We start from the raw sequence: 114,041 nt of genomic DNA, 5'->3' as shown, positions 1-114,041 counted from the left end.
ACTGCGCCCCGTCGAAGTCCTGCCCGTCGACGCCCTGGCTCATGCTGAGGATGCGGTCGAAGATGCGCTCCTGCTTCCACGGCTCCAGTGCCATCAGGAAATCTCCTTCGCTGAACGAGGCGGGGTCCACATAGACCTTGTTCAGGTCGCAGCCCACGCCGTCATGACTGAACTGGCTGTAGTTGCACTGGTAGAGGTGGATCCCGTCGCGCACGTTGGCCTCGTCACCGCACAGCCAGAACCACCTCGCGTGGCCGCCGTCCTGTGCGGGGTGGACGAAGTCGGAGAACCCGTAGGCACCCGTGCGGTTCCAGCCGAGCACGCTGGCCGCACCGTCGAGGTAGGACATGGCGGTGCTCACCGAGATCCCGTGCTTGGACAGCCAGTCGTCGGCGCACATGAAGATCGGCATGTCCGCCGGGTAACCGATCGAGTTGGCGTCGTTGAGCGCGAGCCGGGCCTGGGCCACCCCGGCGTCCCAACCACCGGCGGTGTCGTCGACGTCCCACTCGTGCAGCAGCACCACGGTGCGCCCCGCGGCGACGTGCTGCTGGTAGGCACCGGGATAGTGGCTGATGCACTTGGGTTGCTGGGGATAGCCGATGTAGCGCAACAGGACTCGCAGATCCCATCCGCCACCGGCCGTGTAGGCGTCCAACTGGGCGGGCGAGAACTCACCCGCCGAGTAGTCGGCGCCGTACGCGATCACTGTGGGCACTGGTCACCTCACGACGTGTGGTGTTCGTGGCTGACGGCACAACCATGCCATGCCGACGTCACTTGTCTGTCACGCCTGGGCACATTCGGTCACGAAAAGTCTGCCATCAGACGCTCCACCTGCACCACATCGCCGCTCGACCGCACGGTCCAGCACAGAACTACCCGTTCGGCGTAAGCCCCTCAGCCCGTGTCGGCACGGGCGTTGAGCCCGGGGAAGTCGAGCACCTGCTCGCACCACCGGCCCAACAGGACCGGGTCGTGGCTGATGGCCAGCACAGCCGCGCCGGTGTCCTGCCGGTACTCCTCGATCGCGCCCACCAGGAAGGCCGCCGTGGACGCGTCGAGCATCGCGGTGACCTCGTCGCAGATCAGGTATGCCGGGCGCAGCACGAGCATGCGCCCGAGGCAGGCGCGCTGCAACTGGCCGTCGCTGACCTGGTGCGGGCGCCTGCGCAGCAGGTCCTCGGTCAACCCAGTGCGCTCCACCAGTTCCGGCACGCGCCGCTCGACCAGCGCGGACTGGCCCGTGGCGCGCAACGGCTCCGCGATGACGTCGATCAGCCGCAGCCTCGGGTCCACGGCGAGCCGGGGCTGCTGGAAGGCCACGCCGATGCGCGTGCGCAGGCCACGCGGGGCGCGGAACCGGAAACCGTTGGCGAGCTTGCCGTCCACGGTCACGCTGCCCTGGTACGGGCTGTGCAGCAGGGACATGACCCTGGCCAGCGTGGACTTCCCGCAGCCGCTGGGGCCGAGCAGGCCGAGCGCGCGGCCCGGCTCCAGCGCGAGGTCCACCCCGCGCACGACCGGCGAACTGCGCTGGTATCCGGCGACAACGCCCCGTGCCTCAAGCATGGGCGTGGTGGCAGGCCACGATGTGGTCCTCCCCGGTAGGTTCGGGCAACTGGGTGCACAGGTCGGTGGCGAGCACGCACCTGGGCTGGAACGCGCAGCCCGCGGGCAGCTCGCTCAGCTGTGGTGGCACTCCGGGAATCGGCCGGAACTCGCGCTCCGGCAACGCGTTGAGCAGGCCGCGGGCGTACGGGTGGGCCGGTCCGCCGTAGAACGCCTTGGCGGGCGAGTCCTCCACGATGCGGCCCGCGTACATCACCGCCACGCGGTCGGCCACCCGCTCGGCCGCGGCCAGGTCGTGAGTCACCATGAGCACGGCGTGCCCCTGGTCGGCGATCCGGCGGAACTCGTCGACGATCTCGTGCACCAGCGCCCGGTCCAGCCCCGTGGTCGGCTCGTCGGCCAGCACCAGCCAGGCCGATCCGGCCAGCGCCAACGCGATCGCCGCACGCTGGGCCAGGCCGCCGGAGAGCTGGTGCGGGTACCGGTCCAGGTGGTCCGCCGGGAAGTGCGCCCGCGCGGCGGCCCGCGCCACGTCCAGCTCCGCACCGAGTTCGCTGATCGTCTCGGCGAGTTGGGCGCGGATCGTCCGCACGGGGTGCAGGTGGGTGGCCGCACTTTGCGGCACCAGGCCGATCCTGCGCCCTCTGACCTTTGTGGACAGTTCCTGCTGGCTGGCCCCGAGCAGTTCCACCTCACCCTCCGGGCCGCGCAGCACCGCCGCACCGCTGACCCGCGCGTTGCCCGGCAGCAGCCCCAGCAGGCCCGAGGCCACCACGGACTTGCCGCAACCGCTCTCGCCCACCAGTGCGAGGACCTCGCCCTCGCCCAGATCAAGTGACACGTCGCTGGCAGCCGCGACCGAGCCGTTCGGGACCTTGAAGCGCACGGACATGCCGCGCACCCGCAACGAGGACTTCACCATGCCAACTCCGCAGACCTCCGTCGGTGTTCCACGCGGTCCCGCAGCACGCCCGCCAGTCCGGACACCGCCAACGTGGGGATGAGGATGAACAGCCCGGGCGCCAGCGAGACCCACCACGCCCCGGAGAACAGCGCGCGCCGCCCGTCGTCCATCATCGTGCCGAGGCTGGCCAGGTGTGGCGGCAGGCCGAGGCCCAGGAAGGACAGCGCCGACTCGTGCCAGATCGCGTGCGGCACCATCAACGTGGTGGCCAGCGCCGCATGCGGGAACACGTTGGGCAGGAAGTGCCTGGCCAGCACCCGTGACCGGCTCGCTCCCCCGCTGATCGCGGCGTCCACGAACGGCCTGGTGCGCAAGGACATCACCTCCACGCGCACGATGCGCGCGGTGACCATCCAGTGGGTCAGCGCCACCGCGACGACCACGGCCGTCACGCTCGGCCGGAACAGGGCCACCAGCAGGATGCCCAGCAACAGCTGGGGAACCGCCGAGGTGCCGTCGATGACCCGGCACACCAACTGGTCCACCCGCCCGCCCCAGGTACCGGCCAGCGCACCCGCCGCCGTGCCGATCAGGCTTGAGCAGACCCCGGCCGCCAACCCCACCAGCAGCGAGACCCGCATGCCGTACACGCAGCGCAGCAACACGTCCCGGCCGAGGGCGTCGGTGCCGAACAGGTGCTGCCAGGACGGCGGTTGCAACACCAGGTCCAGGTCCACCAGCCGCTGGTCCAGGTCGGCCAGCGCGGGCACGACCAGAGCCGCCAGCACCGCCACCACAACAATTGAGACGCTGGTCCAGAACTTCACCCGGTCACCACCCTCGGGTCGGCGAAGGCGTACACCACGTCGGCGAGCAGGTTGCCCAGCAACACCACTGCGGTCGCCAACGTGGTGAGCGCCGCCAGCAGCGGGAAGTCCAGCGCCACACCCGCTTCCGTGGTCGCCGCGGCCACGCCGGGCCAGGAGAACGTGGTCTCCACCAGCACCGCGCCGGTGATCAGCTCGGGGAACCTCGAACCGACGAGTGTGATGAACGGCAACAGGGCGCCCCGCACAACGTGCCCGACGAGCACTGTGCGCTCCCGCAGCCCACGCGCCCGAGCACCGACCACGTAGTCCTCCGCCATCGCCGTGCGCACGGACTGCTTGACGTACAACACGAACCAGGGCACCTGGGACACCGCCAGGGCCACGGCGGGCATCACCAGATGGCTCAGCACCCCGCCGAAGCTCAACGCCCCGGTCCGCACATCGCTCACGCCACCGGCCGGGAACCACCGCAGGGTCAACGAGAACAGCCAGATCATGGCCAGGGACAGCCAGAACACCGGAACCGCCTCGAAGGCGTAGGCCAGGGTGGTGACCGCACGGTCGAACCAGCCGCCGTGCCGGATCGCCGCGAGCGCACCGGTCACCAGGGACAGCGCCATGGTGACCACGAAGGCCACCGTGACCAGCAGCAGCGTCCAGCCCAGCCGCTCGGAGATCACGGCCAGCACGGGCTGGTGCTGGCTCAGCGAATCGCCGAGATCACCGGTCACGGCGTGCGTGAGCCAGTTCCACCACTGCACGTAGAACGGCTGGTCGGCGCCGATGTTGTGCCGGATGCGCTCCAGGTCCTCGGTCGTCGCGTTGCCCACGGAGTCGCCGAGGTAGCGCGCGGCCGGGTCGAAGGGCGAGGCCGCGCCAAGCGCGAACATGACCAGCGTGACCACCAGCAGGATCGGCACGGACACAGCGGTCCTGCGCAGGACGAGCCCGCGCAGGTACCGTGCTCGGGTCGTCACTGCTTGGGCACCCACTTCTCGACGTTCCACCACGGCCCGTGCGCCAGACCGTCGTTGTGCGGCTCCACCTGCTGCTGCAAGCCGTTCCACGCGTCGGCCATGACGTACACGTGGTCCAACTGCACGCAGAACAGCCACGCCGGGTCGGCCGCCTGCTCCTTCTGGAACGACTTGTAGATACCCACGCGGGTGGCCTCGTCAGGGGTGGTGCGGCCCTCGTCGAGCAGCTTGTCCACGGTCGGGTTGTGGTACCGGCCCGGGTTGTACCAGCCCTTGCCCGCGAAGGAGGAGTGGAAGATCTTGTAGGTGATGAAGTCCGGGTCGTACGGCGTTCCCCAGCCCATCACCAGAGCGTCCTTGTCCATGCGCTTCTGCAACGCCTCGACGCTCAGCCCGTCCACGGCCACGTCCACCCCGACTTTCTTCGCGTCGGAAGAGAAGGCCAGGGCGATGTCCTTGCGCACGGTGTCGGCCGCGTTGTACATGACGGTGAACCTGGCGGGCGTGTCCCCGCGCCTGCGCATCCCGTCGGGGCCCTTCACCCAGCCCGCCTCGTCCAGGATCCGCTCCGCGGCAGGCAGGTCGACCGGATGCTCGATGCTCTTCTCGTACCACTTGCTCTCGGCGAACAGCGGCCCGAACGCGGGTTTGCCCGCACCGCCGAGGATGCCCTTGACCATGGCGTCCCGGTCGATGACCAGGTCCAGTGCCCGGCGCAGGGCGTTGTCCGAGGTGACCGGGTTGCCCATCGGCATCATGATGCCCCGGTAGTCGGCGCTGGGCACCGAGCGCACGCTCATGCCCGGCTGGTTGCGGAACCGGTCCACCAGCCGCGGGGGCATGGCCGCCGCGTCCAGTTCACCGGTGGCCAGCCGGGTGGCCCGCACGTTGTCGTCGCGCACGAACGCCAGGGTCACCTTCTTGACCTTCGGCGCACCGCCCCAGTACTTCTCGTTGGCGGTCAGCACCATGCGCTCCCCGGCCTGCCAGGAGTCCAGCTTGTACGGACCGGTGCCCACCGGCTTGCGGTTGAAGCCGTCGGTGTTGATGTCCTTGCCGCGCAACAGGTGTGCCGGAACGATGCCCAGCCCGGTGTACTGCGGGAACGTGGCGTAGGGGTACTTGAGCTGGAACACCACCGTGCGCGGGTCCGGGGTCCGCACCGACTCGACGGCGGCGAAGTCGGTGCGCATCGTGGTGTTCGTCTTGGGGTCGAGCACCGACTGGTAGGTGAAGGCCACGTCCTCGGCGGTCAGCGGCGTGCCGTCGCTGAAGGTCACGCCCTGGCGCAGGGTGTAGGTGAAGGTCTTGTTGTCCTCACTGGCCTTCGGCAGCGACTCGGCCAGAGCGGGCACCAGGTTCAGCTTGTCGTCCAGCGCGACCAGGCCGTCGAACAGCTTGGACGCGCCGTACGGGGCGAAGCCGAGAACGGGGTTGAGGGTGGTGGGCTCGGGGTTGACCGCGATCACCACCGAGTCGCGGGCGGCAGCGGGAGCCGTGCCGCAGGCCGTGGCGGCGACAGCCCCGGCGAGCAGCACTGCTGCGGTCCTGAACAATCTCACGTGAGCACTTCTTCCTTGGTGGAACGGCGGATCGGGAACAGCAACGAGGTCACCGAGACGAGGGTCATCAGCGCACCGGCCAGGACGAGCACGCTGCCCGCGGCCAGGTACGCGCACAGCACACCGGCCAGTGCCAGGCCCAGCATCTGGACCAGCTTCAAAGTCATGTACTGCAAGGAGAAAACCCGGCCCTGCAACTCGGTCGGGGTGTTGGCGGCCAGGTACCCGTCGGTGCTGACGTGCGCCAGCGGCCCGCCGAGCCCGCCCAGCAGCAGGCCCAGGCAGCCCACCCACACCGTGCCGGACAGGCCCAGCACGACGAAGCCGAACGCGGTGAACAGCCAGCCGCCGGACAGCAGCACGAGCGGCGGCACCTTGAACGAACTGACCCGCGAGGCGCACATGCCACCGATCAGCTGGCCCACCGCGTAGGCGGCGACAAGCAGGCCCCACGCGCCGACGGCCTGGCCGTAGGAGTGCGCGACCAGCAACGGGGTCGCCACCAGGTAGGCCGCCCAGGCGAAGTTGTTCAGCGAACGCACCAGGATGATCCGGCCGATCACCGCCTGCTCGCGGACGAACGCGAACCCGGCGGCCAACTGCTGCACCCGGCTGGGCTGCGGCCCCTTGCGCTCGACCTTGGCATCGGTGCCCGCGCGCCGCGCCCAGAGACTCAGCAGCAGGAACGCCCCAGCGCTGACCACGAAGGTCGCCGAGTCGACCAGGAAGAACCCGGCCACCGGCATGAGTGCGGACAGCACACCGGCCAGCCCCGGCCCGCTGATGCGGCCGACCCGCTCGGTCACGTCGATCAGGCCGTGCGCCCGGGTCAGGTGTTCCTTGGGCACCAGCGCGGGCAGGGTGCTCTGCATGCCCGGGGTGAACAGCAGGTTCGCCGCGGTCATCAGCACACTGAGCACCACGAGGTGCCAGAAGCTGAGTTGCCCCAAGGAGTACAGCAGGACCGGCAGCGCGACCAGCACCGCGCGCAGCAGGTCCAGCCAGGCCAGCAGCCGCAGCCGCCCACCCCGGTCCAGCCAGTGCCCACCGAGCAGTCCCACCAGCACAACGGGAATCGCCTCGGCGATGCCGGTCAGCGACACGGCTTGGCTGGAGCCGGTCAGCTCCAGCACCAGCCAGACCAGCGCCATCTGGAACAGCCAGTCACCGGCCACCGAGGTGGACCGCGCGACCAGCAGGACCAGCGCGACCGGGGTGGTCCAGAACCTGGTCGCCGTCATGACGGCTGCTTCGCGCGCCACTGCCCGTCCAGTGGCCGCAGGTCCAGGCACTTCGCCAGCCAGGAGGCTTCGTTCAGGTCTTCGTCCAAGTCGTGTTCGATGCGCCAGGCGGACTGGTAGAACTGGCCCAGGTAGCGATCCCCGCGCTCGGCGACGATGGCCAGCACCAGGTTCTCCGGCCCCAGCAGGGAAGCCTCGCGCAGGGCGACCGACAGCACCGCCCCGGCGGCGCCGCCCGACACGATCTGCTCCCGGCGGGCGAGCACGCGCGCCGTGGTGAACGCCAGCCGCTCGGGCACGCGGTAGGCGCGGGTGAGCACCTCGCCGTCGAGGTTGCCGGGCCACCAGGACAGGCCGAGCCCGCGCAGCCGGTACGCCTGGTAGTCCCCGCCGAAGATGCTGGAGCCCTGCACGTCCACGGCGACCATCTCGGTCGGCAGGCCCGCGGCCCGGAAGGCCCGGCCCAGGCCGGAGATCTGCCCGCCCGTGCTGACCCCGACCACGCACACCTCGGGCACCCGCCCGCCGAGCTGGCCGATGATCTCGTTGGCGGTCAACGACTCGTGTGCCGCCGCGTTGTCCGGATTGCTGTACTGCAACAACAACAGCGCGCCGAGCTCCTCGACGACCTGCCGGGCGCGGGCCAGCCTGCTGCCCTGCCAGCTGCCCTTCTCGTCGGGCTGGTCCACCTGGTGCACGGTGGCCCCGTACATCTGCATGACGTGCCTGCTGTAGGCGGTCATCCTCGGGTCCACCACCAGGTGGCACTCGATGCCCAGCCAGCCGCACACCATCGCCAGCGCGAGGCCGAGGTTGCCACTGCTGGGTTCCACCACGGGGCGTCCCGGTGGCAGGTCCCCGCGGGCCTGCGCCGCCCGGATCATGTTCAGCGCGGGTCGCGCCTTCACGCTTCCGCTGGCGTTGAAGCCCTCCAGCTTGAGCAGCAGGTCGGCGCCGCCCGCGATGCGCAGGTTGGACGGGGCGAGCAGCGGGGTCCCGCCGATGAGGTCGAGCGGTGCGGTCACAGCAGTCCGTCCTGGTCCAGTGCGCCGTCGGCGAGGCACACCACGGCGATGAGTTCGTTGCCGGGCAAGGAGAGCGCCTGCCGGACCACGGCGGCACTGCGTGCGTCCACGAGAATCCCCCTGCTGCCCAACAGGGTTCGCATCTCCAGATCGGCCGGGAGCACGTCGGGCTCCAAACCGGGCAGCGCGGGCACGAGCACCCGGACCTGCTCCCCCAGTTCCTCGGCGACCTCCTCGCGCAACTCCGCGTGCACGGCTGGCAGGTCGAGCTCGAACCCGCCGCTGGCAACGGCTTCACCGGGTTCGGCGCCGAGCGCGGAGGCCATCGCGCCGAACACGGTTGGCCGTGACTCGTGGTAGGTCAGGGGAATGCGCATCGTGCCCACGAGCAGGGCCAGCGAGGCGGCGAGCGGTCCCCCGTCGCACACGTGCGGGCGCGGGCTGGTGATCCGCCCGTGCGCGGCCACCCGGTCGAACAGGGTGCCGGTGGGGTTGAAGCCCTCCAGCTTCAGCGCCAGCTCGCGGCCCTCCAGCCGCACGCGGACGCAGGGTGTGTCGCCGACCAGGGACAGCACCGAGTCCACCCAGGTGCCACGGTCTTCGGCGATCGCGGTCATGATCCTCCCTCCACTGCGTCGAGCACGGTCGCGGCCAGCAGCACGTCCAGGCCACCGCCGCCACCGGCGACGCGAACCACCGACCCGGCGAGCTCGCCGGTGTCGATCTCACGCAGTCCCCCGCCGACCCCGACATACCCGGTTCCCTTGAGGGACAACGGGACTGGCGTCGTGGCCGGGGTCGCGGTGATCACCGCATCGGGCAGTTGATCACCGGGCCGCCAGCGGCGTGCCCGCACACCGGCGGGCGGACGGCCGCTCGGCGACCAGTAGTGCACCGAAGTCCCCCGCAGGACAGTGCGAGCCAGTTGCGCACAGGCACTGCCGAGCCGCCCCGTGCCGCACACCAGCAGCGAGCGGGCTCCCGCACGGTGCGGCCAGTCCAGCAGCACCGAGGCCGCACGGAAGTAGCTGAGGTAGACCGCCTGCACACAGCCGCGCAACTGGTCCTCGCGGTCGAAGACCAGGGTCCAGTAGGCGCCCTCGGAGTGCGGCCGGACCCGGGTGCCGTGCGTGCCGTCCGCGAGAAAGCCCGCCTTGATCGACGGCCGGCGCGACCCGAGCTCGGCCACCGCCGTCACCTCACGGAAGGTGTTGTCCCGCAAGGCTTGTGTGCACAGGTCGAACAGCCTGCGCGGGGGCAGTGCCCGGCGGGCCTCCGGGTCAGCGACGAATCTCATTGCGGTCGCCCCCGGTCAGGTTGATCACCACCGGCGCGGCCTCCGGGTCTGGCCGGTTGGCCTGCGCCCACGTGAGGTACCCGGCCACCGCAACCGAGGAAGCCTCACACACCGAGCGCCCAGTGTGCTCGAACACCAGCCTGCGGGCGACCCGGATCTGGCTGTCGGTCACCGACACGAAGTCCCCGTCCGAGCCACGAACCAGGTTGCGCACCAACGGGTAGGCGCCGGACGGGTCGCCGCGCAGGATCGCCTTGGCCAGTCCGTGCGGGCGGGCGACCTTGTCGCTCGCGTCGATGCGCTCCCGGCCGGAACTCCAGGCCGTGACCATCGGCGCGCAGCTGCTCTGCTGCACGCACAGCAGCCGCGGCCTGCGCGCGGGCAGCCCGTAGAGCGGCAGTTCACCCGCCGCCTTGGCCGCGCCCACCACACCCATCGCGCTGCTGATCGCCTGCACGTACATGCCAGGCCCCTCGCCGAGTTCGAGCGCCGCCTCCAGGAACGCCGTCTTCAGCCCGTCCCGGCGTGCCGGGTTGAAGAAGCCCGCCTCCCATTGCAGGCCATGCGCCTTGGCGTACTGCTGGCCCGCGATCCCGGCCTGCACGAACGTGCCGTTGACCACGTGCACCGTGACGTTGGGCGAACCGAGCCCGCGCAGCCGGTAGGCGAAGTCCCGCCCGACGAAGATGTGCACCTCGATCCGCGGGTAGTAGCGCGCGAAGGCCGCGAACGAGGTCGAGGTGTTTCCCGTGGAGGACAAGACGATGCCGGTGACCCCGTTGTCGAGCAGGTACGGGTACACCACGGCCGCCGCGCGGTCCTTCGTGGTGCCGGTGGGCAGCGCCGTCTCGTCCTTGAGCCAGACCCGCGGGCCGCCGACCAGTTCGCGCAGGAACCCGCCGTCCAGCAAGGGCGTGCGCAGGTCCAGCGGCCCGTGCACCACGGAGCGGTCGCTCAGCGGAAGCACCGGCCAGGCCCAGTCGTAGAAGTCGGCGGTCAGCTCGGCCGGAGCCGTGCGGCCCGCGCCGACCACCGTCTCGACCATGCCGCGCCCGCACGCGCACTGGCCGACCACCCGGTGCTGCGCGGCCCCGCAGGGCACGCACACCCGGCCGACCTCGCGGACGCCGTCGAGGACAGGGCTCAACACCCCGGATGCAGACAATCTGGACTCCCCACCTGGATCAGACGAAGCGCCCCAACGATAACGACAACGGTTTTCAAATTCACCCTACGAAGGTAGGACCCTGCTCACATGCACAAACCCGCACCCAACCCCGAGTCCCGCTCTCCCGACGCCGAGTCCCGCTCCGCGGTCGGCGAGTCCCACCCGCAGGGGCACGAGTCCCGTTCTGGCGGCGGAAGGTCACCGCATGAGGCCGCGCGGTCGGCAACGAGGACAGCGCACGCACCCAGCGGCCATGACGAGGGGACAGGACTCGCCAGCACGGGAGCGGGACTCGCCGACACCAGAACGGGACTCGCGCACCGCCGGGCGGGCCTCACCAGCACCAGAATGAGACTCACGCACCGCTGGACGGGACTCACGAGCACGACAACGGGACTCGCGCACCACCGGGCGGGCCTCGCCAACACCAGATCGGGACTCACGCACCACTGGGCGGGACTCGCGCCCCTGTGGACGGGACTCACGCACCCCAGAGCGGGACTCGCGCCACCGTGAGCGGGACTCGGCGGCTGGCAGGTCAGTCGGCGCGGATGGTGCGGGAGAGGCCGTCGAGGAGGCGTTCGAGGCCCAGGGTGAAGGTCCGCTCGGCGCGGTCGGCCGCGTGCGGGATCTCGGCCTCGACCCAGTAGCGAGTCATCCTCGGGTACTGACCGCTCGCCACGACGCGCAGGCCGTAGTCCGCCTGCGACTTGATGTATGCGCGGAAGTCCAGGCCGCTGCGCCGTTGCGCCTGACTCTCCTCCAGGTCGCGCATGACCGCGCCGCGCACGAACGCCTGGAGCGTGTCGACGACGATCATCATGTCGTCGATGTGCAGCCCCAGGCCGTCCACGGCGGTCAGCGCGTGCTCACTCGCGCGCAGGCTGTTCGGCCCCAGGGTGGGACGCCCGGCCGAGAGCGCGACCGCCCACGGGTGGCGCAGCATCATCGTGCGCATCCTCAGGGCGAAGGCCCGCAGGTCGGCCCGCCAGTTCCCGGTCAGCGGCGGCAGCGGCGACTCGCCGAGCACGCGGTCGAGCATCAGGTCGAACAGTTCGTCCTTCTTGGACACGTACCGGTACAGCGAGGTCGTGCCGGTGCCGAGTTCACCGGCGACCCGGCGCATGGACACGGCGTCCAGCCCCTCGGTGTCGGCCAGCAGCACGGCGACGCGCGCGATCTCCTCGCGGCTGCGACTGGGCCGGGGGCCGCGGGCGGCACGCTCGGGCCGTTCCCAGATGAGCAAGCGGTCCACCTCCAAGCGGCCATTGCGAACAGTGTACTCAGTTAGCTACCGTCAGCCTCACTGCGAACAGTGTTGCCTGGTTTCAATCGAAGGGGGAGCTGTGGACCACGAGGTGGTGATCGCGGGCGGCGGGCCGGTGGGCCTACTGCTGGCGTGCGAGCTGGGGCTGGCGGGGGTCAGCGTGCTGGTGGCCGAGCGGGGCGGGCCGCAGGACCGCGAGCTGATGGACCAGCGGGCGCTCAACCTGCCCACGATCGAGGCCCTGGACCGGCGCGGGCTGCTCGACGGGGTGCGCAAGGCGCAGGCGAACAGCCTGAAGATGTTCGGGCTTGGGCGCGAGGAGGAACCGCTCGCCCACTTCGCGCTGATCTTCGTCGGCGCGCGCGACATCCACGCCGAGGACCCGGAGCTGGCCCGGCACCGTCCGTTCGCGGACTGCGGGGTGGTGGGCCTGTACGAGCTGCGCACGCTGCTGGCGGCCCGCGCCGCCGAGCTGGGGGTCGAGGTGCGCTACGGCGCGGCGGTGACAGGGGTGGCCGCGGACGAGCACGGGGTGGAGGTCGACCTGGGCGGGCACCGGGTGCGGACGCAGTGGCTGGTGGGCTGCGACGGCAGCCACAGCGCGGTGCGCAAGCTGGCGGGGTTCGACTTCCCCGGCGTGGAGCCGGAGTTCACCACGCGGCACGCCATGGTCGAACTGGACCGGCCCGAGCTGATGCCGCTGGAGCTGTTCACCGACGCGGGCATGCTCATGCACGCGCCGATCCCGGACGGCCCGCACCTGCTGGGCCTCACCGAGTTCGGCCGGGTGCCCGCCGACCGGAACGCGCCGGTGACCCTGGAGGAGGTGCAGGCCAGCCTCGACCTGATCAGCGGGTCCGGGGCGAGGATCACCCGGCTGCACACGGCCTCCCGCTACACCGACACGACCCGGCAGGCCAGCACGTACCGGCGCGGCCGGGTGCTGCTCGCGGGCGACGCGGCGCACGTGCACCCGCCCTTCGGCGGCCAGGGGCTCAACCTGGGCTTCGGGGACGCGGTCAACCTGGGCTGGAAGCTGGCGGCCACCCTCCGGGGCTGGGCCCAGCCCGGCCTGCTGGACACCTACACCAGCGAGCGGCACCCGGTGGGCAAGTGGGTGCAGGACTGGACCATGGCGCAGACCGCGCTGCTGCGCCCGGACCCGCGTTCCCGCGCGCTGCGCACGATCCTGCGTGACCTGCTGAACACCAGGGACGGCGCCACCTACGTGGTGCGCCAGGTGTCCGGTGCCTGGCAGGACCAGGTCCCCGACCTGGGCATCGCCGAGCACTTCCGGGACGGTCGCGGGGTGCTGGTCAGCCCGCGCGCGGACGCCCGACTGGCCGAGCTGGCGCAGCGCTGGCGGGACCGGGTCAACGTGGTCACCGCCGAGGCGCCGGAGAACCTGCTCATCCGGCCGGACGGCGTCCTCGCCTGGCGGGGTGATGACCTGATCGCCGCCGAGACCGCCTTCACGACCTGGTTCGGCACTGTGGTTCGCTGAGCGCATGCTGTCCAGCAGGGCCGCCCTGGCCACCATGCTCGTGATCAACGCGGTGGCGGTCGGGATCGCCGTGGCCCTGCTGGGCGCGCGCGAGTTCGACCTGGAGGTGTACCGGGTCGGCGCGCGCACCTGGCTGGACGGCGGGGACCTGTACGGGCCGATGCTGGTGGACTTCGTCGGGGCCAGCTTCCCGTTCACCTACCCGCCGGTGTCCGCCCCGCTGTTCGTGCCGCTGGCCCTGCTGCCCAGGGCGGTGGCGGGCACGCTGGTGATCGTGGTCTCGGCGGTGCTCGCGGTGGCCGTGGCCTACCGGGTGCTGCTCAGCCTGGACGCCTTCCCCGGCGACCGGCGCAAGCGCTTGCTGGTGGCCAGCGCGCTGTGCACGGCGGCACTGGAGTTCGAACCGTTCCGGGCCACGCTGATGGCCGGTCAGGTCAACGTGGTGCTGATGGCGCTGGTGGTCTTCGACTGCCTGGTGCCCGCCCCGCGCTGGCCGCGCGGCCTGCTGATCGGCATCGCCGCCGCGATCAAGCTGACCCCGGCGGTGTTCGTGCTGTACCTGCTGCTGCGCCGGGACTTCCGTGCCGCGCTCACCGCGGGGCTGAGCTTCCTCGCGGTGACCGCGGTCGGGGTGGCCGTGGCCCCGGGCGAGTCCGCGCGGTACTGGCTGGACCTGATGTGGCGCACCGACCGGCCGGGCAGCCCGGTGTACGCGGGCAACCAGTCGCTGCGCGGACTGCTGGCCAGGTTCGGGCTCACCGGGAGCACGCAGACCCTGCTCTGGGCCCTGGCCTCGCTGCTGGTACTGGTCCTCGCGGTGCTGGCCATGCGGCGGCTGGCCCCGCCCGCCGCGCTGGTCGCCAACGCGGCGGCGGGGCTGTTGATCTCACCGATCTCGTGGACCCACCACTGGGTGTGGGTGCTGCCCGCGATCCTCGTGCTGGCCGCGGGCCGGCGCTGGTACTGCGCCGGGCTGCTCACCGCGGCGGTGCTGCTCGGGCCGCTGCTGCCGGTGCCCAACACCGGGCTTGTCGAGCTGGACTGGACCTGGTGGCAGCACCTGCTCGGAAACTCCTATGTGGAGCTGGCCGTGCTCGGGCTGGCGGTGACCGCGCTCAGTCGGCGGCCTTCACCGGCTCCGCTGGCGCCGCCGCAGCCGAGGCAGCCGCAGCCTTCCGGCGGCTGATCACGCCCTGGCCCACCTTGATCATGGGCTTCTCCACCCACAGGTAGCAGAAGTGCGCAAGGCCGACGGCAACCAGGGCCACCGGGAAGCCGAGCAGCGGGCTGCTGCCGAGGTCCACGGACAGCAGCATGCACAGCCCGGCCACCAGCACGTGGGCGATGCCCTGCACCAGGTAGATCGAGTACGAGCGCTCGCCAAGGAACACCATGGGCTTGCGGGACAGCAGCCACTGCGGGAAGGCGTTGGCGATCAGCGCGGGCAGCAGCACCACGGCCACCACCAGCACGTACGGCGGGCAGACGACCACGAAGCCCGGGACGTCACCGAACAGGTGGGTGCGGTCCACGAAGCCCGGCACGAACTGCGCGAGCAAGTGGAACAGCACGAACACCCCGGCCAGCGTGCTGGCCACCCACGGGCGGGTCAGCGGCCGGATCAGCGCGTAGCCCTTCGGGTAGTGCATCAGGATGGCAACCAGGCAGCCGATCAGGATGGAGAAGTAGTGCGAGGGCCAGCCGCGCGGGTCGCTGGCCACCGTGAACGGCACCGCGGCCAGGGACAGGGCCATCAGCACCAGGGTGAGCCCGACCCGCTTGCCGAACCTCGCACCGCGGCTGGCGATGATCGCGGAGAAGGCCAGCACCGGCCAGAGCAGGTAGAACTTCTGCTCGATGCCCAGGGACCAGGACTGCCCGTAGTCCCCGCCGTGCCCGAACTCGTTGAAGAAGAACAGGTACAGCGGCAGCTCGGTGCCCGGCGGGGTGGTGGTGAACCGCCCGCTGACCAGCAGCCCGACCAGGGTCAGCCCGAGCACCACGAAGTACACGGGCAGGATGCGGAACACGCGCCGGGTGTAGAAGTTCTTGAACGACACGCGCCCCGAGCGGTCCTCCTCCCGCAGCATCAGCGTGGTGATGAGGTAGCCGGAGATGACGAAGAAGATCTGCACACCGATCCAGCCCTGCAACCACTCCGGGCCGTTGTTGTGGAAGAACACCACCATCAGCGCGGCGATCGCACGCAGGCCGTCGAGTGCGGGGAATCGCTTCAGTGCCAGGTACTCGGCGTGGCTGAGCGGCTGCTTCATATCTCTACAGACTCCCGGTGGGGGCGACCGTGACGGACTCGCCGGACGGGGCGGGCGCGGGCTCGGGCTTGGTGTCGTGGCGCCAGAAGAAGGCCAGCGCGATCAGCAGACCGAGGCCGAGCAGCACGTAGCTGTCGCCGAGCAGGTGCTGCCAGAGGTTCCACTGCATCTCGCGGTCCTTCTCCTGGGGCAGCCAGGCGAAGGGGCCGAGGGTGTACACGAGCAGTGCCAACCCCCACAGCGGGGCGAACTTCCAGGCCCGCGCCCGCCACAGGGCCCAGGCCAGCACCAGCAGTGCCGGGGCGGCCCACACCCAGTGGTGCGACCAGGACACCGGGGAGACGAGCAGCCCGGCGACCGCGATGGCGACCAGGGCCGCCGCGTCGTTGCCCGCCTTCACCGCCCGGTGGGCGGCCAGCACCGCGATGCCGACCACGGCCACCGACAGCAGGGCCCACAGGCCGGACTCGACCATCGCGGGCGGGTTGATCCGGTGCAGCACCCCGCGCAGCGACTGGTTGCTGGCGTAGGCCAGGCCGCCGACCCGACCGGGGTCGAGCAGGGCGTCGAACCAGTAGTTCATCGTGTCCTTGGGCGCCAGCACCAGGCCGAGCAGCCCGAACAGCACGAAGGAGGCGAGGGTGTTGACCGCGGCCCGCCAGTCGCGGCGGACCAGGAAGTACAGGATGAACACGGCCGGGGTGAGCTTGATCGCGGCGGCCAGGCCGACCAGGGTGCCGCGCAGCCAGCGGTTGCGCACCGCCAGGCAGTCGGCGGCGACCAGCACCATCAGCAGCATGTTGATCTGACCGAAGTCCAGGGTGGAGCGGACCGGCTCCAGCAGCATCGCCACCACGGCCGCCAGCGCGCCCAGCACCAGCACCGGCTCGGCGGGCCTGGCCAGCCTGGCGGTGGCCGCGAGCAGGGTGCCGGTCAGCGCCAGGAAGCTGCCGGTGGTGACCAGGGCCTTGGCCAGCCACAGCGGCATCAGCGCCAGCGAGCCGAACAGCACGGCCGCGATGGGCGGGTAGGTGAAGGGCAGCCGCGGCCCCGGCAGGTCACCGGGGAAGTCCTTCGCGTACAGCGGCAGGCCCTCCACCCAGGCCAGACCCCCGGTGCGGTACACCTGAAGATCGATCATGCCGTTGGCGTTGAGCCCGACCATCAGGACCAGGATCCCGATCAGGGTGAGCGACCACGCCAGCCCGCCGCCCAGTCGTGCCAGCCCGGTCCATCGGGGTCGCCCCGCTGAGCTGTCGGTGGCGGCCCCTAGTGCCCGAGCCATCGTTCTCCCTAGCAGTTGGTGTCCCCCGTTGGCAGCGCCGAGCATAGCGGCCATCAAAAATCCGCTGGTCCAGGGCGTGACGCGGGGCTGTCACCTTAAAGGACACCGCAGCGGGCCGCGCGTTGCGTAACTGAAGGTTCCCTGTCGACATCCTGAAGGTCGAACCGGCCGGTAGCCGACCGCGTTTAGCCAGGTGGAGCCAGGGAAACACGGAGTCACGGGTGAGCTGGCGCACAGACAGGTGCATCGCCCGCAGCAACTGGTCACCCACTCCTTAAGCCGCTCTCAGGTCGGCGCGGCAAGCTACTGGACGTACGAGAGCCGGACCCGCCGCGGGAGGAGACGAGACGTGAGCACCCAACTGCTCCCCGCCAGGCCACCGGCGGCGTCCACCAGCGAGGTCAAGCCGGCCCGCAGAGGGCACCTGGACCAGGTCGACCTGGTGCGTGTGGTCACCTTCTCCGCGGTCATCGCGGTGCACACCATCAGCGAGACCAGTGACCCATACAACATCGGCGCCGGCTCGCTGCTCTCGCTGCTGCACTTCACCCGGTCGGTGTTCTTCTTCCTGACCGGGTTCGTGCTGGTCTTCACCTACCGGAACCGCCCGCTGGCCGCCGGCAAGTTCGTGCGCAGGCGGCTGGCCCTGGTCGGCATCCCGTACCTGGTGTGGACCCTCGCCTACTTCGGCATAGCCCAGGTCGGCGCGCAGCCGTTGACCAGCGGCGAGGCCGTGTCGACGCTGTGGGAGGACGTCTACCGCGGGATCGGCTGGTACCACCTGTACTTCCTGATGGTGTCCATGCAGTTCTACGTGCTGTTCCCGCTGTTCATGAAGGTGCTGCGGGCCACGAGGCGCTACCACGCGCTGCTGCTGGGCGGCAGCCTCGCCCTCCAGGTCGGGGTCACCGCGGCGCTGACCTACCTGCCCGAGCCCGACCCGAACAGCCTGCTCGGCCAGGTGTGGGCCAACGAGGGGACGTTGCTCACCAGCTACCAGTTCTACCTGGTCGCCGGCTGCGTGGCCGCCTTCCACTACGAGCGGTTCCAGGGCTGGATCCGGGACAACTCCCGGCTCGTGCTGTGGCTGCTGCTCGGCTCGATGGTCTTCGCCGAGGGCTGGTACTTCACCGGGGTGCTCAGCGGGGTCGACCCGTGGGCCGCCACCGGGGTGCTCCAGCCCGAGATGATCCCCTGGTTCTGCGCCGTCGTGCTCGGCCTGTACCTGCTCGGCTCCGTGTGGTCCGAGCGCAGGCGCCCCGGCGGGCTGAGCGGGCGGCTCGTGTCCGCCGCCTCCACCCGGTCCTTCGGCGTGTTCCTCGTGCACCCGGCCTTCATCTGGCTGTTCGGCCGGATCGGCGACGGCTGGTTCGCCCAGAACCTGTCGCCCTTCGCCAACACCCTCGCGACCTACGCCTTCGCCATCGCCTGCTCCCTGGTCTTCGTCGAGGTCGTGATCCACACCCCGCTGAGCAAGATCCTGATCGGCCGCGAGCAACTGCCGCTGCCGAGTTTGCACCTGGCCCGAGCCTGACCCACGGCTGTGCCATGAAAGTGCCGTTCCTGGCGTTGAACGCCAGGAACGGCACTTTCATGGCACCAGGCGCCCGCCTCACACCCTGGCTACAGTGGCGCCATGCCACTGAGCTGGTGGAACCGCTCGCCCTGGCCGCGGCTGGTGCTGGGGGTCGGGGTGCTCGGCGCGACGGGTGTGGTGGCGGCCACCAGCGGCGGTGCGGCGGTGGGCCTGGTCCGCGGCTGGGTGGACGGGCTCGGGGTGTTCGGCCCGCTGCTGTTCGTGCTGGTCTACGCGCTGGCCTCGATGGTGTTCCTGCCGCTGTCGGTGCTGGCGGCGGTGGCCGGGGTCCTGTTCGGACCAGGGCTGAGCCTGCCGGTGGTCTGGCTGGGCTCGATGCTGGGCGCCTACGGGGCCTTCCGGCTGGGGCGCGGGCTGTCCCGCGAGGCCGTGCGCGAACTGGCCGGTGACCGGCTGGCGCGGATCGACGCGGTGGTCGCCAGGCACGGGGCGCTGGCGGTCTTCCTGCTGCGGCTGCTGCCCGCGGGCCCGTTCGCACTCTTGAACTACGTGGCCTCCGCGACGGCGATCGGCCTGCGTCCGTTCCTGCTCGGCAACGCCCTGGGCATCCTGCCCGGCGTGGTCGTCTACACGGCACTGGGCGGCTCGCTGGGCGACCTGGGCTCGCCCACGTTCCTGCTGGCGGTCGGCGCGCTGCTGGCGCTGGTCCTGGGCGGCGGCCTGGCGCTGCGCCGGATGACCCGGACCGCACCTGACGATCACTCAGCTTCCCGGTACGATGTCTGATATGCCCGCTTTGGATCTTGTGGTGCACGACGAGCGCTTCGGGCGCGTCCACGTGACGGGCGACGGTGGGCGGATCACCGTGTCCGGCGAGCAGGTGCCGGGGTGCGAGGTGACCAGGACCAGCCCCGAGCCGGCGCGGGCCGACGTGCCGATCGGCACCCGCGAGGGCGCCGAGCTGACCGCCGCGCTCAGCGGACGCCCCGGCACGCTCACGCCGGGACCAGGCAGGCTGACCCGCGGCTCGTACCGGGTGGACGCCGAGTTCGACGGCGATCAGTACCGGCTGGCCCCCGTCACCGCCACGGCGAGCAGGCTGTCGGTGAACGGCACGGCGGTCGGCGAGCTGGACACTCAGCCGCTGCACGCCACCTGGCAGGACGCGGTCCGCGCCGAGCACGCCGCCGTGGGCTACCTGCTGCTCGCCTCGTTCGGGGCGGGTGCCCGGCGGATGCCCGGTCTGCTGCTGGAGTCCCTCACCCAGTACCAGGGCTGATCCACGATCTGGACGCCCTCGCCCCCGGCACGCCGTGATCGGTACCGTGCCGTGTGCCGACGAACCCGTTTGTGGTGATGTCCGAGATCGAGCCGCCGACCACGCCGGACTTCCGCCGGGTGCACAGTCAGGTGGCCACGCTCGCAGCGGTGTCCGACTCCTTCCTCGTGCCGGACAACCACCTGGGCCGGGCCACCGTGTCCAGCATCGCGGTAGCCCGCGAGATCGCGGTGGCGGGCCACCAGGTCACCGCCTGCGTGAACAGCCGTGACCGCAACGTACTGGGACTGCGCCGCGACCTGCTCACCGCCAGGGCCTACGGCATCGATCGGTTCCTGTTCGTGTCCGGGGACAGCTCGGCGCACGCCGTGCGGTCCGACCTGACGGTGCGCGGCATGCTGGCGGAGACCAAGTCCGGGGCCAGTGCACCGTCGGGGTCACCAGCAGGCTGGCGCCGCTGCCCGGCTGGAAGAAGTCCGCCGATTTCGTGGTCGCCCAGGCGTCCTTCGACCTCGCCCAACTGCTGCGCTGGCGGGAACGGCTCGACTACGACGGTCAGGTCTTCGCGGGCGTGCTGGTGGTGGCGAGCCCTCGGATGGCACGAGCCCTGGCCGAGGCCACGGCGCAGATCAGCGTGCCGGCGGAACTCCTCGCCGAACTGGAGCACGAGCGGGACGCGGGCGTGCGCAAGGCCGCGGAACTGGTCGCGCAACTGCGCGCCACGGGCAGCTTCGACGGCGTCCACCTGGTCCCCGTGGGCCGCTACAAGTCCGTGGCCGCCTTGTTGTCGCGTGCCGTGTGAGGAGCACGGCACGCGACAACTGCCTCACAGCACCGGCACGGCCTCTTCCGGCACCCGCTGCGGCGGCATGGCGGGTGAGCCGCCGAGGGCGCGCATCAGGTAGTCGCGGTCGACGGGCGGGGTGGCGGGGCCGGTGAGGCCGAGGTCGCGCAGCCCGCGATCGTCGAACTTGCGCCGGTAGGAGATGAACGGCAGGAACGTGGCCATGGTCTGGTAGACCAGGCTCTCCCACGGGGTGGGCTCCCGGGGCGCGCTGGGCACGAACCGCCAGGTCACCGGGAGCAGGCCCGCGAACAGCTCCTCGAACACCTCGGCCAGCAGCGCCATGCGCACGTCCTGCGGGTGCACGACGTGGTAGGTGTCCACCCCGCTGGAGGGCGCGTGCCCGGCGATGGCGACCATCAGCCGCGCCGCGTCGTCCACCGGCAGCATGTTCACCCCGGCCTGCGGGTCACCGGGGATGCGCACGACCAGCCGCTCCCCGCCGGTGTTCGCGCCCGCGGCGAAGGAGGCGACCAGCTTGCGCGCCAGCTGCATGCCGGTCAGCAGCGGGTGGCTGGGCAGGTCGGGGTGCGGGCTCTGGTCGGTGATCAGCACGGAGGGCCGGTGCACCACGGCGGGACGGCCGGTGCGCGCCGACCACTCGCGCACCGCGACCTCGGCCAGGTACTTGGACTCCTCGTACCGGGTGGTGAACCCATAGGAGTCGTCCAGGTCCCGTTCGAAGATCCGGCCGACGGGCTTGCGGCCGACCACGCCGATGGAGCTGACGTGGTGCAGCATGGGCCGCCGCACCCCGGCATCGGCGAGTTCGATCACCCGCCGGGTGCCGATCGTGTTGATCCGGTGCAGTTCCTGGGTGTTCGCGTTGAGGTCGATCGAGGCCGCCGAGTGCCACACCGCGTCCAGCTCGTCTGCCAACGACCGGAACCGGTCCTCGCCGAGCCCCAGCCGCGGCTTGTCCAGCTCGACGTGCACGACGCGGATCCTGGCCGCGACGGCCTCGATCTCCTCCTGCGTGCGTCCCGCCGCGCGCAGGTAGCGCAGGACGCGTTGCTCGGCAGGTACCCCACCGTTGCGGCACAGCAACACCAGCTGGTGCTGTGCCGCGAGCTGTTCCAGCAGGCGGGTGCCGAGCAGTCCGGTTGCCCCCGTGATGGCGATCGCCATGGTCGTCCTTTCCGGGGCCTCACATGCCCAGTTGGTCCAACAGGTGTGCGCCCAGCGCGGCCGGGGTGGGGTGCGTCCACACCGCCGTGGCCGGGATCTTGATGGCCAGGTCGGCCTCCAGCTGGTTGCGCAGTTGCAGCGCGGTCAGCGAGTCGAAGCCGAGGTTGGTCAGCGGCACGTCGGGTTCCACCGCGGCCGAGCCGAGCCCGAGGATGATCCGGATCTGCTCACCGAGGTAGGCCACCATCGCCCTCGGCCGCTTGTCCGGTTCCAGTGCGGACAGTTCCGCGCGGACCTTGCCGCTGGCGGTGGCGGTCTCCCCGCCCCCGGTGCGCGGCATCGCGGCGAAGAACGAGGACTCCATCACCGAGGGCAGCGCCGAGAACCAGGTGTCGCCCTCGAAGGCGAACACGCCGGTGCGGACCCGTTCGTGGTCCAGCAGGGTGTGCAGCGCGTCGATGCCGTCCTGGGTGTCCAGGGTGGTGAACCCGCGTTCGGCGAAGTCGGTGGCCCGGCCCGCCTGGCCCCAGGCACCCCAGTTGACGGTCAGCGCGGGCAGCCCGCGGTGGCGGCGCCACGCGGCGAAGGCGTCCAGCCAGGCGTTGGCCGCGGCGTAGTTGGACTGCCCGGGGTTGCCGAACATGGAGGCCGCCGAGGAGAACAGCACGAACCAGTCCAGTTGCTGGCCCTCGGTGGCCTCGTGCAGCCGCCACGCCCCGTCCACCTTGGGGCGCCACACCTTCGCCACCCGATCGGCGTCCAGGTTGACCAGGATGCCGTCGTCGAGCACGGCCGCGGAGTGCAGCACCCCGCGGACCCGGCACCCGCCCTCCGATGCGGCCCGCACGAGTCGTTGTGCCACAACGGGATCGGTCACGTCCCCGCGCACCACCTCGACCTGCGTGCCCGCGGCCTGGATGCCCGCGATGACCTCCTCGGTCTGCGCGGAGGGCGCGGACCGCCCGTTGAGCACCAGCCGCCCGGCCCCCTGCCCGGCCAGCCACCTGGCCATCTCCAGGCCGAGACCGCCCAGGCCGCCGGTGATCACGTAGGCCCCGTCGGCGTGCGCCACCGGCACCAGGCCCTCCGGGACCACGGCCTCGGTGACCCCGAACTCCGGCACGGTGAGCACCAGCTTGCCGATGTGCTTGGCGGCGGCCATCGTGCGGAAGGCGTCGGCGGCCTGCTCGATCGGGAACTCCTGGCGCGGCAGGGCATCCAGCCGCCCGGCGGAGAGCTCCTCGGCCACCTCGGACATCAGCGTGGCGGCCAGCTCGGTCTTGGTGCGCAGCACCAGGTCCAGGTCCACACTGCTGATGGTGATGTTGCGGCGGAACGGGGACATGCCCAGCTTGCTGTCGGAGTAGATGTCCCGCTTGCCCAGCTCGATGAACCGCCCGCCGATCGCGAGCACGTCCAGACCGGCCCGCAAAGCCGGTCCCACCAAGGAGTTCAGCACCACGTCCACCCCGTGGCCGCCGGTGGCCCGCATCGTCTGCTCGGCGAAGTCCAGCGAGCGCGAGTCCATCACGTGCTCGATGCCCATGCGCCGCAGGTACTCGCGTTTCTCCTCGGACCCGGCCGTGGCCAGCACCTCGGCGCCACGGCTGCGCGCGATGGCGATCGCCGCCAGGCCGACCCCGCCGGTTCCGGAGTGGATCAGCACCCGCTCCCCCGGAGCGAGGCGGGCCAGGTGCACGAGCCCGTACCAGGCGGTCAGGTACACCGCGGGCACCACCGCGGCCTCGGCGAAGCGCATGCCGGCCGGGATCGGTGCGACCAGATCGGCCTTGGTGGTCACGAAGGTGGCGAAGGCCCCGTTGGCCAGGGTGAACACCCAGTCGCCGGTTTGCAGGTGCGACACGCCGGGTCCGGTCCTGGTGACCACGCCCGCGCAGTCCCCGCCCAGCGGCGGCAGGGTGCCGTCCTCGGTCGGGTACAGGCCCATCGCCACCAGCACGTCGCGGAAGTTCAGCGCGGCGGCCTGCACCTGGATCTCCACCTCACCGGGCCCCGGCAGGACGCGCGGGCGCACCACGAGCCCCATGCTGTCCAGGTTGCCCGGCCGCGCCATGTCCACCGCGAAGCCGTCGAGTCCGTAATGGACAGTCCTTCGTGGACGGTGTTGCCAGGTACCGTCGTGCAGCGGGGTCTTCACCAGCCTGGCGACGAGCCGCTCCTCGCCGCGCCACGCCACCTCGTCCTCGGTGCGGCCCGAGAGCAGTTCCCTGGCCAGTGCGGCACGGGAGTCGACGTCCACCAGCGTGATGCCCAACTCGGCGTGCTCGTACCCGGCGACCCGCCCGATGCCGCGCAGCGCCGACTGGGACAGCCTCAGGTCCTCCTCCGGCGACACCGCCTGCCCGCGTTCGGTGACGATCCACACCCGCGGCGAGTGACCGCTCGTGGCCACCGAGCGCACCACGTCGGCGACCCGCAGCACCCGGGCCAGCCCGTCGTCCAGCTCGTCACGACTTCCCGGCAGCACAACGACTCCGGTGAGGTCCTGGTCCAGCGCGAGCGAGATCGTCCCGCCCAGCGGCAGGTCCAGGACCCGGCAGCCGGGGCCGAGCGAGGCGGCCAACTCGGCGGCGAACCCGTCGCCCTCACCGACCAGCAGCCACTGTCCGTTGTGGACTTCCTGCCCGGTCAGCGGTTCGGGCTGCCAGGCGACCTCGTGCAGCAGCGGGTCGAGACGGCGTGGCCCGGTCTCCCGCTGCGGCGAGAGCAGCCGGATGTCCTCGGCCTCCAGCAGCACGGCGCCGTCGGCGTCGAGCAACCGGATCCGGCCGATCGCGGAGGACCCGTCGCTCTCGTCGAGCACGGCGTGCCCCTCGCACCAGACACCGCGCGCGGGATCGGCGTAGACGCGCAGGGCACCGACCCCGGCGGGCAGCAGGCGCGGGGCGCCGGCGGCACGTCCCTTGATCCGCGCCGCGCCCAGTGCCTGTAGGCAGCTGTCGAACAGCACCGGGTGGAACCGGAACGCGCTGGCCGCGCTGCGCGCCTTGCCGGGCACCTTGATCCGGCCCAGCACGGTGCCGCCCTCGATGTCCTGCACGCGCAGCTCGGTGAGCCCGGCGAAGCACGGTCCGTGGAAGTAGCCGTCGGCCCGCAGCCCGGCGTAGAACCCTTCCAGTTCCTCGACTTCGCTGTGCGCGGCGAGCAGTTCGCCCATGTGGGCCGGTGCGGGCTGCGCGGACTGCTCGACCACGACCACCTCACCGGTCGCGTGCGTAACCCAGTTCACGCCGTCGTCGGTGCTGGTGAGCACGCTCACCGCGACCCGCTCCGGCCCGAGCACCGAGAGCACGGTGGACACCTCGGTGTGCTCGTCCAGCGGCAACAACCGGTGGAACACCAGCCCGCTCAGCGACAGCCGGTGCGCGGGCACCCGGAAGTGCTCGCTGCCCGCCGCCAGCACCATCTCGGTGAAGCCCGCGCCGGGCAGCACGATCGCCTCGTCCACCCGGTGGTCGGCCAGCCAGGGCAGCACTGCCGTGCCCAGGTCGCCCTGCCACACATGCCGTCCCTCGCCCTCCGGCAGCTTGACGTGCACCCCGAGCAGCGGGTGCGTGTTCGCCGCCGAGGAGGTGTTCATGTCCGGGTGCGGCATGGGCAGATCGATCCAGTGCCGCTTGCGGTCCCAGGTCAGGGTGGGCGCGTCCACCAGGCGGCCCACCCCGTAGGCGCGTTGCCAGTCGATCGGGGCACCGGCGCAGTACAGGGCGCCGAGCTGCTGGCTGAGGAACTCGCGGGGCGGGTTGTCCCGCTTCATCGTCGGCAGCACCACCGCGCCGTCGACCAGGTCGGACAGGGTCTCGCTCATCGGGTACGTGGTCACCGGGTGCGGGGAGACCTCCACGAACACCCCGAACCCGTCCTCGGCGGCGGCCCGCACGGCGTGCGTGAACCGCACCGGCTGGCGCAGGTTGGCGGCCCAGTACTCGGGGTCGAAGCTGAACTGCTGCCGGGGATCGGCCAGCACGGTGGAGTAGACCGGGACCGCGCAGGGCGAGGGCCGCAGTTCCGCGAGCCCGCTGACGATCTCGGCCAGCAGCGGGTCCATGTGCGTGGAGTGCGCGGCGATGTCCACCGCGACCCGGCGGGCCATCAGACCCTGGTCCTGCCACAGCTCCACGATCCGCTCCACCTCGGCGGTGTCGCCGGAGATCACGGTGGAGCGCGGCGAGGACAGCACCGCGGCCGTCACGCCCTGGGCACCGGCCTTGGCCAGCTCGGCGACGGCGTCCTCGGGCGAGAGGTCCACCGAGGCCATGGTGCCCAGCCCCGAGGCGCGCTTCATGAGCCGGGACCGGCGGCAGATCACCAGCACACCGTCGGCAAGGGACAGTCCACCCGCGACGACCGCGGCGGCGGTCTCCCCCATCGAGTGGCCGATCACCGCCGCGGGCTCAACCCCGTTGGCACGCCACAGTTCCGCCAGCGCCACCTGCATCGCGAACAGGGTCGGCTGGATCTTGTCGATCTCCTCCGACATCTGAGGTGCGCTCATCACCTCGGTGACCGAGAAGCCCGCCTCGGCGGCGACCAGCGGTTCGATCCCGGCGATCACCTCGGCGAACACCGGCTCGCTCGCCAGCAGCTCGCGGCCCATGCCCGACCACTGCGAGCCCTGCCCGGAGAAGACCCACACCGCCCCGCGCGAGGCGGCGGCCCGCGCGGTGGTGCAGGTGATGTTGGGCTGCGGCTCGCCCTCCGCGAAGGCCTCCAGCCCGGCGATCAGCTCCGGCACGCTGCTCGCGCTGACCGCGAGCCGGGCCAGGTGGTGCGAGCGGCGCACGGCCAGCGTGTGCGCGAGATCGCCCAGCGACACGTCCTCGCCGTCCTGGTGCAGCCAGTCCGCGAGCTGGCTCGCGGCGGTGCCCAGCACCTCCGTGGACGCCGCCGAGATCGGGATCATGCGCGGCGCACCGGTCTCCGGGGCGCTGGGCCGCTCGGGCAGGCGGGGTGCCTGCTCCAGCAGGACATGCGCGTTCGTGCCGCCCACGCCGAAGGAGGACACGGCGGCCAGCCTGGTGCCCGGCACGGGCCACGGGGTGGGCTCGGTGGGCACGAAGAAGCGGGTCGGCTCGGGGTCGATCTGGCTGTTCCAGCCGGTGAAGTTGAGCGTGGGCGGCACCACCCCGTGGCCGATGCTGAGCACCGACTTGATCACCCCGGAGATGCCAGCGGCGGCCTCGGTGTGGCCCACGTTGGACTTGACCCCGCCCAGGGCGCAGCGGCCCTCGCCGGTGCCGTAGACGGTGCTGAGCGAGTCGAACTCGATCGGGTCGCCGATCGGGGTGCCCGCGCCGTGCGTCTCCACCAGGCCGAACTGCCCCGGCCGCACGCCCGCGCGGCGGACCGTCTCCCGGAACAGCGCGCGCTGGGCGTCGGCCGAGGGCGCGGTGAGCCCCTGGGAGCGGCCGTCCTGGTTCACCCCGGTGCCGCGCACCAGTGCCAGCACCTGGTCGCCGTCGCGGACCGCGTCGTCCAGTCGCTTGAGCACCACCGTGCCCGCGCCCTCCCCGCGTACGAACCCGTCGGCACCGGCGGAGAACGGGTGGCAGCGCCCGGTGGGCGAGAGCATGCCCCACTTCGAGTAGCTGATCGGGGTCTCGGGGTTGATCATCAGGTTGACCCCGGAGGCCAGCGCGAGGTCGGACTCGCCCAGTCGCAGGCTCTGGCAGGCCAGGTGCATGGCCACCAGCGAGGAGGAGCAGGCCGTGTCCACGGCCACGCTGGGCCCGGTCAGCCCGAGCAGGTAGGAGATGCGGCCCACGGCGGTGCTGTGCCCGTTGCCGGTCATCATGTACGCGTCGATGTCCTCGTAGCGCCCGGCGAGGCGGCCGATGTACTCCGCGTGGCAGAGCCCGACGAACACCCCGGTGCGGCTGCCCGCCAGCCCGCGCGGCGGCATGCCCGCGCGCTCCAGCGCCTCCCAGGCCAGCTCGATGAGCAGCCGGTGCTGGGGGTCCATCGTGGTGGCCTCACGCGGTGAGATGCCGAAGAAGGCCGCGTCGAACCCGGTGATGTCGTCGAAGTAGCCCGCCCAGCGCGAGGTGCAGCGACCGGGCACGTCGATGTCCGGGTCGAAGAACGCCTCGAAGTCCCAGCGGCCCTGCGGTCCCTCGCGGATGACGTCGCGGCCCTGCACGAGCAGTCGCCAGAAGGCGGCGGGGTCCTCGACCCCGCCCGGGTAGCGGCAGGCCATGCCCACGATCGCGATCGGATCGCCGGTGACCGCCCTGGCGGGGACGTCGGCACGGACGTCCGTCGGCTGGCTCATGCGAGGCACCAAGATCAGTCACTCCTTCGGGGGGAGAGCGCGCGGTGGCGCGCAGGGGTGCTTCTCGCCTGCCGGAGGAAATGCGAATGCGCACGAAATTGATCACGGCAGGCCACTGGGGGTGCCGGGAAACTGCTCGGCCGAGTGACCGAGGATCACCCGACTTCAGAAGGCAGGGAAGGAGCGCGTAACACGCCGAGAATGTTCATGATCACCATCCGCCCTGCCTCCACCGCACTCCCGTGGAATCGATCCACGCTCGGTAATGGAAGCATGGGTGCCACCCGGATACCCAACAACTTCAGTCGCGCAAGATCACCCGAACAGTGGGGTAACCGCAGGTCGAGGGGCATCATGCGGGCCAAATTCGGCCAGAAGACTTGCGCGCGGCACCCAGCGGCATACAGTGGATCTCACAGCCGCCGAACACCGAAAAACACATCCACGAACGGGTGAGGAACGGCGAAAAGCGACTGCGTCCCGTGACCAGTGAGGCTGGGGAAGCGTTATGCGCAACGCGACACTGTCGGTGGCCGACGTGCAGAAGGCGTACGGCAGCCGACAGGTTCTAGAACGGGTCGACTTCACCCTGTCGGCTGGAGAACTGGCCGGGATCGTGGGCGAGAACGGGGCGGGTAAGAGCACTCTGTTGCGAATCCTGGCCGGCGAGCTCAAACCCGACCACGGATGGGTCATTCAGCGAGGCCTGCTCGGTTACTGCCCGCAGCAGACCGTGCTCAACGACGCGCTGACCGTGCAGCAGCACCTGCGCTACTTCCAGCAGGCCTACCAACTGCCCGAGCTGACCAGGGCCGAGGAACTGGTGGAGCGGCTGGGCTACGGCCAGTACCGCAAGACCCGCGTGCGCGCGCTGTCCGGGGGCACCCGGCAGAAGCTGAACCTGACCATCGCGCTGATGCACGACCCGGCCATCGTGCTGCTGGACGAGCCGTACCAGGGCTTCGACTGGGAGACCTACCTGCACTTCTGGGAGCTGGCCGCGGAACTGCGCGACCAGGGCCGCTCGCTGCTGGTGATCTCCCACCTCAGCCACGACATCGAACGGCTGGACACCGCGTACCGACTGGCCGGGGGCGTGGTCAAGCCGATGGTTCTGGAGACGACATGATCCAGCGCACCAGCTACTTCCGCACCGCGGCCGGGTTCGAGGTGATCGAGCACGCCCGCAACCGGCTGGCCATCGTGCTGGTCGCGGTGTTCGTCCCGGTCTGGATCACGCTGATCACGGTGATGATGCCGGAGCGCCCGCTACCCTTCCGCTACCGGGCCACCGACGAGGTCCTCCAGCTCAACGGCATGCATCTGACGCTGATCTCCGGCGGGCTCAACGCGGTGACGCTCATCGTGGGCTTCCTGATGTTCAGCGTCACCTACCGTTCGGGCCCGTTCGACCGGCGGCTGGTCGCCGCGGGCTACCCGCGCAGGCACCTGCTGGCCGCCAAGATGAGCGCGCTCATGCTGTCCTCGGTGCTGATCTCGGTGTACGCCGCCGGGGTGATCTGGCTGTACTGGAAGCCCGAGCAGTGGTGGCTGCTCGCACTGAGCCTGTTCACCTCCGCGCTGACCTACGGCGGCATCGGCATCGTGCTGGGCGTGGTGCTGCGCGGCGAACTGGAGGGCATGTTCACCATCATCATGATCAGCATCATCGACGTGGGCCTGGAGTCCCCGGTGGTCAACGGCTCGGCCAGCGGGGACCTGGTGCACTTCCTGCCCATGTACGGCTCCATGCAGGGCGGGGTGGCGGCGGGCTTCACCAGCGGGTTCCCCACCAGGCAGCTGCTGCTGGCGCCCGCGTGGTGGCTGGGCTGCGCGCTGATCGGCCTGGTGGCCTTCCACCTGCGGACCCGCGTGCACACCCGGCGGGCACGCCCGCTGCCGGTGCGCGGCACGGAGCAGGTGCTGGCCCAGCGGCCAGGGCCCGGCGAGTCCGTGCACGTCTGCGTCAAGATGTGCGACGAGACCTGCACCGCGGGCGACCACATGCCGCTGTACCAAGGGCTCGCGGTGCTGGCGGCCCTGTCGGCGGAGCAGGCTGCGGGCAACGCCGAGCAGAACGTCTACCCGCTGGGCCGCCGCACCAGCGCCATGTGAGCGGGACTCACACGCCTGAGAACGGGACTCGCCGCCCAGTAGCGCGAGTCCCGCTCTGGTGCACGCGAGTCCCGCCCACCTGCACGCGAGTCCCGTCCTGGTGCGCGCGAGTCCCGCTCAGAACGGGGCGCCGACCGAGCAGGTGACCTTGGCGGCGTGCGCCGGGTCCAGGGCGTTGGTGATCATCTGGGCCACGCCGGAGTCGTAGGCCAGCCCGATGTGGCCGACCGGGTCGAGCGGGCAGGTGTCCTGCACGTACTCGTTGCGCACCCCGGGCTCGTGGATGAACCCGGTCTCCTTCGTGCCCAGCACCGCCGAGTCGTGCGGGGTGACCAGCACGTCGGCGCGCGAGGCGATGACCGTGTAGGCGATGCCGGGCTGGGTGATCGGCCCGGTGTTCAGCTCCACGTTGCCCTCGCCACCGGCCAGGATCTGCTTGCAGGCCGGGCAGCCGAACCGCGCCAGCAACTGGTTGACCAGGGTGCGGATCTGGAGCGTGTCGGCCACGGTGACCAGCCCGCCGAAGGAGGTGCCGTGCGTGGGCGGGGCCAGCGCGACGACCCGGCCGACCTCACCCGCGACGCCCAGCGCCTTGGGCACGTACAGGGAGTGGAAGCCGCCCTCGGAGTGGCCGACGATGTCCACCTTGGCGGCGCCGGTCCAGCCGCGGACCTGCTCGATGAAGTCCCGGATCTCCGCGGCGGAGCGGTGGATGTCGACCAGCCCGCCGACCGGTACGCCGGGCACGGTCTCGCCGTAGGTGGTGTCGAAGGCGCAGAAGCCCTGGGCCGCCAGGTGCAGCCCGAGCAGGCCGAGGTTGCCCGGACCGTTGCCGCCGAGCCCGTGCAGCAGCACGACCGGGTTCGGGTGGGCCGCCGACGGGCGACAGGACGGGTTGTCATAGCCCCCGGCGGAGGCGGTGGCCGCGCTGCTCGGGGCGGTGGTGACGACGAGGCTCGCGGCGGCGAGGACGAGGGCCGCGACGGTGCGGGCCAACGTGGGTCGCATGGACACTCCCAGCGAGGTTGAATACCACTCGGTATTGGATACCGACGAGTATCGAGGCTGGTCAGCGGTGTGTCAATGCTCACATGCGCGCGCAAAACGCCGCTCGATACCGCTCGGTATTGAGTGTTGCTACGCTCCGCACGTGGCCACCAGAACCCCGCGGCCGACCCGCGCGCAGACCCGGCAGCGCGTGCTCGACGCCGCCGCCGAGGTCTTCGCGGCGCGCGGCATCGCGGCCAGCTCGGTCAGCGAGATCGCCGAGGCCGCCGGCATGACCAAGGGCGCGGTCTACTCGAACTTCCGCAGCAAGGACGAGCTGATCCTCGCGCTCATGGAGGAGCACGTGCTGCGGCGCATGCAGGACGCGGTCGCCGCCGCGGACGCCGCGCCCGACGTGGACACCGCCGTGCGCGACCTGGGCGCCAGCCTGATGCACGCGATCCACACCGACTCGACCTGGCAACACCTGCTGTTCGAGTACTGCGCGCTGGCCCGCCGCGACCCCGACCTGCGCGAGGGCCTGCGCCGCCGCCGCAGGGAGGGCAGGGCGGCCGTGGCCGCGGCCATCACCCGGCTGTTCCAGGCCAGGGGCCTGACCCTGCCGATGAGCGCCGAGGACCTGGCCGTGGCCGTGCTGGCGATCTCCAACGGGCTGGCGCTGGAGGGCGGCATGGACCCCGAGGCCGTGCCCGGGGACCTGTTCGCCCGGCTGATCGGACTGATCACACGGCAGTGAGGAGCACCGATGCGACTGACCGGCTGTGCCGCGCTGGTGACCGGCGGGGCCTCGGGCCTGGGGCTTGCCACCGCGCGGCGACTGGTGTCCGCGGGCGCCGGGGTGGTGCTGCTGGATCTCGACACGTCCGCGGGCGCCGAGCGGGCTGAGGAACTGGGCCCCACCGCGGTGTTCTGCCCCGGTGACGTGACGGACAGCGGGTCGGTGACCGCGGCGCTCGACCTGGCAGAGCGACTCGGGCCGCTGCGGGTGGCGGTCAACTGCGCGGGGATCGGCCTGCCAGGGCGGGTGCTCAGCCGCGAACTGGTGCTGCCGCTGGAGGCGTTCCAGGTGGTGGTCGAGGTCAACCTGATCGGCACGTTCAACGTGCTACGCCTTGCCGCACAACGGATCGCGCGCACCGAGCCGGTGGATGGCGAACGCGGGGTCATCCTCTGCACGGCCTCGGTCGCGGCCTTCGACGGACAGGTCGGGCAGGCCGCCTACTCGGCGTCCAAGGCGGGCATCGCGGGCATGACCCTGCCGATCGCGCGCGACCTCGCCGAGCACCTGATCCGCGTGGTGACCATCGCCCCCGGCATGTTCGACACCCCGCTGGTGGCCGCTTTGTCCGAGCAGGCAAGGGCTTCGCTGGCCGCACAGGTGCCGCACCCGTCCCGGCTGGGCGATCCCGCCGAGTTCGCCGCGCTGGTGGAGCACGTCATCGGCAACGCCATGCTCAACGGCGAGGTGATCCGCCTCGACGGCGCGATCCGCATGGCGCCCAGATAGCACGAAAGTGCCGTTGCTGGCATTCAACGCCAGCAACGGCACTTTCATGACATGCGGGTCAGCTCAGGGTGACCGCCGTGTCGTCGAGGACGAACGAGGTCTGCGCGCTGGCGTCTTCCGTGCCGCTGAAGGAGATCGTCACGGTCTGCCCCGCGAGGGCGGACAGGTCGAAGGTCTTCTGCACGTAACCGCTGGCGGCGTTGAGGTTGGAGTAGGTGGCCAGGGTGGTGGAGCCCGCCTTGACGGTCAGCTTGTCGTACGCGGTGGAGCTGGTCGTCTCGTCGGTGTCGATGTGCAGCCAGAAGGACAGGCTGGCGTGGCACCCGGCGGGGATGCTCACCGACTGGGACAGCGAGTCGGAGTGCGTGGAGCCGTAGCCGTTCAGCCAGGCCACGTAGCTGCCGCTGTGCGCGGGCTGCCCGGCGGAGGCGTTGCTGACCACGCCGTTGCTGGCCGTCCACGGGCTGGTGCCGCTCTCGAAGCCGGGGTTGCCCAGCTTCTGGCCCGAGCAGGCGCCGCCGGTGGTGGAGACGGTCCAGGTGAACGAGGCGGAACCGGCCTTGCCCGCCGCGTCGGTCGCGGTCACGGTGACGTTCGAGCTGCCCGCGTTGGTGGGCTTGCCGCTGATCACGCCGGTGCCCGAGGCGATGGACAGCCCGGCGGGCAGGCCGCTGGCCGACCAGGTGTACGGGCTGGTGCCGCCGGTGGCCTTCACGGTCACCGACACGGTGTCACCGACCAGGTTGGTCTGGTTGCCCGGGCTGGTCACCGAGGGGCCGCCGGTGGGCGGGGTGGTGCCGCCGGACAGCGCGGTCGCCAGCGGGTCGGCGATCGGCGAGCCCCAGCCGCTGGCCTTGTCGAAGTTGGCCGCCGCCTTGTAGTACAGGTTGTCACCGCTGGTGATGTCGTGGAACAGCGAGCTGTAGCTGCTGCCCGAACCCAGCTGATACAGCGTGGCGTTGACCTGGCCCACCTTGGACTTGCCCGCGGCGAGCGCCTTCTGGTTGACCAGGGTCAGGAAGCTGGCCCACAGCGGGGTTGCCGCGCTGGTGCCGCCGTAGTTGGCCCAGGAACCGCCGGTGTAGATCGAGTAGTTCTGCGCGTTGGCCGACACGTCGGGCACCTGGCGCAGCGCGCTGGTGTCCACACCGGACCCGGTCTGCCAGGAGGGGCGGGCGAACTTGCTGGACACGCCGCCACCGCCGGACCACTTGCTGCTGCCCTCGTTCCACACGGTCTCGCTGCTGTACGAGCCGCCGGAGCCCTCGTTCAGCGTGGTGCCGCCGACGCTGGTCACGTACGGGTCCGAGCCGGGGAAGTCCACCGCGAGCTTGCTGGCGTTGGGCGACTGCGTGCCGCTGTGGTGGTAGCAGTCGTAGGCCCCGGAGTCACCGGCGGCGGACAGGAAGGTCTGGCCCTGGGCAGCGCCCTGCTTGGCCGCCTTGTCCACCGCGTCCTCGGTGGCCGGGGTGTCGTCCAGTTCGCACAGGCCCCAGCTGGAGGAGACCACGGACACGTTGTCGGACACGAACTTGTTCCACATGTCGATCTCGCCCTGGTCGGAGTTGGGGGCCTCGTAGACCGCCACGTCCGCCTTGGGCGCGATCGCGTGCGCCACCTCGATGTCCAGCTCGACCTCGCCGACCCCGTCACCGGCGGTGTCGTCGTCGCCACCGCTGACCTTGACCACGGTCGGGGTGGGCGAGCCGGTGCCGTACTGCTGGTCGTACTTGCTGATGTTGCTCTGGCTGAAGTGCGAGAACTCCAGCATGGCGATCGACTGGCCCTTGCCGTCGATGCCCGCGCCGGTCAGCTTGTCCACCCCGTAGCCGGTGCGCAGTTCCTGCGCGGTGTAGCCGCCCGCGGGGCCGCTGCCCGCGTGCGGGGCGGCCGAGGTCAGCTTCTGCGCCGAACTGTGCCGCTGGTAGTGGTTGTTCAGGCCGGACACACCGGAGATCAGCGCCGAGACCGCGGAGTCCACGGAGGGAGCCGAGTCGTTGGCGGTGAAGTCCCTGTTCAGCTCGTTGTCGTGGTAGGTCGACAGGTTGGTGCCGAAGGCTTGCTGCACAACGGAAGCACTGCCCTTGGCGTCCACGGCCATGCGGTTGCCGGACACGCCGGTGACGGTCAGGCCCTTGCTCGCCAGGTACGCGCGCACCTGGTCGACCTGAGCCTGGGTGGGCGCGTAGCGGGCGGCGAACTGGTCTGGGCTCAGGTAGTGCCGGTAGTCCGCGGAGTGCGGGTCGTTGACTCTGGACAGGAAGGCGTCCAGGTCTGACTCGTTGCGCAACTTCAGCGAGACGGCCACCTGCACCTGCTTGTCCTGCTGGACCGAGCCGGTCTTGGTGGCGTACTGCAGGCCGGGCGCGGAGCTGTTGGCCAGTGCGACGGGGTGCGCGGCCTCGGGCTGGGCCCAGGCTGCGGCGCTCCCGGCGCCGACCACCAGTGGCATGGCCACCAGCAGCGCCACGGAGGCGCGACGGCTTGACCTCACGATGACTCCCTCAGGGAAGACGTGAAAACGTGGGCAGGGGGAATGACAGTTTTCTTGTCCGGAGCATCTCGGTATCCGAGTTGGCGAGACACTAACAGTCGTCAGCGCGCCGGAGAACGGAGTGAAGACGCGTTCCCTACCAAAGTAGGGAAGTTCGCCGCGCCGCGTGTAGCACGGGGAAAGTTCCCCTCTAGTCGCTGGTCACAGGTGCCGTAGCCAATCATGACCCATCGTGACGGCAATGTCCACCAATCGGACATACCTGCCATTGTGACAATGATTCTTCAACAGCGATAAACAATGACACCCGGCACGAGCCGTCCATTATCTGAAACGCTCCGCACGGATGATCACCCGCGCGGCCTTGACCTCCACATAACTCGAACTCCTACCGTCGGCGGCATGAAGGCGATCAGACTGCACGAGTTCGGACCGGCCGAGAACCTGCGGCTGGAGGAGGTGCCCGACCCGGTGCCCGCCGAGGGACAGGTGCGGATCCGCGTGCGCGCGGCGGGCGTGCACCTGCTGGACACCATGCTGCGCAAGGGAATCGAGGGCGGACCGCTACCACCCCAGCAGTTGCCCGCGATCCCCGGGCGCGAGGTGGCCGGTGCCGTGGACGCGCTGGGCGAGGGGGTGGACCCGAGCTGGCTGGGCCGCCGCGTGGTGGCGCACCTGGGCGCGGCCAGCGCGGGCTACGCCGAGCTGGCCGTGGCCAATGTCCAGTCCCTGCACGGGATCCCGGACGGGCTGGACGAGGCCTCGGCGGTGGCGATGATCGGCACCGGCCGCACCGTCATGGGCGTGCTGGACGAGGCCGCCGCCACGCCGGAGGACGTGGTGCTGGTGACCTCGGCCGCGGGTGGCATGGGCAGCCTGTTCGTGCAGGCGCTGCGCAACCTCGGCGCCACCGTGGTCGCCGTGGCCGGTGGCCCGGAGAAGGTGGCCCGTGTCAAGGAACTCGGCGCCGAGGTCGTCGCCGACTACAACCAGGCGGACTGGGACGAGCAGGTCCGCGCCGAGCTGGGCAGCCGGTCGGTGACCCTGGTGCTGGACGGGGTTGGCGGCGAACCGGGCCGCAAGGCGTTGGGACTGCTGGGTTTTGGTGGGCGGATCGTCATGTTCGGCTGGTCGGCGGGGGCACCGACCCAGCTGGGCACCGAGGACCTGGTGGCCAAGGCGCTCACCGTGTCCTGGGGACTTGGCCCCAGGATGCGCAAGCCGGGCGTGGTCCGCGAGCTGGAGACCCGCTCGATGGCGGAGGCCGCCGCGGGACGGCTGGTACCGCTGACCACCCGCTTCCCGCTGGCCGAGGCGGCGCGGGCGCACACGGCGCTGGAGAACCGCGGCACGGTCGGCAAGGCGGTGCTGGTGGTCTCCGGTCAGACCGCGTAGGGGGCGCCGATGCGGCCCGGGAACTCGTTGGTGGGCCGCAGTTCCACGCGAGCCGGTTGTCCAGGCGCTGCCGGATGCGGCGGAACACCGCCACCCGGGTCGATCGAGGTCACGACGCGGCGCTGCCGCAGGAGTGCACACCGATCACCAGCGCGTGGCCCGGCCAGGACCGCTCCGCAGCCGCCGCAGGTCCACGTCGACCTCGGCGGCTGCGCGACGCCCTGCTCACCGGCGGCCACCGGGCCGCGGCGCACGCCCCGGTTGGCGCGTGTCGGTGAGTTTCTGGTGACCGCGCCGGAGCCGGTCAGCACGGCGAGGAACGCGCTGTCCCCGTGGCGGGCGAGGCGATCGCACTGCTGACCGGCCTGCGGCGGGTCGAGTTGCGGGCCTGCCACGCGCCGGGCTGCGTCCGGGATCACCCGCGCCGCGCTGCACCACCGCAAGCCTTCAGCGGGGTGAGCGCAGGCCCACGAACTGGGCCATCGTTTCCACGGAGTGCTCGAAGAACTCCTCGCTCGGGTCCACGCTGCCCACCAACTGGCCGAACAGCTCGAAGCTGATCATCCCGAACAACTGGGTCCATGCCGTGATCGCCCGGGCCATGAGCACGGGCGGCAGGGTGGGCGCGACCGCCTCGGCCAGCGCCTTGGTCTGTGCCAGCAGCTGCGGGCTGAGCTCGCGCCCGTCGTAGTCCAGGCGGATCAGCTTGGCCGCCCACGCGGTCTTCAACACCTCGAGCAGCGCGATGGCCACCCGGCTCGCCGCGGGGACGGTGTCCTGCGGCGCCTGGTAGCCGGGCACCGGCGAGCCGTAGATCAGGGCGTACTCGTGCGGGTGGGCCAGCGCCCAACCCCGCACCGCCCGGCAGATGGCCCGCCACCGGCCGCGCACGTCCACCGGGTCGACCCCGGCGTCGGCGGCCTCGGCCTCGGCGCCCAGCCCGTCGTACGCGTCCAGGATCAGCCCCGTGAGCAGGTCGTCCTTGCTCGGGAAGTACCGGTAGAGCGCCGAGGACACCATGCCCATCTCCCGGGCTACCGCGCGCAGGGACAGCCCGTCGGCCCCGGACACGGCCAACTGCTTGCGGGCCTGGTCCTTGATCTCGGCGGTCAGCTCGGCCCTGGCCCGGTCCCTGGCGGTACGGCTCGCGTTCATCCCCTCACCCTGTCACGTTTCGGAGCACTAGCCAACTTAGAGAGCACTGCTCTTGACAGAGAGCGGCAGCCGCGTGTTCACTGTTCTCAACCGAGAGCAGTGCTCTCCATTCTTCAGGAGGCAGCCATGACCACCCGATACGTCAAGAGCGACGGCAGCGACGTGCTGTTCCACAAGATCGTCAGCGGCCTGACCAAGGCCGGGATCAGCCTGCTCGGCAGCCGGGTGCTCACGGTGCGCGGCCGGACCAGCGGCGAACCGCGCTCGAATCCGGTGAACCTGTTGTCTTACAAGGGAAAGAAGTACCTGGTGGCCCCGCGCGGACACACCCAGTGGGTGCGCAACCTGCGCGCGGCGGGCGAGGGTGAGCTGCGGATGGGCCGCCGCACGGAGCGGTTCACCCCCACCGAACTGGCCGACGCCGACAAGCCGGAGATCCTGCGCGCCTACCTCAAGCGCTGGAAGTTCGAGGTGAGCATGTTCTTCGATGGCGTGGACGCCACCGCCTCCGACGAGGTGCTGCTGGGCATCGCTCCCGGCTACCCGGTGTTCGAGATCCACATCGGCTAGCCGGGAGCGGCCCGTCAGCAGCCCTTGCTGGAGCCGGTCGCGTTGACACGCAAGGCGTCCGAGCCCTGCACGCAGTAGCCGGTGACGGACTGGAAACCCAGGTCGTACGGGCTCCCCTTGCCGGACTGCGCCGTCACGTGGTCGAAGCTGAGCCTGCTGCCCGAGTTGGCGATGATCGCGGGCCGGGCGTCGCTCGCGGACTGGCGCAGCGCGGTGTCGGTGAAGCTGATGCCGGTCACCTCGTGCAGGTAGAACCCGTACGCGGGGCGGGTTCCGATGCTGTTGGGGTTGTAGTCCCCGTTGTCGCTGGGCACGTCGGTGGACATCGCCGCGTGCCCGCCGGGCAGGGTCAGGTTGACGTTCTTGAAGGTCACGTCGCTGATCTGGTGACCGGGCTGGCCCCACAGGGTGGGGCTGAACGACCCGGCACTGGTGCCGGTGATGTTCTCGTAGTGCACGTCGCTGATGCTGCCGATGCCCGGCTTGTCACCACAGCGTTTTCTCGTCCCGATCTTCTGCATGATCGGCGACTTGGTGCCCGACATCGTCACGTCGTTGTAGCGCACGTTGGAGATGCGCGAGCCGTCCATGGACACCATGCCCAGGCCGGACTTGCCCGCACCGGTGATGGTGATGTGGGTGAACTGGTAGTCGGTGAAGTCCCCGCAGGTCTCCGAACCGAACATCAGCGCGTTGCAGCAGCCCGCGGACAGCTTCGCGTTGGTGACCGTCACGTGGCCGTTGGGCAGGGTGGCGCCCAGCGCCCAGTCGCTCTTGAACACCAGCGCGTCGTCGTTGGCCGCATCGGTGATGTTGGTGATCGTGACGTTGCGGGTGTTGATGATGTTCCAGCCGTCCCGGTCACCCGCGGTGGAGATCGTCAGGTGGTCGGACACCACGTTCTGGCAGCCGTTGATCAGCATCGCGAAGTGGCCGCCGCGCTTGAGCGTGATGCCCGAGACGGTCAGCCCGTCGCAGCGGGTCAGCGAGATCAGCTTGTCCGCCTGGCCGGACTTGGGGTTGCCGGTGATGAAGTGACCGCCGCCGTCGATCGTGCCCGAGCCGGTGAACCCGATGTTGGTCAGCCGGTCGCCCCAGATCATCGCGTTGTGGAAATGGCTGTGCCCGTAGTCCTGGAACTTGTCGTAGGGGTTGGCCTCCGGCGCGTCGTAGCCGGAGGCGGTGCCCAGCAGGGTCGATCCCGCGTCCAGCTGCACGGTGACGTTGCTCAGCAGGTGGATCGAGCCGCCCGCCTTGTACGTGCCCGCGGGGAAGCGCACCACCCCGCCGCCCGCCTGGTTCGCCGCCACGATCGCCCTGTTCACCGCTGGCGTGTCGTTGGCCGCCCCGTCTCCCTTGGCGCCGTAGGACTTCACGTCGAACACCGCCGCCCGGTCCCTGGCGTTGGTCGTGGCGGCCGAGGCCCCGCCGCCCACGAACACCGCGATCAGGGCTACCGCCAGCACCGGCAGCCAGGTGGTGGCCGATCTCCGCAACGCTGCGTAGCTCACGAACAGTCTCCCTCAGTCGACTGTAAAGGTTTGCAAGCGGCGGTCGCGCCAGGCTAGGAGCTGGGCACCGAGCCCGTCAAGGGGCAGCGCCAAAGCCGACGCCAGCCCACCCGCGAGTCCAGCCCAGCCGCACACGAATCCCGTTCTGGCACACACCAGAGCACTGCTCACAAATGCGTGCACCGCTCACCCACCACGCTGCTCGGCGGCCAGGAAATGCGCGATCTCGCTGGTGGCCTCGTAAAGCCGCCGGTAGTGCTGGTAGTACGGCTCGTACGCGGCGGTCCGGTCCGGATCGGGCAGCACCGTGGACACGACCGGGTTCCACGTGGCGGTGTCCACGCCCTGCGCCTCGGCGGCGAGCCGGGCGTCACCGAGGCAAGCGCCGATGGTGTGCGCCGGGACCTGCTGGGACAGGCCCGTCACGTCGGAGACGATCTGCGTCCACAGCCCGCCCTGCGTGCCGCCGCCGACCGCGACGAGCCTGCGCGCACGCCCACCCGCCTCGGTCATGGCGGCGAGGTTGTGCCGCACCCCGTAAGCGGTTCCCTCCAACACGGCCCGGTAGAGCTCCTCGCGGCCGTGGCCGAGGGTCAGCCCGGCGAGCACGCCGCGCGCGTCCGGGTCGAACAACGGGGTCCGCTCCCCCGCGAAGTACGGCAGCAGCAGCAAACCCCGGCTGCCAGCGGGGACGCGCCCCGCAGCCGCCACCAGGTCGCCGAACTCGCCGCCGACCAGGCCGCGCAACCAGTCGGTGACCGCACCGGAGGTGGCCATGCCCGCGGCCAACGTGTAGGTGCCCGGCCGAACCCCGCAGGTCGCCCACAGACCGGGGTGGCCACGCACCTGGTCGAGGACCTGCACCAGGAACAGCGTGCTGCCGTACATGATCATCGCCTCGCCGGGCTCACGCACACCCACGCTGGCGGCCTCGGCCCAGGCGTCCACGGTCCCGGCCGTCACGGGCAGTCCCGCGGGCAGCCCGGTCGCGGCGGCGGCCGAGTCGCTCACCACGCCGACGACCTCGGTCGGCCACGCCAGCTCGGGCAGCGGCAGACCGGGCGCCACCGCAGCGGCCCAGTCCCGCGCCCAGTCGCGGGCGTGCAGGTCGTACATCGGCGTGCACTGGCTGGCCGAGTGATGGTCCAGCACGTACCGCCCGGTGAGCCGGTGCACCAGGTACGAACTGGCCATCAGCAGCATGCGCGTACACCGGTACACCTGCGGCTCGTGCCTGGCCAGCCAGCGCAGCTTCGGGCCGACGGCCTGGCTGGTCAGCGGGGACCCGGCCCGTGCGAGCACCTCCTCGGCGCCGAACTCGGCCGTCAGCTCGGCGATCTCCGCGGTGGCCCGGGTGTCCACCCCGTAGAGGATCGCGGGGCGCAGGGGCTCGCCGTGCTCGTCGGCGGGCAGCAGGCAGGGACCGATCCCGCTGACGGCCAGCGCCTGGATGCCCGTGACGGCAGCGCTCAGTTCCCTTGCCACGGCGAGGAAATCGGCCCACCACACGTCCTGGGCGTCGTGCTCCACCCAGCCCGGCCGGGGCGCGGACGTGCCGTGCGGGCGTTGCGCGGTGGCCACCACAGACCCGTCCGCGCGCACCACCACACCCTTCGTGCTGGACGTTCCTATGTCGATGCCCAGGTACATGCCAAATAGTGTTGTCGACATGGAGCAGATCACGATCGTCGGCGCCTCGGCGGCGGGCCTGACCGCGGCGGAGACCCTGCGCAGGGAGGGCTTCACCGGGGAGCTGACCCTGGTCGGCGAGGAGCCGCACGCCCCGTACGACCGGCCGCCGCTGTCCAAGCAGGTGCTGGCCGGGCAGTGGGAGCCCGAGCGCACCCAGCTGCGCAAGGCCGAGCAACTCGACGGGCTGGGCGCGCGGCTGCTGCTGGGCCGCAGGGCCACCGGGCTGGACCTGGCCGGGCGCGCGGTGGAACTGGACGGCGGCGAGCGGGTCGGCTTCGACGGGCTGGTGATCGCCACCGGGGTGCGGCCACGCCGCCTGCCCTTCGGCCACGACCTGCTCGGGGTGCACGTGCTGCGCTCGCTGGACGACGCGCTCGCGCTGCGCACCGAACTGGCGGCCGGTCCGCGCGTCGTGGTGATCGGCGCGGGCTTCCTCGGCGCGGAGGTCGCGGCCACGGCCCGCACCCTGGGCCTGGACGTGACGATGGTGGACCCGCTGCCGGTACCGATGCTGCGCCAGCTGGGCGCGCCGGTGGGCAAGGTCGTCGAGGCCATGCACCGGGACAACGGGGTTCGCGTGCTGCTGGGCGTCGCGGTGACCGAGCTGGTCGGCTCCGGCGGGCGGGTCAGCGGGGTGCGGCTGTCCGACGGCACGCTCTGCGAGGCCGACTGCGTGCTGGTGGCGATCGGCTCGGTGCCCGCCACGGACTGGCTCACCGACTCCGGGCTGTCCCTGGCGGACGGGGTCCTGTGCGACGAGCGCTGCCAGGCGGCGCCCGGGGTGTACGCGGCCGGGGACGTGGCCCGCTGGCCGAACCCGCACTTCGGCGTGCCGATGCGGCTGGAGCACCGGATGAACGCCACCGAGCAGGGCATGGCGGTGGCCAGGGCACTGCTCGGGGCCGGGGAGCCGTTCGCGCCGGTGCCCTACTTCTGGACCGACCAGTTCGACGCCAAGGTGCAGGCGTACGGGGTCTTCCCGGAGGGCGCGGGCTACACCGTGCTGGACGGGGACATGGCCAGCCGGGAGTTCACCGCCGCCTACCACGTGGACGGGGTCGTGACGGGCGTGCTGGGCTGGAACCAGCCCAGGCAGACCCGCAAGCTGCGGCAACTGGTCGTGGACCGGGCCACGGTGCCCGCGGCGACGTAGGATCGACAACCGGGGTGAGCTGAGGGGACGGGGTATGGGAGATCGCGGTGACGGGGGTGGCTCCGCATTCGGTGCGGAACTGGAGCGCATGCTCGTCGACCGGCGCATCTCCTGGCGCACGCTGGCCGACCTGGTCGGCTACACGCCCAGCTGGCTGAGCAAGGTCAAGAACGGCACCCCGCCCTCAGCCGAGCTCGCCCGCCGCTGCGACCAGGTGCTCGAGGCGGGCGGCACGCTCATCTCCCTGGCCAACAACGAGATCGCCGCGCGGCCCGCCCAGCTGCCCGCCGCGGCGGCCCGCTTCGTGGGGCGTGAGGAGCACCTCGCCGTGCTGCGCGCCACGCTCACCGGCGACCACCAGCGCGGCACGCCCGCCGTGGTGGCCGTGGACGGGGCACCGGGCACGGGCAAGACCACGCTCGCGCTGCGCCTGGCGCACGACGTGGCCCCGCGCTTCCCGGACGGCCAGCTCTACGTGGACCTACAGGGCTACTCGCCGGTGGAGCTGCCGCTGCGGCCCACCGACGTGCTGGAGGAGTTCCTGTCCGCGCTGGGCGTGAGCGGCAACGCGATCCCCGCCGAGCAGGAGCAGCGGGCGAAGATGTTCCGCTCGCTGGTGGCCCGCGGGCGGGTGCTGATCGTGCTGGACAACGCGGCCGAGTCCCAGCAGCTGGAGCCGCTGCTGCCGGGGTCCGGGGACTGCGCCGTCGTGGTGACGAGCCGGCGCAGGCTGTCCGGCATGGCGATGCGCACCAACGCCAAGCAGCTGACCCTCGGGCCGATGACCGAGACCGAGGCGACCACGCTGCTGAGCCGGGTGATCGGCGAGCAGCGCACCGCCACCGAGCCCGCCGCGATCACCGCGCTGGCGCAGCGTTGCGCCCACCTGCCGCTGGCGTTGCGCATCGCCGCCGAGCGCGTGGCCACCCACCCGCACCGCTCGGTGGACGAGTTGGTGGAGGAGTTGGACGCCGACGACCAGCGGCTGGACGGGCTGGCCACGGACGACTCGATCGCGGTGCGCGCGGTGTTCTCCTGGTCCTACCGCGACCTGTCCGGGGAATCGGCCCGCATGTTCCGGCTGCTCGGGCTGTTCCGCGGCGCGCAGATCAGCACGGCCGCCGCCGCGGCACTGGCCGGGGTGCCGGTGCACCACGGGCGCAGGCTGCTGGAGCGGCTGGCCAGTGTGCACCTGCTGGAGGGCCTGGCCAGGGACCGGTACCGGCTGCACGACCTGCTGCGGGTCTACGCCGCGGAGCTGGCCGGGGCCGAGGAGTCCGCACCGGCCAGGCAGGAGGCCGTGCGCAGGCTCACCGACTGGTACCTGCACACCGCCGAGCGGGCCAACGAGACGCTGGCCCCGTTCCGGGTGCACACCCTGGAGGTGCCCGCGGCGGGGCCGACGGTCACGCCGGAGGGCTTCACCGACCCGGTCGAGGCCCTGCGCTGGTGCGACGGGGAGCTGGCCAACCTGGTGCCGCTGATCCAGACGGCCATCGACCACGGGCTGCTGGACACGGCCTGGCGGGTGGGCATCGCCATGTGGGACTACTTCAGCCTGCGCACCCCGATGGGCGTGTGGGTGAGCACGCACCTGCTCGCCGAGCAGGCCGCCCGCACCGCCGGTGACCTGTTCGCCCAGGCGTGGGTGCAGACCAACCTGGCCGCGGCCAAGCACCGGCTGCACGAGTTCGACCAGGCGACCGAGCTGTACCGCAGCGCGCTGGCGATCCGCGAGCGGATCGGCGACGAGCACGGGCAGGCCTGGACCCTGGCCGGGCTCGGGTTCCTGCACCTGGACCAGGGCCTGGCCGAGGAGGCCGAACAGGTGGCTGGCCGCGCGCTGGCGCGGTTCCGCGAACTGGGCGACCGGCACGGCGAGGTGGTCACCATGTCCACGCTGGGCGAGGTGCTGCGGCTGCGCGGGCTCACCCAGCAGGCCCTCGACGCGCTGACCGAGGCACTGCGGGTGGCCGACGAGTGCGAGGACCCCTCCGCGCAGGCCGACGCCCTGGGCAAGATGGCCGAGGCGCACCTGGCGCTGGGCGACCGGGAGCAGGCGCTGGATTGCCTGAACCGGGCCCTGGCGATCGCCCGCGACGGGCAGAACCGCTGGGGTGAGGCCGACATCCTGTCCCGGCGCGGCGCGGTCCTGCGCGGTCTGGGCCGGGTGGGTGACGCGCGCAGGTCGTGGGAGGCTGCCCTGCGGCTGTACTCCGAAGTGGACGACCGGCGGGCCACCGACGTCCGGGCCCAGCTGGAAACCTTGAGCTGAACCGATCGGAGTACTTGTCAGCGCCCGCGTGGATGTGTAAACCAGGAGGTGCGCTGTTCACCTCGTGGCCGATTCGCCACGGTGAGTCACCGCCTTCACCCCTGGGGCAGGGTGTTTCCTCGAAGACTCAACACATCAACACTGGTGGCTGATCTGCGCGTTGGCCATAGTTACTGTGTGCGATCGGACCACTATCCAATCGCACCAGCCGAGTCAAGGACGCAGCCTGGGGCATGCAGTCGCGCGTCGTCTCGGCCGAGGAACCGGCGTTGGCGGGCGGGTCCACTGGGGGTGGCTCCGCCCGTCAACGGCCCACCTCCCCGCGTGTCGGACCTTCCAGTACCGCGTGTCGGACGTTCCGGTACGCCGTGTTCGCGCTTCCTGCGCACAATCCCGCGAGCTGGGAAAACGCCCTGCGAATGCCAACACAGCGCCCGCGAAGCGCCGACACACCGCACGGGAAGCGCCGACACGCGCGGGGGCCGGCCCGCGCGCTACGCCAGGTCGAAGAACACCATCGGGTTGTCCCGGCTCGTGCGCACCGGCTCCGCCAGTCCCAGCTCGGCCTTGAGCCCGCGCAGCGCCGCGTTGTGCTCCGGCGCCCGCTTCGCCGAGGGCGTGAAGTAGTCGATGTTCCGGTCCGCCAGCCAACCGAGCAGGACGGCGCCCTCACTGAACGGCAGGGGCCGCCTGCCGTGGAACACGTCGTGCACGCTCACCCGGGTGCCCGCACGCAGTGTCGGGAACACGGTCGTCAGGTACCAGCGCGCGAAGCTCCCGCTGTGCGCGGCGTCCAGGAACAGGTAGTCCGTCTCGGCCGGGATCTCCGCCGCCTTCGTCCGGACGTCCCCCTTGCTGAAGGTCCACCGCTGCCCGGCCAGTTCGTCCGGCACGGTGCGCAGCACGTGGTCGACCTGGTCGAAGGACAGCAGCCTGCCGACCCCGTTGTCCCGTAGGGCGCGCAGGATCCAGGTCGTGGACCAGCCGTGGAAGGTGCCGACCTCGACCACCGTGTCGGGCCTCAGTTCGCGCAGCAGCAGGTAGGTGATCTCGGCCTCGAGGTCGTCCAACTGCGCCCGCATACCCGGCTGGCGGGCCGCCAGCAGCTCGCGCTGTTCCTCCCGCACTGTCGCCAGCTCTGTCGCGTAGTCGCGGTAGAGCCTGGTCACCAGCCCGAGCGTGATCGGTTCCACCAGCGCAGGCTAGCCGCAACCCCGGTGCCGTGCCGTGAAGGTGGCTTTCACCGCGTTGGGCGCAGCGAAAGCCACTTTCGCGGCGTCTTCGCCGTTACAGCGCACCCTTGAGGATCTTGCCGACTCCGCGCATGGTGCGCTCCAGGTCGGAGCCGAAGGGGTTCTCGTGCACCAGGTAGGTCCACGTGGCGTTGGGCCTGCGCAGCCCGGCCGCCCCGAGTTCGGCCCCGGAGTCGGTGATCTTGACCTCCAGGAAGCTCTCCTCGGTGCGGCGGTCGGCCTCACCGAGCAGCTCCTTGAACGCGGGGATCGCGGCCCGGTGGAACTCCGCGATCGGGCTCTCCCGGGACAGCGCCCACAGGTGGATGCCCTCGCGCAGGTCGGCGAGCATGGCCAGGTGCTCGGCCCAGCACCGGTCCAGGTGGTGCAGCGCGATCTGCCGCGCGGCGTCCTCCAGCACCTGCTCGCCCACGGCCTCCAGCACGGCGGCGTGCCGCTCCGGGCAGCGCTCGGCGAGCTCGCGCGCGGCAAGGTCGGTGCGCAGCAACGCGTCCCTGCGCTCGCCGAGAATGCGCCGGTGCTCGGCGGTGAGCTGGTTGTACCGCCAGGTGTTGGCGTGCACCTCCAGGTTGGTGGCCTCGGCCACGCGCTGGGCGTGGTCGATGGTGTGCCGGGCGCCCTTGTCGGTGACCAGCCCGTCGGCGTCCACCTTGGTCGGCGCCGGGGCGTCCGGGGCGTGCCTTGTGACCAGCTCGCCGTCCATGCTGCTGAAGAACACCGAGCCGCCGGGGTCGCCCTGCCGCCCGGACCTGCCGCGCAGCTGGTCGTCGAGGCGGCTCGTGTAGTGCCTGCTGGTGCCGATCACGTACAGCCCGCCCAGCTCGACCACCCGGTCGCGGTCGGCCCCGTCCGCGCCGCCCAGCCGGATGTCGGTGCCGCGACCGGCCATCTGCGTGGACACGGTCACCGCCCCGTGCGCCCCGGCCTCCGCGATGATCGCGGCCTCCTCGGCGTCGTTCTTCGCGTTGAGCACCACGCAGGGCACGTCCAGCTCGGCCAGCCGCGCCGCGAGCTGCTCGGACTCGGCCACGTCGGGCGTGCCGACCAGCACCGGCCGGCCGGTGGCGTGTGCCGCGGCGATCTCGGCCACCACCGCCTTGTTCTTCGCCTCGACCGTGGCGTACACCCGGTCGGGCTCGTCCACGCGCACGCACGGCTCGTTGGGCGGGATCTCGGCGACCCGCAACTGGTAGAAGTCGCGCAGCTGGTCACTGGCGGCCAGCGCGGTGCCGGTCATGCCGCACACCTTGGGGTAGTGCTTGATCAGCGACTGCACGGTGATCGTGTCCAGCACCTCGCCGGTGGCGCTGGCGGGCAGCGCCTCCTTGGCCTCCACCGCGGCCTGCAACCCGTCCGGCCAGCGCTGCAACCGGGCCACCCTGCCGCGCCCGTGGTTGATCAGCTGCACCTTGCCCTCACGGACCAGGTAGTCCACGTCCTTGGTGAGCAGCACCTCGGCGTGCAGGGCCACGTTGACCGCGGGCAGGGTGCTGCCCACGTGCTCGGCCGAGTACAGGTCGATGCCGCCCAGCGCGCGTTCCACGGCCTCGGCCCCGGCACCGGTCAGGTAGACGTTGCGGGCCTCGTCGTCGGTCTCGTAGTGCATGCCAGCGCGCAGCAGCCGCACCACCGCGGCCAGGTCCCGGTCGGCACTGCCCTCGTCCACCGACCCGGCCAGCACCAGCGGCACCCTGGCCTCGTCCACCAGCACCGAGTCGGCCTCGTCCACCAGCACCACGCCGGGTTCGGGCGCGACCAGCTCGGCCACCTCGGTGACGGTCCGGTCCCGCAGCAGGTCGAAGCCCAGCTCGCTGACCGGCGCGTACGTGACGTCCTCGGCGTAGGCGGGGCGGCGTTCCTGCGGGGTGCTGGAGCTGGTGATCCAACCGACGCCGACCCCGAACAGGCGGTAGAGCGGGCCCATCCACTCCGCGTCGCGGCGGGCCAGGTAGTCGTTGACCGAGGCCACGTGCACGGTCCAGCCGCGCAGTGCGTAGCCGATGGCGGCGATCGCCCCGGACAGGGTCTTGCCCTCACCGGTGGCCATCTGCACGACCTGCCCGGACAGCAGCCAGGTGGCGCTGAGCAGCTGCACGTCGAACGGGTCCAGGTCCAGGGTGCGCCGCGAGCCCTCCCTGGCCAGGGCCAGGAACAGGGCGAGGTCCGCGTCGGAGTAGTCGGCGCGGTCGGTCCTGCGCAGCTCGGCGGCGGCCTCGGTGAGCTGCTCGTCGGTCAGCTCGCGCAGCCGCTGCTGGTGGGTGCCCGCCGCCCTGACGACGGAATTGCGCCGTTTGGCGTCCACCGCTGCGGATCGTCCCTGCAGCAGACGCCAGAACCAGTGGCTCAGGCGGTTGGCTCTGTCACCCATGTCACCTGTTTACCACCGCGACCTCGCGCCACGGTGCCGTAGAACGGCGGCTTTCCCCGGACCAGAGGCGGGAAAAGCCGCCATTCGTGACAATTCAGGCTGACCGCTCGCGCACGGCCCGCTCGGCCTGCTGCTCGGGCAGCCTGGGCTCGACCTCGGCACGGTTGCGGTCGGCGAGCCGGGTGGGGCGCTGCTTGTCGCCCATGACGTCCGCGTAGACCTGCTCGAAGGTGGCCAGCGTGGAGTCCACCCCGTGCTTGCTGATGATCTCCAGGCTCTCCTTGCCCATGCGCTCGCGCTCGGCGTCGTCGGAGAACAGCTGGGTCAGCCGGGCGGCCAGGGTGGGCACGTTGCCCGGCGGGAACAGCCAGCCGTTGCGGCCGGGGCGGGCCAGGTGCGGCAGGGCCATCGCGTCGGCGGCGACCACGGGCTTGCCCGCGGCCATGGCCTCCATCGTGGCCAGGCTCTGCAACTCGGCGATGCCCGGCATGCAGAACGCGTCGCAGCCCGTGTAGGCGTCGAGCAGCTCCTCCTCGGACACGAAGCCGCGGAAGCGCACCCGGTCGCGGATGCCCAGCTGGTCGGCCAGCGCCTCCAGCGCGCCCTTGAGGCTGCCGTCACCGACGATGTCGGCGCGCACGTTGAGCTCGGCCGGGATCAGCGGCAGCGCGCGCAGCAGCTCGTGCACGTGCTTCTCCTCGTCGAGCCGGCCGACGAACAGCACGGTGCGCGCGGTCGGGTCCGTGATCACCTTGCGGCCCCGGTAGCGCTCCAGGTCGATGCCGCAGGAGATGGCCATGGCGGGCTTGGTCAGCCCGTTGTCGGTGAGCAACTGCACGGCACGCGGGGTCGGCGCGGTGATCATCCGGGACCGGCTGAACTGCCGGATCAGGTCCCACCAGGCCAGCTTGGACGCCGAGTTGCGCAGCCAGCCGGGCACGTGCACGTGGCCGAACAGGTTCTCCGGCATGAAGTGGTTGGTGGCCACCAGCGGGATGCCCATCCTGGTGGCCAGGCCGATCAGCGCCCTGGTCACCAGGAAGTGGGACTGCACGTGCACCACGTCGGGCTTGATCTCGGCGAGCAGCGGGGCCAGCGCACGGCGGGACTGCCACGGGGTGGCCAGCCGGAACGTCGGGTGGAACCCGGTGCGGTAGGCCCGCACCCGGTGCACGATCAGCCCGTCCATGTCCTCGGTGTAGGCCTTGCCCTTCTGCGAGGGCGCCACCACGTGGACCTGGTGCCCCCTGGCCGCGAGCCCGGTGGCGAGCCGGTGGGTGAAGCGCGCCGCCCCGTTGACGTCCGGCGGGAAGGTCTCGGCGCCGATCACGATGCGCAGGCGGGTCCCGGCTGTCGGGTGCTCGGCCCGCGGGTCGTGCCGATCGGGCACCTGGGACCAGGTCATTTCGTACTCCCGTCGTAGTGCTCGGTAATCCCGGGCGCGACGAGCGCTCGCTCGCCTCCGCCGACTTTATTGGTTTGATCGGGTGCGGAAGGGCGGCGCTGGGTGAGCACCACCACCCCGGCCACGGCGACCGTGGCGCAGGCCACCTCCAGAGCGCTCAGCAGAGCTGAGGTGTCGGCACCCTCGCCGAGCAGGGCGATGCCCAGCCCGACGGCGACGAGCGGGTCGACCACGGTGAGGCAGCCGATGACCACCTCGGGCGGGCCGCTGGCGTAGGCGTGCTGGACCAGCCAGCCGCCGATCAGGATGCCCGCGACGATGCCCGCCGCGGACAGCCACGGCACGCCGAGCCCGTCGGTGTACTGCTGGATGGCCGCCCGCATGAGCAGGGACACGTAGCCGAACAGCACACCGGAGGCCGCGGCGAAGGCCAGGCAGCGCACGTCGCGGCCGGTGAAGTAGCCGACGGCGCAGAGCACCGCGGAGACGACCAGCACCAACTCGGTGGCGTGCCAGGCGGCCGCGGGCGTGACCTGGGTGGCCTTGGCGCTGGTGGCGGCCAGCAGCACGAAGGCGATCGTGCCCGCCATGCTGGCCAGCACAGCGAGGATCGCGGCACGGCCGAGGGTGATCCGGTCCACCCTGACGGAGATCATCGTGCTGAGCGCGAAGGCCAGCACGCCGATGGGCTGCACCACGCTGATCGGCGCCAGGCCCAGCGCGGTGGCGTGCAGCGCGGCCCCCGCCGCGGCCACCAGCACACCGGTGATCCAGATCGGCCGCCGCGCCAGTCCGACCAGCGCGCGCAGCTTCAGGCCGCCGCCCCCGGTCTCCAGTTGCAGGCCGCCGTGCTGCAACCGTGCGGACACGGCGTTGCAGCAGGCCCCCACTGCCGCGAGCAGGATCGCGAGGAACGTCACGCGGCACCCCCTTCGGCCAGGTCCTGGTGCTCGGCACCGGCTGGCTCCACCGCCTGCCGCGAGCCGCCCATCCACAGCGCCAGGCCGAGCACGAACAGCAGGGCCATGTCGACCGCGAAGAGGATGCGTTCGGCCAGGCCCAGGTAGTTGCGCAGGCCGTCGAACGGCATCAGGTCGGGTCGGTTGATGGACAGTTGGATCAGTGCGAACGTCGCCAGCACCACGGTGCTGGCCACGGACAACCGCAGCACGGTCCGGGAGAACCGCTCCCAGCCCGGTGTCACCTGACAGCGCTTGGCCAGCAGGAAGCCGGCCAGCGACAGGCAGGGGAAGAACAGCGTGCCCGCCCACCTGTGCACCGCCCCCGAGATGGACTGCACCCCGTCGACCGGGTCGGTGGGGAACAGCACTGCCACGATCAGTCCGCCACACCACACCAGCAGCAACACGGTCAGCGGAGCCCCCCGGACCAGCCCGGCCCCGGCCAACCCGGTCAGCAACGAGGCCGAGCCGATGGCCAGCGCCAGCGCGCTGGTGTCGAACAGCCGTGCACCCTGGTGGGCGAATACGTAGTCACTGATCGTGTGCTTGAGTGGATTGAGCTGCCCACTCGACTCCAGGTGCAGGTACACCATCGGCAGCAGTGAGATGACAAAGCCGATGATGGCCACCAACGCCCACGTACGCCGCCTATCCCTGGCTCGGCCCCCTGCCGCACGATCGGTCACGACGTCGATTCTCACCTCAACCACACGTGTCGGTCCATGGGGGACACCCCTGGTTCGGGGGTGGGGAAAACCCCCCAGTGCGCATCGGGGCTCCGCAGACGGGCAGGATGCGGGCGCACGGTCGGGCAAGATCGCACCAAACCCCCGGTCAACGGCACCGTACCGGCTGGTCGGCAGGGGTGTGACGGGTTCGACACCGTGCCACATGACACTATCGTGTGTGATACGGGTCACATCCATTTGAGGTCACGATATGGTGTCGAGAGAAATCTTGATCTTGAAGGATCTCAGCGGTCTCTCAGTTTATCGGGGTGGCCACTTATCGCTTTCCTGTCATGTTCACCGGTAGCGCCGCACACGTTGACGGCCGGTTTACGCCATGTTCACCAGCGAAATCACGCAAACAACGTGCGCGCCCAGTCCAGATATGCCTCGGGTAGCACTGACAAAACGGTGACGGGCCCGCTGAGCTGGCCTCCCGCCCGCTCACAGCGCCGTGCGCACCGCGCCAGGACGTCCCCCACCAGGGTGCCCGACCCGCTGGGTGCGCGCACGTCGAGCAGCCGCACCACGGGCTCGCAGGCCGCCCCGACCTGGGCCGCGTAGTCGGCCACGGCCGCCCAGTGGTGGTCGGGCACACCCGCGGTGCGGGCGGCCACGGACACGGCGGCGCGGAACAGGCCGCCGCTGCCCAGCAGGGCACTGGACTCGTCCCCGTACGGGGCCAGCAGCTCGCGGCAGCCCGCCTCGACGAGGTCGGTTTGCAGGATGGCCAGTTCCTCGGCGACCTCGTGGGAGACCCACAGCGCGCAGGCACCGGCACGGGCCCGCAGCAGTTCGGCGGCCAGCCGGTGCGGCCCGGGACCATCGGGCACCAGGCTCGCGGCGTGCACCAGCTCCACGGCGGCCACCGCGGCGAACACCCGGTCGTCCAGCTCGGCCCCAAGGGCCAGCACGGTGCTCAGGGCCAGTTCGGAGCGCAGGCGGTGGCGCGGGTCGGTCACCTCGGCGACGGCACGCGCGACGGGCTCCGCCAGCACGGCGGGAACGGCCTCGGCGAGCTGCCCCACCTCGTGGCGCAGCCGCGCCAGCGGGACCTCGACCACCGGGGCGCGGCGCTGCGGGGCGGACAGACCTGCGACCACGTCAACCCCCTCACGCACCGGATGACCCCAGGGTGTCGCCGTCGGTCAGGGCCAACCTCCCCCGGCGGAGCCAAGCGCATCCCTCTACAGGGGGAGATGGCCCGTAGGCGGCGACGTGCCGGGACGCCAGAAGCCCCGCCGACTGGCTGCCGGCGGGGCCTTGGGGCGAGTGCTGCTGGGGCCGACTCAGCAGTTCTTGCCGGAGTTGATGCAGTTGACGACCTGCTGCATGAGAGCCCGGCTCATCAGGTTCTCCCAGTCGGCGTGGTCGGTGATCGGGTTGTGCTGCTGCTCGGAGAAGCCGTCCACGGCGAACACCGAGCCGGTGGGCACCGGGTAGGTCAGCTGGTACTCCAGCTGCGGCACGGCGCGGAAGCCACGCGGGCAGGACCCGTTGGCCTTGGGGAACACCAGGTGCGAGCGGTGGTCCGCGGAGTCGGTGGAGCGGCCGTTCCAGCAGCTGGGGAAGTCCAGGATGCGCTTGACCTGGCTGCCGTTCGGGCACACCGGGTACTTGGAGGTCAGCCGGTCCTCGAAGCCGGTGCAGGTCCAGCTGGGCCTGGCGTTGTCCGGGCCGTTGGTGCCCGCCTTGGCGTCACCGGTGATGGAGCGCAGGAAGGTCGGCGCCTCGCGCACCTGGCTGGTGGCGTTGCCCTTGAACAGGACCTTGACCTCGTTGGGCTCGATCAGCCGCCCGACGTTGCCCTCGTCCGGGCCCTGGTCCTGGCGGTTGTCCTGGCCGTTGGCCTCCCGCTGGATGCGGATGACCGGCCAGAAGAAGGTGGACTGGTCACCGTTGGCGCAGGTGGTGTCGCCCTTGGACAGACTGCGGTTGGTGGAGCGGGCCGTGGTGGTGGTGTTGCCCACGTAGTCGTGCACGTGCAGCGCACCGTGGTCCTCACCGGGGGTGACGATGAAGTTGTCGGAGTTGTGGTGGCCGTTCTCGTTCTTGCCACACTCGTCCAGGAAGGTGCCCGTGGAGGCCTCGCCCTGGCCGTTGGGTTGGGCCTGGTTGGGGCGCACCTGCTGGATGTCCACGAAGTCGCGCTGGAACGGTCCGATGCGGTTGTTGCCCCTGCCCCGGTTGCCGCCGCGGGCGAACTGGGTGTCCTGGTCGGCCAGAAGCGCTTTCACGCTGGCCAACTGCGGGGAGTCCGGGGCGGCTGCCGCCTCCGCACTGCCCAGCCCGGAGGCCACGCCCACGCCGACGGCCGAGCCGACCGTCAGCAGCGCGCCGGTGAGGATCGCTGTGATGCGCACACCCCGCGACCGGGGCATCCTGAGTTTTCCGAACACTGATTTCACCTCGTCATGCGGAGTTGACGACCCTGCGGATGATCCGGACGGTGGCCGCGGCCAGCACCACGATGAGCACGAGACCGGCCAGCACCGCGGCCGGACCGGGCCGGTCGTCGGTGGCGGTCTGGTTGGCACTCGCCGAGTTGGCGGCGTTGGTCACCTGCGGGACCTGCGGATCCGCGCCCTGGGGGGTGGGCACGACAGGAGCCGTCGATGTGGGAGCGGGCGGATCGGGCAGCGCTGCCGTGTCGACCAGGGTGGTGGCATCCCACGCGGTCAACTGCTTGCCGACCACGTCGACGGCCGCCAGCGCGAACTGCTTGACCGGATCGTTCTTCGTCCCCGCACGCACCGCGGCGACAACCGTGAACAACTCGCCACCGGCCCGTCGCGAGCGGGTGACGAAGTCCCGGTCGAAGTCGGCGCCGGACTCGGCGGCCAGCTGGGCGGTCCACCCCTGCTGGTCGGTGCTGGGCTGGTCGGGCACGCTCACCCCGAGTTGCCTGGCGAGCTGGTCGATCTTCTTGCACAGGGCCGTGTCCTCGGCGACCACGGACCTGGCCGCGTCCTTGACGGCCTGGGCCGTCGCCTTGGTCTGCGCCGACTGGCCTGCCTGTACCTGCCAGAGCAGGGCCTGCTTGGCCTGCGCCAGCGCGTCGGTCTCGGTGGGGGGCGTGTCGGCCACCGCCGTCGCGGGCACCGCGAGGGTGATCGCCGCGGCCGCGGCCAGCGCGAGGCTCCTGGCCGTCACGGGCTGCCCGCCTTCTTGCCGTCCGGGGTGATCGCGAACCACGCGCCCTGCTGCCCCTGCCCGGCGGTGTCACCGGGCTTGTGGTCCTGGGCGTAGCGGTACAGCGGCCAGCCACCCAGGGTCAGCTGCGAGGTCTCGTCCGCGCGCTGCACCTGCCCGACCAGCGACTGGTTGATGCCCTGCACGGTGATGCCGGGGTCGTCACCGGGCACCGGCAGCCAGGTCAGCGCGCACGAGCCCGCGCAGTTGGCCTTGGGCGGCTTGGCGGTGTCCTTGTCGAACCGGTACAGGGTGAAGCCCTCCCGGTCGACGACGATCTTGCCGAGCTGGCCGGAACTGGTCACGTTCAGCGTCGCCGCGTTGGAGGGCGCGTCGGCGTTGGAGGTGAAGATCGGGGTGGCGACCGCCTCGACGTTCTGGGCCGGGGCCTTGCTCGTGCAGCCGACGGCCAGCACCAGGGGGAGAAGGCCGAGCACGGCCAGCGGACTCCGGCTCGAACCCCGCTGACGGCGCCCTCGGCGCGGTGACACGGTGCTCATCTCCTGGTCGGTCCTTCCCTGTGCGGACAACGTCGCCTAGGAGTACGGAGCGCGACCGGAAACGGCTCAACCCGGACCGACCTGATGACGATTCACAGTTGACCGAACGGTTTTATTACCCTGCGTACCCTTCCGTAAACCCCATCGTGGGGCCAGGATGTGCTCCGTGGTGCGGTACCGGATCACCAGACGCGACCGCTCGCCGGCGACGAACCCGGTGAGCGGTGATTCCGCGCTGGTCAAGGCGCTGTACCAGGAACACCGCGGTGCGCTGTTCGGGCACGTGCTGCGGTTGACCGGCGGCGACCAGCAGTGGGCCGAGGACGTGGTGCAGGAGACGCTGTTCCGCGCCTGGCGCAACGCCGACAAGCTGGACGACGCGCCCGGGCTGCTGCGCGCGTGGCTGTTCACCGTGGCGCGGCGCATCGTGATCGACGGCAGGCGCAGCCGGGGTGCGCGGCCCACCGAGGTGGAGCCGGGGCCGCTGGAACTGGTCTCCGTGCCCGACGGCACCGACCGCGCGCTGTCCGCGATGGTCGTCGCCGAGGCACTGCGCAGCCTCTCCCCCGAACACCGCGAGGCTATCCTGCAGACGTACCTCAAGGACCGGTCGGTCACCGAGGCCGCGCAGGTACTCGGCGTGCCGCCCGGCACCGTGAAGAGCAGGGTGTACTACGCGCTGCGGGCACTGCGCAGGGCGTTGCAGGAGCGGGGGATGACCACATGAGCTCGCCGGCCGACCACGTGGACGTGGCCGCGTACGTGCTCGGTGCGCTGGACGAGCCGGAGCAGTCCGCCTTCGAGCGCCACCTCGCCGGGTGTGCCCGCTGCCAGGCCGAACTCGACGAACTGTCCGGCATGCCCGCGCTGCTCGACCAGGTCCGGGACAGCGGGCTGCTCGCCGACCTGCTCGTGCAGCCGCCGCCCGCGCCCGCGCCGCCCCGCCAACTGGAGGCCGTGCCGCCGCCGCAGGACAAGGTGCTGCGCGGTGTGCTCACCGACATCGCCTCCGCGCGCCGCCGCCGCAAGCGCCTCGGGGTGCTCGCCGCCGCTGCCGCCGCCGTGCTGATCATCGGCGGCCCGATCGCCGTGATCGGGTTCAACGGTGGGTTCGGTGGGTCCGGCGCCGAGGTGGTCGCCGCCAGCAACCCGGCGAACAACGTGTCCGCCAAGCTGTCGCTGACCGCGGCCAAGTGGGGCACCAAGGTCGCGGTGGACCTGTCCGGGGTGCGGGGTCCGCTGAACTGCGTGCTGTACGCCGTGGACCACAAGGGCACGAAGTACCCGGTCGGCTCCTGGACCGTCGACTCCACGGGCTACGGGGTTCCCGGTTCGCCGGATCCGCTGCACTTCGACGGCAGCACCGCGGTGCAGCGGTCGGACATCGCACGGTTCGAGTTCGCCCGGGAAAACGGGCCGGACATCTTGGTGGTCGGGGCTTAGGGTCAGTCGGGGTAGTTGCCTGATTTCTCCCCTGGGAGACCCGCGCCAATATTGCCACCCTCCGTGTCCAACGAACCGCATTTTTCACTCCCCCGTGTCGACCATTCGGAGTAAAATCAATGGCATGGGAAAGGTGGAGATCGCGCGGGCAATCTTGGCGGCGGAGGCCGTCAAGCGTTCTGCCGATCACCAGCAGCTCCGGCTGATTGCCGAGCTGGACGATCCCCACGAGCTGGCGTTGTTGTCGCGCATTCCGCCGGGAATGGCGCGGTTGAAGCTCGAGCAGTCGGCCGCACTGGCGCGACTCCCAGTTCTGGGCGAGTTGATGCGGGCCGGACTGCTGGATCTGGACCGGTTCGAGGTGGTGCGGAAATGGACCCAGAACCTGGACACGACGCAAGCCCAGACCGTGGGCGCGGGGCTGGCAGGCGCGGCCGAGTTGAACTCCAAGGAGCTCAGGGCCGAGACCGAGGCGCTCAAGCGCTCCTCAGCGGTCAGCTACCAGTCCATGCCCGATGGCATGGCCCTGCTGACCGCCCACCTGGACGCCGTGCCCGCACGGGCGATCTTCGACCAGGTCGACGCCGATGCGGAAACACTTGCGGAGGACGGGCGTACCTGGGGTGAGAAGCAGGTCGACGTGTTCGTGGACCGCGCACTCGGCAAGGGGCGCCCGGTGACCGTTCGCACCGATGTCACGGTATCCGCGAAGACCCTGCTCGGATTGACCGAGGAACCCGGCTACATTCCCGGAGTCGGGCCAGTGGACGCTGCTACCGCTCGCGAGATCGCAGCACAGGGTGAATGGGATCGGGTGTGCCAGGTTCCGGGGTGCACGCGGCCCGCAATGCAGTGCGAGATCGACCACGCGAGAGGATTCGCCTCAGGCGGCGGAACAGACGCGTGCAATCTCGGACCGTTGTGCAGAATGCACCACTACCTGAAGACGATCGGGCTCTACCGGTTCACGCGGGAGATGGACGGAGTCCGGCATTGGACCACACCACTCGGGTTCGTCTACACGACACGGCCGAGACCGATCGCGGAACCGGAGCCCCCGTAACAGAGAGAGGGAAGCGGCGGTACGGCTACACAACGGATCATGCGACCGGCAGCAGCAGAAGCCGGTTGCCTCACCGCACTCGAAAGCCTCGGTGAAAGCGACCAACGGCGCAACCGGCAGCCGAGCCACACAACGCGAACCCCGGCTGCCGTCCAAAGCCATCGGCCAAGGCGACCAACCACGGAACAGGCAGCCGGGCAACCCGGCCGCCTGGCAGTGGCGCGCTCAGCGCCCGTGCAGCAACCGGCTCAGCGGGTTGATGAGCGCGTCGGTGAGGGCCTGTCCGTCCGGGCTGCCCCAGCCGGTGGCCATGTCGTACCCGGTGGCGGCCGGGTAGTGGCGGTTCTCGCCCTCGGTGATGTCGTGCAGGCCGCGCCCGGCCAGCGCGTACAGCTTGGGGTTCAGCGTGCCGACCGGGGGCTGGCCGCTGGCGGCGGCGCGCTGGTTGACCAGGGTCAGCAGACCGGCCCACAGCGGGGTGGACGCGCTGGTCCCGCCGCTGGTGCCCCACTTGCCCTGCCGGTACACGGAGTACTGGCCGCCGGAGGCGGTGGCCGACACGTCGGGCACCTGGCGCTTGCCGGTGCCGGGCTGCCAGCTCGGCCGGTCGAACACGGTGGACTCCCCGCCGCCACCGGCCCAGCCGCCGCCCTGGTTCCACGCGGTCTCGGCGCTGCGGGCACCGTTGGCGTCCAGGGTCAGCCGGGTGCCGCCGACGCTGGTCACGTACGGGCTGGAGCCGGGGAAGTCCACGGCCAGGTCGGCGGCGTGCGTGGTGTTGGCGTCCCGCTCGCAGTCGTAGGCCCCGGCGTCACCGGACGGGGCGAAGATCGTCATGCCCTGGGCGGCGGCCTGCTTGGCCACGGCGTCCACGGCGGCCATCGAGCCGGGGCTGCGGTCGTACTCGCACAGGCCCCAGCTCAGCGACACCACCGGCACCTTGTCGGCGACCACGGCGTTCCACATGTCGATCTCACCGGCGGCGGTGTTCGGCGCGCTGTAGACGGTCAGCGCCGCCTTGGGCGCGATGGCCTGCGCGACCTCGATGTCCAGCTCGGTCTCGGCCTGCGCGGTGCTGGTCGCGTCCCCGCCGCCGCTGATCGGCTTGTGCACGGGCGTGCTGGCGTTGAGCGCGTAGTTCCGGGTGAACGTGTCGATGTTGGCCTGCTCGTACCTGCCGTAGGCGAGCACGGCCAGCGACTGACCGGCCCCGTCCTGGTCGGTGCCGAGCACGGTGTTCAGGTTGTAGCCGGACCGCAGCTCGGCCGGGGTGTAGCCACCGGCGGGGCCGCTGCCGACCTGGCGCGGCTCGGCGACCGGGGCGGAGTCGCGGTGCTGGGCGACGTAGTGCTGGTCGAGTCCGGAGATGTCGCTGACCAGACCGATCAGGTCGACGGGCAGCAGCGGGGCCGACTCCGGCGCGATGAACTCGCGGTGCAGCAAGGAGTCCTGCCACCGGGACAGGGTGGTGCCGAAGGTGTCGCGGACCTGGCCCGCGGTGGCCGACACGGTCAGCGACAACCGGTTCGCGCTCTGTCCGGACACGGTGAGGCCCTGGCCGCGCAGGTAGTTGGCGACCCGGTCGACCTCGGCCTGGCCGGGCGCGAAGCGGTCGCGGAACTGCTCGGGGGTCAGGTAGCCCGCGCGCCCGGCGGCCTGGTCGGCCAGCAGGCGGTCCAGACCGGCCTCGTCACGTAATCTGAGGCTGACGGCGAGCTGGACTCTTGTCGAGTCCTGCTCGGCTCCAGTCCGCACGGCACGCTCCAGACCAGGCACGACGCTGCCGATCAACGGCAACCTGGGCTGAGCCTGCGCCGGGGACCCGGACACCAGCACCAGCAGGGGGACCGCCGCCAGGATGGCGGTAGCGGTGCGGGGCAGGGTCACTTGCACTCCTATGGGTGAAGGACACGTGGCTTCGATCACTGGCTGCCGACAAAAATAGCCGATCGGGGCAGGGAAACTCTGAAAAGGGGCAGGAATCACCACTCTGTCCATTCGGGACCGTTCACGCAGTGTTGTATCGCCTGGCGTCCCGACCTATCCTTTCCGCAACCTTCGGACTCTTCCGAGGTGGGGAGGCAACCCGAGTGGCAAGCACTGTCAACGCAGTCGCGGTGGACTACGCCCACGAGGACGAGCAGGGCGCGGGCGAGCTCAACGACGTGCTGCGCATGGGACCGTTCCACATCGCGCTGCAGGCCGCCATCTCGGCGCGCGGGCTGAGCCTGGAAACCATCCAGCGCAGGCTGCAGGCCAGCGGCCACGAGGTGAGCATCGCGAGCCTGAGCTACTGGCAGCGCGGGCGCAGCCGACCCGAGCGGGCCAGCTCCCTGGAGGCCGTGCGCTGCCTGGACCGGATCCTCGGGCTGCCCAGCGGCTCGCTGATCGCGCTGCTCGGGCCGACCCGTCCGCGCGGGCGCTGGGCCAACCACGTGCCCGGCTCGGTCCCGTTCGCCGCGCTCGGGCACAGCGACCGCTCGCTGCGCGTGGTGTCCGACGCCATCGACCCGGACACCAACCAGCGGCTGGAGACGATCAGCCACCACCAGGACCTGCACCTGGACGCCGCCGGGCGCGGTTACCGCATGGTGGTCCGCCGGGTGCTGCGGGCCCGCGCCGACGGGGCGGACCGGATGCTGGTGATGAACGTCGGCGACGACCCCAAGGCCGGGCAGCCCCAGTTCACGGCGGGGGCGAACTGCCGGGTCGGCCGCGTGGTGCACGACGCCGAGGAGGAGATGACCGCCGCCGAGCTGCTGTTCCACCGGCCGCTGCGGGTCGGTGAGACCTACCTCGCCGAGTACGAGATCGCGGGCACCAACCCCGAGGTGCGGGTCAGTGAGCTGACCCTGGGCTTCCGGCAACCGACCAGGGAGTGCGTGTTGCAGGTGCTGTTCCACGCGGAGGGCCTGCCCGCGCGCTGCTACCCGGTCTGGCAGCCGCAGGCCAAGCAGCTCAGCCGCACGCCCAGGGGTGTGGACCTGCACTCCGAGCAGCGCATCGAACCGGGCGGCAGCGTGCACATCGCCCTGGTGGACATCCCCGCGGGCTGTTACGGCCTGCGCTGGGACTGGGACTGACCTGCTGCGACACGCCGTACCCAACACGGAGCACACAACCGTGTGGTCCCGGTAGCCGATCACCGGGCGCGGGGGTAGAACCAGGTCAGACGCCGGTCGGCGGTGGCGTTCGCAACCTCACCAGGTGCAGACACGTCCTGTAGTCGGACAGCCCTGCCGTCGGCCCGGGAGGAGTGGGCGTGACCGATCGACCGTGGAACGACCGTGGCCGTGGCTCGATGCTGCCGCCGCCGAGGCAGCCCCGCGGCCACCGCTCCCGGCCCGAGGACTGGCAGCCCGCGCGCTACGCCACCGCGCGCAGCCAGCGCACCGCCGACCGCAGGGCCACCGGCGCCCGCCGCGCCAAGATCGCCCTGGCCACGGCCTCGGTACTCGTGCTGGGGGCCACCTGGTTCGGCTGGACCCAGTTGCAGAACTTCAGCAACGGGCTGACCACGGCGAACGTCATCGATCCCGGCGCGGGCAGCGAGCAGCCCGCCGACGGGTCCACCGACATCCTGCTGGTCGGCATGGACAGCCGCCTGGACGCGCAGGGCAACCCGCTGCCCCAGGACATCCTCAACCAGCTGCACGCGGGCGGCAGCGAGGACGGCGGCACCAACACCGACACGATGATCCTGATCCACATCCCGAACGGCGGCGGCAAGGCGGCGGCGATCTCCATCCCGCGCGACGCGTACGTGGACATCGCGGGCGGCTACGGCCCGCACAAGATCAATTCGGCGTTCAGTTACGGCAAGAACGACTCGATGAAGAGCCTGCGCCAGCAGGGCGTGTCCGGCTCGCAGCTGGAGGTGCAGTCCAACCAGGAGGGCGCCAAGACCGCGATCCGCACGGTGCAGGACCTCACCGGGGTCACCATCGACCACTACGCCCAGGTCAACCTGGTCGGCTTCTACGAGATCACCCAGGCGATCGGCGGGGTCGACGTGTGCCTGAAGGCGCCCGTGGACGACAGCTTCTCCGGGGCGCACTTCGCCGCGGGCCAGCAGTCGGTGGCGGGCGCCGCCGCCCTGGCCTTCGTGCGCCAGCGGCACGGCCTGCCCCAGGGCGACCTGGACCGGATCAAGCGCCAGCAGGTGTTCATGGCGGGGCTGGCCAAGAAGGTGCTCTCCGCGGGCACGCTGACCGACCCGGCCAAGCTGTCCGCGCTGGCCGACTCGATCAAGAAGTCCGTGGTGCTCGACCAGGGCTGGAACATCCTGGGCTTCGCCCAGCAGATGCGCACGCTGACCGGGGGCAACCTCCAGTTCAGCACCATCCCGATCAAGAACATCTCCTACCAGACGCCCAACGACGGGGACGCGGTCCAGGTGGACCAGGCGCAGGTGGCGGCGTTCGTGCAGGGGCTGACCAATCCGGCCTCCAACGCGGCCAACGCGAGTTCCTCGCCCAACGCGACGATCACCGTGGACGTGCTCAACGGGGCCGGCTCGGCGGGGCTGGCCGGGCGGACCATGGACCAGCTCACGGCCAAGGGCTTCGGCCAGGGGGCCACCGGCAACACCCCGGCCAGGACGTCCACGCTGGTGACCTACGGCAGCGCCGCTGGCAAGGACGCGGCACAGAAGGTCGCCGACGCGCTGGGCGGTGGGATCACGGTCTCCCAGGAGCCGAGCCTGCCCGCGGGGCATGTGGAGGTGTACCTCGGCTCGGACTACACGGGTCCGGGGGCCCAGGGGTTCACCGGGTCCGCGCCGCTGAGCCTCAACGGAGGCATGGCGAGGACCGAGCAGACCACCTCATCCGACGCGCCGATCACGGCGGACGGCGTCACCTGCGTGAACTGATCGCAGGCTCAGGACTGGACATTGCCCTGGTGCTGGGGGTTCGTCTGGGGCTGCGGAGCCGCGGCCTGCGGGGTCCCCTCGGTGAGCTGCGACGGGGCCGGCGGGGTCGAGGACTTGTCCTCGGCCTTGCCGTCCTTCGCCGACATCTCGGCCTTGAAGATCCGCAGGGACTGCCCGATGCCGCGTGCGGCACTGGGCAGCTTCCTGGCTCCGAACAGCACCACGACCACCAGCAACAGGATGACCAGGTGCGTTGGACCGAAAGCGTTGAATGGCATCCCAGCCAGCCTAACCCACGATCGGGGGACCGGTGCTCCCCCAGTTGGTCTCCACACCAGGACGCCACCCACCGGCCACCTGGCGGCGGTACCGTCGTCACGTGGATGCCCAGCCCGCTGTGGAGCGCACCCTCGGTCACCTGCGTGCGGTGGACGGTCCCGAGCCAGCACCGGCCCCGGCGCTGACACTGGAGGACCTGTACCGCACGCACCGGATGCGACTGGTGCGGTTGGCGATCCTGCTGGTCGACGAGCCCGCCACCGCCGAGGACGTGGTCCAGGAAGCCTTCACCGGACTGCACCGCAACTGGTCCACCCTGCGCGACGCCGCCGCCGCGGTCGGCTACCTGCGCACCGCCGTGGTCAACGGCAGCCGCTCGGTCCTGCGCCGCCGCAAGACCGCCCGCGACTACACCCCACCGCACACCGCCAACGCGCGGTCGGCCGAGTCCCTGGCCATGCTCACCGCCGAACACCAGGCCGTGGTCAACGCCCTGGCCAAGCTCCCACCCCGCCAACGCGAGGTCCTGGTCCTGCGCTACTACGGCGACCTGTCCGAAGCCGAGATCGCCGAGGCCACCGGCATCTCCAAGGGCACCGTCAAGTCCACCGCCAGCCGCGCCCTCGACGCCCTCCAGAAGCTGATGGCAGGCACCTGAGCACGGCTACGGAAATGCCTTCCGACCAGCGAGTATTCACCCATTCGGGTGAGTCACGCTGAAAAAGTTCTCGCGAACCGCGTAATGAACTCTGCGCTGCGTGCTCTCACCGGTGTGCGGATCGACCCGATGACATACCAGCGCGTGCTCGGCGACGAGCTCCGCAAGCTGCGCAAACAACGCGGCTGGACCAGGAAGGTGCTGCAGGGCAAGCTGCAGACCGAGGTCTCGCTGCAAACCCTGGCGACCTACGAGCTGGGCACCAGGCAGTGCTCGGTGGTCCGGCTTGCCGAGATCTGCCTCGCCATGGACGCGCTGCCGCACGACGTGCTGGCCAAGGTGCACGGTCGCATCTTCTCCGACTCCCCCGGCGAGCACGTGCGCCTGGACCTGGCCCGGGTCGCCGAGGACACCCAGCCCGACCTGCTCCCGCTGCGCCGCTGGGCGCGCGACCGACTGCGTGCGACTGGCGCCCGCAACGCAGAGGTGCAGCTCGACCTGCCCGCACTGGAGCAGATGGCCGAGCTGTGCGGCTTGGACACCGTTGAACTGCTCAGCAGGCTGCGCGGTGTCATGCGCTGAGGACCCACACTCCCGCGGTGTGAAGAGCGAGAGGTGGCTTTTGGGGGCGCCGAACCCCCGAAAGCCACCTCTCGTGCTGTGCGCCAGAGCGGGACTCACACGCCCCAGAGCGGGACTCGCCCAACTACCGGCGAGTCCCGCTCGCAGGAGCGTGAGTCCCGCTAACGGGACAGCACCTTGGGGCGGGTCGCGGCGAGCAGCTCGTAGTCGGCCAGCTCCACGCGGTTGGTGCGCAGCACGTACTGCCACACGAAGCCCGGCCACACGGTGCGGTTGACCCCCGCCGAGTCCAGGTACCAGCTCTTGCAGCCGCCGACGCTCCACACGCCCTTACGCAGCTTCGCCTGGATGTCGCGGTTGAACCGGTCCTGCGCGGCGGGCCGCACGTCCATGGCGTCCACGTCGTGCTTGTCCAGCAGCTTCAGGCACTGCAGGACGTACTTGGTCTGCGCCTCGATCATCAGCACCACGGAGTTGTGGCCGAGACCGGTGTTCGGGCCGAGCAGGAAGAACAGGTTGGGGAAGCCCGAGACGGTGATGCCCAGGTAGGTCTCCAGCCCCTTCTCGGCCCACTGGCTGTTCAGGTCCACCCCGTCGCGGCCCTTGATGTCCAGGTAGTCGAAGGCGTCGGTGACGTGGAAGCCGGTGCCGTAGATGATCGCGTCCACCTCGTGCTCGACGCCGTCGGCGGTGACCACGCTGTGCTCGCGCACCTCGGAGATGCCCTCGGTGACCAGGTCCACGTTGGGCCGGGAGAAGGTCGGGTAGTAGTCGTTGGAGATCAGCACCCGCTTGCAGCCCATGGTGTAGTCCGGGGTCAGCTTCGCGCGCAGCTCGGGGTCGGGCACCTGCTTGGCGATGTGCCGCACCACCGAGCGGGAGGCGAGCTTGAGCAGCTTGGGGTTCATCGAGAACGCGATGGCCCGCGCGTCGAGCTGCCAGAACAGCGCGGTACGGCGGGTCTTGAGCGCGCCGGGCAGCAGCTTGAGCAGCCGCCGCTCCCAGCTGGACACCGCGCGGTCCGGCTTGGGCCGCACCCAGGCGGGGGTGCGCTGGAACAGGGTCAGGTGGCCGACCTTCTTGGCGATCTCCGGCACGAACTGGATCGCGCTGGCCCCGGTGCCGATCACGGCGACCCGCTTGCCGGTCAGGTCGTAGTCGTGGTTCCACTCGGCGGAGTGGAAGGTGGTGCCCTTGAACTTCTCGATGCCGCGCAGCTGCGGGATCGAGGGGATGTGCAGGGCGCCGACCCCGGCGACCACGGCGCGCGCGGTGTAGGTGTCGCCGCTCTCGGTGCGCACGGTCCACTGCTTGGTGTCGTCGTCGAAGCTGGCGCCGCTGACCTTGGCCCCGAACTGGATGTGCCTGCGGATGCCGTGCTTGTCGGTGCAGCGGCGCAGGTAGTCCCAGATCTCCTGCTGCGGGGCCCACAGCCGGGACCAGTCGGGGTTCTGCTCGTAGGAGAAGGAGTACAGGTGCGACTGGATGTCGCAGGCGCAGCCCGGGTAGGTGTTGTCCCGCCAGGTACCGCCGACGTCCTGTGCCTTCTCCAGGATGACGAAGTCGTGCATGCCGGCCTGCTTGAGCTGGATCGCCATGCCCAACCCGGAGAACCCGGTGCCGATGATCACGATGCTGGCGTCCCGGTGGGTGCCCATAGCCCGTCCTTCCAGCCTGCCGATTGCGTACTCGTCAGTAGGTTACCGCGAGTAGGTTACTTTGGGTAGACTCATCTCGTGACGAGCACAACCGAGCCGGTGGAGCGCCGCAAGCGGATGCCGCGCGCCGCCCGCAAGGCGCAGATGCTGGCGGTGGCCGAGGAGGTCTTCGCCCAGCGCGGCTACCTGGCCGCCTCCATGGACGAGATCGCCGAGCAGGTCGGCGTGTCCAAGCCAATGCTCTACGAGTACTTCGGCTCCAAGGAGGGGCTGCTCGTCGGCTGCATCCACAAGGCGCGCACCGAACTGCGCGAGGCCACCGAGCAGGCCGTGGTCGGCGCGGCCAACGCCGAGCAGATGATGCGGCTGGGCCTGCTGGCGTTCTTCCGGTTCATCGCCGAACGCCGCCAGTCCTACAGCCTGCTGCGCCAGGAGGCCGCCGTCACCGTGCCCTCCGCGGTACAGGAGATCGAGGGCATCCGCCGCCAGCAGACCGACCTCATGATCGGCATGATGGCCGCCTACCAGCCGGACGCGGCCCCGGTTGAGCTGGAGGCGGCGGCCGAGGTGCTGGTCGGCTCCTGCGAGCGGCTGGCCGAGTGGTGCGAGCGGCGCTGCGACATCAGCCCGGAACAGGCCACCGACCTGCTGATGGGCATGGTGTGGACCGGCCTGTCAGCCCGACTCGGCGACTGACCACCCGCTGGTGTCCGCCCAGGCCCTGGCCCGGGCGGTGATCTCCGCGATGAGCTCGCCCTTGGCCTCGGCGTACTCGTTGAGCCGCGGCCACTCGCGGGTGGCCAGCTCGCGCTTGAGCCGCTCGTAGGCAGCCCGGTCCCGGGCCTCGCGGCACAGCCAGTCGCGGAACAGCAGGTGCCGGTACTCCCACCAGCCGCCCAGCGTGCACAGGTGCACGTGCACGTCCAGCTCGGGCGTGCGCAGCATCCGGTGCTCGGGCTCGCGCACCCGCAGCACGTAGCCCACCGCCTCCAGTTGCGGCAGGTAGGCGTCCTCGTCGTCCACGTTGGGCACGCTCACGTCGATGTCCACGATCGGTTTGGCGCCCAGCCCGGGCACCGAGGTGGACCCGATGTGGTCGATGCGCCGGGCCGTCTCGCCCAGTGCCGCGGCGATGCGCGCCCGCTCGGCCTGGAAGCGCGCGGGCCAGTCCGGGTCGGGTTCGGCGATGTGGATCGTCCGGTGCTCCGCGCCGCCGATCAGCACCGGCCCGGTCAGCGCCCGCAGCTTCTCCCTGGCCACCACCAGCGCGGGGTCGGGCAGCTCCCGCGCGCCGAGCAGCACCTCGCGCAGGTCGGCGTGCTGCCCGAACTTCGCGAGGTTGCCCTGCACCAGGACGGGCAGGTCGCGGCTCGTGCCCGCGTAGTGCGCCACCGAGGGGTGCCGCCGTCCGTCGAGTAGGAACTCCGCGGGCCAGTCCAGGCGCAGGCACTCCTCCATGGCTTCCTGCCTACCAGATCCTCAGGGCGTGACGAGCACCTTCAGCGCGCTGCGGTCGTCCATCGCCCGGTACCCCTCGGCCACGTGGTCCAGGTCCACGGTCAGGTCGAACACCGGGGACGGGTCGATCGCGCCGGAGAGCACGTCGGGCAGCAGCTGCGGGATGTACGCCCTGGCCGGGGCCATGCCCCCGGAGATCGTCAGGTTGCGCACGAACAACCTGCCCAGCGGCAGACCGGCCACCTCGTGCGGGGCGCCGACGTAGCCGATGGCCCCGCCCGGCCGGGCGCTGCCGATCGCGGTCAGCCACGCCTGCTCGGTGCCGACGCACTCCAGCACGGAGCGCGCGCCGTGCCCGCCGGTCAGCTCGCGGACCCGGTGCACCGCCTCCTGGCCGCGCTCGGGCACCACGTCGGTGGCGCCGAACCGCCGCGCGATCTCGGTGCGCTGCTCGTGCCTGCCCAGCACGATGATCCGCTCAGCGCCGAGCCGCCTGGCCGCGAGCACCCCGCACAACCCCACCGCCCCGTCACCGACCACGGCCACGGTGGACCCTGGCCCGACCCCGGCGCAGACCGCCGCGTGGTGGCCGGTGGTCAGCACGTCGGACAGGGTCAGCAGGGCGGGCAGCAGCGCGCGGTCCACGTCCTTGGGCAGCCGCACCAGCGTGCCGTCGGCGACCGGCACCCGCACCGCCTCGGCCTGACCGCCGTCGGAGCCCTTGCTGCCCCACATGCCGCCGCTGGTGCACATCGACTGCAGGCCGTCGGCGCAGAACTCGCAGTTGCCGTCGGACCACATGAACGGGGCGACGACCAGGTCGCCCACGGCCACGGAGCTGACCTGTGAGCCGACCTGGACCACCTCGCCGAGGAACTCGTGGCCGATCCGCTGGCCCGGCTCGAACCCGGCGACCCCTCGGTAGACCCACAGGTCGGTACCGCAGACGCAGGCCATCAGCACGCGCACAACGGCGTCGGTGGGCTCGGTGACCCTGGCGTCGGGCACCTGGTCGACCCGAAGGTCGCCCGCGCCCCGCACGGTGGTGGCTCGCACCTGTTCCTCCTGTGACGATCAAGAGTGGACTCCTGCCCAGTTCACCACGAACCGCGCTGGTGCTCGCGTTAGGTTCACCGGCGTGAGCGTGTTCGTGAAACAGGACTGGGACGCCGAGGACCTGCCCGCGATCGGCGGCAACTACCGGATCCGACTGTCCGGCGCGGACACCGGCGGGCGGCTGGCGATCGTGGAGCAGTGGCTGGCGCCCGGCGCGCTGGGCGCGGCCCCGCACGTGCACCACGGGCACGAGGAGGACTTCGTCGTGCTGGACGGGGAGATCACCTTCGACGTGGTGCAGGACGGCAAGCGGTCCAGCGAGGTGGTCGGCGCGGGCGGCTCGGTCGCGGTGCCGCGCGGCGCGGGTCACGGCTTCCGCAACGAGGGCAGCACGGCCGCGCGCTGTCTCGTGGTGTTCACCCCGGCCGGGTACGAGGACTACTTCCGCGAGGTCTCCCGGTTGGTGGCCAACGGTCATCAGCCCAGCAACGAGGAGCTCAACGAGTTGCGCGCGCAGTTCCGCACCGAACCCGTGTGATGCTCCGGGCGCGGCCCTGCCTCCGCGCCCGGAGCACTCCCCCAGTGGCTCAGTGCACGCGGTACACGACCGTGCCGTGCGCGGGCACCGAGGCGCTGATGGTTCCGCTGGTGGTCGAACTCGCCTTGGACCACAGGTCCTTGAGCTGGTGCGAACCCGAACCGGCACCGATCGCCGACAGCGAGGTGCTGATCCTCGCCGTGCTGTCGGTCTCGTTGAACAGCGCGACCGCGATGTCGCCGTCCGCCAAGGGCTTGCGCACCACGTGCAGGCCGCCCGCCGAGGAGATCTCGTTGCCCTGCACGCCCTTCGCGTCCTGGTCCAGCGCGATCACCTCGGTGTTGCGCAGGATCGCCAGGGTCGCCGAGGATGCCTTGCGGATGTCCGAGCCGATCAGCAGCGGGGCGGACATCATGGCCCACAGGGAGAAGTGGCTGCGGTACTCGGTGTCGGTCATCTTGCCGTTGCCGACCTCCAGCATGTCCGGGTCGTTCCAGTGCCCCGGCCCCGCGTACTTGCCCAGCGTGATGTTCTTCTTGTAGATGGACAGCATCTTGGCGTAGCTGTCGTTGATGTCCCCAGTGGTGCGCCAGGAGTTGCCCACGCCCGCGGCCCAGGTCCACGGCTGGTTCTGCCCCCACTCACAGATCGAGTAGAGGATCGGGCGACCGGTCGCGGCCAGTGCGTCGCGCATGGCGGTGTAGCGCTGTTTGGCGTCCACGCCCTGGTTGTTGCAGTTGTCGTACTTCAGGTAGTCCACGCCCCAGGAGGCCCAGAGCTTGGCATCGGCCTTCTCGTGGCCCAGCCCACCGGGAAAGCCCGCGGCGTTGCAGGTCTTGGTGCCCGCGCTGGAGTACAGCCCGAACTTGAGCCCCTTGCCGTGCACGTAGTCGGCGACCGCCTTGATCCCGTTGGGGAACCTGGTCCTGTTCGGCACCAGGTTGCCCAAGGAGTCGCGGCTGCTCTCCGCCCAGCAGTCGTCCAGGTTGACGTAGGTGTAGCCGGCTTCCTTGAGACCGCTGGACACCAGCGTGTCCGCGATGCCCTTGACGAACCCCTCGGTGAACTGCGCGCCGCAGTGCGTGAGGTTCCAGTTGTTGAAGCCCATCTGCGGGGTGCGGGCCAGCCCGTTGTCCGAGGGCGCCGCGGTGGCCACGGCCGGTGCCGTCAGCGCGGTCAGTGCGGCCAGCGCCGCCACGAAGGTCCTGCGCACGAGCGTTCCTCCAGCTCAGTCGTGGACGAGACGTGCGCGGCGGGCGCTCTGGGTCGGAAACATAGGAGCTCTGCGCGGACAAATCAAGACCCCGGCCAGGATCTCGGGCAAGACCGGGGTACACATCGGAGGTCCGGACCACCTCACTCCCCTGACGACACGGATCCGGAGTACCTTCGAGCTACCTGGGGGTAGTTACTTCGGCTCGGAACGAGCCCACCAACCGGGTGAGCCCGTGAACGTGCACGGACACGCTTCGTATCACCGCGTGCGCGCAAACCTGGCGCTACTACCCCATGCAGTTGGTCCTGCACCAGCGAAATGGAGTATTGGCACGAGGCCCGCCGGATGGCTGAATAGATCAGGCATCCCCGCGGCATTAATTCCAATCCTGCCAGTGCGGAAAGGGTTGACCTGCACCATGGACATGCGGTACGAGGCGTACTGCCTGGCCGATCCGCTCTTCTACGACAGAACCGGCCGGTCGGACTCCGAGAGGGTGGCCTTCCGCTTTGGGCGCAAGCCCGTTCCCGCCGGGTGGGAGAAGCACGAGGTCGGTCTGTGGACCGCATTGAAGCCGACGGGGGCGACCGGACCGGGTCAGGGTTGGAAAATTCACGTCTCCGCCACCCTGGAGAACTGTGAACGCGTGCTAGAACTGACGGCCGAGTACTGCATCAGGAGACAGATCCCGTTCAAGTTCCTCCAGAACAGGACCGTGCTGGTCGCGCAGAACTCCAAGTACGCCAAGCGCAGCTCCAGCGGCAAGCTGCTGACGATCTACCCCTCCGGCGAAGCCCAGCTCCAGGTCGTCATCGACGAGCTGTCCGAGCTGCTGTCCGGCGAGCAGGGCCCCTACATCCTCAGCGACCTGCGTTGCGGGACGGGTCCGCTCTACGTGCGGTACGGCGGATTCACCCAGCGGTTGTGCCCCGGCCCGAACGGCGAATTGGTGCTGGCCATCGAGAACGCGGAGGGCACACTCGTCCCAGACGAGAGAAGACCCGTTTTCAGCGTTCCGGAGTGGATTTCTGTCCCAGATTTTCTACAGCCGCACATCGAAGCACGCAAGGGTAACGGCGACACTCTCCCCTATCAGGTGAAAAGCCCACTGCACTTCTCCAACGGCGGCGGTGTGTACCTGGCCCGCCGACTCGTCGATGACCAGCAGGTTGTTCTCAAGGAGGCTCGCCCCTTCGCTGGGCTCGACGCCGAGGGCACCGACGCGGTCACCCGACTTCACCGTGAACGAGACGCGCTGCGCACTCTCGCCGGAATCCCGGGAGTGCCCCGGTTGTACGAGGACTTCACGGTCTGGGAGCACCATTTCCTGGCAATGCAGCACATGCCCGGCGGCACGCTGGGCGCCTGGCAGGCCGCGAACTACCCGCTGGTGGACCCCCGTCCGGGTGAGGCCGAGGTGGCCGGGTACCGGGGCCGCGCGCTGGCCATCCTGGCGCAGGTGGAGCGGATCATCGGCGCCATCCACGAGCGCGGGCTCGTCTTCGGCGACCTGCACCCGAACAACGTGCTGGTCGACGACGAGGACCGGGTGTCGCTGATCGACTTCGAGCTGGCCTTCGACGCGGAGCTCAAGCGCAGGCCCGCGCTGGGCGCACCGGGCTTCGCCGCGCCCGCGGGCCGCGTGGGCCGCGAGGTGGACCTGCACGCATTGCAGGCACTGCGCCTGTTCCTGTTCCTGCCGCTGAACCGGATGTTGTTGTTGGCGCCGGAGAAGCTCGACCACTACGTGTCGGTCGCGGGAGCCCGGTTCGGCCTGCCCGCCGGTGAGCTGGACGAGGTGCGCACCACCCTGTACCGGGACAACCCCCGGGCTGCCGAGCACGGCGCGAACACCTTGCTGGACGAGGAGAAGCCCGACTGGTCGGCGGTGCGCTCCAGCCTGGTGCGGGCCATCCTGGCCAGTGCCACCCCACAGCGCGAGGACCGGCTGTTCCCCGGGGACATCGAGACGTTCACCAGTGGCGGCACGACCTTCGCGCACGGGGCGGCCGGAGTGCTGCACACGCTGGCGGCGGTCGGCGCGGGCCGGTTCCCCGAGTACGAGCAGTGGCTGATCGACGCGGTGCGCCGGGAGGCGCCACGGCGGCCCGGGTTCTTCAACGGCGCACACGGCGTGGTGCACGTCCTGGAGCAGTTCGGCCACAGCGAGCTGGCCGACGAGCTGCTCGCCGAGTACGCGCCGGTGCTGCACACGGTGCACGACCACAGCCTGTTCGGCGGGCTGTCGGGCATCGCGCTGAACCTGCTCGACCTCGCCGATCGCAGGCGGGACAACGACTTCCGCGACCAGGCTCTGCTGCTGGGCCAGCGGCTGGCGGACAAGCTCAGCCTGGCCGCCCCGCCGGGGCCGCGCGGACGTGCCGGGTTGTGCGCGGGCTGGTCCGGACCCGCACTGCTGTTCGTGCGGCTCTTCGAGCGCACCGGGGAGCCGGAGTGGTTGCGGCTGGCCGATAGCGCGCTGCTGCGGGACCTGGACGAGTGCGTGCAGCGCCCGAACGGCACGGTCCAGGTGCGCGACGGCGGACTGCGCACGCTGCCCTACCTTGAGGTGGGCAGCGCGGGCATCGCGCTGGTGCTCGGCGAGCTGAGCGATCACCTGCCCGAGGCGCGCAGCGTGGAGTCGCTGCCCGGGCTGCACACCGCGCTGCTGCCCGAGTTCGTGATCTTCCCGGGGCTGCTGGCCGGCCGGGCGGGTGTGCTGGCCACCCTGCACCGCGCACGGCAGCGGACACCCGACGCGGAACTGGACGCCGCGGTGTCGACGCACCTGCGACGCCTGGGCTGGCACTCCGTTTCCTACCAAGGGGAACTGGCCTTCCCCGGCACCGAGTTGCTGCGGTTGTCCATGGATCTGGCCACGGGCACGGCTGGGGTGCTGCGCGTGCTGGCCGGGATCCAGGACGGGCACGGCGCGTTCCTGCCGTTCCTGCGCGACCAGCGGCAGCCCGTCAAGCGGGAGGTGCCCCTGCTACAGGGGTGAACCGGCCCGCCACAGACCGGTCAGCCGGGAACACCTGGTTGGCCAACGAGAAACACCGACAGAAGGAGTGCGGAAGATGGAGCTTGTCCTCGACCTGCAGGCCATGGAGGCCCCCACCCACGGTTGTGGCGGCCACGGCGGCGGCAGCCACCTGAGCGTCTCCGGCTGCGGCGGCGCCAGCGGCCTGTCGCTGCTGCTCTGCGAGGTCTGATCCTCGCGGTAGTCGTGGTCTGCTGACCGCGGGTGGGAGGGCCCCAGGGCCACCGCGGCCCTCCCACCCGCGGTTGTTTTCCTTCTCTGGCAAGGAGTTGACGTGCTGCGGAGCAGGGGCGACCGGCTGCTGCTGACCGCGGCGCTGCGCCCGCGCGGCTGGCTGGCGGCGATGGCGCTGATCAGCGCGGCGGGTACCGCGGCGAGCCTGCTGCTGCCCGACGCGATGGCAGCCGGGGTCGACGCGGCGCTGTCGGGCACCGGGGACGGGGCGTCCGCACTGCTGTTCGCGGGTACCGCGCTGGTGCTGGTCGGCACGGAGTCACTGACCGGCATCGCCGTGACCAAGTGCGTGGCGGCGAGCACTACCTGGTTGCGCCACAAGCTGATCGACGCGCTGCTGGCGCTGCGGCCCGTCGACCGCGAGCGGTTCGCCGCGGGCGACGCGGTGAGCCGGATGGTCAACGACCCGGTGGAGACTGGGTCCGCAGGCGTGCTGATGGTGCAGTTCGCCGCATCGACTTTGCTGTCAGCGGGTGCCGTGGTCGCACTGGCCCTGCTGCACTGGACCCTGGCCGTGGTCTTCGCGGTGAGCATGCCGCTCGCGGTGTTCGTGGCGCGGGCCTACCTGCGCAACACCGCCCAGCAGGTAACGGCGTACCGCACGGCCGCGGCGGAGCTGTCCGCCAGGTTCCTGGAGGCCGTACTGGGGCTGCGCACGATCACCGCGACCCGCACGGCCGAGCGCGAGGTGCGGCGCGTGCTGCGACCGCTGCCCGGGCTGGGCGAGGCCGGGGCCGCGCTGTGGTCCTCGCAGGCGACGATGGTGTGGAACTCGGCGCTGCTCGGTCCCGGTGTGGAGATCGTGGTGCTGGCCGCCGCCGGGGTCGGCGTGGTGAACGGCCAGCTGACCGTGGGACAGGCCTTGGCGGCACTGGGTTACGCCGCGATGGGCATGGGCCTGACCCAGTACGCCCCGCAGCTGATGACCGTGGCGCGGGCCAGGGCCAGTGCGGAGCGGCTGTCCGAGGTGCTCGCCGTGCCCAGCCCGGAGCCCGGTGGCAGGCCGCTGCCGGACGGCCCCGGTGTGCTTGCGCTGCAAGGGGTTTCGGCTGGCCCGCTGGAGGGCGTCGACCTGCGGCTGCCCGCGGGCCAGGTGATCGCCGTGGTGGGGCGGTCCGGTACCGGCAAGTCCACGCTGGCCGCGCTGGCCGCGGGTTTGGCCGAGCCGACGGCAGGGATCGTCACCCTGGACGGCGTGCCGCTGCGAGAACTGAGGCCCGAGGGCCTGCGCGGCGCCGTGGGATTCGCCTTCGAGCGACCGGTGCTGCTCGGCGGCACGGTCGGCGAGGCGATCGGCTACGGGCGTGCCGCCGACGAGCGGGCCATCCGCGCGGCGGGCAGGGCCGCGCAGGTGGACGACGCGATCCTGCGGCTGCCCGAGGGCTACGACACCCCGCTGGCCGAGGCGCCGATGTCCGGCGGTGAGGCGCAGCGCGTGGGACTGGCCCGCGCGCTGGTGGGCTCACCGCGCGTGCTCGTGCTCGACGACGCGACCTCCAGTGTGGACACCGTGACCGAGGTGCGGCTGGCCACCGCGATCACCGACTCGCTGCCCGGACGCACCCGGCTGGTGGTGACCCACCGCAGCACCACGGCGGCCCGCGCGGACCTCGTGGTGTGGCTGGCCGACGGCTCGGTCCGCGCCACCGGAGCGCACGAGCTGCTGTGGCAGGACCCCGAGTACCGCGCCGTCTTCGCGGAGGCCTGAGTCGATGCGCGAGTACCTGGCGGCACTGGGCCGCACCCGACGCGCGTTGCTCGTGCTGGCGCTGTGGTCCCTGCTGGAGGGCGTGCCCGCGTTCCTGTCCGGACGACTCGTGTCCCTGGCCATCGACCAGGGCTTCGCCGCCGGTTCGCTGTGGCGCGGGCTCGGCTGGCTCGGCCTGTTCGGCGCGCTGTCCGCGCTCGGTGCGCTCGGCTCGCGGCAGGTCTTCCACCGGCTGGGCAGCGTGGTCGAACCAGTGCGCGACGAGTTGGTCACCGCCGTGGTGCGCGGGGTGCTGCACGGTGGCGGCACGCCGGACGCCGCGGTGGTCGCCCGCATCACCCGGCACGTCGAGGTGGTCCGTGACGTCACCGCGGGTTTGCTGGTGCAGGGCAGGGCGTTCGTCGTCACCACGGTCGCCGCGCTGGCGGGTCTGCTCAGCACGGCGCCCCAGTTGGCGCTGCCCGTGGCCGCCCCGATAGCCGCCGCGCTGGTGCTGTTCGCCGTGCTGCTGCGCACGCTGGTCGCCCGGCAGCGGGCCGTCGCGGTCGCCGACGAGCAAGCCGCCCGCGTGGTCGGCGGGGTGTATGGCGGGCTGCGTGACGTGGCCGCCTGCGGGGCGCAGCAGGTCGCGCGCGCCGCGGTCGACACCGAGATCGCCCGCCAGCAGGAGGCCGCGGTGCGCCTGGCCCGTGCCGGGGCGGTGCGGATCCTGCTGGTGGCGCTGGGCGGGATCGTTCCGCTGGCGCTCGTGCTCCTGCTGGCCCCCGGTCTGGTCCGCTCCGGGCAGCTGACGGCCGGCGCGGTGGCGGGTGCCGTCACCTACCTGACCACCAGCGTGCAGCCCGCCCTGCACTCGCTGCTGGTGACCATGGGCTCCTCGGTGCTGCGGCTGGCGGTGACCCTGCGCAGGCTGACCGGCGACCGCGCGCCGGTCCAGCAGGCCCGGCCCGGCGAGCCGCAGGTTCCGTTCGGGCACGCGATCACGGTGCGGGACCTGACCTTCGGCTGGAGCCTGGACGCCACGCCGGTGGTCGCCGGCCTGGACCTGACCGTGCCGGAGAACACGCACCTGGCGGTGATCGGCCCCAGCGGCATCGGCAAGTCCACCCTGGCGGCGCTGATCACCGGGGTGCTCAGCCCACGCTCGGGCAGCGTGCTGCTCGGTGGCGTGCCGGTGCGCGACATCGCCGCCGACCAGTTGCGCGAGCTGGTGACCCTGGTGCCGCAGGAGGCGTACGTGTTCACCGGCACCGTCCGGGAGAACCTGGCGTACCTGCGCCCGGAGGCCAGCGACCCGGAGCTGACAGCGGCCGCGTGCGCCGTGGGCGCGGCCGACCTGGTGACCCGGCTGGGCGGCCTGGGCGGGCGGGTCGGGCACGGCGGCACCGAGCTGTCCGCCGGGGAGCGGCAGCTACTCGCGGCGGCACGGGTGCACGTGTCGGCGGCCAGGATCGTGGTGCTGGACGAGGCGACCTGCCACCTGGACCCAGCGGCCGAGGCCGTGGTGGAGCAGGCGATGGCCGATCGCGGCGGCACGCTGGTGGTGATCGCGCACCGGCTCAGCTCGGCCGTGCGGGCCGACCGGGTCCTGCTGATGGACGGCGGCCAACCGGTGCTGGGCAGCCACACCGAGGTGCTCGCCAGGTCGCCGCTGTACGCCGAACTGGTGCACGCCTGGGGTACTCCGCAGCCCGCTCCCTAGTGCGGTGTCCAAAATCCTCGTCGGGTGATTTCGCGGTCCAGGTGGATGGATCGGCGTGCCGGCCCCGCGTCTTCATACTGGTTGTATGGGGGCGCGGGGGCGGTGCGGCGAGGCGCCGCCTGGGCGCGGAAGGGCCGGCGAGGGTTGCCGGACACCGCACTAGCCGCCAGCCACCGACGGGATCACCTGTACCTCGGCCCCCTCAGTCAGCGCCGTGTCCGCGCCGTTCAGTTGTCGGCACTCCTCACCTCCCACGTACACGTTGACGTACCTGCGCAGCACCCGTCGCTCGTCACGCAACCTGCGCTCCAGCAACGGATACCGGGCTGCCACCACGTCGAGCAGTGCGCCCACCGTGGCCGGTTCACCGACCTCGACCTCCAGCTTCGCGTTGCCGCCCGCGTGCGGACGCAGCACTCCGGGCAGCAACAGGACGACCAGCACCGCGGCCGCCTAGACCGTGGCCGCGCGGACGCACAGCACGTCGGGCAGGTGTTTGGCGATCACCTGCCAGCTCTGGCCCTCGTCCCGGCTGGCGTACACCTCGCCGGAGCGGGAGCCGAAGTAGAGGCCCGCGGTCTCGGCATCGTCGGTGCACATGGCGTCCCGCAGCACCGTGGAGTAGAACCCCGCCTCGGGCAGCCCTCGCTGCAACGCCTGCCAGCTGCGGCCAGCGTCCTCGCTGCGGTAGACCCGGCAGCGGCCCTCGGGTGCGAACCGGTTCTCGTCGGCGATCAGCGGGAAGGTGTACACCGTGTCCGGTTGGTGCGGGTGGACGACCACTGTGAAGCCGAAGTCCGAGGGCAGCCCCTCGGCGATGGACTGCCAGCTCGCGGCGTCGTCCTCACTGCGGTACACCCCGCCGTGGTTCTGTAGGAAGAACCGCTCCGGCCGATCCGGGTGCCTGGCGACCTTGTGCACGCACTGCCCGAACTCCGGGTAGCGCTCGGGCAGGAACCCGGCCTGGATGCCGCGGTTGGCCGCGTGCCAGCTCGCACCGCGGTCCTCGGAGCGGTACACCCCACCGGTGGACATGGCCACGGTGATCGACTCCGGCCGCGTGGGGTGCGGCAGCACGGTGTGGATGGCCTGTCCTCCGTAGCCGGCGCCCCAGTCGGGCCGGTGCTCGTGCTCCCACAGGCCGCGCACCAGCTCGTAGGTCAGGCCGCCGTCCTCGGAGCGGAACAGCGCCGAGGGCTCGACCCCGGCGTAGACCACCTCCGGCTCGCAGGCGGGCCCCGGCGTCAGCTGCCACACCCTGCCCAGAGCGGCGCCGGTGTCCTCGGGGAACGCCAGCGGCGGCTGGTCGGGTTCCCGCCAGGTGCGGCCCAGGTCGTCACTGGTGACCACGGTCGGCCCGAAGTGCTCACTCGTCGTGCCCACCAGCAGCCGCGGCCTGGCCCGTCTGGGGTCCACGGCCACCGCGTAGACGGCGGTCATCGGGTTGTGCGGGCCGGTCAGCTGCCAACGGGCCCGGTTGTCCTCACTGGTCGCCAACCAGAGACCCTTGCGGGTCCCGATGGCGACGATCGTGCGTTCATCAGCCATGTGACGCACGCTACAACCGGCCACCGACAAGTACTGTCCTGGCCGGATCGGACCGGGAGGCGAACGGGTGGCTGAGGGCGGGCGCACGGGGCGCAGGCGGGTGCCGCTGGAGGACCCCGCGCGGCAGCGCGAGGTGTTCGAGGCGACGCTGGACGTGGTGGCGGAGGTGGGCTACGAGCGGTTCAACATGGACCTGCTCGCCCAGCGGGCACACGTCAGCAAGGCGAGCCTCTACCAGCGCTGGCCGTCCAAGGCGCACCTGCTGGTGGCCGCACTGCACGCGACCAGGGTGGAGCCGGTCCTGCCGGACACCGGTTCGTACCTGGACGATGTGCGGGAGCTGTCCCGGCAGTGGCTGCGCGCGGGCCTGCGCGGGGACACCCGGGGGCTGGTGCTGGCCCTGTTGGAGGGCAGCAGGCGGGATCCCGAGCTGGCGAACCTGATGGCGCAGACCCTGGGCCAGGGTGCGGAGCCGCCGATGGAGGCGGTGCTCGCGGCGGCGGTGGCCAGGGGGGAGATCCCGGCCTCGGTGGACACCGAACTGCTCGCCGACCTGCCGATGGGCCTGGCCATGGTGAACCTGCTGTTCAAGGGCACCCAGCCGACCGAGGAACTGCTCGACCGGATCGTGGACGGGGTGCTCGCCCCGCTGCTGCGCGGCCCGGATCACAGCGAATAAAACAGAACTGTTCTGTACTCTCGCTCACGGGGCCACTCGTTGGGGTGATGTCCGCTGCGGTGACGGCGGAGCTGCGGTGTGGTCGGGTTCCACGAGCGGAGAGGGCGGGCCATGACCACTGCACAGGCCGAGGTCGACCAGGGTGCGGCGGGGCCCGCGCCGATCAGCAGGGCACGGGTCAACGCCGTGTTCGGCACGGTGCTGCTGGGCATGCTGCTGGCGGCACTGGACCAGACCATCGTGGGCACCGCCCTGCCGACGATCGTCGGGGACCTGGGCGGGGCGGGCCACCTGTCCTGGGTGGTCACCGCGTACCTGCTCGCCGAGACGATCATGACCGTGGTGGTCGGCAAGTTCGGCGACCTGTTCGGCCGCAAGGTGATCTTCCAGATCTCCGTGGTGGTCTTCGGCCTCGGCTCGTTCTTCTGCGGGTTCGCCGACAGCATGACCTGGCTGATCATCTGGCGCGCGGTGCAGGGCATCGGCGGCGGCGGGCTGATGGTCACCGCCACCGCGCTGATCGCCGACGTCATCCCGCTGCGCGAGCGCGGCAAGTACCAGGGCATGCTCGGCTCGGTGTTCGGCGTGGTCACCGTGGCCGGGCCGATGCTGGGCGGGCTGTTCGTGGACCACCTGTCCTGGCGCTGGGCCTTCTACGTCAACATCCCGCTGGTCGTGGTGGTGCTGATCGTGGCGGCCGCCTCGATGCCCTCGGTGCGCGCCGCGGTCAAGCCGGTGGTGGACTACCTGGGCATCCTGCTGATCGGCCTGGCCGCCACCGGGCTGACCCTGGTCACCAGCTGGGGCGGCACCACCTACGCCTGGGACTCCCCCGAGATCATCTGGATGTCGGTGGGGTCGGTCGTGCTGCTGGGCCTGTTCGTGCTCGTGGAACTGCGGGCCAAGGAGCCCATGCTGCCGATGCGGCTGTTCACCAACCCGGTGTTCACCGTGGCGGGCATCCTCAGCTTCATCGTCGGCTTCGCCATGCTGGGCGCCCTGTCCTACCTGCCCACCTACATGCAGTACGTGCAGGGCACCTCGGCCACCGCCTCCGGTGTGCGGCTGCTGCCGATGGTGCTGGGCCTGCTCGTCGCCTCGATCTTCTCCGGCAACGTGATCAGCAAGACGGGCCGGTACAGGGTGTTCCCCATCGCCGGGGCCATCGGCATGACCGCGGGCCTGTACCTGCTGTCCCTGATGGACACCCAGACCGGGATCCTGGCCTCCTCGCTGTACATGCTGGTGCTCGGCGTGGGCATCGGGCTGGGCATGCAGGTCCTCACCATCGCCGTGCAGAACACCGTGGACTACTCGGACCTGGGCGTCGCGACCTCGGGCGTGACCTTCCTGCGCTCGATCGGCAGCTCGTTCGGCGCCGCCATCTTCGGCACCATCTACGCCAACCAGTTGTCCGGCAACATGGCGAGCACGCTGGCCGCGCACCCACTGCCCGTGGGCGTGGACCCGCACGTGGTCCAGGTGCCACAGGGCCTGTACGCACTGCCCGAGGCGGTGCGGGCCCCGTTCGTGCAGGCGTACGCGGACTCGCTGCACACGGTGTTCCTCTACGCCGCGCCGGTGGGTCTGCTCGCGCTGCTCGTCGCCCTGTTCTTCAAGGAAGTGCCGCTGCGGGACACCTCGCGGGCCAGTGCCGCCGACGTGGGCGAGGGCTTCGGCATGCCGGAGTCGCGCGAGGGTGACGCCGAGTTGGAGCGGCAGATCGCCACGCTGATGTTCCGCGAGCGCAGGAAGATGGCGCCCGCGATCCTGTCCCGCGCGGGCACGGAGCTGGACGAGGGCGGCGTGTGGTGCCTGCTGCGCGTGCACTTCCGCCACAAGCTGGGCAAGCCCGCGACGGTGGCGGGTATCGCCGAGGACGTGCGGGTGCCGCGCCAGGTGCTGGAACCGGCCTTCTCGGCGCTGGAGCGCAGCGGGCACCTGACCGTGCTGGACGGGGAACTGGTGCACACCGACCGGGGCCAGGCCGAGTTCGGCAAGTTGTCGGCGGCCTGGCGGGACTGGCTGGCCGAGCGGCTGGCGGACTGGGGCAGCCGCGACCGCGCCGAGCTGGACGCCGCGATCAGCCGGGTGGCCGGGCGGCTGATCGACCAGGCCACCGAGGAACGGCCCGAGGGCAGGCACGCCCTGGTGTGAGCCTGGTCGCTGCACCCGAACGGGTTAACGCCGTCATGCGTCCCATGGCGGGTGCGTCTCACCATGGGACAGGTCACACCCGGGGAGGCAGAGCGATGGCAGCGGAACCGATCACAGTGCACTACGTGCCCGAGGGCGAGGACTGGACGGTGAACGTCAGCGCGGGTGAGACCGTGCTGACCGACCAGGCGCCCGGGCTGATCGCCGCGCGCGACCGCGCCGACCAGTTGGTGGAGGAGCTGTCCGGCACCGAGCAGCGGCGCACCGTGGTGCACCTGCTCGAGGGGGACGCCTTCGCGTTCACCACGGCGTACCTGCAGGCCAGACACGGCATGACCAGCATGCTCTACGCCGACCCCAGGCAGGAGCAGGCCGCCCCGCTGCCCGGTGAGAACACCCAGGAGCTGGATCTGTCCGAACTGACCGACGAGGAGGTCAACCAGTCGGCCCCGAGCACCTAGGATGTCTGGTCGAGAACCCTTTTCCAGCCAGCTGCTAGGGGGCGGGCCTTGGCCACAGCGTCGTACGCGGAGCGGGTGGGCGCTGTCCGGGGACGTCCGCGCGACGCCAGCAGGGACGAGGCGCTGCGGCAGGCGGCGCTGGAGGTCATGGCCGAGGTCGGCTACCGGGCGCTGACCATGGACGCGGTGGCGGCCAAGGCGCGCGCGGGCAAGGCCACCATCTACCGGCGCTGGGAGTCCAAGCTGGACCTGGTGATCGACACCGTGAACCAGCTGGTGCACCAGAACATCCCCGAGTCCGACACCGGCTCGCTGCACGGGGACCTGCGCGAGTTCCTCAGCTCGTTCGCGGCCTTCCTGTCCGGCCCCTCCGGCAAGGCCGCGCAGGCGCTGGTCGGCGAGCTGCCGCACGAGCCGGAGCTGGCCGCCGCGTTCCGCGAGACCTTCCTGGTGGCCCAGCGCGACGTGCTGCGCGGCATCCTGGACCGGGGCACCGCCCGCGGCGAGGTGCGGCTGGACGCCCCACGCGGCATGGTCGTCGAACTGGCGGGCGCGGCGCTGACCTACCGCCTGATGCTGACCGGGGACCCGCTGGACATGACCTTCGTGGACCGCCTGCTGGACACCGTGCTGCTGCCCCTGCTGCGCCCCGAGGCGGAGTGAGCCCTACCTGGTGACAATCCCCCACCACTCCCTGGGGGGCGTCCCCGTCACCAGTCTACCGCCCGCCCCCGACACCTGATCATGCTGAAGATCCACATGTGGACAACTCGCCACCTGTGGACAGCCGGGTCCCGGACTAGCGGAACAGCCTGCGCACGACGAGCACGCCGACCAGCACACCGACGCCGATCAGGGCGTAGCGCAGCCGGGGGTCGCTGAGCTTGGCGCGCACGGCGTCCTTGCCCTGCTCCACGTACTGCTGCGGATTGGCCTTGGTGCCCAGCTCGTCCAGCGTGGCGGCCAGGGCGTCGCGAGCCTGCTCGATCTCGCGCTGGATGGTCTCGGGATCGCGGGCCACTTCGTCTCCTTGTCGGCGCCTACCGAGCACACCGTAGTTGACCAGCCCCACGCGTGCCGGTGTGGGGGCGTTACGCTTGCGCCGCTGGGACCGTAGCCCAATTGGCAGAGGCACACGGTTTAGGTCCGTGCCAGTGTCGGTTCGAGTCCGACCGGTCCTACTCGCGAGTGGGCGAGGTCTGCCCGCCAACAGCGCGGGCCGATCTCGCTCGCCATGTCTTCTGGGGGACGACCCCCAGACCCCCGATGCCGGGCTTCGCCCGACTCACGAGTGGGCGAGGTCTGCGCGCGAAAAGCACGCGCCTACCTCGCTCGCCATGCCGTCTGGGAGACGCCCCCAGACCCCCGATGCCGGGCTTCGCCCGACTCATGAGCGGGCGAGGTCTGCCCACAAACAGCACGCGCCTACCTCGCTGACCATGCCGTCTGGGAGACGACCCCAGACCCCCGATGCCGGGCTTCGCCCGACCTGCCCGTCAGTGCATGCTGGGGCCATGGAGCTGTTCCCCAGGCAGCGCACCGAGATCGCCCCCGGCGCGGTGCACGTACCGGACTGGCTCAGCGCAGAGGAGCAGCGCGCGCTGGTCGAGGCGTGCCGGGGCTGGGCGCGGGCGGGCATGCGCGCGACCCGGCTGCCCGGCGGCGGGGTCATGTCGGTGCGCACGGTCTGCCTGGGCTGGCAGTGGATCCCGTACCGCTACTCGCGCACGACCGAGGACGGCAGTCCGGTGACGCCGTTCCCCGAGTGGCTGGCCGAGTTGGGGCGCCGCGCGGTGGGCGACCCGGGCTACCGGCCGGACGTGGCGCTGGTCAACTACTACGACGCGAGCGCGCGCATGGGCATGCACCAGGACCGGGAGGAGCGCAGCCCGGACCCCGTGGTGTCGCTGAGCTTGGGCGACAGCTGCGTGTTCCGCTTCGGCAACACCGAGCACCGCAACCGCCCCTGGACCGACGTGGAGCTGCGCTCCGGGGACCTGTTCGTCTTCGGCGGTTCCTCGCGGCTGGCCTACCACGGCGTGCCGAGGACCCTGCCCGGCACGGCCGACCCTGCGATCGGGCTGTCCAGCGGGCGGCTCAACATCACCCTGCGGGTGTCCGGCCTGGACGGCTGATCAGGCCCGCATCCCGTCGCACACCACGGAGACCACCAGCTCCGGCTGGTCCGCGCTGTGCCGCCGCATGGACAGGCAGCCCACGATGAGCGCCTTGACCTCCGCCACCCCGATGTCCGGCCGCACCGCCCCGCTGCGCTGGGCCTGCCGCAGCAGCTCGCCCAGCCCCTCCATCATCGACCGGGACGCCTCGGTGGTGGCCAGTTCGTCGAAGTCGGTGGTAGCGGCCAGCGCGTCGGACAGCGCTCGGTTCAACGTGGCGTCGCGCACCATGCGGGCGAAGAACTCGAAGAAGGCCGCACCGGGGTCCTCGGCACCGGCCAGCTCCCTGGCCTGCGACCCGATGCGCTGCAACCGGTCCACGACGATCGCCTCGAACAGCGACTCCTTGGTCGGGAAGTGCCGGTAGACCGTGCCGACCCCGACTCCTGCCCTGCGGGCGATCTCGTCGATCGGCACCGCGAGGCCCTCCTCCTCGAAGACGTCCTGCGCCACGGCGAGCACCCTGGCCCGGTTGCGCCGGGCGTCGGCCCGCAGCGGCTTGCCGCTCGCCGTCGGATCACCTTCGGTCACGCCCTGAAACCTTAGGGCGCCCGGCGCGCCCACGCGGTCAACACGGCGACGAACTGCTCGGCGGCCTCGTCCACGGCCCCCCTGTCCCCGGTGGCCACCAGGTCCAGCAGCAGTCCCCTGGCCACCGCGACCTGCAACCGCGCGTTGGCCAGGGCCTGGTCCGGTGGCACGCCCAGTGCGCGGGCCAGCTCCGCCGAGGGCGCCAGCCAGGAGTCCACGATGCCCTCCAGCAGCCCGGTCGTGCCCGGCCTGCCCTGCAAAGCCTGCCCGTACACCTCGAAGAACAGCCTGATGTGCGGCCAGTTCTCCGGGGCGGACAGCCGCCGCCAGAACTCGCGGGCCAGCTCGACCGGATCCGTGCACGTGCTGCCGTCCAGTTCGGCGAGCAGCTCCCGCTGCCGCTGCTCCACGGCGCGCACCACCTCGACGAGCAGCCCCTCCCTGGAGCCGAAGTGGTAGATCAGCATCCGGTGGCTGGTGCCCAGCTCCGCGGCCAGGGCACGCAGGCTCAGCTCGCCCACCCCGTGCTCGGCGAAGTACCGCACGGCCCCGTCCAGCAGCCGCTGCCTGGCCTCCGACACCCTTGCCCCCTTCGTGTACCGAGTGGTACATGTACCAGATGGTACACAGACGGCACACGATCGAGGCGACCGCGCACACCCCGGCACCGCCGGGAGCGGTGTACGACCTGCTCAGGGACGGGTCCACCTGGCCGATGTGGACGCCGATCAACTCCTTCCGGCTGGAGCGGGCCGGGCAGGACGAGCCCGAGGGGGTTGGCGCCATCCGGGTGTTCCGCACGGTGCGCGCCCCCAAGCCCGTGACGATGCGCGAACGCGTCGCCGAACTGGTGCCGCAGCGCCGGTTCAGCTACGAGGCGCTGTCCGGGCTGGCTGTCCGCGACTACCGCGCTGACGTGGACCTGACCCCGGACGGGACGGGCACGACCATCCACTGGCGCTCGGCGTTCAACGCCAAGGTGCCCGGCACCGGCTGGCTGTACCGGCGCGCGTTGGAGCCGGTGATCCGCCGCTGCGTGGCCGGCCTGGCCGCCGAGTCGGCGCGGCGCACGTCCCCCGCCGAGGGATGATCGGGCACCTGAGGTGACCGATCACCCCGAGTTCGCCCGCCGAACAGGTGAAAAGTTGATGACCAGCCTGGAGCTGCCCGTAGCCGCGTGCCGATGATGGACCCAAGCGCACGAGGACGGCGGTTGGGCCGTCACACCGGCCGGCGTGGGCCATCGCGAACAGTGGTGGCGCCCACGCCGCGTCGCCGCTCGGTCACGGCTTGGCCACAGGCTCGCACCAGGTGCGTGTCGACGCCCGCATCCGATGGCCCCGATCGGCCAACTGGCTCCAAGGTGGAACAGTTTGGTCCGGACGGTGCCGGGCCGGTGGCCGAGGAGCGGGAAGTGCGGATCGTCAGGCTGGTCGTCGCGGGGTGTGCCGCGGCCTTGCTGACCGGTTGTGCGGCGACCGCCACCACACAGCTGTCCGCGGTCGAGAGCAGCGAGACGCCACTGGTCGCGGGCCGCCAGTCCAGCGCGGCCCCGCACGCGGCGGGCATGTACTCGGCCTTCGGCGAGCAGCACACCTGGAACAGCGGGCTGGTCGTGACCATCTCCGCGCCCCGCTCGATCAAGCCAAGCGGCAGCGCCTACCCACAGGCCGCCCGGGCCGCCGTGTTCGAGTTGACCATCGACAACGGGACCGCCTCCCCGTACAAGCCGTCCCAGCTGACGGTACGTGCGCTGCTGGGCAACTCCGCCACCCAGGAGGTCGTGGACACCGCGCAGGGCCTCAACGGGTTCGTCGCCGCGGCGCAGGACATCCCGCCGGGCAAGTCGGCCAAGCTGACCCTGGCCTTCGCCATGCCCAAGCAGCCGACCTCGCTGCGCGTGGTGGTGCAGCCCGACGTCTCCGGCGCCGCCCCGTCCGCTTCCTTCCAGGGCACCGCCTGACGAACTTGTCGGTGGCCCGCGCTAGCGTCCCTGTCATGAGTGAGCAGCAGCGACTTTCCGCTGGCGACAAGGCCCCCGAGTTCACCCTGCCCGACCACGAGGGCACCAAGGTCTCGCTGTCGGACTACCGGGGCAAGTCGGTGGTCGTGTACTTCTACCCGGCCGCGGGCACCCCGGGCTGCACCAAGCAGGCCTGCGACTTCCGGGACAACCTCGCCGAGTTCAACGAGGCGGGCTTCGCGGTGCTGGGCATCTCCCCCGACAAGCCCGCCAAGCTGGCCAAGTTCGTCGAGCAGGAAGGACTGACCTTCCCGCTGCTGTCCGACGCCGACCGCGCCGTGATGACCGAGTGGGGCGCCTTCGGCGAGAAGCAGAACTACGGCCGCACCGTGCAGGGGGTGATCAGGTCCACCTTCATCGTCGACGCCGAGGGCAAGATCGCCAAGGCCTCGTACAACGTGCGCGCCACCGGCCACGTGGCCAAGCTGCGCAAGGACCTGGGCATCTGAACGGGCAGGCCCCGGCCGCCGAGGCAGCGCGCCGGATCGTGCCCGGCGCGAGGGTCTCGGCCGTCGTGGTCGACCGCGGGGCGGGGTGGTCGCCGCACGAGGAGCAGCCCGCGCAGCTGTACCGGTCGGCCTCCCTGGTGAAGCTGCTCATCGCAGTGGACGTGCTCGCACGCCACGGCGAGGTACCCGGCCTGCACGCGATGCTGTCGGCCAGCGACGACGACGTGGCCAACGAACTGTGGGACGCCGACGGCGGGCCTGAGGTAGTGACCAGGTCCATCGAGCGGCTGCGCCTGCCCACGGCCAGGCCGCCGCTGATCCCCGGCCGCTGGGGCGACACCGCGATCAGCACAGCTGACGTGGTCACCACCTACGAGTACGTGCTCGACGTGCTGCCCGCAGCACACCGAGAACTGGTGCTCGGCGCGCTGGCCGACGCACCTCGCCACGCGGCGGACGGCTTCGACCAGTACTTCGGCGTGCCAGCCGTGTTCCCCCGCCCCTGGGCGATCAAGCAGGGCTGGTCGGTCACCGCGCAGGACCGGGTGCTGCACACCAGTGGGCTGGTCGGCGAGGGCTGGCCGAGGATCGTCGTGGTGCTGGCCGCGTTCCCGCCGGACACCGACTGGGACACGGCGCGCGCCGCGGTCAACGCTGCCACCGAAGTTGTGCGCGATCGGGTAACGTGGCTGTAAGGGCAGGCACCGAGCCGCCCCAAGTCTGCGCAGAGGGTGATTTCGCCGTGTGTGGCATACCCACACCAAGCGGTCCCGAGCTTCCCTCCGAATTCGTCCTGCGGGTCCACTTCCCGACCCGGGGTGGTTGACGGCGGACTGACCGTCCCCAGCTTCCTTCGCCGCTGATCCCAGCGGTCCCCTTCGCGTACCCGGCCGAGGCACAGCGCCCTCGGTCGCTGGCGCGCACCCACCCACAGGACTTTCTGCCATGGTGCCCTGGATACTGCTCGCTCTCGCGATCATCGCCGAGGTCTTCGCGACCGTCATGCTCAAGATGTCCGACGGCCTGACCCGGCTGCTGCCCTCGATCGGCATGGTGCTCGGCTACGGCCTCGCCTTCTACCTGGAGTCCCAGGTGATCCGGCTCGGCGTGCCGATGGCCGTCACCTACGCCGTGTGGGCAGGCGGCGGCATCGCACTGGTCGTGCTCGCCAACCGGGTCGTGTTCGCCGAGCCGATCACACCGATGACCATCGGCGGCATGGGCCTGATCCTGGCCGGGGTCCTGGTCGTGCAGCTGTCCGGGGTGAGCTCGCACCCGGCTTGACATACTGCGCGGGCAACCGACGACAGGATGGTGCTTCCCGCGCATGGTGCTCGACCTGCTCCCCCAGCCCGATGACCTGCTGGAGCGGTACGGCAAGCCGGAGCCGGATGCCGACTGGCTGCTCGCCGAGCCCCGCGTGGTGCCCGAGCACCGTGGGCTGGGCGCGGCGAGCCCCACCGTGCGCGCGCTGAAGACCTGTCCGTGCGAGGTCGACGGGCACGAGCCGCCCGCTGGCTGGCGCTACCCCGTCGGCCCGCAGCACCCCGACGGCTTCGCCTCCCCCAGCGCACGCCGCGCCATCTGGCTCGCCCCCGGCCGGGTCGTCGACCGGTTCGGCGGCACCGGTGGGCAGTTCCTGTCCGACCTGGGCCTCGCCTGGGAGCTGCGCGCCTTGCCCCCGCACACCCTCGCCGCCGGCTACCACGTGTACGAACTGCACCGGCCGGTCCCCGTGTGGTCCGGGCCCGCTGCCGCCTGCTTCGGCCACCCCGGCGGTGGGGTGCAGCACTACCTCGGCGAGCGTTACACGGTGCACGACCTGCTCGTCAACGGCTACCTGGTCGAGGTGACACCATGCGCTTGAGCAGCATCGCCCGCTACCTGGAGCTCGCCGGGGTCGGCGCCGAGGAGTACTCGTTAGGCGCCCGCACCGAGGACCGCTGGTGCCTGCTGCCCGTGCCCGGCCACGGCTGGGAGGTCTTCTACGCCGAGCATGGCGGTCGCGGTGCGCGCGAGCTGTTCGGCACCGAGACCGGCGCCTGCTACTACCTGTACGGCCGCCTGGTGGAGCAGCACGTCATGACCGGCCGCCTGGTCGTCCGCCCGTCATGAAAGTGCCGTTCGAGACACTAGATGTCTCGAACGGCACTTTCATGGCATCAAGCCAGGGCCGTGGTCAGGTGGGGCACCAGCATGCGCAGGGCACGGCCGCGGTGGGAGAGCTCGTCCTTCTCGGCGGGGTCCAGCTCGGCCGAGGTCCGGGTCCCGCCCTCCGGTACGAAGATCGGGTCGTAGCCGAACCCGTTGTCGCCACGCGGTTCCCGCACGAGCTGACCGCGCCACTCACCGCGCACGACGACCTCGGCACCGCTGGGCAGCACGAGGGCGGCGGCACAGACGAAGGCGCCACCGCGGCGCTCCTCGGGCACGTCGCCGAGCTGGCCGAGCACGAGCCGCAGATTGGCGGCGTCGTCCCCGTGCCCGCCGGACCAGCGCGCGGACAGCACACCGGGCATGCCGTTGAGCGCGTCCACGGCCAGCCCGGAGTCGTCGGCGATCGCGGGCAACCCGGTGGCCGCCACCGCGTCACGAGCCTTGGCCAGCGCGTTCTCCTCGAAGGTGGCGCCGGTCTCGGGCGCCTCCGGGAAGGGCGGCACGGAGTCCAGGCCGACCACCTCGATCCCGGCCACCTGCTCGGCGGCCAGGATCCGCTCCAACTCGACGAGCTTCTTGGCGTTGCGGGAGGCGAGCAGCACCCGACTCACGACTTGGCCCCCGAGTGGCCGCGCGAGCGCTTGCTCGGCGAGGGCTCGGGCAGCTGCCCCGGGTAGGGCAGGGCCAGCGCCTCGGTCTGCAGGCGGGCGAGCTCGGCGCACCCGGCCAGCGCCAGGTCCAGCATCTGGTCCAGGGTGCTGCGGGCGAAGGTGGCGCCCTCGCCGGTGCCCTGCACCTCGACCAGGGTCCCGGCGTCGGTGGCGACCACGTTCATGTCCACCTCGGCGCGCGAGTCCTCCTCGTAGGGCAGGTCCAGGCGCACCCGGCCGTCGATGACGCCCACACTGACCGCGGACACCGAGCAGGCAAGCGGCTTGGGGTCGGCCAGCCGACCGGCCGCGCCCAGCCAGGTCACCGCGTCGGCCAGCGCCACGTAGGCGCCGGTGATCGCGGCGGTGCGGGTGCCCCCGTCGGCCTGGATCACGTCGCAGTCGATGACGATCGTGTTCTCGCCCAGCGCGGCCAGGTCGATGCAGGCGCGCAGCGAGCGGCCGACCAGGCGGCTGATCTCGTGCGTGCGGCCGCCCACCCTGCCCTTGATCGACTCGCGGTCGCCCCTGGTGTGCGTGGCCGAGGGCAGCATCGCGTACTCGGCTGTCACCCAGCCCAGGCCGGACCCGGCGCGCCAGCGCGGCACGCCCTCGGTGACGCTCGCGGCGCACAGCACGCGGGTGTTGCCGAACTCGACCAGCACGGAGCCGGCCGGCCACTGCTGGTAGCCACGGGTGATCCGGATCTCGCGGAGCGCGTCGTCGCTCCTGCCGTCTGCTCTAACCACGGGTTTAGCCTACGGGCACCTGTTGAACCGCCGACGAGCCACCGACGTGAGGTTGTCATGGACGTAGCCGCAGCCCCGTTCACCGTCGACGGCCTGCCCCTGCACCCGCTGCTGGTGCACCTGGTGGTCGTGCTGCTGCCCCTGGCGGCCCTCGGCGCGGTGGTCATCGCCCTGGTGCCCCGCTGGCGAAGGCGGTACTGGCTGCCGGTGCTGGTGCTCGCCGTGCTGGGCATCGCCGCGGTGCCGATCACCCAGCAGGCCGGGGAGGCGCTGCTGGCCAGCCTCGGCCCGCTGAACAACCCCGACCTGACCCGGCACTCCGAGCTCGGTGACGGACTGCTGCCCTACGCCCTGGCGTTCGGCGTGGCCCTGGTGGCCCTGCTGGTCGCGGGCAGGCTCGCGGACCGGGAGCGGACCGCCGCGGTACGCGTGGGGCAGCCCGCACAGCGCCAGCAGCCGGTGGCCGCCGGGGTGTACAGCCTGGACGAGGAGCCCGGACCGGCCGGTGGCCCCGAGGATGCGCCAGCCGACCACCGGGAGCCGACACCGGCCGGGGTGTCCCGGTTCTGGCGGGTGATCACGGTGCTGGTGTCGGTGGCGGTGGTGGCCACGGCCGCGGCGGTCGGCTACGAGGTCTACAAGGTCGGCGACAGCGGGGCCTCGGCCGTGTGGAAGGGCGTCGGCGGCAGCCGCTGATCACACCTCGTACACCGCGGCCGGACTGGCGACCAGCACCTGACCGGAGAAGGCCGCCACGGCCTCGGCGCGCACCACCTCAGGATCGGTCCACGGCGCGATGTGGGTCAGCAGCAACCGCCCCACCTCGGCCCGTTCGGCGAGTTCACCGGCCTGCCGCCCGGACAGGTGCAGGTCAGCGGGCCGGCGCGGCGAGTCGGTCCAGGTGGCCTCGGCCAGCAGCAGGTCCACGCCCTGGGCCAGCTCGTCCAGCGCGGGGCACGGGCCGGTGTCCCCGGTGTAGGCCAGTGCGCGACCGTCGTGCTCGACCCGGAACCCGTACGCCTCGCAGGGGTGCGCGACCCTGGCCGCGGTGACCTTGAGCGGCCCAAGTTGCACGGCGTGCTCGGTCAGCGGGTGGAACTGGAACACGTCGCTCAGGTCGGTCTCGGCCCGCTCGACCTCGTTGGGCGCGTAGGCGGCGGCGAACCGGCTCGGCGCGTCGGAGGGCCCGTGCACCGGCAGCCGCCGCTGCGTCGGGTCGTAGGGTGGAGCGGGGCGGTACCTGCGCAGCACGGTCAGTGCGGTGAAGTCCGCGCAGTGGTCGGGGTGCAGGTGGGAGAACGCGAGCGCGTCCACCTCGAACGGATCGCACACCGCCTGCAGGGCGGCCAGCGTGCCGTTACCCAAATCGATCACCAGCCGGTACCCGTCCGCCTCGACGAGGTACCCGGCGGCCGGCGAAGCCGGCCCGGGGATGCTGCCCGAACAACCGAGGATCGTGAGCTTCACGGCGCGGATGGTGACATGGCGGTCGTGACCGCTCCAACCTGCGGCCCCAAGAATCTGCGGGCCAGTTTCTCGAAGGGCTCGGCCGGACCGGTCGCCAGGAACTCGTGGTCGGGCTGCTGCTCACCGACCGGCTCGTGCAGCAGCTCCCGCTCGGTGAGCACGCGGACCACGTCCTTGGCGGTCTCCTCGGCGCTGGACACCAGGGTGACGCCCTGGCCCATGACGATCTGCAGCACGCCCGTGAGCAGCGGGTAATGCGTGCAGCCCAGCACCAGCGTGTCCACCTCGGCGCGGTGCAGCGGCTCCAGGTACGCCTCGGCGAGGCCGAGCACCTGGCGGCCGGAGGTGATGCCGCGCTCCACGAAGTCCACGAACCTGGGGCAGGCCACGCTGGTGACCTTGATGTCCTTGGCCGCGGCGAAGGCGTCGGCGTAGGCACCGGACTGCACCGTGCCGAGGGTGCCGATGACGCCCACGTTGCCGGAACGCGTGGTGGCCACCGCCCTGCGCACCGCGGGCAGCACGACCTCGACTACCGGCACCTCGTAGCGCTCCCTGGCGTCGCGCAGGCAGGCGGCCGAGGCGGTGTTGCACGCGATGACCAGCATCTTGACCCCGCTGGCGACCAGGCTGTCGGCCACCGCGAGCGAGTTGCGGCGCACCTGTGCGATCGGTAGCGGCCCGTACGGGCTGTTGGCGGTGTCGCCGACGTAGCGCAGCCGCTCGGCGGGCAACTGGTCCAGGACAGCACGCGCGACGGTCAGACCGCCAACGCCGGAGTCGAAGATCCCAATCGGTGCGTCAGCAGCGGTCACACCCCGAGGCTACCGGGCAGGGCAGGCGGCGTCGGGGTGCGTTGTAAGGACTCCCGGTAGTCGCTGGCGACCCGCCAAGCGGCGTAAACCCCGGCCACCGCCCCGCAGAGGTGGCCCTCCCAGGAGACGTCCGGGTTGGCGGAGGAGGGCAGGACCAGCACGAACACCCAGCCGTAGGCGAAGGCCAGCACCGCGGCGATGAGGAACTGCGGGATGCTCCCCACGAAAATGCCCCTGGCCAGCAGGAACGTCAGGTAGCCGAAGATCAGCCCGGAAGCGCCGACCACGCCCTCCGGGCGGGCGATCAGCCAGGTGAGCAGGCCACCGAGCAGCCAGACGTGGGCGGTGACCTTCAGGAACTGCCTGGTCCCTCCCGACATGGCCAGGAAGCTGAAGATCATCAGCGGCACGGAGTTGTCGACCAGGTGCTGCCAGCTGGCGTGCAGCAGCGGGAAGAACAGCACGTCCTGCAACGCGAACAGGTCGCGCGGGCGCAGGCCGAACCAGGAGTTGAGCGAGTACAGGGTCAGCACGTTGAGCACCTGCAGGGCGTAGAGCAGCGCCATGAAGCCCAGCACCAGCGCGACCGCCCGCACCGGGTTGGGCGGCAGCACGCGCTTGGCCGGGTGCCGCGGTGGCTTCGGCGGCTTGGCGGCTAGTTCGGGACTCGTGCTCACAGGACAAGGCTAGGACGGGGGTCTGACAACCCGGGGCGGATCGGTGCGGATCAGGCGGTGAGCTGGCGCCTCGTGGTGGCCCGGTCGGCGCGGCTGACCAGCCAGGCGGTGAGCAGCCCGCCGAACGCGCCGAACAGGTGCGCCTGCCAGGAGATGCCCGGGTCCGCGCCCGGCAGCAGGCCCCACAGCACGCCGCCCCAGTAGAAGAACAGCACCGCCGCCGCGAGCAGCTGCTTGATGCTGCGGTTGAACAGGCCGCGCACCAGCAGGAAGACCAGCCAGCCGAAGGCGATGCCCGAGGCGCCGACCGTCACCGCGCCCTCGGGCCCGGTCAGCCACACGCCCAGCCCGCTGACCAGCCAGATCACCGCCGTGACCGCGACCCACACCCGGGTGCCGACGGCCATCGCCAGGAAGCCGAACAGCAGCACCGGGACGGTGTTGGCGATCAGGTGCGGCCAGCCCTGGTGCAGCAGCGGGGCGAACAGCACGCCGAGCAGCCCGGACACCTCGCGCGAGCGGATGCCGTAGCCGACCAGTGTTCCGTGCAGGAACGCGAGGTTGACGAACTCCACCAGGTACAGCAGAGCGGTGAACCCGGCGATGACGATCGCGGCCTGCAGCGGCTTGGGCGGCAGGACCCGGTTCACGCGCTTGCCGGCGGCAGGCGCCGCGGGAACTGTGGTCACGGATCGAGCGTAAGTCGGATCGGGCACCGTCGACATCGGGAGGAACCCCTAGGGTGAACCGGTGCTGGCTGAGGTTGCGGTGCGTGCCACTGCGGAACTGGGTGAGGGACCGACCTGGGATCCGGGGAGTTCGACCCTGCTCTGGGTGGACATCCTGGGTTGTGCGGTGCACCGGTACGACCCGCTGCGGGGTTCTGACGTGATCATGGAGTTGCCGCAGCACGTCGGCGCGGCGAAGCCCCGGGCGGGCGGTGGGCTGGTGGCCAACCTGCGCGACGGGGTGGCGCTGCTCGACGGGGACGGGACGCGGCGCTGGCTGGTGTACTGGGCACGCGAGGGCGTGCGCGGCAACGACGCGGCGGTGGACCCGGCGGGGAGGCTGTGGGCGGGCACCATGCGCTACGACGAGGGCACGGGCGGCGGGTGGCTGGCCAGGGTCGAGCCGGACGGCGCGGCCAAGGTCGTGCTGGACTCGGTGACGATCAGCAACGGCATCGGCTGGAGCCCGGACACCCGGCTCATGTACTACGTGGACACCCCGACCCGGCGCATCGACGTCTTCGACTACGACCTGGACGGCGGCGAGGCGGTCAACCGGCGGCCGTTGTGCTCGGTCGAGGGCACGGATGGCTTCCCGGACGGTCTGTGCGTGGACGCCGAGGGGTGTGTGTGGGTGGCGCTGTGGGGCGGATCCGCCGTGCGCCGCTACACCCCCGACGGGCGGCTGGACCGCGAAGTGGCGATGCCGGTCCAGCAGCCGACGGCCTGCGCGTTCGGTGGCGCGGACTTCACCGACCTGTACGTGACCTCGGCCCGTGTGGGCCTGGACGAGCCCGGTGAGCTGGACGGTTCGGTGCTGGTGCTGCCGGGCATTGGCGTGGGCCAGCCGGGCACGGTGTTCACGGGCTGAGCGTGGCCTGACGGGGGGACTGCGCGGGCGCGCGCTGGGCGAGACTGGCGGACGGCTGGGCGGGACTCACGCACCGGTAAGCGGGACACGCGGGCAGCTGGGAGGGCTCGCGCACCGCAGGACAGGACCCGCGCACCGCAGGACGGGACTCGCCCACCAGGGAGCGGGACTCACGCACCACAGAACGGGACTCGCCCACCGGTAAGCGGGACTCACGCGCGGCTGGGCGGGACTCGCCCACCGGTAAGCGGGACTCACGCGCGGCTGGGCGGGACTCGCCCACCGGTAAGCGGGACTCACGCGCGGCTGGGCGGGACTCGCCCACCGGTAAGCGGGACTCACGCGCGGCTGGGCGGGACTCGCCCACCGGTAAGCGGGACTCGCGGGATACGGGGAGCGCGAACACGGCCTACCGGAAGCGCCGACACACCACTCCGGAACGTCCGACACGCGGCCCCGGAAACGCCGACACACCGTTCCGGACCGACGAACACGCGGTGCGCGAAGCGCCGACACGCGGTGTCTGGGCGGGACTCACGCACGGCTCAGCGGGACTCGCCCGCGGCTGGGCGGGACTCACGCACCGGTAAGCGGGACTCACGCGCGGCTGGGCGGGACTCGCCGTCGGCCTGGCGGCGAGTCCCGGGGACTCAGGCCCAGAGGTGGCCGTCGAGGCGTTGCGCGGCCTCGTCCAGGGTCCCGGCGTAGGCCCCCGTGGACAGGTACTTCCAGCCCGCGTCGGCGACCACGAAGACCACGTCGGCCTCCTTGCCCGCCGCGTGCGCCTTGTCCGCGGCCGCGAGCGCCGCGTGCAGGATCGCCCCGGTCGAGATGCCCGCGAAGATGCCCTCGGTCTCCAGCAACTGCCTGGTGCGGCGCAGCGCGTCGTAGGAGCCCACCGAGTAGCGCCCGGTGAGCACCTCGGCGTCGTACAGCTCGGGCACGAAGCCCTCGTCCAGGTTGCGCAGGCCGTAGACCAGCTCGCCGTAGCGCGGCTCCGCGGCGATGATCTGCACGTCGGGCTTGTGTTCGCGCAGGTAGCGGCCCGCGCCGACGAGCGTGCCGGTGGTGCCCAGCCCGGCCACGAAGTGCGTCACGGTGGGCAGGTCGCGCAGGATCTCCGGGCCGGTGCCCGCGTAGTGCGCGTGGGCGTTGGCCGGGTTGCCGTACTGGTAGAGCATCACCCAGTCGGAGTTCTGCTTGGCCAGTTCCTTGGCGGTGGCCACGGCCTGGTTGGAGCCGCCCGCGGCGGGCGAGTACACGATCCGCGCGCCGTAGGCGGCCAGCAGCTGCTTGCGCTCGGTGGAGGTGTTCTCCGGCATCACGCAGACCAGGCCGTAGCCCTTGAGCTTGGCGGCCATGGCCAGTGCGATCCCGGTGTTGCCCGAGGTGGGCTCCAGGATGGTGCAGCCGGGCCGCAGCACGCCGTCGGCCTCGGCCGCCTCGATCATGGCCAGCGCGGGCCGGTCCTTGATCGAGCCGGTCGGGTTGCGGTCCTCCAGCTTGGCCCACAGCCGGACCTGCGGCGATGGCGAGAGCCGGGGCAACCCCACCAGCGGGGTGTCGCCCAGCGCGTCGAGCAGCGAGTCGTAGCGGGCCACGGCGCGGGTGCTACCGGCTGCCGCCGGCCACCGCCGGCAGGATGGTCACGTTGTCCCCGTCGGCGACCTTGGCCTCCAGGCCACCGGAGAAGCGCACGTCCTCGTCGTTGACGTAGACGTTGACGAACCGGTGCAGGACCCCGTCCTTGACCAGGCGGGACTTGAGCCCGCCGTGGTTGGCCTCCAGGTCGTCGATGACCTCGGCCAGCGTGGCGCCGCTGGCCTGCACGGACTTCTCCCCGGCGGTGTGCGTGCGCAAGATGGTCGGGATGGACACGGTGACGGCCATTGTTGGTAAACCTCCGCGATCGGCCTGGACTGTTGGTGCAGACGCGCGGGGACCACACGCTATTCCCGGCGCGGAACTGGGTGGTTCAGCCCGCGTCGGGCACGTCGTCGGCGCCGGTGTGGGAGAACATGTACGACTCGACGACCTGCACGGGCTCCTCGGTGACCTCGCCGTCGACGATCCGGTAGGAGCGCAGCTCGTGCTCCTCGGGGTCACGGGTGGACACCAGCACGTAGTGCGCCTCGGGCTCACCCGCGTAGGACACGTCGGTGCGCGAGGGGTACGCCTCGGTGGCGGTGTGCGAGTGGTAGACGACCACCGGCACCTCGTCGTTGGCGTCCATCTCGCGGTAGAGCCTGAGCAGGTCGCCGGACTCGAACTCGTAGAAGGTCGGGGACCGGGCCGCGTTGAGCATCGGCACGAAGCGCTCGGGGCGGCCGGTGGCGGCCGGGCCCGCGATCACCCCGCACGCCTCGTCGGGGTGGTCACGACGGGCGTGCGCGACCATCGCCTCGACCAGGTCACGACGGATCACCAGCACGTGCACCATCCTAAGGGGTGGCGGAAGTCGTCCCGGTGGTTGGGAAAGACCAGGTCGCCAGTTCCGGCTGGACGGCGAGCACCAGTTCCTGCTGGACGCGAGTCAGCCAGGCGGCCACCTCGACGGCCGGGCGCTCCCTGGGCCCGTAGACCAGCCGAGTCTGGCCGAGCACCATGACCCACTCGTCCACCGCGTCCAGGTCGCAGCGCACCGGCCCGGGCCCGTCCAGCGAGGCCAGCAGGCGCTGCGCTGCGGAGACCAGGTTGAACCGCAGCAGCTCGCCGAAGCGCTGGTGGAACTCGGCCGCGGTCGGCCCGTACGGGTAGGCCTGCGGGAACATCCTGGCGAGCATGGACATGCGCTGGCCGGGGTAGCGCAGCCGCTCCAGGAACTTCTGCCCCTCCGGCCAGGGCCCCACGTAGTGCAGCAGCCAGCCGACCGCCTCGCGCAAGGTCTGCCTGGCCTGCTCGGAGAGCTTGAGGTAGACGGTCTCCTCGTCCACGAACAGCTCGATGTCCCCGGTCATGCCGCCACCTCGATCGACGCGTTCAGCCCGAAGGCCTGCAACCGCGCGGTGATCGCCTCGGCGGGCTCCCGCTCGGTGTAGGCGCCGATCTCGGCAACTCCCGACTCGTACGCCTGCCGCGCGGCCGCGGCCGCGTGTTCCACCGGCATGGACAGCACGCGGACCAGCGCGTACGCCACGGCGGCGAACGAGTTGATCGCGTCGTTGTGCACCAGCACCCGCCAGGTCACCGCTTCCTCCCCACCGCGTCGGGCCAGGCATCACGGTAGGCCGGTACCCCGCCGACGGTCGAAGCGGCCAGCAGTGCGTGCACCACGGCCCGCGCGAGCACCTCGGCCGCGGCCTCGTACAGGGCGTTGAGCTCCACCGGCCGCGCCGGGCCCAGCTCGCGGGCGCCGGTGGCCAGGGAGAAGATCGTGTCCCCGTCGAACATGCCGTGCGCGGGCCGGATCGCCCTGGCCATGCCGTCGTGGGAGATCGTGGCCATGCGCCCGCACTCGGCCTTGTCCAGTGCCGCGTCGGTGGCCACCACGCCGATCGTGGTGTTGAGCGGGGACACCTTGGGCGCCAGTGCCACCGCGGGCGCCCCGGGCGTGGTCAGCCCGAACTCCCCGCCGACCTCGTGGTCCACCGCCCAGGGCAACCCGGTCGCCAGGTTCACGGCCTCACCCGCCGCGTTCAGCGCCACCACGGCGCCCACGGTGTGCCCGTTCACGAGGGTGCTCGCTGTGCCGATGCCGCCCTTGAGCGAGCCCGCACGCGCCCCCGTCCCGGCACCGAAGCAGCCCTGCACCACCGGGTCGGCACTGGCCGCCTCGCAGGCCGCGTAGCCGAACCCGGGATCCGGCCGGTTGCCCCAGTCGCTCAGCTTGAGGTCGAACAGCACCGCGGTGGGCACGATCGGCACCACCTCGTGCGGCAGCTGCCCGACGGCCACGCCGTGACCGCGCTCGGCCAGCCAGCGCATCACCCCGTCGGCGGCGGCCAGCCCGTACGCGCTGCCCCCGGTCAGGCAGATCGCCTGCACCCGCTGCACCAGCCGGGAGGGCGCGAGCAGGTCGGTCTCCCGCGTGCCGGGCGCCCCGCCGCGCTGGTCCACCCCGGCCACCGCGCCGTGCGGCACCAGCACCACGGTCGTGCCGGTGGCCCAGCCGGGCTCCAGCCGCTGGTGGTGACCGACCAGCACCCCGGGCACGTCGGTGATCGAGTTCGCCCCTGGCGCGGGAACGCTCACGTGAGCACCGCGCTGACCAGGCTCTCCTGGACCCAGGTCAGCCAGTGGTAGACGCCCAGGTGTGAGGAGCGCGGGTCGTCCTCGGGCAGCTCGTCGGGCATGTCCTCGGTGACGTCCAGCGCGGTGCCCAGGGCCAGCCGCACGTCGTTGATCGCCGACAGCCAGGCCTCGGCCTGCGCCAGGCTCAGCACCACGTCCCCGCCGTCGGGCGGGCAGGTGCTCAGCACTGTCTCGGCCACCAGCGACTTGGACCGCAGCAGCCCGGGCTCGTGCAGCGAGCGCAGGGCGGCGGCGGAGTCCTGGTCGGCCTTGGCGGGCGCGTCGTCGTCGAGCCGGTGGAAGTCGGGCAGCAACCGGCCCAGGATCGGGTCGTCCGGCGCCTGCGAGGACCCCACCTGGATGCCGGTCAGCTCGGCGAGCTCGTCCTCGGGGGCCTCCGCCGCCCTGGCCTCCAGCATGTCCAGCACCTGGCCGACCAGTCCGCGCAGGATGGCCGCCTCCTGCCGGTCCAGCGAGGCCAGCACCTCCTCACCGCACCGCTGCCAGCCGTTCATGAGTCGTGCTGCATGGTCGCCCACAGCCCGGCCGCATGGAGTTTCGCCACGTCCGCCTCGACCTTCTCCTTCGATCCGGACGACACGATCGCCCTGCCCTTGTGGTGGACGTCGAGCATCAGCTTGGTCGCCTGGTCCCGGCTGTAACCGAAGACCTTCTGGAACACGTACGTGACGTAGGACATCAGGTTCACCGGGTCGTTCCAGACGATCGTGAGCCAGGGCTTGTCCTGGCTGCTCACCGGGTCACCCAGCGTCCGCTCCTGTTCCACGGGCGTGCTCATACGCCAATGGTGTCACGTCACGCGGCGTGGTGTACGACATAGCGTTACCTCTTACCAGCACCGCCTAGGCTGATCGGTCATGACCAGTCCGAGCACCGCGCTGCTCACCGACCACTACGAGCTGACGATGCTGTCCAGCGCCCTGCGCGACGGCACGGCAGACCGCCCCTGCGTGTTCGAGGTGTTCGCCCGCAGGCTGCCCGACGGCCGCCGGTACGGGGTAGTCGCGGGCACCGGACGACTACTCGCAGCTATCGAGGCGTTCCGGTTCGGCGAGGCCGAGCTGAGCCAACTGGCCGCTGCGGGGGTCGTGGACCGGGAGGCGCTGGACTGGCTCGCGGACTACGAGTTCACCGGCGAGGTGGACGGCTACCCGGAGGGTGAGCTGTACTTCCCCGGCTCGCCGATCCTGACCGTGCGGGCGCCCTTCGCCGCGGGTGTGGTGCTGGAGACCCTGGCCCTGTCCGTCCTCAACCACGACAGCGCGATCGCCTCCGCGGCGGCCCGCATGGTGACCGCGGCCAACGGCCGTCGCATGATCGAGATGGGCTCGCGCCGCACCCACGAGGAGGCCGCCGTGGCCTGCGCGCGGGCCGCCTACCTGGCCGGGTTCACCGCCACCTCGAACCTGGAGGCGGGCCGCCGCTGGGGCATCCCCACCGCGGGCACCTCGGCGCACGCCTTCACCCTGCTGCACGACAGCGAGGCCGCGGCCTTCCGCGCGCAGGTGGACAAGCTCGGCGCGGGCACCACGCTGCTGGTGGACACCTACGACATCACCCAGGGCATCGCCACCGCCGTGCAGGTGGCCGGTCCCGAACTGGGCGCGGTGCGCATCGACTCCGGGGACGTGGGGCCGCTGGCCAGGCAGGCCCGCGAGCAGCTGGACTCGCTCGGCGCGCGCAACACCAAGATCGTCGTGTCCGGGGACCTGGACGAGTTCGCGATCGCCGCGCTGCGGGCCGAGCCGGTGGACGCCTACGGGGTGGGCACCTCACTGGTCACCGGTTCCGGGGCGCCCACGGCGGGCATGGTCTACAAGCTGGTCGAGGTGGACGGCAGGCCGGTGGCCAAGCGCAGCTCGCACAAGGAGTCGCGCGGCGGGCGCAAGGGCGCGCTGCGCCGGTACAAGCAGACCGGCACCGCCGTGGAGGAGGTCGTCTACCAGGCCGGGGCACGGCCGCAGCCCGGGGAGCACGACCGCGAGTTGCAGATCCCCCTGCTGCGGGCTGGACAACAGGTGGACGGGCTGCCGACCATCGAGCAGAGCCGCGACCGGCTCCGCCAGGCGCTGGTCAGCGTGCCGTGGGAGGGCCTGAAGCTCTCGCACGGCGAACCCGCGATCCCGACCGTGTTCGGCTGAGGAGGTACCCCTGATGGCCAACGCACTGATCGTCGTGGACGTGCAGAACGACTTCTGCGAGGGCGGCTCGCTGGCGGTGACCGGTGGCTCGGCCGTCGCGGTGCAGGTCTCCGCGCACATCGCGGCGGGCGGTTACGACCACGTGGTGGCCACCCGCGATTACCACGTGGATCCCGGCGAGCACTTCAGCTCCGAGCCCGACTTCGTGACGAGCTGGCCGGTGCACTGCGTGGCGGGCACGGCGGGCGCCTCGTTCCACCCCGAGCTGGACGTGGCCGGGGTGCAGGCGGTGTTCTCCAAGGGCGCGTTCGCCGCGGCCTACTCCGGGTTCGAGGGCACCGGTCCGCAGGGCAGCACGCTGGCGGGCTGGCTGCGCGAGCACGGGGTGGACCAGGTGGACGTGGTGGGCATCGCCACCGACCACTGCGTGCGGGCCACCGCGCTGGACGCGCGGCGCGAGGGCTTCCAGACCACCGTGCTGCTGGAACTGACCGCGGGCGTGGCCGGGCACACCGTGGACTCCGCGCTGGAGGAACTGCGCTCGGCGGGCGTACGGCTCGTCGGCTCGCCCAAGCTGGGCTGAGCCGACGAGCGCCGGCTCACTTCACCGGTGAGCAGGCCGCCGCGCCCACGAGGACGTCGCCGCTGAGCGGCCCCCCGTTGGGGAACAGCACGATGTGCATCATGTTGATCGACACGCTGCCGTCGCTGGGCTGGGCGAGGGTGATCTCGTTGAAGATCACCTTCGCCTGGGGCTTGTCGGCCGGGCCGACCAGCACGGCGGTGTTCTGCGGGATCGGGGTGTCCACCGTGACGCCCCTGAGCCCGCTGAACTGGAAGCTGGCCTGGGTGCCGTTGGTGCTCGCCGCGCAGCTGGCCGTGTAGTTGGCCAGCTCGATGCGCGGGCCGCCGTAGGGCACCAGCGCGGTGAACGCGAACTTCGAGCCGGTGGCCTCCATCTTGGCCGTCTTGTTCGCGGTGTCCTGGGTGCACTTCGTGGTGCCGCTGCCGAAGCTGGCCACGTTGCGCACCGCGGCACCCTGGCTGGAGTTGTCCTGCGTGCCGGTGACGTCGCACTGGGCCAGCGGCTCCAGGGTCATCGGCTGGTTGCCGCGCACCACCTTGACCGAACCCAGCGAGGTCTGGCCCTGCGGTGTCGCCTGGGCGGGGACCGCACTGACCACCAGCGCCGTGGCCACCACGACCGCCCCGGCCCCGATCCGCCGCACGCTCCTGCTCCGCATCTTCGTCCTTCCGGTACCCGTGCCCACCCTCCTGCGGGCACTCCACGGCTCCGATCATCTGCAAACGGCCGCAAGGTCGTAACCCAAAAGCCGCAATCCTTACCCGGTCGGGTGACACCCCCGGCGTGCCATGAAAGTGCCGTTCCTGGCACTCAACGCCAGCAACGGCACTTTCATGGCATCACCCAGCCCCGACCAGTTCCCGTTCGCGGGCGCCGAGCAGGCGGCGCAGGGCGGACACCACGCGGCCGGCGGCCTGGCCGTCGCCGAAGGGGTTGCGGCCGGTGGGCAGGCGCAGGCCGGAGCTGAGCACCCAGTCGGCCTCGGCGACGATCCGCGTGTCATCGGTGCCGACCAGCCACGCGTAGCCCGCGTCCACGGCCTCGGTCCGCTCCGTGCTGTCCCGCACCACCAGTACCGGCACGCCGAAGCTGGGCGCCTCCTCCTGGATGCCCCCGGAGTCGGTGATCACCAGGGCGCTGCGGCGCAGGGCGCGCACCAGGTCCGGGTAGTCCAGCGGCTCGCAGATCCAGATCCGGTCGTGGCCCTGCAGCGCGCCGAGCACCTGCGCGCGCACCGCCGGGTTGGGGTGTACGGGCAGCAGCACGTGCACGTCCCGGTGCCGGTCCACCACCGACCGCACCGCGGCGAGCACCCGGTCGGCGGGCAACCCCCAGGACTCCCTGCGGTGCAAGGTGGTCAGCACGAGCCGACCGCCCTCGGCGTCCAGCTGACGCTCCAGCCCGGCGAGCACCGGGCTGCGCGCGGGCAGCCCGGCACCGGCCACGTGGGTCAGCGCGTCGACCACGGTGTTGCCGGTGACCACGATCTGCTTGCCCGGCAAGGACTCCGACCGCAAGGCCCGCGCGGCGGCCTCGGTCGGCGCCAGGTGCAGCGCGGCGATCCTGGCGATCATCTGCCGGTTGCCCTCCTCGGGGAAGGGCGAACCCAGGTCCCCGGTGCGCAGCCCGGCCTCCAGGTGCGCCACGGGCACACCACGCCAGTACCCGGCCAGCGCACCCGCCAGCGCGGTGGAGGTGTCACCCTGCACCAGCACGGCGGCCGGGCCACGGCGCACGATCAGCTCGTCCAGCCGGGGCAGCAGCGCGGAGACCAGCTCCGCCTGGCTGCCGATCTCCCTGCGCAGCGGCAGGAACACGTCGGGGCGAAGCCCGAAGGGCACCAACGCCTGTTCGACCATGCCCACGTGCTGTCCACTGTGGACTATCACGGGGCGCAGCCAGGGCACCTCCTCCAGCGCCAGGGCCACCGGGGCCACCTTGAGCGCCTCGGGCCTGGTCCCGGCCAGCAGCAGCACCTCGTCGGTCACCGCGTTCTCCTCTCGCGCGGTGCCGGTGGGCCCTGCCAGACCCACCGGCACCTGTTTCACCGCACCGATTTCGCGGACAACCTGCGCCTGCGGCGCGAGGCGTGCACCAACAGCAGTCCGGCCACCAGCAGCACGACGCCGAACGCGATCCACCACACGAGATCGGCACCGGTCATGGCCAGCGCCCCAGCTCCGCCGATGGTGCCGGTGGCGCCCGGAACCTTGTACACAGCGAAGTCCTCCGGGCTCAGGCCGTCGCGGTGGCGAGGCGGCGACGGCGGGTGACCACCAGCGCCGCGGGCACCGCCGCCGCGCCGAGCAGTCCGAGGCCGATCCACAGACCGGCGCCGGAGGCCATCGGGATGGGCAGCCCGGCGGGGCCGCAGGTGGCCGAGGCCAATACGACGTCACCGGAACCGATCGAGCCGAGCACCCCGCCGAGCAGCCGGATGTGCACGGCGTTCACGGTCAGGCTGCCGTCCTCACCGCGGACCTGCTCGTTGAACACGACCTTGGCGATGTTGACGCCCGCCAGGCCCAGTGCGAGCTCGGTGTTCGGGGCCGGGTCGGCGGCGACCTTGCCCAGCGCACCGAGGTTGACCCCGGCCAGCTTGGCCGAACCGTGCTGGCCCTGCTGGGTGGCCGTACACCTGGCCTCGATGACGTCCGCGGAGATCGGGGCTCCGAGCGCCTTGAGCAGGTCGACCTTGGCGCCGACGATGCTGGCGGCCGCGTCCACCTCGCCGCTGTCCTCGTCGCGGTGCGCCGAGGCGTTGATCACACCGGTGCTGAGCACACCGTTCAGCTTCACACCGAGGAAGCTGTTCTTGGGCGAGGAGTTGGCCTGGGCCGAGGCGAACGGACCGGCCTTCACCGCGTCCGCGCCGAGCAGCTTGACGTCCACGGTGGCACCCTTGGCGGTGCCGTCACCGGCGTCCGCCCAGGCCGGGGCCGTGCCGGCGAGCAGCGCGGCGGTGGCGGCCAGACCGATCAGCCCGCCCCGTCGCAGCATGCGCATCCGCATGTGTTTCCCTCCAGTAGTCGTTACCTGTCCAGGCCACCTAGACGCGAAAGATCCCCGCATCCATTGCGACGTCGAGGGCACTGGCATGACCGTGCACCGGGATATCCGAGCTTTGCTCAGCTCCGTGGGTACTCACGGCTTGCGGCGATGACTATTGCGGTTCACCCGAACCAGGCAAAGATCCGTCCCCCTGTGGAGGGACTAGGTGCACCCGGATCGCCCAGTGATCGCTACTCAGGGTGCCTGATTCATTCTTCCCGGCGTCAACCAGCCACCCGTTCCGGCCGTTCAGCGGATCGAGGAGTGCTCCGATACCTCGCTGGATGCACTGAACCGGAAAGGACCAGGTGTGACGGCCGTTCATCCCCTGCCGATGCCCGCGAACCGCGGCGTGGCCAGAGTGCTCGTCCTGCTGCTCGCGGCCCTCGCCGTGGCGCTCGTGCTGGGCCACCGGATCTACCGCACCGCCGAGATCGCCCTGGCGGGCGGGGTGATCAGCCTGGTCACCAGTTCGGGCGTGCGGGTGGTGCCCGACCGCCAGACCGTCTACTTCGGACTCACCACCGACACCCCGCTCGGCCTGCAGATGACTCCCGAGTGCACCTCGGCGTTCCTGCTGGTGCCGTTGATCGTGGTGGCCGCGGTGATGATCGCGCTGCGCCCGCGCATCGCCCGCCGCGTGCTGTTCTCGCTGGGGGTGGCCGCGTTGGCCCTGGTGGTCGTCAACCAGCTGCGCATCCTCACCCTGGTCGGCCTGGTCAACTGGCTGGGCATCGACCAGGGCTACTACCTGGGCCACACGCTGCTCGGCTCGATGGTCAGCGTCATCGGCGGCGCCGCGGCCCTGGTGCTGTTCGTCTGGCTGGCCACCCGCGGGCCGAAGTCGGAGCGCACCGCGTGAACCTCCAGGTGCTGCTGGGCTTCACCCAGGCCCTCGCGCTGACCATGAGCGTGGCCTTCCTCACCTACGTGTTCCTCATCGTGGTGCCCTTCCTGCGGCACAAACCTGCCCCCGTCGGCGACCCGTCCCTGCTGGAGTGGCACTTCCTGGTGCCCTGCCGGGACGAGGAGGCGGTCATCGGGGACACGATCCGCTACCTGCGCGGGACCTTCCCGCTGGCCCACGTGTGGATCATCGACGATGACTCGGACGACCGCACCGCCAGCGTGGTCCGCGCGATGCGGCGCAACGAGGGCAGCGCCGACAAGCACATCCACCTCGTGCAGCGGTACCGGCCCTACGCCCGCACCGGCAAGGGGGACGCGCTCAACGCGGCGTACCGGGCGCTCAGGCACTGGATGGGCAGGCACGCCGACCCGGATCGCGCGGTGGTCGTCGTGGTGGACGCCGACGGCAGGCCCGCGGCCAACTGCCTGACCGTGTGCGCGGCCGAGCACCTGTTCGGGGATCCGCGTGTGGGCGCGGTGCAGATCGACGTGCGGATGATCAACGCGGGCCGCAGGCAGCCGGGCGCGAGCCGGTTCAAGCGGTGGACCGGGGCGTACCTGGTGCGCATGCAGGACCTGGAGTTCCGCACCGCGATCTCGGCGATCCAGCTCTCCCGCGGCTACACCGGCACGATCTCCATGGGCGGCAACGGGCAGTTCACCCGGTTGTCCGCGCTGGACTCCATCGCGGGTGCGGACGGCACGCCCTGGCGCGGCTCGCTGCTGGAGGACTTCGAGCTGGGCGTGCACCTGCTCACCGAGGGCTGGAAGACCGGCTACAGCAGGGACACCCACGTCGACCAGGAGGCGCTCTACAGCCTGCGCCGGTTCCTCGCCCAGCGCACCCGCTGGGGCCAGGGCACGATGCAGTGCGCGCGCTACGTGCGGCGCATCTGGGACTCCGAGCACCTGACCACCCTGGGCGCCGCGGAGATGATGTACTACCTGTCCCAGCCGTGGATGCAGTTGCTCGGCAGCCTGATCTACCCGATCCCGTTCGCGATGCTGGCCGCGCGCACGGTGGGCGACCCCTCGGCGGTGTGGCAGTGGTTCACCGGCGGGGCCTGGATCCTGTTCGCCGTCTACGGCTGCTTCGGCCTGCTGCCGTTCCTGGTGTGGGGCCCGATCTACCGCAGCCGCTGCCACCCCGAGGCGGGCTTCCTGCGCGGCATCGCCTACGGGTTCGGCTACGCGCTGTACATCTACACCTTCTACATCACCTCCTGGCGGGCCGTGAGCAGGCTGGTTCGCGGTCGCAACGGGTGGGCGAAGACCAGGCGCAACACGGAGGTCGCGGCGGGGGTGATCGCGCTCGACGCCTGAGCTTTACGCTCCAGTAGGCTGCGCTGCGTGATCATGATCCCGGAGGCCGTCGAGGGACACCTGAGCAAGATCGAGCAAGCGGCGCCCGAGGTGGTCCGGGCCGTGCACGTGGTCGGATCAGCCGCGCTGGGCGACCACAACCCGGCCAGCTCCGACCTGGACCTGGTCGTCGAGCTGGACCGCGTACCGGACACCGAGGACCTGCTCGCGATCGCCGACGCGCACGGGGCCGGCGTGGACGTGGACGCGCTCTACTTCCTGCCCGGCGAGCTGGCCAAGCCGTGGCGTGAGGCGGCAACGGCCTGGTGGGCACGGGAGGGCGAGCTGCGCGACAGCCGCCCGACCTACCAGCCCGACGCCGTGACCTGGCTCCAGCTGGCGACCACGGCCGTCACGGTGCGCGGGGACCGGCCCGCCAGCCCCGCCGACGTGCCCGCCGCGCGGGAGGCGTGCCGCCACACCCTGCACAGCTACTGGCAGCCGCTGCTGGCGCAGGCCGCCTCGATGGCGCAGACCACGCCGGTGCTGCTGTGGACCGGCCTGGGCATGCCCCGGGTCTGGCACACCGCCCGCACCGGCGAGATCGTCAGCAAGACCCGCGGCGCCGAGCTGGCCGGGTTGGTGTGGCCGGACCTGGCGGCGCCGCTGCGCGAGCTCACCGCCGTGCGCGCGGACCGGTCCATCCCGGTGACCGAGGTGCACGCCGCCGCCGTGCACGAGGTGGGCCGCCGCATCCTCGGCGACATGACCGACCACTGAGTTCTTGGCGCTCTCTCCGTTCGCGCGGCGGGTTCGCTGAGGTCACTGACCCCCGCGAGTCCCGCTCTGGCGACGGCGAGTCCCGCTCTGTGCAGCGCGAATCCCGCTCTGCCCGCGCCGGAACGAGACCTGTCGGGGGTCAGAGGTACGGTTCTGGGCGTGCCGGAACTGCCGTCAACCGAAGAGCTGCTCGCCGAGGCCGTCAGCGCCGTGGGCGGTGCCGAGCGCCCAGGCCAGGTGGAGATGGCGCAGGCCGTGGAGCGCGCCATCCGCACCGGCGAGCACCTGGCCGTGCAGGCGGGCACCGGCACCGGCAAGTCGTTGGCGTACCTGGTGCCCGCGATCCGGCACGCGGTCGGCGAGGGCTCCACCGTGGTGGTGTCCACGGCCACGATCGCCCTGCAGCGCCAACTGGTGGACCGGGACCTGCCCCGGTTGGCCAAGGCGCTCAAGGGCGCGCTGGGCAGGGCGCCGACCTTCGCGATCCTCAAGGGGCGCCGCAACTACCTGTGCATGCACCGGCTGCACTCCGGGGCGCCCGAGGAACCCGAGGAGCCGGGCCTGTTCGACCCGTTCGCGGTCTCGCGGCTGGGCCGGGACGTCAAGCGCCTGCACGACTGGTCCTCCGACACCGAGACCGGTGACCGCGACGAGCTGGTGCCCGGGGTCACCGACCAGGCATGGCGGCAGGTGTCGGTGACGGCCCGGGAGTGCCTCGGCGCGGCGAAGTGCCCGATCGGCACCGACTGCTTCGCGGAGCGGGCCAGGGCGGAGGCGGGGCGCGCGGACGTGGTGGTCACCAACCACGCGCTGCTGGCCATCGACGCGCTGGAGGGCTACAAGGTGCTGCCCGAGCACGACGTGGTCGTCGTGGACGAGGCGCACGACCTGGTGGACCGGGTGACCTCGGTGGCCACCGAGGAGCTGAGCACCACCGCGATCGCGATCGCGGTGCGGCGTTGCGGGCGGCAGATCGAGGAGGACGTGGCCGACCAGCTCTCCGAGGCGGGCGAGGGCCTGGCGATGATCGTGTCCGATCTGCCGGTCGGCAGGATGGACGCGATGCCCAGGGCGCTGGGCGGTGCGCTGGCCGCCGTGCGCGACGCCGCGCACCGGTGCATGACCGCGCTGGGGCCCGAGCGCAAGGAGGACCCGGACGGGGCCACCGACCGCAAGCTGGCCAAGGCCGTGCTGGACGAGGTGCACGACACGGCGGTGCGGCTGCTGGAGGCGTTCGACGAGGACGAGAGCAAGCGGCGCGACGTGGTGTGGCTGGCCGGGGACTTCCGCGACGACAGCAGGCCCCCGACGATCAAGGTGGCCCCGCTGGGCGTGGGCGGGCTGCTGCGCGAGCGGCTGTTCGGTCCGCGCACCACCGTGCTGACCTCGGCCACGCTCACCCTCGGCGGCACCTTCGACACGCTGGCCAGGCAGTGGGGCCTGCCCGCGTCCACGCAGGTGCGCACGATCGAGGACACCGCGACCGAGAAGGAACCACCGTCCGATCTGGACGGTCCGCGCTGGAGCGGCCTGGACGTGGGTTCCCCGTTCGAGCACAGCAAGAGCGCCATCCTCTACCTGGCAAGGCATCTGCCCACACCGGGACGGGACGGGCTCCCACCGTCCTATGTGGACGAGATCGTAGAGCTGGTCAACGCGGCCGGTGGGCGCTCGCTGGGCCTGTTCTCCTCCATGCGGGCCGCCAAGCAGGCCGCCGAGGCCGTGCGTGAGCGCATCGAGTACCCGGTGCTGTGCCAGGGCGAGGACTCGACCTCGCAGCTGGTCAAGAAGTTCGCCGAGGACGCGCGCTGCTGCCTGTTCGGCACGCTCTCGCTGTGGCAGGGCGTGGACGTGCCCGGTGACTCGCTGCAACTGGTCATCGTGGACCGAATCCCGTTCCCCCGCCCCGACGATCCGCTCGCCTCCGCCCGGCAGCGCGCCGTCACCTCCCGCGGCGGCAACGGCTTCCTCACCGTGGCCGCCACGCACGCCGCCCTGCTGCTCGCCCAGGGCGCCGGGCGGTTGCTGCGTGCCACCAACGACAAGGGCGTCGTGGCCATTCTCGACCCCCGGCTGGCCACCGCCCGCTACGGCGGTTTCCTGCGCGCCTCGCTGCCCCCGTTCTGGACCACCTCGGACCCCGAGGTCGTGCGCGCCGCCCTGAAGCGGTTGGACGCGGCGGCGAGCTAGCCGTCCTGGCACGACTGGCCACGATCTCGGCGTACTCCAGCGCACCGAAGCCTGGTTCGGCGCGCCATGGAGGCCTGTCACCGATACCCTCCCCGACCAGCGGAAACCGCAGTGCTTACCTATATGGGTAGCGCCGTGTCACATTGCGTAAATTTAGTGAGCAGCGCTAAGTTTGTGGCCCAGACCCGTCGAGAGAGGACGCCATGAGCACGGTGGAAGAGATCCCCGCGACCGTCGCGCGGCTGCGCGAGACGTTCCGCACTGGGACGACCAAGTCGCTGGACTGGCGGCTGACCCAGCTGCGCGGTTTGCGAGCGATGCTCACCGAGCAGGCGGACGAGTTCGCGGCGGCGCTGCACAGCGATCTGGGCAAGAGCCGGGCGGAGGTGGACCGCACCGAACTCGGCTTCGTGGTCAACGAGATCGACCACACCCTGGCTCACCTGGCGGGCTGGCTGGAGCCGCAGCCCGCGGCGGTGCCCGACTCGCTGCCGGGCGCGAGTGCCTGGACGGTGTACGACCCGCTGGGCGTGGTGCTGGTCATCGCGCCGTGGAACTACCCCGTGCAGTTGCTGATGGCTCCACTGGCGGGCGCGCTGGCCTCGGGCAACTGTGCCGTGGTCAAGCCGAGCGAACTGGCACCGGCCACCTCGGCGGCGATCGCGAAGCACCTGCCGGGCTACGTGCAGGGCGTGGCGGTCGTCGAGGGCGCGATCCCGGAGACCACCGCACTGCTGGAGCAGCGCTTCGACCACATCTTCTACACCGGCAACGGCGTGGTCGGCAGGATCGTGATGACGGCGGCGGCCAAGCACCTGACGCCCGTGGCGCTGGAGCTGGGCGGCAAGTCCCCGGTGTTCGTGGACGGTGACGTCGACCCGACGGAGGTCGCCAAGCGCATCGTGGCGGGCAAGTTCCTCAACGCGGGGCAAACCTGCGTTGCCCCCGACTACGTGCTGACCGACCCAGCCACGGCCCGCGCGCTGGAGCAGGCGCTGCCCCAGGCGCTACGCGACCTGTTCGGCGAGGACCCGGCAACCAGCACAGAGTACGGCCGGATCGTGAACCACCGGCACTTCGACCGGCTCACCGGGCTGCTCGGCGCGGGCCGCACGGTGGTCGGCGGGCAGCACGACCGGGACAGCAAGTACATCGCGCCGACCGTGCTCGCCGGGGTCAGGGCGGAGGACCCCGTGATGGCCGAGGAGATCTTCGGCCCGATCCTGCCGATCGTGGAGGTGGCCGACCTGGACGCGGCGATCGAGTTCATCACCGGCAGGGGCAAGCCGCTGGCGCTCTACGCGTTCACCAAGTCCGACCGTACCCGGGAACGCCTTCAGCAGGAGACCTCCTCGGGCGCGCTGAGCTTCGAGCTGACCGTGTCGCACCTGCGCGTGTCGGACCTGCCGTTCGGCGGGGTCGGCGAGAGCGGCATGGGCCGGTACCACGGGCTGTACTCGATCGAGACGTTCAGCCACCGCAAGGCCGTGCTGCGCGGCTGAGCGGGACTCGCATGCCGGTGGCCGGGACTCGGCCGCGCCAGAGCGGGACTCGGCCACCGGTGAGCGGGACTCGCGTGCGCCAGAGCGGGACTCGCGTGCGGCTGGGCGAGACTCGCGGGTGGGGGCGGGTCAGGCGGTACCGGGTTGGGCCAGGACGGTGATGGTGCCGGGGGCGACCTCGGTGAAGCCCGCGTCGCGCACGGCGACCACGCGACGGTCCAGCCAGGCACCGGCCGGGTCCTCACCGGGCAGCAGCGACTTCCAGTCGGCGGTCTCGGGGGTGCGTACGGCGCAGCGGTAGCCCAGCTCAGCCCAGCGCGCCAGCGACTCGGCGTCCAGCGCGGCGGCGAGCAGCATGGTGGCGTGGCCGACCTGGGCCGCCGCCTTGCCCGCGCTCATCGGCACATCGGGGTTCAGCCACAGCACCGGCACACCGGCCGGCACCGGCCCGGGCTCGTCGGCGGGCAGGTCGCTGCCGGTGATCTGCAACCGGGCCACGTCCCGGGGCGTGTCGCTGACCAGGCACGGCACCAACGCGCGGGCCTGCGCCCCGTCCACCTCCACGGTGACGCCCGGCAGCGACTGCACGGCCGCCCAGTGCGCGCCGCGGGCCCGGCGGGCGACCTTGCGGATGCGTGAGCCGATCCACGCCTCCAGTTCGGGCCGCCACTCGGGCTCCTCGGCCAGGCAGACGGCCAGCGCGGCGGTCGCGGCGGCCTCCAGCAACGGGGTGCGCGCGGGCGGGGTGGCCTTGTCGATGCGCAGCACCACGGGCATGGCGCGGACCTGGTCGGGGTCCTCGGGGGTGAACTGGGGCTTGCCCCAGACGTAGCGCTGGGCCAGTGGTTCGAGCAGGTTCACGGTCGCGACAGTGCCAGACCGTCCGCGGCGTCGGCCGCCTCGACCTCGGCACGGGTCACGCCGAGCACGAACAGCACGGCGTCCAGGAACGGGTGCGACAGGGCGGTGTCGGCGACCTCGCGCAGCGCGGGCTTGGCGTTGAAGGCCACGCCGAGCCCGGCGGCCCCGAGCATGTCGATGTCGTTGGCCCCGTCACCGACGGCCACGCACTGGGCCAGCGGCACGTCGTACTGCTCGGCGAACTCGCGCAGGGCGACGGCCTTGCGCGCCCGGTCCACGACCGGCCCGATCGTGCGGCCGGTGAGCTTGCCGTCCACGACCTCCAGCTCGTTGGCCCGGCAGTAGTCCAGGCCCAGTTCCTCGGCCAGGCCCTGGATGACCTTGGTGAAGCCACCGGACACGACCCCGCAGCGAAAGCCCAGCCGCTTGAGGGTGCGGATCGTGGTGCGCGCCCCCGCGGTCAGCTCCAGTTCGGCGGCCACCTCGGCCAGCACCGACTCGGGCAGCCCGGCCAGCAGCGCGACCCGCCGTTGCAGGGACTGGGTGAAGTCCAGTTCCCCGCGCATGGCGGCCTCGGTGATCTCGCGGACGGCCTGCTCGCACCCGGCCCTGGCGGCCAGCATCTCGATGACCTCGCCCTGCACGAGCGTGGAGTCCACGTCGAACACGACCAGGCGCTTGGCGCGGCGGGTCAGCCCGGCCCGCTCCACCGCCACGTCCAGGCCCACCCGGGCGGACACCTCGGCCACGGCGTTGCGCAGCTCGGCGTCCTGCCGCTGGGTGTCGTCGGAGACCGAGACGCGCAGCTCGAGGCCGGTCACGGGGTAGTCGGCGACCCGGCGGATCGCGTCGATGTTGGCGCCCAGCGCGGCCAGCCTGCGGGCCACCTCGGTGAACGCCCGCGCGGTGACCGGCCTGCCCAGCACCACCAGCACGTGACTGGAGCCGGACTGCGAGGGGCTGCGCGGGTCGGCGCCGATCTCCACGTCCACGTTCATCTGGACGCTGGCCATGGCCTGCTCGACGGTCTCCTGAAGGCCCTCCGGGTCGTGGTGCTCGGCGACCAGCACGCCCAGCACGAGCTTGCCGCGGATGACCACCTGCTCCACGTCGAGCACCTCGACGCCGTGCCTGGTCAGCACCGCGAACAGCACGGAGGACACGCCTGGCTTGTCCGGACCGGTCACGGTGATCAGGACGGTGGTGGCGCTCTGGCTGCTCACGACTAGTAGTTTGCCCGAAAAACCAGGAAGCCCGGTGTGGTGGTGATCTCACCGCACCGGGCTTCCCGAGTGGTCGTGACCTACTTCTCAGCCAGTTCCTTGGCCACCTCGGCGCCGTGGTGGCCCACGGTGGCCTCCAGCCGCATCCGCTCGGTCATGTGCGGGTAGTGCAGCTCGAAGGCCGGGCGCTCGGAGCGGATCCGGGGCAGCGAGGTGAAGTTGTGCCGCGGCGGCGGGCAGGAGGTCGCCCACTCCAGCGAGTTGCCGTAGCCCCACGGGTCGTCCACCTCGACGACCTCGCCGTACCGGTAGCTGCGGAACACGTTCCAG

The 114,041-nt window shown here is 71.3% G+C and carries 112 protein-coding genes and 1 tRNA gene (2 of these 113 only partly in view); 49 read left to right on the top strand and 64 right to left on the bottom strand.

Annotated elements, in window-relative coordinates; translation table 11 throughout:
• From KALB_RS43680 to KALB_RS06570, 12 genes are all read right to left on the bottom strand, one after another.
• Positions 1–718, bottom strand: partial view of a glycoside hydrolase domain-containing protein gene (locus tag KALB_RS43680; RefSeq protein WP_025354938.1) — the 5' portion only. It extends 110 nt beyond the left edge of the window; the window shows 718 of its 828 coding nt (coding positions 1–718); its start codon is at positions 716–718; its stop codon lies off the left edge, out of view.
• 182 nt (positions 719–900) lie between these two features.
• Positions 901–1,572 (bottom strand): ABC transporter ATP-binding protein, encoded by a 672-nt coding sequence (locus KALB_RS06620; RefSeq protein ID WP_025354937.1) that lies wholly within the window; start codon positions 1,570–1,572, stop codon positions 901–903.
• On the bottom strand, positions 1,565–2,494 hold the full coding sequence (locus KALB_RS06615; protein WP_025354936.1) for an ABC transporter ATP-binding protein: 930 nt from the start codon (positions 2,492–2,494) through the stop codon (positions 1,565–1,567). The genes KALB_RS06620 and KALB_RS06615 overlap by 8 nt, the downstream gene beginning before the upstream one ends.
• Positions 2,488–3,303 carry an ABC transporter permease gene (locus tag KALB_RS06610; protein ID WP_025354935.1) on the bottom strand — a complete coding sequence of 272 codons (816 nt, stop codon included), beginning with the start codon at positions 3,301–3,303 and terminating at the stop codon, positions 2,488–2,490. The genes KALB_RS06615 and KALB_RS06610 overlap by 7 nt, the downstream gene beginning before the upstream one ends.
• Positions 3,300–4,283, bottom strand: coding sequence for an ABC transporter permease (locus tag KALB_RS06605; protein ID WP_025354934.1), 984 nt, complete (start codon positions 4,281–4,283; stop codon positions 3,300–3,302). Before KALB_RS06605 ends, KALB_RS06610 begins: the two co-directional genes overlap by 4 nt.
• Positions 4,280–5,845 (bottom strand): ABC transporter substrate-binding protein, encoded by a 1,566-nt coding sequence (locus tag KALB_RS06600; RefSeq protein WP_030110737.1) that lies wholly within the window; start codon positions 5,843–5,845, stop codon positions 4,280–4,282. The genes KALB_RS06605 and KALB_RS06600 overlap by 4 nt, the downstream gene beginning before the upstream one ends.
• Complete coding sequence (locus KALB_RS06595) at positions 5,842–7,086, bottom strand: MFS transporter (RefSeq protein WP_148309376.1); 1,245 nt, start codon at positions 7,084–7,086, stop codon at positions 5,842–5,844. The genes KALB_RS06600 and KALB_RS06595 overlap by 4 nt, the downstream gene beginning before the upstream one ends.
• Positions 7,083–8,111, bottom strand: coding sequence for a PLP-dependent cysteine synthase family protein (locus KALB_RS06590; protein ID WP_025354931.1), 1,029 nt, complete (start codon positions 8,109–8,111; stop codon positions 7,083–7,085). The genes KALB_RS06595 and KALB_RS06590 overlap by 4 nt, the downstream gene beginning before the upstream one ends.
• Positions 8,108–8,728 carry a hypothetical protein gene (locus KALB_RS06585; protein ID WP_025354930.1) on the bottom strand — a complete coding sequence of 207 codons (621 nt, stop codon included), beginning with the start codon at positions 8,726–8,728 and terminating at the stop codon, positions 8,108–8,110. The genes KALB_RS06590 and KALB_RS06585 overlap by 4 nt, the downstream gene beginning before the upstream one ends.
• Complete coding sequence (locus tag KALB_RS06580) at positions 8,725–9,408, bottom strand: hypothetical protein (RefSeq protein ID WP_025354929.1); 684 nt, start codon at positions 9,406–9,408, stop codon at positions 8,725–8,727. The genes KALB_RS06585 and KALB_RS06580 overlap by 4 nt, the downstream gene beginning before the upstream one ends.
• Positions 9,392–10,573: a threonine synthase gene (locus tag KALB_RS06575; RefSeq protein WP_236650189.1), complete on the bottom strand. Its 1,182-nt coding sequence runs from the start codon at positions 10,571–10,573 to the stop codon at positions 9,392–9,394. Before KALB_RS06575 ends, KALB_RS06580 begins: the two co-directional genes overlap by 17 nt.
• A gap of 541 nt (positions 10,574–11,114) precedes the next feature.
• A complete protein-coding gene (locus KALB_RS06570; protein WP_201771887.1) occupies positions 11,115–11,822 on the bottom strand; it encodes a TetR/AcrR family transcriptional regulator in 708 nt (235 codons plus the stop codon).
• A gap of 100 nt (positions 11,823–11,922) precedes the next feature.
• Here KALB_RS06570 and KALB_RS06565 point away from each other — a divergent pair, with 100 nt between their 5' ends.
• Positions 11,923–13,347, top strand: coding sequence for an FAD-dependent oxidoreductase (locus KALB_RS06565; RefSeq protein WP_025354926.1), 1,425 nt, complete (start codon positions 11,923–11,925; stop codon positions 13,345–13,347).
• Between the two features lie 4 nt (positions 13,348–13,351).
• Positions 13,352–14,533 (top strand): glycosyltransferase 87 family protein, encoded by a 1,182-nt coding sequence (locus KALB_RS06560; RefSeq protein WP_025354925.1) that lies wholly within the window; start codon positions 13,352–13,354, stop codon positions 14,531–14,533.
• Here KALB_RS06560 and KALB_RS06555 read toward each other — a convergent pair.
• Together KALB_RS06555 and KALB_RS06550 are read right to left on the bottom strand one after the other, a co-directional pair.
• Entirely contained in the window at positions 14,463–15,620 is a 1,158-nt protein-coding gene (locus KALB_RS06555; protein ID WP_025354924.1) for an acyltransferase family protein, read from the bottom strand. The two genes, KALB_RS06560 and KALB_RS06555, sit on opposite strands and share 71 nt — an antisense overlap.
• 4 nt (positions 15,621–15,624) lie before the next feature.
• Entirely contained in the window at positions 15,625–16,905 is a 1,281-nt protein-coding gene (locus tag KALB_RS06550; RefSeq protein WP_051913267.1) for a glycosyltransferase 87 family protein, read from the bottom strand.
• A 349-nt stretch (positions 16,906–17,254) separates the two neighbouring features.
• Between KALB_RS06550 and KALB_RS06545 the strand changes: the two genes are divergently transcribed.
• From KALB_RS06545 to KALB_RS06535, 3 genes are all read left to right on the top strand, one after another.
• Positions 17,255–18,439, top strand: a complete 1,185-nt coding sequence (locus KALB_RS06545) for an acyltransferase (protein WP_025354923.1) — start codon at positions 17,255–17,257, stop codon at positions 18,437–18,439.
• A gap of 102 nt (positions 18,440–18,541) precedes the next feature.
• Positions 18,542–19,228, top strand: coding sequence for a TVP38/TMEM64 family protein (locus tag KALB_RS06540; RefSeq protein WP_025354922.1), 687 nt, complete (start codon positions 18,542–18,544; stop codon positions 19,226–19,228).
• A 1-nt stretch (position 19,229) separates the two neighbouring features.
• Positions 19,230–19,721 carry a hypothetical protein gene (locus KALB_RS06535; RefSeq protein WP_052360434.1) on the top strand — a complete coding sequence of 164 codons (492 nt, stop codon included), beginning with the start codon at positions 19,230–19,232 and terminating at the stop codon, positions 19,719–19,721.
• Positions 19,722–19,848: 127 nt separating this feature from the next.
• Here the strand turns inward: KALB_RS06535 and KALB_RS48425 are convergent, their stop codons facing one another.
• Complete coding sequence (locus KALB_RS48425) at positions 19,849–20,028, bottom strand: hypothetical protein (protein ID WP_201771886.1); 180 nt, start codon at positions 20,026–20,028, stop codon at positions 19,849–19,851.
• A gap of 180 nt (positions 20,029–20,208) precedes the next feature.
• On the opposite strand from KALB_RS48425, the gene KALB_RS48420 reads away from it, so the two are divergent.
• A complete protein-coding gene (locus KALB_RS48420; protein ID WP_201771885.1) occupies positions 20,209–20,523 on the top strand; it encodes a hypothetical protein in 315 nt (104 codons plus the stop codon).
• A 24-nt stretch (positions 20,524–20,547) separates the two neighbouring features.
• Here the strand turns inward: KALB_RS48420 and KALB_RS06525 are convergent, their stop codons facing one another.
• Positions 20,548–21,693, bottom strand: coding sequence for an SDR family oxidoreductase (locus tag KALB_RS06525; RefSeq protein ID WP_025354920.1), 1,146 nt, complete (start codon positions 21,691–21,693; stop codon positions 20,548–20,550).
• Positions 21,694–21,712: 19 nt separating this feature from the next.
• Positions 21,713–27,985, bottom strand: a complete 6,273-nt coding sequence (locus KALB_RS06520; RefSeq protein WP_025354919.1) for a type I polyketide synthase — start codon at positions 27,983–27,985, stop codon at positions 21,713–21,715.
• Between the two features lie 508 nt (positions 27,986–28,493).
• On the opposite strand from KALB_RS06520, the gene KALB_RS06515 reads away from it, so the two are divergent.
• Positions 28,494–29,114: an ABC transporter ATP-binding protein gene (locus tag KALB_RS06515; protein ID WP_030108098.1), complete on the top strand. Its 621-nt coding sequence runs from the start codon at positions 28,494–28,496 to the stop codon at positions 29,112–29,114.
• A complete protein-coding gene (locus tag KALB_RS06510; RefSeq protein ID WP_025354917.1) occupies positions 29,111–30,100 on the top strand; it encodes a hypothetical protein in 990 nt (329 codons plus the stop codon). The genes KALB_RS06515 and KALB_RS06510 overlap by 4 nt, the downstream gene beginning before the upstream one ends.
• A gap of 117 nt (positions 30,101–30,217) precedes the next feature.
• Here KALB_RS06510 and KALB_RS06505 read toward each other — a convergent pair whose 3' ends face one another.
• Complete coding sequence (locus KALB_RS06505; RefSeq protein WP_030108096.1) at positions 30,218–31,108, bottom strand: lipase family alpha/beta hydrolase; 891 nt, start codon at positions 31,106–31,108, stop codon at positions 30,218–30,220.
• Between the two features lie 142 nt (positions 31,109–31,250).
• Between KALB_RS06505 and KALB_RS06500 the strand changes: the two genes are divergently transcribed.
• Together KALB_RS06500 and KALB_RS06495 are read left to right on the top strand one after the other, a co-directional pair.
• The gene (locus tag KALB_RS06500; RefSeq protein ID WP_025354915.1) at positions 31,251–31,844 is read left to right on the top strand and encodes a TetR/AcrR family transcriptional regulator; all 594 of its coding nucleotides are present in this window, start codon (positions 31,251–31,253) and stop codon (positions 31,842–31,844) included.
• Positions 31,845–31,853: 9 nt separating this feature from the next.
• The gene (locus KALB_RS06495) at positions 31,854–32,615 is read left to right on the top strand and encodes an SDR family NAD(P)-dependent oxidoreductase (protein ID WP_025354914.1); all 762 of its coding nucleotides are present in this window, start codon (positions 31,854–31,856) and stop codon (positions 32,613–32,615) included.
• Between the two features lie 58 nt (positions 32,616–32,673).
• Here KALB_RS06495 and KALB_RS06490 read toward each other — a convergent pair whose 3' ends face one another.
• Positions 32,674–35,109 carry a protease pro-enzyme activation domain-containing protein gene (locus tag KALB_RS06490; RefSeq protein ID WP_158510719.1) on the bottom strand — a complete coding sequence of 812 codons (2,436 nt, stop codon included), beginning with the start codon at positions 35,107–35,109 and terminating at the stop codon, positions 32,674–32,676.
• Between the two features lie 402 nt (positions 35,110–35,511).
• On the opposite strand from KALB_RS06490, the gene KALB_RS06485 reads away from it, so the two are divergent.
• Positions 35,512–36,504, top strand: coding sequence for a zinc-binding dehydrogenase (locus tag KALB_RS06485; protein WP_025354912.1), 993 nt, complete (start codon positions 35,512–35,514; stop codon positions 36,502–36,504).
• Here KALB_RS06485 and KALB_RS06480 read toward each other — a convergent pair.
• Both KALB_RS06480 and KALB_RS06475 read right to left on the bottom strand, forming a co-directional pair.
• A complete protein-coding gene (locus KALB_RS06480; protein WP_025354911.1) occupies positions 36,492–36,923 on the bottom strand; it encodes a hypothetical protein in 432 nt (143 codons plus the stop codon). The two genes, KALB_RS06485 and KALB_RS06480, sit on opposite strands and share 13 nt — an antisense overlap.
• 28 nt (positions 36,924–36,951) lie before the next feature.
• Positions 36,952–37,659 carry a TetR/AcrR family transcriptional regulator gene (locus KALB_RS06475; RefSeq protein WP_025354910.1) on the bottom strand — a complete coding sequence of 236 codons (708 nt, stop codon included), beginning with the start codon at positions 37,657–37,659 and terminating at the stop codon, positions 36,952–36,954.
• A gap of 126 nt (positions 37,660–37,785) precedes the next feature.
• On the opposite strand from KALB_RS06475, the gene KALB_RS06470 reads away from it, so the two are divergent.
• The gene (locus KALB_RS06470; RefSeq protein ID WP_025354909.1) at positions 37,786–38,229 is read left to right on the top strand and encodes a nitroreductase family deazaflavin-dependent oxidoreductase; all 444 of its coding nucleotides are present in this window, start codon (positions 37,786–37,788) and stop codon (positions 38,227–38,229) included.
• Between the two features lie 14 nt (positions 38,230–38,243).
• On the opposite strand, the gene KALB_RS06465 is transcribed toward KALB_RS06470, so the two are convergent.
• On the bottom strand, positions 38,244–39,740 hold the full coding sequence (locus KALB_RS06465; RefSeq protein WP_025354908.1) for a glycoside hydrolase family 28 protein: 1,497 nt from the start codon (positions 39,738–39,740) through the stop codon (positions 38,244–38,246).
• 186 nt (positions 39,741–39,926) lie between these two features.
• Positions 39,927–41,390, bottom strand: coding sequence for an FGGY-family carbohydrate kinase (locus KALB_RS06460; protein WP_236650188.1), 1,464 nt, complete (start codon positions 41,388–41,390; stop codon positions 39,927–39,929).
• 19 nt (positions 41,391–41,409) lie between these two features.
• Between KALB_RS06460 and KALB_RS06455 the strand changes: the two genes are divergently transcribed.
• On the top strand, positions 41,410–42,585 hold the full coding sequence (locus KALB_RS06455; RefSeq protein WP_025354906.1) for an NAD(P)/FAD-dependent oxidoreductase: 1,176 nt from the start codon (positions 41,410–41,412) through the stop codon (positions 42,583–42,585).
• A 34-nt stretch (positions 42,586–42,619) separates the two neighbouring features.
• Positions 42,620–44,860 carry an ATP-binding protein gene (locus KALB_RS06450; RefSeq protein WP_025354905.1) on the top strand — a complete coding sequence of 747 codons (2,241 nt, stop codon included), beginning with the start codon at positions 42,620–42,622 and terminating at the stop codon, positions 44,858–44,860.
• A gap of 494 nt (positions 44,861–45,354) precedes the next feature.
• On the opposite strand, the gene KALB_RS06445 is transcribed toward KALB_RS06450, so the two are convergent.
• The 9 genes from KALB_RS06445 to KALB_RS06405 all read right to left on the bottom strand — a co-directional run bounded on the left by KALB_RS06445 (position 45,355) and on the right by KALB_RS06405 (position 55,268).
• Complete coding sequence (locus KALB_RS06445; protein WP_025354904.1) at positions 45,355–46,053, bottom strand: class I SAM-dependent methyltransferase; 699 nt, start codon at positions 46,051–46,053, stop codon at positions 45,355–45,357.
• 94 nt (positions 46,054–46,147) lie between these two features.
• The gene (gene secA2 / locus KALB_RS06440; protein WP_025354903.1) at positions 46,148–48,481 is read right to left on the bottom strand and encodes an accessory Sec system translocase SecA2; all 2,334 of its coding nucleotides are present in this window, start codon (positions 48,479–48,481) and stop codon (positions 46,148–46,150) included.
• A 94-nt stretch (positions 48,482–48,575) separates the two neighbouring features.
• Positions 48,576–49,886 carry a glycosyltransferase gene (locus KALB_RS06435; RefSeq protein WP_025354902.1) on the bottom strand — a complete coding sequence of 437 codons (1,311 nt, stop codon included), beginning with the start codon at positions 49,884–49,886 and terminating at the stop codon, positions 48,576–48,578.
• A complete protein-coding gene (locus tag KALB_RS06430) occupies positions 49,883–50,806 on the bottom strand; it encodes a DMT family transporter (RefSeq protein ID WP_025354901.1) in 924 nt (307 codons plus the stop codon). Before KALB_RS06430 ends, KALB_RS06435 begins: the two co-directional genes overlap by 4 nt.
• Positions 50,803–51,477: a DUF998 domain-containing protein gene (locus tag KALB_RS06425; protein WP_158510718.1), complete on the bottom strand. Its 675-nt coding sequence runs from the start codon at positions 51,475–51,477 to the stop codon at positions 50,803–50,805. Before KALB_RS06425 ends, KALB_RS06430 begins: the two co-directional genes overlap by 4 nt.
• A gap of 452 nt (positions 51,478–51,929) precedes the next feature.
• Positions 51,930–52,697 (bottom strand): polyprenyl synthetase family protein, encoded by a 768-nt coding sequence (locus tag KALB_RS06420; protein ID WP_025354899.1) that lies wholly within the window; start codon positions 52,695–52,697, stop codon positions 51,930–51,932.
• 168 nt (positions 52,698–52,865) lie between these two features.
• Positions 52,866–53,939, bottom strand: coding sequence for a DUF1996 domain-containing protein (locus tag KALB_RS06415; RefSeq protein ID WP_025354898.1), 1,074 nt, complete (start codon positions 53,937–53,939; stop codon positions 52,866–52,868).
• A gap of 49 nt (positions 53,940–53,988) precedes the next feature.
• The gene (locus KALB_RS06410; RefSeq protein WP_025354897.1) at positions 53,989–54,729 is read right to left on the bottom strand and encodes a DUF4142 domain-containing protein; all 741 of its coding nucleotides are present in this window, start codon (positions 54,727–54,729) and stop codon (positions 53,989–53,991) included.
• Positions 54,726–55,268, bottom strand: coding sequence for a hypothetical protein (locus KALB_RS06405; RefSeq protein ID WP_081789217.1), 543 nt, complete (start codon positions 55,266–55,268; stop codon positions 54,726–54,728). The genes KALB_RS06410 and KALB_RS06405 overlap by 4 nt, the downstream gene beginning before the upstream one ends.
• Before the next feature lie 157 nt (positions 55,269–55,425).
• Here KALB_RS06405 and KALB_RS06400 point away from each other — a divergent pair, with 157 nt between their 5' ends.
• The 3 genes from KALB_RS06400 to KALB_RS06390 all read left to right on the top strand — a co-directional run bounded on the left by KALB_RS06400 (position 55,426) and on the right by KALB_RS06390 (position 57,774).
• On the top strand, positions 55,426–55,995 hold the full coding sequence (locus tag KALB_RS06400; protein WP_025354895.1) for a sigma-70 family RNA polymerase sigma factor: 570 nt from the start codon (positions 55,426–55,428) through the stop codon (positions 55,993–55,995).
• Positions 55,992–56,711, top strand: a complete 720-nt coding sequence (locus tag KALB_RS43675; protein WP_025354894.1) for an anti-sigma factor family protein — start codon at positions 55,992–55,994, stop codon at positions 56,709–56,711. The genes KALB_RS06400 and KALB_RS43675 overlap by 4 nt, the downstream gene beginning before the upstream one ends.
• Before the next feature lie 133 nt (positions 56,712–56,844).
• Positions 56,845–57,774, top strand: coding sequence for an HNH endonuclease signature motif containing protein (locus KALB_RS06390; RefSeq protein WP_042220274.1), 930 nt, complete (start codon positions 56,845–56,847; stop codon positions 57,772–57,774).
• Between the two features lie 225 nt (positions 57,775–57,999).
• Here KALB_RS06390 and KALB_RS06385 read toward each other — a convergent pair whose 3' ends face one another.
• Positions 58,000–59,661 (bottom strand): S53 family peptidase, encoded by a 1,662-nt coding sequence (locus KALB_RS06385; protein WP_025354892.1) that lies wholly within the window; start codon positions 59,659–59,661, stop codon positions 58,000–58,002.
• Between the two features lie 203 nt (positions 59,662–59,864).
• On the opposite strand from KALB_RS06385, the gene KALB_RS06380 reads away from it, so the two are divergent.
• Positions 59,865–60,857, top strand: coding sequence for a hypothetical protein (locus tag KALB_RS06380; protein WP_025354891.1), 993 nt, complete (start codon positions 59,865–59,867; stop codon positions 60,855–60,857).
• A 179-nt stretch (positions 60,858–61,036) separates the two neighbouring features.
• Positions 61,037–62,647: an LCP family protein gene (locus tag KALB_RS06375; protein ID WP_025354890.1), complete on the top strand. Its 1,611-nt coding sequence runs from the start codon at positions 61,037–61,039 to the stop codon at positions 62,645–62,647.
• Between the two features lie 8 nt (positions 62,648–62,655).
• On the opposite strand, the gene tatA is transcribed toward KALB_RS06375, so the two are convergent.
• Positions 62,656–62,925, bottom strand: coding sequence for a Sec-independent protein translocase subunit TatA (gene tatA / locus KALB_RS06370; RefSeq protein WP_025354889.1), 270 nt, complete (start codon positions 62,923–62,925; stop codon positions 62,656–62,658).
• Between the two features lie 101 nt (positions 62,926–63,026).
• On the opposite strand from tatA, the gene KALB_RS06365 reads away from it, so the two are divergent.
• Together KALB_RS06365 and KALB_RS06360 are read left to right on the top strand one after the other, a co-directional pair.
• A complete protein-coding gene (locus KALB_RS06365) occupies positions 63,027–63,584 on the top strand; it encodes a SigE family RNA polymerase sigma factor (protein ID WP_236650187.1) in 558 nt (185 codons plus the stop codon).
• A 114-nt stretch (positions 63,585–63,698) separates the two neighbouring features.
• Positions 63,699–64,166: a helix-turn-helix domain-containing protein gene (locus tag KALB_RS06360; RefSeq protein ID WP_025354887.1), complete on the top strand. Its 468-nt coding sequence runs from the start codon at positions 63,699–63,701 to the stop codon at positions 64,164–64,166.
• Positions 64,167–64,327: 161 nt separating this feature from the next.
• On the opposite strand, the gene KALB_RS06355 is transcribed toward KALB_RS06360, so the two are convergent.
• Positions 64,328–65,824, bottom strand: a complete 1,497-nt coding sequence (locus tag KALB_RS06355; protein WP_025354886.1) for a flavin-containing monooxygenase — start codon at positions 65,822–65,824, stop codon at positions 64,328–64,330.
• Between the two features lie 117 nt (positions 65,825–65,941).
• Here KALB_RS06355 and KALB_RS06350 point away from each other — a divergent pair, with 117 nt between their 5' ends.
• Positions 65,942–66,520 (top strand): TetR/AcrR family transcriptional regulator, encoded by a 579-nt coding sequence (locus tag KALB_RS06350; protein ID WP_042221735.1) that lies wholly within the window; start codon positions 65,942–65,944, stop codon positions 66,518–66,520.
• Here KALB_RS06350 and KALB_RS06345 read toward each other — a convergent pair.
• Positions 66,500–67,282: a GrpB family protein gene (locus KALB_RS06345; RefSeq protein WP_025354884.1), complete on the bottom strand. Its 783-nt coding sequence runs from the start codon at positions 67,280–67,282 to the stop codon at positions 66,500–66,502. The two genes, KALB_RS06350 and KALB_RS06345, sit on opposite strands and share 21 nt — an antisense overlap.
• Positions 67,283–67,303: 21 nt before the next feature.
• Entirely contained in the window at positions 67,304–68,338 is a 1,035-nt protein-coding gene (locus tag KALB_RS06340) for a zinc-dependent alcohol dehydrogenase family protein (RefSeq protein ID WP_025354883.1), read from the bottom strand.
• An 82-nt stretch (positions 68,339–68,420) separates the two neighbouring features.
• Here KALB_RS06340 and KALB_RS06335 point away from each other — a divergent pair, with 82 nt between their 5' ends.
• Positions 68,421–68,876 carry a cupin domain-containing protein gene (locus KALB_RS06335; RefSeq protein ID WP_025354882.1) on the top strand — a complete coding sequence of 152 codons (456 nt, stop codon included), beginning with the start codon at positions 68,421–68,423 and terminating at the stop codon, positions 68,874–68,876.
• A 49-nt stretch (positions 68,877–68,925) separates the two neighbouring features.
• Here KALB_RS06335 and KALB_RS06330 read toward each other — a convergent pair whose 3' ends face one another.
• Positions 68,926–70,089 carry a glycoside hydrolase family 27 protein gene (locus KALB_RS06330; protein ID WP_030108732.1) on the bottom strand — a complete coding sequence of 388 codons (1,164 nt, stop codon included), beginning with the start codon at positions 70,087–70,089 and terminating at the stop codon, positions 68,926–68,928.
• 421 nt (positions 70,090–70,510) lie between these two features.
• Here KALB_RS06330 and lanKC point away from each other — a divergent pair, with 421 nt between their 5' ends.
• The 4 genes from lanKC to KALB_RS06315 all read left to right on the top strand — a co-directional run bounded on the left by lanKC (position 70,511) and on the right by KALB_RS06315 (position 76,776).
• On the top strand, positions 70,511–73,093 hold the full coding sequence (lanKC, locus tag KALB_RS06325; RefSeq protein WP_025354881.1) for a class III lanthionine synthetase LanKC: 2,583 nt from the start codon (positions 70,511–70,513) through the stop codon (positions 73,091–73,093).
• 76 nt (positions 73,094–73,169) lie between these two features.
• Positions 73,170–73,304 (top strand): SapB/AmfS family lanthipeptide, encoded by a 135-nt coding sequence (locus tag KALB_RS46315; protein ID WP_148309371.1) that lies wholly within the window; start codon positions 73,170–73,172, stop codon positions 73,302–73,304.
• 102 nt (positions 73,305–73,406) lie between these two features.
• Positions 73,407–75,074 (top strand): ABC transporter ATP-binding protein, encoded by a 1,668-nt coding sequence (locus KALB_RS06320; protein WP_338033851.1) that lies wholly within the window; start codon positions 73,407–73,409, stop codon positions 75,072–75,074.
• 4 nt (positions 75,075–75,078) lie between these two features.
• The gene (locus tag KALB_RS06315) at positions 75,079–76,776 is read left to right on the top strand and encodes an ABC transporter ATP-binding protein (RefSeq protein WP_025354879.1); all 1,698 of its coding nucleotides are present in this window, start codon (positions 75,079–75,081) and stop codon (positions 76,774–76,776) included.
• 159 nt (positions 76,777–76,935) lie between these two features.
• Here KALB_RS06315 and KALB_RS06310 read toward each other — a convergent pair whose 3' ends face one another.
• Together KALB_RS06310 and KALB_RS06305 are read right to left on the bottom strand one after the other, a co-directional pair.
• Positions 76,936–77,220 carry a MoaD/ThiS family protein gene (locus KALB_RS06310; protein ID WP_025354878.1) on the bottom strand — a complete coding sequence of 95 codons (285 nt, stop codon included), beginning with the start codon at positions 77,218–77,220 and terminating at the stop codon, positions 76,936–76,938.
• A gap of 9 nt (positions 77,221–77,229) precedes the next feature.
• On the bottom strand, positions 77,230–78,324 hold the full coding sequence (locus KALB_RS06305) for a WD40/YVTN/BNR-like repeat-containing protein (RefSeq protein WP_025354877.1): 1,095 nt from the start codon (positions 78,322–78,324) through the stop codon (positions 77,230–77,232).
• Positions 78,325–78,391: 67 nt separating this feature from the next.
• Here KALB_RS06305 and KALB_RS43670 point away from each other — a divergent pair, with 67 nt between their 5' ends.
• From KALB_RS43670 to KALB_RS06285, 4 genes are all read left to right on the top strand, one after another.
• The gene (locus KALB_RS43670; RefSeq protein ID WP_081789215.1) at positions 78,392–79,003 is read left to right on the top strand and encodes a TetR/AcrR family transcriptional regulator; all 612 of its coding nucleotides are present in this window, start codon (positions 78,392–78,394) and stop codon (positions 79,001–79,003) included.
• Between the two features lie 111 nt (positions 79,004–79,114).
• Positions 79,115–81,160 carry an MDR family MFS transporter gene (locus KALB_RS06295; RefSeq protein ID WP_025354875.1) on the top strand — a complete coding sequence of 682 codons (2,046 nt, stop codon included), beginning with the start codon at positions 79,115–79,117 and terminating at the stop codon, positions 81,158–81,160.
• Positions 81,161–81,255: 95 nt separating this feature from the next.
• Positions 81,256–81,621: a hypothetical protein gene (locus KALB_RS06290; protein ID WP_025354874.1), complete on the top strand. Its 366-nt coding sequence runs from the start codon at positions 81,256–81,258 to the stop codon at positions 81,619–81,621.
• Positions 81,622–81,669: 48 nt separating this feature from the next.
• The gene (locus KALB_RS06285) at positions 81,670–82,284 is read left to right on the top strand and encodes a TetR/AcrR family transcriptional regulator (RefSeq protein ID WP_025354873.1); all 615 of its coding nucleotides are present in this window, start codon (positions 81,670–81,672) and stop codon (positions 82,282–82,284) included.
• Positions 82,285–82,420: 136 nt separating this feature from the next.
• On the opposite strand, the gene KALB_RS06280 is transcribed toward KALB_RS06285, so the two are convergent.
• On the bottom strand, positions 82,421–82,642 hold the full coding sequence (locus tag KALB_RS06280; protein ID WP_025354872.1) for a DUF3618 domain-containing protein: 222 nt from the start codon (positions 82,640–82,642) through the stop codon (positions 82,421–82,423).
• An 86-nt stretch (positions 82,643–82,728) separates the two neighbouring features.
• Here KALB_RS06280 and KALB_RS06275 point away from each other — a divergent pair.
• Positions 82,729–82,802 (top strand) — tRNA-Leu (locus KALB_RS06275).
• 333 nt (positions 82,803–83,135) lie between these two features.
• Positions 83,136–83,756 carry an alpha-ketoglutarate-dependent dioxygenase AlkB family protein gene (locus tag KALB_RS06270; RefSeq protein ID WP_025354871.1) on the top strand — a complete coding sequence of 207 codons (621 nt, stop codon included), beginning with the start codon at positions 83,136–83,138 and terminating at the stop codon, positions 83,754–83,756.
• Here KALB_RS06270 and KALB_RS06265 read toward each other — a convergent pair whose 3' ends face one another.
• Together KALB_RS06265 and KALB_RS49765 are read right to left on the bottom strand one after the other, a co-directional pair.
• Positions 83,757–84,329 (bottom strand): TetR/AcrR family transcriptional regulator, encoded by a 573-nt coding sequence (locus KALB_RS06265; protein ID WP_025354870.1) that lies wholly within the window; start codon positions 84,327–84,329, stop codon positions 83,757–83,759. It lies immediately after the preceding gene.
• 11 nt (positions 84,330–84,340) lie between these two features.
• Positions 84,341–84,910, bottom strand: coding sequence for a TetR/AcrR family transcriptional regulator (locus KALB_RS49765; protein WP_025354869.1), 570 nt, complete (start codon positions 84,908–84,910; stop codon positions 84,341–84,343).
• A 29-nt stretch (positions 84,911–84,939) separates the two neighbouring features.
• Here KALB_RS49765 and KALB_RS06255 point away from each other — a divergent pair, with 29 nt between their 5' ends.
• From KALB_RS06255 to KALB_RS06225, 7 genes are all read left to right on the top strand, one after another.
• Positions 84,940–85,419, top strand: a complete 480-nt coding sequence (locus KALB_RS06255) for an SRPBCC family protein (protein WP_236650185.1) — start codon at positions 84,940–84,942, stop codon at positions 85,417–85,419.
• 324 nt (positions 85,420–85,743) lie between these two features.
• Complete coding sequence (locus KALB_RS06250) at positions 85,744–86,292, top strand: hypothetical protein (protein WP_030110954.1); 549 nt, start codon at positions 85,744–85,746, stop codon at positions 86,290–86,292.
• A 35-nt stretch (positions 86,293–86,327) separates the two neighbouring features.
• On the top strand, positions 86,328–86,801 hold the full coding sequence (gene bcp / locus KALB_RS06245) for a thioredoxin-dependent thiol peroxidase (RefSeq protein ID WP_025354866.1): 474 nt from the start codon (positions 86,328–86,330) through the stop codon (positions 86,799–86,801).
• A 38-nt stretch (positions 86,802–86,839) separates the two neighbouring features.
• Positions 86,840–87,496, top strand: coding sequence for a serine hydrolase (locus KALB_RS06240; RefSeq protein ID WP_025354865.1), 657 nt, complete (start codon positions 86,840–86,842; stop codon positions 87,494–87,496).
• Between the two features lie 250 nt (positions 87,497–87,746).
• Positions 87,747–88,085, top strand: coding sequence for a DMT family transporter (locus tag KALB_RS06235; RefSeq protein ID WP_030110952.1), 339 nt, complete (start codon positions 87,747–87,749; stop codon positions 88,083–88,085).
• Between the two features lie 43 nt (positions 88,086–88,128).
• A complete protein-coding gene (locus tag KALB_RS43665) occupies positions 88,129–88,668 on the top strand; it encodes a TNT domain-containing protein (RefSeq protein ID WP_025354863.1) in 540 nt (179 codons plus the stop codon).
• Positions 88,659–88,916, top strand: a complete 258-nt coding sequence (locus KALB_RS06225; protein WP_025354862.1) for a hypothetical protein — start codon at positions 88,659–88,661, stop codon at positions 88,914–88,916. The genes KALB_RS43665 and KALB_RS06225 overlap by 10 nt, the downstream gene beginning before the upstream one ends.
• A 47-nt stretch (positions 88,917–88,963) precedes the next feature.
• Here the strand turns inward: KALB_RS06225 and rdgB are convergent, their stop codons facing one another.
• Positions 88,964–89,569 (bottom strand): RdgB/HAM1 family non-canonical purine NTP pyrophosphatase, encoded by a 606-nt coding sequence (rdgB, locus tag KALB_RS06220; RefSeq protein ID WP_025354861.1) that lies wholly within the window; start codon positions 89,567–89,569, stop codon positions 88,964–88,966.
• Complete coding sequence (rph, locus tag KALB_RS06215; protein WP_025354860.1) at positions 89,566–90,357, bottom strand: ribonuclease PH; 792 nt, start codon at positions 90,355–90,357, stop codon at positions 89,566–89,568. Before rph ends, rdgB begins: the two co-directional genes overlap by 4 nt.
• Positions 90,358–90,414: 57 nt before the next feature.
• Here rph and KALB_RS06210 point away from each other — a divergent pair, with 57 nt between their 5' ends.
• The gene (locus tag KALB_RS06210; RefSeq protein ID WP_025354859.1) at positions 90,415–91,053 is read left to right on the top strand and encodes a DUF2231 domain-containing protein; all 639 of its coding nucleotides are present in this window, start codon (positions 90,415–90,417) and stop codon (positions 91,051–91,053) included.
• Here KALB_RS06210 and KALB_RS06205 read toward each other — a convergent pair whose 3' ends face one another.
• Genes KALB_RS06205 through KALB_RS06190 form a run of 4 tightly spaced genes read right to left on the bottom strand, consistent with a single transcriptional unit; the run spans position 91,054 to position 94,005 of the window.
• Entirely contained in the window at positions 91,054–91,824 is a 771-nt protein-coding gene (locus KALB_RS06205) for an MBL fold metallo-hydrolase (RefSeq protein WP_025354858.1), read from the bottom strand.
• Positions 91,821–92,639, bottom strand: a complete 819-nt coding sequence (murI, locus tag KALB_RS06200) for a glutamate racemase (protein ID WP_025354857.1) — start codon at positions 92,637–92,639, stop codon at positions 91,821–91,823. Before murI ends, KALB_RS06205 begins: the two co-directional genes overlap by 4 nt.
• Entirely contained in the window at positions 92,636–93,316 is a 681-nt protein-coding gene (locus tag KALB_RS06195) for a rhomboid family intramembrane serine protease (RefSeq protein ID WP_025354856.1), read from the bottom strand. The genes murI and KALB_RS06195 overlap by 4 nt, the downstream gene beginning before the upstream one ends.
• Positions 93,317–93,366: 50 nt before the next feature.
• On the bottom strand, positions 93,367–94,005 hold the full coding sequence (locus KALB_RS06190; protein ID WP_025354855.1) for a rhomboid family intramembrane serine protease: 639 nt from the start codon (positions 94,003–94,005) through the stop codon (positions 93,367–93,369).
• 61 nt (positions 94,006–94,066) lie between these two features.
• Here KALB_RS06190 and KALB_RS06185 point away from each other — a divergent pair, with 61 nt between their 5' ends.
• Positions 94,067–94,915 (top strand): SMP-30/gluconolactonase/LRE family protein, encoded by an 849-nt coding sequence (locus tag KALB_RS06185; protein WP_025354854.1) that lies wholly within the window; start codon positions 94,067–94,069, stop codon positions 94,913–94,915.
• A gap of 650 nt (positions 94,916–95,565) precedes the next feature.
• Here KALB_RS06185 and KALB_RS06180 read toward each other — a convergent pair.
• From KALB_RS06180 to clpS, 8 genes are all read right to left on the bottom strand, one after another.
• A complete protein-coding gene (locus KALB_RS06180; protein ID WP_025354853.1) occupies positions 95,566–96,516 on the bottom strand; it encodes a PLP-dependent cysteine synthase family protein in 951 nt (316 codons plus the stop codon).
• Between the two features lie 10 nt (positions 96,517–96,526).
• The gene (locus KALB_RS06175; protein WP_025354852.1) at positions 96,527–96,805 is read right to left on the bottom strand and encodes a MoaD/ThiS family protein; all 279 of its coding nucleotides are present in this window, start codon (positions 96,803–96,805) and stop codon (positions 96,527–96,529) included.
• Between the two features lie 85 nt (positions 96,806–96,890).
• Positions 96,891–97,355: a M67 family metallopeptidase gene (locus tag KALB_RS06170; protein ID WP_030110948.1), complete on the bottom strand. Its 465-nt coding sequence runs from the start codon at positions 97,353–97,355 to the stop codon at positions 96,891–96,893.
• 1 nt (position 97,356) lies between these two features.
• Positions 97,357–97,872 carry a DUF2017 family protein gene (locus tag KALB_RS06165; protein ID WP_025354850.1) on the bottom strand — a complete coding sequence of 172 codons (516 nt, stop codon included), beginning with the start codon at positions 97,870–97,872 and terminating at the stop codon, positions 97,357–97,359.
• Positions 97,869–98,102 carry an ATP-dependent Clp protease adaptor ClpS gene (locus KALB_RS06160; RefSeq protein ID WP_025354849.1) on the bottom strand — a complete coding sequence of 78 codons (234 nt, stop codon included), beginning with the start codon at positions 98,100–98,102 and terminating at the stop codon, positions 97,869–97,871. The genes KALB_RS06165 and KALB_RS06160 overlap by 4 nt, the downstream gene beginning before the upstream one ends.
• Positions 98,099–99,106 carry a P1 family peptidase gene (locus KALB_RS06155; protein ID WP_030110947.1) on the bottom strand — a complete coding sequence of 336 codons (1,008 nt, stop codon included), beginning with the start codon at positions 99,104–99,106 and terminating at the stop codon, positions 98,099–98,101. Before KALB_RS06155 ends, KALB_RS06160 begins: the two co-directional genes overlap by 4 nt.
• Positions 99,103–99,660: a DUF2017 domain-containing protein gene (locus tag KALB_RS06150; protein ID WP_025354847.1), complete on the bottom strand. Its 558-nt coding sequence runs from the start codon at positions 99,658–99,660 to the stop codon at positions 99,103–99,105. The genes KALB_RS06155 and KALB_RS06150 overlap by 4 nt, the downstream gene beginning before the upstream one ends.
• Positions 99,657–99,944 carry an ATP-dependent Clp protease adapter ClpS gene (gene clpS / locus KALB_RS06145; protein WP_025354846.1) on the bottom strand — a complete coding sequence of 96 codons (288 nt, stop codon included), beginning with the start codon at positions 99,942–99,944 and terminating at the stop codon, positions 99,657–99,659. The genes KALB_RS06150 and clpS overlap by 4 nt, the downstream gene beginning before the upstream one ends.
• 79 nt (positions 99,945–100,023) lie before the next feature.
• Here clpS and KALB_RS06140 point away from each other — a divergent pair, with 79 nt between their 5' ends.
• Entirely contained in the window at positions 100,024–101,307 is a 1,284-nt protein-coding gene (locus KALB_RS06140; protein ID WP_025354845.1) for a nicotinate phosphoribosyltransferase, read from the top strand.
• A 13-nt stretch (positions 101,308–101,320) separates the two neighbouring features.
• Entirely contained in the window at positions 101,321–101,890 is a 570-nt protein-coding gene (locus KALB_RS06135) for a nicotinamidase (protein WP_025354844.1), read from the top strand.
• A gap of 16 nt (positions 101,891–101,906) precedes the next feature.
• Here the strand turns inward: KALB_RS06135 and KALB_RS06130 are convergent, their stop codons facing one another.
• The 4 genes from KALB_RS06130 to KALB_RS06120 all read right to left on the bottom strand — a co-directional run bounded on the left by KALB_RS06130 (position 101,907) and on the right by KALB_RS06120 (position 104,905).
• Entirely contained in the window at positions 101,907–102,551 is a 645-nt protein-coding gene (locus KALB_RS06130) for a hypothetical protein (protein ID WP_148309370.1), read from the bottom strand.
• A gap of 181 nt (positions 102,552–102,732) precedes the next feature.
• Positions 102,733–103,881, bottom strand: coding sequence for a non-hydrolyzing UDP-N-acetylglucosamine 2-epimerase (gene wecB / locus KALB_RS06125; RefSeq protein WP_042221729.1), 1,149 nt, complete (start codon positions 103,879–103,881; stop codon positions 102,733–102,735).
• A 56-nt stretch (positions 103,882–103,937) separates the two neighbouring features.
• The gene (locus KALB_RS46310) at positions 103,938–104,111 is read right to left on the bottom strand and encodes an LAXTG motif-containing small protein (protein ID WP_148309369.1); all 174 of its coding nucleotides are present in this window, start codon (positions 104,109–104,111) and stop codon (positions 103,938–103,940) included.
• Positions 104,112–104,128: 17 nt separating this feature from the next.
• Positions 104,129–104,905 (bottom strand): choice-of-anchor protein CoaP, encoded by a 777-nt coding sequence (locus KALB_RS06120; RefSeq protein WP_025354841.1) that lies wholly within the window; start codon positions 104,903–104,905, stop codon positions 104,129–104,131.
• 349 nt (positions 104,906–105,254) lie between these two features.
• On the opposite strand from KALB_RS06120, the gene xrtP reads away from it, so the two are divergent.
• The 5 genes from xrtP to KALB_RS06095 all read left to right on the top strand — a co-directional run bounded on the left by xrtP (position 105,255) and on the right by KALB_RS06095 (position 111,627).
• Entirely contained in the window at positions 105,255–105,806 is a 552-nt protein-coding gene (xrtP, locus tag KALB_RS06115) for an exosortase P (protein WP_420811817.1), read from the top strand.
• Between the two features lie 44 nt (positions 105,807–105,850).
• The gene (locus KALB_RS06110) at positions 105,851–107,176 is read left to right on the top strand and encodes an XrtP-associated glycosyltransferase (RefSeq protein WP_042221727.1); all 1,326 of its coding nucleotides are present in this window, start codon (positions 105,851–105,853) and stop codon (positions 107,174–107,176) included.
• Positions 107,177–107,209: 33 nt separating this feature from the next.
• Positions 107,210–107,935, top strand: a complete 726-nt coding sequence (locus KALB_RS06105; protein ID WP_236650324.1) for a nucleotidyltransferase domain-containing protein — start codon at positions 107,210–107,212, stop codon at positions 107,933–107,935.
• Between the two features lie 159 nt (positions 107,936–108,094).
• Positions 108,095–110,125: an ATP-dependent DNA helicase gene (locus KALB_RS06100; RefSeq protein ID WP_025354837.1), complete on the top strand. Its 2,031-nt coding sequence runs from the start codon at positions 108,095–108,097 to the stop codon at positions 110,123–110,125.
• Positions 110,126–110,328: 203 nt separating this feature from the next.
• Positions 110,329–111,627, top strand: a complete 1,299-nt coding sequence (locus KALB_RS06095) for an aldehyde dehydrogenase family protein (RefSeq protein ID WP_025354836.1) — start codon at positions 110,329–110,331, stop codon at positions 111,625–111,627.
• 129 nt (positions 111,628–111,756) lie between these two features.
• Here KALB_RS06095 and KALB_RS06090 read toward each other — a convergent pair whose 3' ends face one another.
• The 3 genes from KALB_RS06090 to ctaD all read right to left on the bottom strand — a co-directional run.
• Positions 111,757–112,488 carry a peptidyl-tRNA hydrolase gene (locus KALB_RS06090; protein ID WP_025354835.1) on the bottom strand — a complete coding sequence of 244 codons (732 nt, stop codon included), beginning with the start codon at positions 112,486–112,488 and terminating at the stop codon, positions 111,757–111,759.
• Positions 112,485–113,711, bottom strand: a complete 1,227-nt coding sequence (gene serB / locus KALB_RS06085) for a phosphoserine phosphatase SerB (RefSeq protein WP_025354834.1) — start codon at positions 113,709–113,711, stop codon at positions 112,485–112,487. Before serB ends, KALB_RS06090 begins: the two co-directional genes overlap by 4 nt.
• 80 nt (positions 113,712–113,791) lie before the next feature.
• Positions 113,792–114,041 carry the final stretch of an aa3-type cytochrome oxidase subunit I gene (ctaD, locus tag KALB_RS06080; protein WP_042220272.1) on the bottom strand. Its footprint extends 1,466 nt past the window's final position, so only the last 250 of its 1,716 coding nucleotides appear in the window; its start codon lies beyond the right edge, outside the window — the gene reads right to left on this strand; its stop codon occupies positions 113,792–113,794.

It is taken from the genome of Kutzneria viridogrisea DSM 43870 (assembly GCF_000525635.1).
GTDB classification, from domain to species: domain Bacteria; phylum Actinomycetota; class Actinomycetes; order Mycobacteriales; family Pseudonocardiaceae; genus Kutzneria; species Kutzneria viridogrisea.
Note: the sequence above shows the minus strand (reverse complement) of the source record. Positions and strands in the feature narration are given on the sequence as shown.

Coding starts and splice junctions, on each gene's coding strand:
- KALB_RS06505 (WP_030108096.1), bottom strand. CDS start 31,108: ATGCGACCCACGTTGGCCCGCACCGTCGCGGCCCTCGTCCTCGCCGCC.
- KALB_RS06515 (WP_030108098.1), top strand. CDS start 28,494: ATGCGCAACGCGACACTGTCGGTGGCCGACGTGCAGAAGGCGTACGGC.
- KALB_RS06345 (WP_025354884.1), bottom strand. CDS start 67,282: ATGGAGGAGTGCCTGCGCCTGGACTGGCCCGCGGAGTTCCTACTCGAC.
- KALB_RS46315 (WP_148309371.1), top strand. CDS start 73,170: ATGGAGCTTGTCCTCGACCTGCAGGCCATGGAGGCCCCCACCCACGGT.
- clpS (WP_025354846.1), bottom strand. CDS start 99,944: ATGAGCACGCCCGTGGAACAGGAGCGGACGCTGGGTGACCCGGTGAGC.
- bcp (WP_025354866.1), top strand. CDS start 86,328: ATGAGTGAGCAGCAGCGACTTTCCGCTGGCGACAAGGCCCCCGAGTTC.
- secA2 (WP_025354903.1), bottom strand. CDS start 48,481: ATGGGTGACAGAGCCAACCGCCTGAGCCACTGGTTCTGGCGTCTGCTG.
- KALB_RS06615 (WP_025354936.1), bottom strand. CDS start 2,494: ATGGTGAAGTCCTCGTTGCGGGTGCGCGGCATGTCCGTGCGCTTCAAG.
- KALB_RS06150 (WP_025354847.1), bottom strand. CDS start 99,660: ATGAACGGCTGGCAGCGGTGCGGTGAGGAGGTGCTGGCCTCGCTGGAC.
- KALB_RS06170 (WP_030110948.1), bottom strand. CDS start 97,355: ATGGTGCACGTGCTGGTGATCCGTCGTGACCTGGTCGAGGCGATGGTC.
- KALB_RS06290 (WP_025354874.1), top strand. CDS start 81,256: ATGGCAGCGGAACCGATCACAGTGCACTACGTGCCCGAGGGCGAGGAC.
- KALB_RS06525 (WP_025354920.1), bottom strand. CDS start 21,693: ATGGCGATCGCCATCACGGGGGCAACCGGACTGCTCGGCACCCGCCTG.
- KALB_RS06355 (WP_025354886.1), bottom strand. CDS start 65,824: ATGGGCACCCACCGGGACGCCAGCATCGTGATCATCGGCACCGGGTTC.
- KALB_RS06435 (WP_025354902.1), bottom strand. CDS start 49,886: ATGACCTGGTCCCAGGTGCCCGATCGGCACGACCCGCGGGCCGAGCAC.
- KALB_RS06140 (WP_025354845.1), top strand. CDS start 100,024: ATGACCAGTCCGAGCACCGCGCTGCTCACCGACCACTACGAGCTGACG.
- KALB_RS06295 (WP_025354875.1), top strand. CDS start 79,115: ATGACCACTGCACAGGCCGAGGTCGACCAGGGTGCGGCGGGGCCCGCG.
- KALB_RS06475 (WP_025354910.1), bottom strand. CDS start 37,659: ATGAACGCGAGCCGTACCGCCAGGGACCGGGCCAGGGCCGAGCTGACC.
- KALB_RS06175 (WP_025354852.1), bottom strand. CDS start 96,805: ATGGCCGTCACCGTGTCCATCCCGACCATCTTGCGCACGCACACCGCC.
- KALB_RS06560 (WP_025354925.1), top strand. CDS start 13,352: ATGCTGTCCAGCAGGGCCGCCCTGGCCACCATGCTCGTGATCAACGCG.
- KALB_RS06540 (WP_025354922.1), top strand. CDS start 18,542: ATGCCACTGAGCTGGTGGAACCGCTCGCCCTGGCCGCGGCTGGTGCTG.
- KALB_RS06585 (WP_025354930.1), bottom strand. CDS start 8,728: ATGACCGCGATCGCCGAAGACCGTGGCACCTGGGTGGACTCGGTGCTG.
- KALB_RS06350 (WP_042221735.1), top strand. CDS start 65,942: ATGCCGCGCGCCGCCCGCAAGGCGCAGATGCTGGCGGTGGCCGAGGAG.
- KALB_RS06460 (WP_236650188.1), bottom strand. CDS start 41,390: ATGTACCTGGGCATCGACATAGGAACGTCCAGCACGAAGGGTGTGGTG.
- KALB_RS06225 (WP_025354862.1), top strand. CDS start 88,659: ATGCGCTTGAGCAGCATCGCCCGCTACCTGGAGCTCGCCGGGGTCGGC.
- lanKC (WP_025354881.1), top strand. CDS start 70,511: ATGGACATGCGGTACGAGGCGTACTGCCTGGCCGATCCGCTCTTCTAC.
- KALB_RS06495 (WP_025354914.1), top strand. CDS start 31,854: ATGCGACTGACCGGCTGTGCCGCGCTGGTGACCGGCGGGGCCTCGGGC.
- KALB_RS06400 (WP_025354895.1), top strand. CDS start 55,426: ATGTGCTCCGTGGTGCGGTACCGGATCACCAGACGCGACCGCTCGCCG.
- KALB_RS43675 (WP_025354894.1), top strand. CDS start 55,992: ATGAGCTCGCCGGCCGACCACGTGGACGTGGCCGCGTACGTGCTCGGT.
- tatA (WP_025354889.1), bottom strand. CDS start 62,925: ATGCCATTCAACGCTTTCGGTCCAACGCACCTGGTCATCCTGTTGCTG.
- KALB_RS06580 (WP_025354929.1), bottom strand. CDS start 9,408: ATGAGATTCGTCGCTGACCCGGAGGCCCGCCGGGCACTGCCCCCGCGC.
- KALB_RS06110 (WP_042221727.1), top strand. CDS start 105,851: ATGAGCGTGGCCTTCCTCACCTACGTGTTCCTCATCGTGGTGCCCTTC.
- KALB_RS06485 (WP_025354912.1), top strand. CDS start 35,512: ATGAAGGCGATCAGACTGCACGAGTTCGGACCGGCCGAGAACCTGCGG.
- KALB_RS06235 (WP_030110952.1), top strand. CDS start 87,747: ATGGTGCCCTGGATACTGCTCGCTCTCGCGATCATCGCCGAGGTCTTC.
- KALB_RS06135 (WP_025354844.1), top strand. CDS start 101,321: ATGGCCAACGCACTGATCGTCGTGGACGTGCAGAACGACTTCTGCGAG.
- KALB_RS06595 (WP_148309376.1), bottom strand. CDS start 7,086: ATGACGGCGACCAGGTTCTGGACCACCCCGGTCGCGCTGGTCCTGCTG.
- KALB_RS06620 (WP_025354937.1), bottom strand. CDS start 1,572: ATGCTTGAGGCACGGGGCGTTGTCGCCGGATACCAGCGCAGTTCGCCG.
- KALB_RS06095 (WP_025354836.1), top strand. CDS start 110,329: ATGAGCACGGTGGAAGAGATCCCCGCGACCGTCGCGCGGCTGCGCGAG.
- KALB_RS06105 (WP_236650324.1), top strand. CDS start 107,210: ATGATCCCGGAGGCCGTCGAGGGACACCTGAGCAAGATCGAGCAAGCG.
- KALB_RS06510 (WP_025354917.1), top strand. CDS start 29,111: ATGATCCAGCGCACCAGCTACTTCCGCACCGCGGCCGGGTTCGAGGTG.
- KALB_RS06255 (WP_236650185.1), top strand. CDS start 84,940: ATGTACCAGATGGTACACAGACGGCACACGATCGAGGCGACCGCGCAC.
- KALB_RS06305 (WP_025354877.1), bottom strand. CDS start 78,324: ATGGCTGATGAACGCACGATCGTCGCCATCGGGACCCGCAAGGGTCTC.
- KALB_RS06455 (WP_025354906.1), top strand. CDS start 41,410: ATGGAGCAGATCACGATCGTCGGCGCCTCGGCGGCGGGCCTGACCGCG.
- KALB_RS06315 (WP_025354879.1), top strand. CDS start 75,079: ATGCGCGAGTACCTGGCGGCACTGGGCCGCACCCGACGCGCGTTGCTC.
- KALB_RS06535 (WP_052360434.1), top strand. CDS start 19,230: ATGCCCGCTTTGGATCTTGTGGTGCACGACGAGCGCTTCGGGCGCGTC.
- KALB_RS06550 (WP_051913267.1), bottom strand. CDS start 16,905: ATGGCTCGGGCACTAGGGGCCGCCACCGACAGCTCAGCGGGGCGACCC.
- KALB_RS06470 (WP_025354909.1), top strand. CDS start 37,786: ATGACCACCCGATACGTCAAGAGCGACGGCAGCGACGTGCTGTTCCAC.
- KALB_RS06555 (WP_025354924.1), bottom strand. CDS start 15,620: ATGAAGCAGCCGCTCAGCCACGCCGAGTACCTGGCACTGAAGCGATTC.
- KALB_RS06120 (WP_025354841.1), bottom strand. CDS start 104,905: ATGCGGATGCGCATGCTGCGACGGGGCGGGCTGATCGGTCTGGCCGCC.
- KALB_RS06405 (WP_081789217.1), bottom strand. CDS start 55,268: ATGAGCACCGTGTCACCGCGCCGAGGGCGCCGTCAGCGGGGTTCGAGC.
- KALB_RS06210 (WP_025354859.1), top strand. CDS start 90,415: ATGGACGTAGCCGCAGCCCCGTTCACCGTCGACGGCCTGCCCCTGCAC.
- KALB_RS06165 (WP_025354850.1), bottom strand. CDS start 97,872: ATGACCGGGGACATCGAGCTGTTCGTGGACGAGGAGACCGTCTACCTC.
- KALB_RS06130 (WP_148309370.1), bottom strand. CDS start 102,551: ATGCGGAGCAGGAGCGTGCGGCGGATCGGGGCCGGGGCGGTCGTGGTG.
- KALB_RS06270 (WP_025354871.1), top strand. CDS start 83,136: ATGGAGCTGTTCCCCAGGCAGCGCACCGAGATCGCCCCCGGCGCGGTG.
- KALB_RS06520 (WP_025354919.1), bottom strand. CDS start 27,985: ATGAGCCAGCCGACGGACGTCCGTGCCGACGTCCCCGCCAGGGCGGTC.
- KALB_RS43665 (WP_025354863.1), top strand. CDS start 88,129: ATGGTGCTCGACCTGCTCCCCCAGCCCGATGACCTGCTGGAGCGGTAC.
- KALB_RS06450 (WP_025354905.1), top strand. CDS start 42,620: ATGGGAGATCGCGGTGACGGGGGTGGCTCCGCATTCGGTGCGGAACTG.